The organism is Roseomonas sp. SRI_022 (assembly GCF_057586215.1).
The window spans coordinates 54,434-165,985 of sequence record NZ_JBYCZL010000010.1; the positions used below are offsets into that span (position 1 = coordinate 54,434).

106 protein-coding genes, 2 tRNA genes and 1 CRISPR repeat array (2 of these 109 only partly in view) are annotated in these 111,552 nt (G+C 69.3%); of the genes, 50 read left to right on the top strand and 58 right to left on the bottom strand.

Annotation, left to right across the window (positions count from 1 at the left end; translation table 11 throughout):
* Window positions 1-655, top strand: partial view of a succinyl-diaminopimelate desuccinylase gene (dapE, locus tag AC2YHJ_RS11960; protein ID WP_487396263.1) — the 3' portion only. Its footprint begins 488 nt before the window's first position; 655 of the gene's 1,143 nt are visible here — the last part of the coding sequence; the start codon falls outside the window, past its left edge; it ends in the stop codon at window positions 653-655.
* Between the two features lie 32 nt (window positions 656-687).
* A complete protein-coding gene (locus tag AC2YHJ_RS11965) occupies window positions 688-1,233 on the top strand; it encodes a hypothetical protein (protein ID WP_487396265.1) in 546 nt (181 codons plus the stop codon).
* Between the two features lie 3 nt (window positions 1,234-1,236).
* Here the strand turns inward: AC2YHJ_RS11965 and truA are convergent, their stop codons facing one another.
* The 3 genes from truA to def form a co-directional block, all read right to left on the bottom strand.
* Window positions 1,237-1,998, bottom strand: a complete 762-nt coding sequence (gene truA / locus AC2YHJ_RS11970; RefSeq protein ID WP_487396267.1) for a tRNA pseudouridine(38-40) synthase TruA — start codon at window positions 1,996-1,998, stop codon at window positions 1,237-1,239.
* On the bottom strand, window positions 1,998-2,903 hold the full coding sequence (gene fmt / locus AC2YHJ_RS11975; RefSeq protein WP_487396268.1) for a methionyl-tRNA formyltransferase: 906 nt from the start codon (window positions 2,901-2,903) through the stop codon (window positions 1,998-2,000). The genes truA and fmt overlap by 1 nt, the downstream gene beginning before the upstream one ends.
* A gap of 190 nt (window positions 2,904-3,093) precedes the next feature.
* The gene (gene def / locus AC2YHJ_RS11980; protein ID WP_487396270.1) at window positions 3,094-3,621 is read right to left on the bottom strand and encodes a peptide deformylase; all 528 of its coding nucleotides are present in this window, start codon (window positions 3,619-3,621) and stop codon (window positions 3,094-3,096) included.
* 191 nt (window positions 3,622-3,812) lie between these two features.
* Here def and AC2YHJ_RS11985 point away from each other — a divergent pair, with 191 nt between their 5' ends.
* Both AC2YHJ_RS11985 and AC2YHJ_RS11990 read left to right on the top strand, forming a co-directional pair.
* Window positions 3,813-4,208 (top strand): Hsp20 family protein, encoded by a 396-nt coding sequence (locus AC2YHJ_RS11985; RefSeq protein WP_487396410.1) that lies wholly within the window; start codon window positions 3,813-3,815, stop codon window positions 4,206-4,208.
* Between the two features lie 76 nt (window positions 4,209-4,284).
* Window positions 4,285-4,551, top strand: coding sequence for a hypothetical protein (locus tag AC2YHJ_RS11990; protein ID WP_487396272.1), 267 nt, complete (start codon window positions 4,285-4,287; stop codon window positions 4,549-4,551).
* Window positions 4,552-4,603: 52 nt separating this feature from the next.
* Here the strand turns inward: AC2YHJ_RS11990 and AC2YHJ_RS11995 are convergent, their stop codons facing one another.
* Window positions 4,604-5,398, bottom strand: coding sequence for a sulfotransferase family protein (locus AC2YHJ_RS11995; RefSeq protein WP_487396273.1), 795 nt, complete (start codon window positions 5,396-5,398; stop codon window positions 4,604-4,606).
* Window positions 5,399-5,568: 170 nt separating this feature from the next.
* Between AC2YHJ_RS11995 and AC2YHJ_RS12000 the strand changes: the two genes are divergently transcribed.
* Window positions 5,569-7,119 carry a glycosyltransferase family 61 protein gene (locus AC2YHJ_RS12000; protein WP_487396275.1) on the top strand — a complete coding sequence of 517 codons (1,551 nt, stop codon included), beginning with the start codon at window positions 5,569-5,571 and terminating at the stop codon, window positions 7,117-7,119.
* 103 nt (window positions 7,120-7,222) lie between these two features.
* On the opposite strand, the gene hpf is transcribed toward AC2YHJ_RS12000, so the two are convergent.
* The 9 genes from hpf to AC2YHJ_RS12045 form a co-directional block, all read right to left on the bottom strand.
* Window positions 7,223-7,810, bottom strand: coding sequence for a ribosome hibernation-promoting factor, HPF/YfiA family (hpf, locus tag AC2YHJ_RS12005; RefSeq protein WP_487396276.1), 588 nt, complete (start codon window positions 7,808-7,810; stop codon window positions 7,223-7,225).
* A 100-nt stretch (window positions 7,811-7,910) separates the two neighbouring features.
* Entirely contained in the window at window positions 7,911-9,386 is a 1,476-nt protein-coding gene (rpoN, locus tag AC2YHJ_RS12010; RefSeq protein WP_487396277.1) for an RNA polymerase factor sigma-54, read from the bottom strand.
* A 72-nt stretch (window positions 9,387-9,458) separates the two neighbouring features.
* Window positions 9,459-10,220, bottom strand: a complete 762-nt coding sequence (gene lptB / locus AC2YHJ_RS12015) for an LPS export ABC transporter ATP-binding protein (RefSeq protein ID WP_487396278.1) — start codon at window positions 10,218-10,220, stop codon at window positions 9,459-9,461.
* The gene (locus AC2YHJ_RS12020) at window positions 10,217-11,152 is read right to left on the bottom strand and encodes an LptA/OstA family protein (protein WP_487396280.1); all 936 of its coding nucleotides are present in this window, start codon (window positions 11,150-11,152) and stop codon (window positions 10,217-10,219) included. Before AC2YHJ_RS12020 ends, lptB begins: the two co-directional genes overlap by 4 nt.
* Window positions 11,149-11,868, bottom strand: coding sequence for an LPS export ABC transporter periplasmic protein LptC (gene lptC, locus AC2YHJ_RS12025; RefSeq protein WP_487396282.1), 720 nt, complete (start codon window positions 11,866-11,868; stop codon window positions 11,149-11,151). Before lptC ends, AC2YHJ_RS12020 begins: the two co-directional genes overlap by 4 nt.
* Complete coding sequence (locus AC2YHJ_RS12030) at window positions 11,865-12,848, bottom strand: KpsF/GutQ family sugar-phosphate isomerase (RefSeq protein WP_487396283.1); 984 nt, start codon at window positions 12,846-12,848, stop codon at window positions 11,865-11,867. Before AC2YHJ_RS12030 ends, lptC begins: the two co-directional genes overlap by 4 nt.
* A 318-nt stretch (window positions 12,849-13,166) precedes the next feature.
* Window positions 13,167-13,823 carry a ribonuclease D gene (locus AC2YHJ_RS12035; RefSeq protein WP_487396285.1) on the bottom strand — a complete coding sequence of 219 codons (657 nt, stop codon included), beginning with the start codon at window positions 13,821-13,823 and terminating at the stop codon, window positions 13,167-13,169.
* A gap of 26 nt (window positions 13,824-13,849) precedes the next feature.
* A tRNA-Leu gene (locus tag AC2YHJ_RS12040) sits at window positions 13,850-13,936 on the bottom strand.
* A gap of 89 nt (window positions 13,937-14,025) precedes the next feature.
* Window positions 14,026-15,255 (bottom strand): class I SAM-dependent methyltransferase, encoded by a 1,230-nt coding sequence (locus tag AC2YHJ_RS12045; RefSeq protein ID WP_487396286.1) that lies wholly within the window; start codon window positions 15,253-15,255, stop codon window positions 14,026-14,028.
* 157 nt (window positions 15,256-15,412) lie between these two features.
* Between AC2YHJ_RS12045 and AC2YHJ_RS12050 the strand changes: the two genes are divergently transcribed.
* The 5 genes from AC2YHJ_RS12050 (at window position 15,413) to fzlA (ending at window position 23,985) form a co-directional block, all read left to right on the top strand.
* Window positions 15,413-16,360 carry a complex I NDUFA9 subunit family protein gene (locus AC2YHJ_RS12050; RefSeq protein ID WP_487396288.1) on the top strand — a complete coding sequence of 316 codons (948 nt, stop codon included), beginning with the start codon at window positions 15,413-15,415 and terminating at the stop codon, window positions 16,358-16,360.
* Window positions 16,361-16,622: 262 nt separating this feature from the next.
* Complete coding sequence (locus AC2YHJ_RS12055) at window positions 16,623-18,062, top strand: NAD(P)-dependent oxidoreductase (protein ID WP_487396290.1); 1,440 nt, start codon at window positions 16,623-16,625, stop codon at window positions 18,060-18,062.
* Between the two features lie 7 nt (window positions 18,063-18,069).
* Window positions 18,070-22,611, top strand: a complete 4,542-nt coding sequence (gltB, locus tag AC2YHJ_RS12060; protein ID WP_487396292.1) for a glutamate synthase large subunit — start codon at window positions 18,070-18,072, stop codon at window positions 22,609-22,611.
* 126 nt (window positions 22,612-22,737) lie between these two features.
* Window positions 22,738-23,247, top strand: coding sequence for a hypothetical protein (locus AC2YHJ_RS12065; RefSeq protein WP_487396293.1), 510 nt, complete (start codon window positions 22,738-22,740; stop codon window positions 23,245-23,247).
* A 69-nt stretch (window positions 23,248-23,316) separates the two neighbouring features.
* Window positions 23,317-23,985, top strand: coding sequence for an FtsZ-binding protein FzlA (gene fzlA / locus AC2YHJ_RS12070; protein WP_487396294.1), 669 nt, complete (start codon window positions 23,317-23,319; stop codon window positions 23,983-23,985).
* A gap of 230 nt (window positions 23,986-24,215) precedes the next feature.
* Here the strand turns inward: fzlA and AC2YHJ_RS12075 are convergent, their stop codons facing one another.
* Window positions 24,216-25,031 (bottom strand): tetratricopeptide repeat protein, encoded by an 816-nt coding sequence (locus tag AC2YHJ_RS12075; protein WP_487396296.1) that lies wholly within the window; start codon window positions 25,029-25,031, stop codon window positions 24,216-24,218.
* A 58-nt stretch (window positions 25,032-25,089) separates the two neighbouring features.
* On the opposite strand from AC2YHJ_RS12075, the gene AC2YHJ_RS12080 reads away from it, so the two are divergent.
* Entirely contained in the window at window positions 25,090-25,965 is an 876-nt protein-coding gene (locus AC2YHJ_RS12080) for a Rossmann-fold NAD(P)-binding domain-containing protein (protein ID WP_487396298.1), read from the top strand.
* Here the strand turns inward: AC2YHJ_RS12080 and AC2YHJ_RS12085 are convergent.
* From AC2YHJ_RS12085 to AC2YHJ_RS12110, 6 genes are all read right to left on the bottom strand, one after another.
* The gene (locus AC2YHJ_RS12085) at window positions 25,918-26,670 is read right to left on the bottom strand and encodes an alpha/beta hydrolase (RefSeq protein ID WP_487396300.1); all 753 of its coding nucleotides are present in this window, start codon (window positions 26,668-26,670) and stop codon (window positions 25,918-25,920) included. The two genes, AC2YHJ_RS12080 and AC2YHJ_RS12085, sit on opposite strands and share 48 nt — an antisense overlap.
* A 289-nt stretch (window positions 26,671-26,959) precedes the next feature.
* Window positions 26,960-28,126 (bottom strand): fumarylacetoacetate hydrolase family protein, encoded by a 1,167-nt coding sequence (locus AC2YHJ_RS12090; protein ID WP_487396302.1) that lies wholly within the window; start codon window positions 28,124-28,126, stop codon window positions 26,960-26,962.
* Between the two features lie 77 nt (window positions 28,127-28,203).
* Window positions 28,204-29,187, bottom strand: coding sequence for a tripartite tricarboxylate transporter substrate-binding protein (locus AC2YHJ_RS12095; protein ID WP_487396303.1), 984 nt, complete (start codon window positions 29,185-29,187; stop codon window positions 28,204-28,206).
* Window positions 29,188-29,252: 65 nt separating this feature from the next.
* The gene (locus tag AC2YHJ_RS12100; RefSeq protein WP_487396305.1) at window positions 29,253-29,768 is read right to left on the bottom strand and encodes a glycosyl hydrolase 108 family protein; all 516 of its coding nucleotides are present in this window, start codon (window positions 29,766-29,768) and stop codon (window positions 29,253-29,255) included.
* A 46-nt stretch (window positions 29,769-29,814) separates the two neighbouring features.
* Complete coding sequence (locus AC2YHJ_RS12105; RefSeq protein ID WP_487396306.1) at window positions 29,815-31,029, bottom strand: patatin-like phospholipase family protein; 1,215 nt, start codon at window positions 31,027-31,029, stop codon at window positions 29,815-29,817.
* A gap of 48 nt (window positions 31,030-31,077) precedes the next feature.
* On the bottom strand, window positions 31,078-32,280 hold the full coding sequence (locus AC2YHJ_RS12110; RefSeq protein WP_487396307.1) for a patatin-like phospholipase family protein: 1,203 nt from the start codon (window positions 32,278-32,280) through the stop codon (window positions 31,078-31,080).
* A 132-nt stretch (window positions 32,281-32,412) separates the two neighbouring features.
* Between AC2YHJ_RS12110 and AC2YHJ_RS12115 the strand changes: the two genes are divergently transcribed.
* Window positions 32,413-33,387 carry a tripartite tricarboxylate transporter substrate binding protein gene (locus AC2YHJ_RS12115; protein ID WP_487396308.1) on the top strand — a complete coding sequence of 325 codons (975 nt, stop codon included), beginning with the start codon at window positions 32,413-32,415 and terminating at the stop codon, window positions 33,385-33,387.
* Window positions 33,384-34,466 (top strand): malate/lactate/ureidoglycolate dehydrogenase, encoded by a 1,083-nt coding sequence (locus AC2YHJ_RS12120; protein ID WP_487396310.1) that lies wholly within the window; start codon window positions 33,384-33,386, stop codon window positions 34,464-34,466. The genes AC2YHJ_RS12115 and AC2YHJ_RS12120 overlap by 4 nt, the downstream gene beginning before the upstream one ends.
* A gap of 3 nt (window positions 34,467-34,469) precedes the next feature.
* On the opposite strand, the gene AC2YHJ_RS12125 is transcribed toward AC2YHJ_RS12120, so the two are convergent.
* From AC2YHJ_RS12125 to AC2YHJ_RS12140, 4 genes are all read right to left on the bottom strand, one after another.
* Window positions 34,470-35,474, bottom strand: a complete 1,005-nt coding sequence (locus tag AC2YHJ_RS12125) for a Bug family tripartite tricarboxylate transporter substrate binding protein (protein ID WP_487396311.1) — start codon at window positions 35,472-35,474, stop codon at window positions 34,470-34,472.
* An 80-nt stretch (window positions 35,475-35,554) separates the two neighbouring features.
* Window positions 35,555-36,541: a Bug family tripartite tricarboxylate transporter substrate binding protein gene (locus AC2YHJ_RS12130; RefSeq protein ID WP_487396312.1), complete on the bottom strand. Its 987-nt coding sequence runs from the start codon at window positions 36,539-36,541 to the stop codon at window positions 35,555-35,557.
* Between the two features lie 121 nt (window positions 36,542-36,662).
* Window positions 36,663-37,217: a DNA-3-methyladenine glycosylase I gene (locus tag AC2YHJ_RS12135; protein ID WP_487396314.1), complete on the bottom strand. Its 555-nt coding sequence runs from the start codon at window positions 37,215-37,217 to the stop codon at window positions 36,663-36,665.
* Window positions 37,214-37,498: a hypothetical protein gene (locus tag AC2YHJ_RS12140; RefSeq protein ID WP_487396315.1), complete on the bottom strand. Its 285-nt coding sequence runs from the start codon at window positions 37,496-37,498 to the stop codon at window positions 37,214-37,216. Before AC2YHJ_RS12140 ends, AC2YHJ_RS12135 begins: the two co-directional genes overlap by 4 nt.
* 471 nt (window positions 37,499-37,969) lie before the next feature.
* On the opposite strand from AC2YHJ_RS12140, the gene AC2YHJ_RS12145 reads away from it, so the two are divergent.
* The 15 genes from AC2YHJ_RS12145 (at window position 37,970) to AC2YHJ_RS12215 (ending at window position 53,578) form a co-directional block, all read left to right on the top strand.
* Complete coding sequence (locus AC2YHJ_RS12145) at window positions 37,970-39,265, top strand: tyrosine-type recombinase/integrase (protein ID WP_487396316.1); 1,296 nt, start codon at window positions 37,970-37,972, stop codon at window positions 39,263-39,265.
* The gene (locus tag AC2YHJ_RS12150) at window positions 39,262-39,717 is read left to right on the top strand and encodes a hypothetical protein (RefSeq protein ID WP_487396317.1); all 456 of its coding nucleotides are present in this window, start codon (window positions 39,262-39,264) and stop codon (window positions 39,715-39,717) included. The genes AC2YHJ_RS12145 and AC2YHJ_RS12150 overlap by 4 nt, the downstream gene beginning before the upstream one ends.
* A gap of 96 nt (window positions 39,718-39,813) precedes the next feature.
* Window positions 39,814-40,074, top strand: a complete 261-nt coding sequence (locus AC2YHJ_RS12155; RefSeq protein WP_487396319.1) for a hypothetical protein — start codon at window positions 39,814-39,816, stop codon at window positions 40,072-40,074.
* On the top strand, window positions 40,071-40,535 hold the full coding sequence (locus AC2YHJ_RS12160; RefSeq protein WP_487396321.1) for a hypothetical protein: 465 nt from the start codon (window positions 40,071-40,073) through the stop codon (window positions 40,533-40,535). Before AC2YHJ_RS12155 ends, AC2YHJ_RS12160 begins: the two co-directional genes overlap by 4 nt.
* A gap of 79 nt (window positions 40,536-40,614) precedes the next feature.
* A complete protein-coding gene (locus AC2YHJ_RS12165; RefSeq protein WP_487396322.1) occupies window positions 40,615-43,119 on the top strand; it encodes an AAA family ATPase in 2,505 nt (834 codons plus the stop codon).
* Between the two features lie 649 nt (window positions 43,120-43,768).
* Window positions 43,769-44,131, top strand: coding sequence for a hypothetical protein (locus tag AC2YHJ_RS12170; protein WP_487396323.1), 363 nt, complete (start codon window positions 43,769-43,771; stop codon window positions 44,129-44,131).
* Between the two features lie 324 nt (window positions 44,132-44,455).
* A complete protein-coding gene (locus tag AC2YHJ_RS12175; RefSeq protein WP_487396324.1) occupies window positions 44,456-45,307 on the top strand; it encodes a hypothetical protein in 852 nt (283 codons plus the stop codon).
* Window positions 45,308-45,585: 278 nt separating this feature from the next.
* Complete coding sequence (locus tag AC2YHJ_RS12180) at window positions 45,586-46,287, top strand: recombinase family protein (RefSeq protein WP_487396325.1); 702 nt, start codon at window positions 45,586-45,588, stop codon at window positions 46,285-46,287.
* Between the two features lie 52 nt (window positions 46,288-46,339).
* On the top strand, window positions 46,340-46,654 hold the full coding sequence (locus AC2YHJ_RS12185; protein ID WP_487396326.1) for a hypothetical protein: 315 nt from the start codon (window positions 46,340-46,342) through the stop codon (window positions 46,652-46,654).
* Window positions 46,655-47,176: 522 nt separating this feature from the next.
* The gene (locus AC2YHJ_RS12190; RefSeq protein WP_487396327.1) at window positions 47,177-47,947 is read left to right on the top strand and encodes a hypothetical protein; all 771 of its coding nucleotides are present in this window, start codon (window positions 47,177-47,179) and stop codon (window positions 47,945-47,947) included.
* Window positions 47,944-48,579 (top strand): hypothetical protein, encoded by a 636-nt coding sequence (locus AC2YHJ_RS12195; RefSeq protein WP_487396328.1) that lies wholly within the window; start codon window positions 47,944-47,946, stop codon window positions 48,577-48,579. The genes AC2YHJ_RS12190 and AC2YHJ_RS12195 overlap by 4 nt, the downstream gene beginning before the upstream one ends.
* Window positions 48,576-49,163, top strand: a complete 588-nt coding sequence (locus AC2YHJ_RS12200) for a type I-E CRISPR-associated protein Cas6/Cse3/CasE (protein ID WP_487396329.1) — start codon at window positions 48,576-48,578, stop codon at window positions 49,161-49,163. Before AC2YHJ_RS12195 ends, AC2YHJ_RS12200 begins: the two co-directional genes overlap by 4 nt.
* The gene (locus AC2YHJ_RS12205; RefSeq protein ID WP_487396330.1) at window positions 49,160-50,230 is read left to right on the top strand and encodes a hypothetical protein; all 1,071 of its coding nucleotides are present in this window, start codon (window positions 49,160-49,162) and stop codon (window positions 50,228-50,230) included. Before AC2YHJ_RS12200 ends, AC2YHJ_RS12205 begins: the two co-directional genes overlap by 4 nt.
* Before the next feature lie 43 nt (window positions 50,231-50,273).
* Window positions 50,274-50,639: a CRISPR direct-repeat array (repeat unit 36 nt; unit sequence GATGCAGCCGCCCCGGGTTTGGGGGCGGACTTCAGG).
* Between the two features lie 477 nt (window positions 50,640-51,116).
* The gene (locus AC2YHJ_RS12210; protein ID WP_487396331.1) at window positions 51,117-53,012 is read left to right on the top strand and encodes a helicase C-terminal domain-containing protein; all 1,896 of its coding nucleotides are present in this window, start codon (window positions 51,117-51,119) and stop codon (window positions 53,010-53,012) included.
* A gap of 8 nt (window positions 53,013-53,020) precedes the next feature.
* Window positions 53,021-53,578 (top strand): HNH endonuclease, encoded by a 558-nt coding sequence (locus AC2YHJ_RS12215; RefSeq protein ID WP_487396332.1) that lies wholly within the window; start codon window positions 53,021-53,023, stop codon window positions 53,576-53,578.
* Between the two features lie 201 nt (window positions 53,579-53,779).
* On the opposite strand, the gene AC2YHJ_RS12220 is transcribed toward AC2YHJ_RS12215, so the two are convergent.
* Entirely contained in the window at window positions 53,780-55,183 is a 1,404-nt protein-coding gene (locus AC2YHJ_RS12220; RefSeq protein WP_487396333.1) for a hypothetical protein, read from the bottom strand.
* Window positions 55,184-55,638: 455 nt separating this feature from the next.
* Between AC2YHJ_RS12220 and AC2YHJ_RS12225 the strand changes: the two genes are divergently transcribed.
* Window positions 55,639-56,265: a hypothetical protein gene (locus AC2YHJ_RS12225; RefSeq protein WP_487396334.1), complete on the top strand. Its 627-nt coding sequence runs from the start codon at window positions 55,639-55,641 to the stop codon at window positions 56,263-56,265.
* A 577-nt stretch (window positions 56,266-56,842) separates the two neighbouring features.
* On the opposite strand, the gene AC2YHJ_RS12230 is transcribed toward AC2YHJ_RS12225, so the two are convergent.
* The gene (locus tag AC2YHJ_RS12230; RefSeq protein WP_487396335.1) at window positions 56,843-57,736 is read right to left on the bottom strand and encodes a LysR family transcriptional regulator; all 894 of its coding nucleotides are present in this window, start codon (window positions 57,734-57,736) and stop codon (window positions 56,843-56,845) included.
* A complete protein-coding gene (gene trxB, locus AC2YHJ_RS12235; RefSeq protein ID WP_487396336.1) occupies window positions 57,736-58,710 on the bottom strand; it encodes a thioredoxin-disulfide reductase in 975 nt (324 codons plus the stop codon). Before trxB ends, AC2YHJ_RS12230 begins: the two co-directional genes overlap by 1 nt.
* A 144-nt stretch (window positions 58,711-58,854) precedes the next feature.
* Here trxB and AC2YHJ_RS12240 point away from each other — a divergent pair, with 144 nt between their 5' ends.
* A complete protein-coding gene (locus AC2YHJ_RS12240) occupies window positions 58,855-59,331 on the top strand; it encodes an Lrp/AsnC family transcriptional regulator (RefSeq protein WP_487396337.1) in 477 nt (158 codons plus the stop codon).
* A gap of 237 nt (window positions 59,332-59,568) precedes the next feature.
* Here the strand turns inward: AC2YHJ_RS12240 and AC2YHJ_RS12245 are convergent, their stop codons facing one another.
* The 9 genes from AC2YHJ_RS12245 to carA form a co-directional block, all read right to left on the bottom strand.
* Window positions 59,569-60,816 (bottom strand): threonine ammonia-lyase, encoded by a 1,248-nt coding sequence (locus AC2YHJ_RS12245; RefSeq protein ID WP_487396338.1) that lies wholly within the window; start codon window positions 60,814-60,816, stop codon window positions 59,569-59,571.
* Between the two features lie 180 nt (window positions 60,817-60,996).
* A complete protein-coding gene (gene greA / locus AC2YHJ_RS12250; RefSeq protein WP_487396339.1) occupies window positions 60,997-61,470 on the bottom strand; it encodes a transcription elongation factor GreA in 474 nt (157 codons plus the stop codon).
* 117 nt (window positions 61,471-61,587) lie between these two features.
* Window positions 61,588-64,833, bottom strand: coding sequence for a carbamoyl-phosphate synthase large subunit (gene carB, locus AC2YHJ_RS12255; RefSeq protein ID WP_487396340.1), 3,246 nt, complete (start codon window positions 64,831-64,833; stop codon window positions 61,588-61,590).
* Between the two features lie 4 nt (window positions 64,834-64,837).
* Window positions 64,838-65,122 (bottom strand): hypothetical protein, encoded by a 285-nt coding sequence (locus tag AC2YHJ_RS12260; protein WP_487396341.1) that lies wholly within the window; start codon window positions 65,120-65,122, stop codon window positions 64,838-64,840.
* 5 nt (window positions 65,123-65,127) lie between these two features.
* Entirely contained in the window at window positions 65,128-65,427 is a 300-nt protein-coding gene (locus AC2YHJ_RS12265; protein ID WP_487396342.1) for a hypothetical protein, read from the bottom strand.
* Window positions 65,427-66,059, bottom strand: a complete 633-nt coding sequence (locus tag AC2YHJ_RS12270; protein ID WP_487396343.1) for a LysE family translocator — start codon at window positions 66,057-66,059, stop codon at window positions 65,427-65,429. The genes AC2YHJ_RS12265 and AC2YHJ_RS12270 overlap by 1 nt, the downstream gene beginning before the upstream one ends.
* Window positions 66,059-66,688, bottom strand: a complete 630-nt coding sequence (locus AC2YHJ_RS12275; RefSeq protein WP_487396344.1) for a LysE family translocator — start codon at window positions 66,686-66,688, stop codon at window positions 66,059-66,061. The genes AC2YHJ_RS12270 and AC2YHJ_RS12275 overlap by 1 nt, the downstream gene beginning before the upstream one ends.
* 6 nt (window positions 66,689-66,694) lie before the next feature.
* Window positions 66,695-67,453 (bottom strand): SDR family NAD(P)-dependent oxidoreductase, encoded by a 759-nt coding sequence (locus tag AC2YHJ_RS12280; RefSeq protein ID WP_487396345.1) that lies wholly within the window; start codon window positions 67,451-67,453, stop codon window positions 66,695-66,697.
* A 29-nt stretch (window positions 67,454-67,482) separates the two neighbouring features.
* Window positions 67,483-68,862 (bottom strand): glutamine-hydrolyzing carbamoyl-phosphate synthase small subunit, encoded by a 1,380-nt coding sequence (gene carA / locus AC2YHJ_RS12285; protein WP_487396346.1) that lies wholly within the window; start codon window positions 68,860-68,862, stop codon window positions 67,483-67,485.
* 117 nt (window positions 68,863-68,979) lie between these two features.
* Here carA and AC2YHJ_RS12290 point away from each other — a divergent pair, with 117 nt between their 5' ends.
* Window positions 68,980-69,432: a GatB/YqeY domain-containing protein gene (locus AC2YHJ_RS12290; RefSeq protein WP_487396347.1), complete on the top strand. Its 453-nt coding sequence runs from the start codon at window positions 68,980-68,982 to the stop codon at window positions 69,430-69,432.
* 97 nt (window positions 69,433-69,529) lie between these two features.
* A complete protein-coding gene (locus AC2YHJ_RS12295) occupies window positions 69,530-69,979 on the top strand; it encodes a DUF3592 domain-containing protein (RefSeq protein WP_487396348.1) in 450 nt (149 codons plus the stop codon).
* 20 nt (window positions 69,980-69,999) lie between these two features.
* Here AC2YHJ_RS12295 and AC2YHJ_RS12300 read toward each other — a convergent pair whose 3' ends face one another.
* Window positions 70,000-70,218: a DUF3126 family protein gene (locus tag AC2YHJ_RS12300; protein WP_487396349.1), complete on the bottom strand. Its 219-nt coding sequence runs from the start codon at window positions 70,216-70,218 to the stop codon at window positions 70,000-70,002.
* Between the two features lie 223 nt (window positions 70,219-70,441).
* Between AC2YHJ_RS12300 and AC2YHJ_RS12305 the strand changes: the two genes are divergently transcribed.
* From AC2YHJ_RS12305 to AC2YHJ_RS12320, 4 genes are all read left to right on the top strand, one after another.
* Entirely contained in the window at window positions 70,442-70,891 is a 450-nt protein-coding gene (locus tag AC2YHJ_RS12305) for a hypothetical protein (protein ID WP_487396350.1), read from the top strand.
* 155 nt (window positions 70,892-71,046) lie between these two features.
* The gene (dnaG, locus tag AC2YHJ_RS12310) at window positions 71,047-72,846 is read left to right on the top strand and encodes a DNA primase (RefSeq protein ID WP_487396351.1); all 1,800 of its coding nucleotides are present in this window, start codon (window positions 71,047-71,049) and stop codon (window positions 72,844-72,846) included.
* Between the two features lie 71 nt (window positions 72,847-72,917).
* Entirely contained in the window at window positions 72,918-74,840 is a 1,923-nt protein-coding gene (rpoD, locus tag AC2YHJ_RS12315) for an RNA polymerase sigma factor RpoD (protein WP_487396352.1), read from the top strand.
* Window positions 74,841-74,972: 132 nt separating this feature from the next.
* Complete coding sequence (locus tag AC2YHJ_RS12320; protein WP_487396353.1) at window positions 74,973-75,530, top strand: GNAT family N-acetyltransferase; 558 nt, start codon at window positions 74,973-74,975, stop codon at window positions 75,528-75,530.
* Here the strand turns inward: AC2YHJ_RS12320 and AC2YHJ_RS12325 are convergent.
* From AC2YHJ_RS12325 to AC2YHJ_RS12335, 3 genes are all read right to left on the bottom strand, one after another.
* Window positions 75,502-77,568, bottom strand: coding sequence for a protein-disulfide reductase DsbD family protein (locus AC2YHJ_RS12325; RefSeq protein WP_487396354.1), 2,067 nt, complete (start codon window positions 77,566-77,568; stop codon window positions 75,502-75,504). The two genes, AC2YHJ_RS12320 and AC2YHJ_RS12325, sit on opposite strands and share 29 nt — an antisense overlap.
* Before the next feature lie 62 nt (window positions 77,569-77,630).
* Complete coding sequence (locus AC2YHJ_RS12330) at window positions 77,631-78,896, bottom strand: NAD(P)-binding domain-containing protein (RefSeq protein WP_487396355.1); 1,266 nt, start codon at window positions 78,894-78,896, stop codon at window positions 77,631-77,633.
* A gap of 240 nt (window positions 78,897-79,136) precedes the next feature.
* Window positions 79,137-81,254, bottom strand: coding sequence for a sodium-translocating pyrophosphatase (locus AC2YHJ_RS12335; protein ID WP_487396356.1), 2,118 nt, complete (start codon window positions 81,252-81,254; stop codon window positions 79,137-79,139).
* Window positions 81,255-81,464: 210 nt separating this feature from the next.
* Between AC2YHJ_RS12335 and AC2YHJ_RS12340 the strand changes: the two genes are divergently transcribed.
* Both AC2YHJ_RS12340 and AC2YHJ_RS12345 read left to right on the top strand, forming a co-directional pair.
* Window positions 81,465-82,883: an amidase gene (locus AC2YHJ_RS12340; protein WP_487396357.1), complete on the top strand. Its 1,419-nt coding sequence runs from the start codon at window positions 81,465-81,467 to the stop codon at window positions 82,881-82,883.
* Between the two features lie 29 nt (window positions 82,884-82,912).
* Window positions 82,913-84,490 (top strand): ABC transporter substrate-binding protein, encoded by a 1,578-nt coding sequence (locus tag AC2YHJ_RS12345; RefSeq protein WP_487396358.1) that lies wholly within the window; start codon window positions 82,913-82,915, stop codon window positions 84,488-84,490.
* Between the two features lie 31 nt (window positions 84,491-84,521).
* On the opposite strand, the gene ppa is transcribed toward AC2YHJ_RS12345, so the two are convergent.
* Complete coding sequence (gene ppa, locus AC2YHJ_RS12350) at window positions 84,522-85,055, bottom strand: inorganic diphosphatase (protein WP_487396359.1); 534 nt, start codon at window positions 85,053-85,055, stop codon at window positions 84,522-84,524.
* A 113-nt stretch (window positions 85,056-85,168) separates the two neighbouring features.
* On the opposite strand from ppa, the gene AC2YHJ_RS12355 reads away from it, so the two are divergent.
* The 4 genes from AC2YHJ_RS12355 to AC2YHJ_RS12370 all read left to right on the top strand — a co-directional run bounded on the left by AC2YHJ_RS12355 (window position 85,169) and on the right by AC2YHJ_RS12370 (window position 88,335).
* Window positions 85,169-86,431 carry a M20/M25/M40 family metallo-hydrolase gene (locus tag AC2YHJ_RS12355; protein ID WP_487396360.1) on the top strand — a complete coding sequence of 421 codons (1,263 nt, stop codon included), beginning with the start codon at window positions 85,169-85,171 and terminating at the stop codon, window positions 86,429-86,431.
* 7 nt (window positions 86,432-86,438) lie between these two features.
* Window positions 86,439-87,743 carry an NAD(P)H-binding protein gene (locus tag AC2YHJ_RS12360; protein WP_487396361.1) on the top strand — a complete coding sequence of 435 codons (1,305 nt, stop codon included), beginning with the start codon at window positions 86,439-86,441 and terminating at the stop codon, window positions 87,741-87,743.
* A gap of 2 nt (window positions 87,744-87,745) precedes the next feature.
* A complete protein-coding gene (locus AC2YHJ_RS12365; RefSeq protein WP_487396362.1) occupies window positions 87,746-88,216 on the top strand; it encodes a DUF2269 family protein in 471 nt (156 codons plus the stop codon).
* Window positions 88,217-88,262: 46 nt separating this feature from the next.
* A tRNA-Ile gene (locus AC2YHJ_RS12370) sits at window positions 88,263-88,335 on the top strand.
* 139 nt (window positions 88,336-88,474) lie between these two features.
* On the opposite strand, the gene AC2YHJ_RS12375 is transcribed toward AC2YHJ_RS12370, so the two are convergent.
* A complete protein-coding gene (locus tag AC2YHJ_RS12375; RefSeq protein ID WP_487396363.1) occupies window positions 88,475-89,761 on the bottom strand; it encodes an MFS transporter in 1,287 nt (428 codons plus the stop codon).
* Between the two features lie 11 nt (window positions 89,762-89,772).
* Window positions 89,773-90,147, bottom strand: a complete 375-nt coding sequence (locus AC2YHJ_RS12380; protein ID WP_487396364.1) for a MarR family winged helix-turn-helix transcriptional regulator — start codon at window positions 90,145-90,147, stop codon at window positions 89,773-89,775.
* A gap of 167 nt (window positions 90,148-90,314) precedes the next feature.
* On the opposite strand from AC2YHJ_RS12380, the gene ettA reads away from it, so the two are divergent.
* Together ettA and AC2YHJ_RS12390 are read left to right on the top strand one after the other, a co-directional pair.
* The gene (gene ettA, locus AC2YHJ_RS12385; RefSeq protein WP_487396365.1) at window positions 90,315-91,994 is read left to right on the top strand and encodes an energy-dependent translational throttle protein EttA; all 1,680 of its coding nucleotides are present in this window, start codon (window positions 90,315-90,317) and stop codon (window positions 91,992-91,994) included.
* 100 nt (window positions 91,995-92,094) lie between these two features.
* A complete protein-coding gene (locus AC2YHJ_RS12390) occupies window positions 92,095-92,619 on the top strand; it encodes a GNAT family N-acetyltransferase (RefSeq protein WP_487396366.1) in 525 nt (174 codons plus the stop codon).
* 280 nt (window positions 92,620-92,899) lie between these two features.
* Here the strand turns inward: AC2YHJ_RS12390 and AC2YHJ_RS12395 are convergent, their stop codons facing one another.
* Genes AC2YHJ_RS12395 through AC2YHJ_RS12410 form a run of 4 tightly spaced genes read right to left on the bottom strand, consistent with a single transcriptional unit; the run spans window position 92,900 to window position 96,241 of the window.
* Window positions 92,900-93,343 (bottom strand): hypothetical protein, encoded by a 444-nt coding sequence (locus AC2YHJ_RS12395; RefSeq protein ID WP_487396367.1) that lies wholly within the window; start codon window positions 93,341-93,343, stop codon window positions 92,900-92,902.
* A complete protein-coding gene (locus AC2YHJ_RS12400; protein WP_487396368.1) occupies window positions 93,340-94,737 on the bottom strand; it encodes a discoidin domain-containing protein in 1,398 nt (465 codons plus the stop codon). Before AC2YHJ_RS12400 ends, AC2YHJ_RS12395 begins: the two co-directional genes overlap by 4 nt.
* A gap of 8 nt (window positions 94,738-94,745) precedes the next feature.
* On the bottom strand, window positions 94,746-95,378 hold the full coding sequence (locus AC2YHJ_RS12405) for an MlaC/ttg2D family ABC transporter substrate-binding protein (RefSeq protein ID WP_487396369.1): 633 nt from the start codon (window positions 95,376-95,378) through the stop codon (window positions 94,746-94,748).
* Window positions 95,379-95,413: 35 nt separating this feature from the next.
* The gene (locus AC2YHJ_RS12410) at window positions 95,414-96,241 is read right to left on the bottom strand and encodes an MlaA family lipoprotein (protein WP_487396370.1); all 828 of its coding nucleotides are present in this window, start codon (window positions 96,239-96,241) and stop codon (window positions 95,414-95,416) included.
* Between the two features lie 253 nt (window positions 96,242-96,494).
* On the opposite strand from AC2YHJ_RS12410, the gene metF reads away from it, so the two are divergent.
* A complete protein-coding gene (metF, locus tag AC2YHJ_RS12415; protein ID WP_487396371.1) occupies window positions 96,495-97,427 on the top strand; it encodes a methylenetetrahydrofolate reductase [NAD(P)H] in 933 nt (310 codons plus the stop codon).
* Between the two features lie 324 nt (window positions 97,428-97,751).
* On the opposite strand, the gene AC2YHJ_RS12420 is transcribed toward metF, so the two are convergent.
* Both AC2YHJ_RS12420 and AC2YHJ_RS12425 read right to left on the bottom strand, forming a co-directional pair.
* The gene (locus tag AC2YHJ_RS12420; RefSeq protein ID WP_487396372.1) at window positions 97,752-98,723 is read right to left on the bottom strand and encodes a Bug family tripartite tricarboxylate transporter substrate binding protein; all 972 of its coding nucleotides are present in this window, start codon (window positions 98,721-98,723) and stop codon (window positions 97,752-97,754) included.
* Between the two features lie 77 nt (window positions 98,724-98,800).
* On the bottom strand, window positions 98,801-99,679 hold the full coding sequence (locus tag AC2YHJ_RS12425; protein WP_487396373.1) for a hypothetical protein: 879 nt from the start codon (window positions 99,677-99,679) through the stop codon (window positions 98,801-98,803).
* Window positions 99,680-99,783: 104 nt separating this feature from the next.
* Here AC2YHJ_RS12425 and AC2YHJ_RS12430 point away from each other — a divergent pair, with 104 nt between their 5' ends.
* The 3 genes from AC2YHJ_RS12430 (at window position 99,784) to AC2YHJ_RS12440 (ending at window position 103,536) form a co-directional block, all read left to right on the top strand.
* The gene (locus tag AC2YHJ_RS12430; RefSeq protein ID WP_487396374.1) at window positions 99,784-100,287 is read left to right on the top strand and encodes a pentapeptide repeat-containing protein; all 504 of its coding nucleotides are present in this window, start codon (window positions 99,784-99,786) and stop codon (window positions 100,285-100,287) included.
* A gap of 133 nt (window positions 100,288-100,420) precedes the next feature.
* Window positions 100,421-102,610, top strand: coding sequence for an ATP-dependent helicase (locus AC2YHJ_RS12435; protein WP_487396375.1), 2,190 nt, complete (start codon window positions 100,421-100,423; stop codon window positions 102,608-102,610).
* Window positions 102,610-103,536: a 50S ribosomal protein L11 methyltransferase gene (locus tag AC2YHJ_RS12440; RefSeq protein ID WP_487396376.1), complete on the top strand. Its 927-nt coding sequence runs from the start codon at window positions 102,610-102,612 to the stop codon at window positions 103,534-103,536. Before AC2YHJ_RS12435 ends, AC2YHJ_RS12440 begins: the two co-directional genes overlap by 1 nt.
* On the opposite strand, the gene AC2YHJ_RS12445 is transcribed toward AC2YHJ_RS12440, so the two are convergent.
* The gene (locus AC2YHJ_RS12445; protein WP_487396377.1) at window positions 103,533-103,946 is read right to left on the bottom strand and encodes a globin domain-containing protein; all 414 of its coding nucleotides are present in this window, start codon (window positions 103,944-103,946) and stop codon (window positions 103,533-103,535) included. The genes AC2YHJ_RS12440 and AC2YHJ_RS12445 overlap by 4 nt on opposite strands.
* A 53-nt stretch (window positions 103,947-103,999) precedes the next feature.
* On the bottom strand, window positions 104,000-104,863 hold the full coding sequence (locus tag AC2YHJ_RS12450; RefSeq protein WP_487396378.1) for a LysR family transcriptional regulator: 864 nt from the start codon (window positions 104,861-104,863) through the stop codon (window positions 104,000-104,002).
* 170 nt (window positions 104,864-105,033) lie between these two features.
* Here AC2YHJ_RS12450 and AC2YHJ_RS12455 point away from each other — a divergent pair, with 170 nt between their 5' ends.
* Together AC2YHJ_RS12455 and AC2YHJ_RS12460 are read left to right on the top strand one after the other, a co-directional pair.
* Entirely contained in the window at window positions 105,034-105,879 is an 846-nt protein-coding gene (locus AC2YHJ_RS12455) for an H-X9-DG-CTERM domain-containing protein (protein ID WP_487396379.1), read from the top strand.
* Between the two features lie 70 nt (window positions 105,880-105,949).
* Window positions 105,950-106,162: a DUF5908 family protein gene (locus tag AC2YHJ_RS12460; protein WP_487396380.1), complete on the top strand. Its 213-nt coding sequence runs from the start codon at window positions 105,950-105,952 to the stop codon at window positions 106,160-106,162.
* An 11-nt stretch (window positions 106,163-106,173) separates the two neighbouring features.
* Here the strand turns inward: AC2YHJ_RS12460 and AC2YHJ_RS12465 are convergent, their stop codons facing one another.
* From AC2YHJ_RS12465 to AC2YHJ_RS12495, 7 genes are all read right to left on the bottom strand, one after another.
* Window positions 106,174-106,461, bottom strand: a complete 288-nt coding sequence (locus tag AC2YHJ_RS12465; protein ID WP_487396381.1) for a hypothetical protein — start codon at window positions 106,459-106,461, stop codon at window positions 106,174-106,176.
* Window positions 106,462-106,507: 46 nt separating this feature from the next.
* On the bottom strand, window positions 106,508-107,113 hold the full coding sequence (locus AC2YHJ_RS12470; protein ID WP_487396382.1) for a TetR/AcrR family transcriptional regulator: 606 nt from the start codon (window positions 107,111-107,113) through the stop codon (window positions 106,508-106,510).
* A 7-nt stretch (window positions 107,114-107,120) separates the two neighbouring features.
* Entirely contained in the window at window positions 107,121-107,537 is a 417-nt protein-coding gene (locus AC2YHJ_RS12475; protein WP_487396383.1) for an ester cyclase, read from the bottom strand.
* Window positions 107,538-107,608: 71 nt separating this feature from the next.
* On the bottom strand, window positions 107,609-108,187 hold the full coding sequence (locus AC2YHJ_RS12480) for a hypothetical protein (protein ID WP_487396384.1): 579 nt from the start codon (window positions 108,185-108,187) through the stop codon (window positions 107,609-107,611).
* Window positions 108,188-108,655: 468 nt separating this feature from the next.
* Window positions 108,656-109,765 carry an LLM class flavin-dependent oxidoreductase gene (locus AC2YHJ_RS12485; protein ID WP_487396385.1) on the bottom strand — a complete coding sequence of 370 codons (1,110 nt, stop codon included), beginning with the start codon at window positions 109,763-109,765 and terminating at the stop codon, window positions 108,656-108,658.
* A gap of 83 nt (window positions 109,766-109,848) precedes the next feature.
* Window positions 109,849-110,793: an LCCL domain-containing protein gene (locus AC2YHJ_RS12490; protein WP_487396386.1), complete on the bottom strand. Its 945-nt coding sequence runs from the start codon at window positions 110,791-110,793 to the stop codon at window positions 109,849-109,851.
* Between the two features lie 97 nt (window positions 110,794-110,890).
* A protein-coding gene (locus tag AC2YHJ_RS12495) for an MFS transporter (RefSeq protein ID WP_487396387.1) crosses the window boundary here: on the bottom strand, window positions 110,891-111,552 show its 3' portion. It continues 532 nt past the right edge of the window; 662 of the gene's 1,194 nt are visible here — the last part of the coding sequence; its start codon lies off the right edge, out of view; the stop codon is at window positions 110,891-110,893.

Consider the following 111,552-nt stretch of genomic DNA (forward strand, 5'->3'; position numbering starts at 1 on the left):
GGCGCTGATGGGCGAACCGACCAGCCGCCGCGCGCTGGGCGACACCATCAAGATCGGCCGGCGCGGCAGCCTGACGGCGCATGTCGCGGTGCAGGGCAAGCAGGGGCACAGCGCCTATCCCGCCCTGGCCGACAACCCGATCCACCGGCTGGTCGCCGCGCTCGGTCCGCTGCTCGCCGCGCCGCTCGACAACGGGTCGGAGTTCTTCCCGCCGACCACGCTGCAGGTCACCGGCTTCGATGTCGGCAACAGCGCATCCAACGTCATCCCGGCGGTCGCGCGCGCCATGCTGAACATCCGCTTCAACGATCTGCACAGCAGCGCATCGCTGACCGAACGCCTGCACGCTGCGCTGCGCGCCGCCGGCTGTGCCTATGAACTGCGGGCGGAGTGTTCCGGCGAATCTTTCCTGACGCGGCCCGGCCCCTTCGTCGATGCGCTGTCGCGCGCCATCCAGCGCAGCACGGGCGAGACGCCCGCACTCGACACCGGCGGCGGCACATCGGATGCGCGTTTCATCGCGCGCTACTGCCCGGTCGCGGAATTCGGCGCGGTGGGCGCGACGCTGCACCAGGTGAACGAGAACGCCTCGATCGAGGAACTGCGCCGGCTCGCGGCGACCTATCGCGCGATCCTCGAGGAGATCCTCGCCTGAGCGGCGCCGCGACCCCGCCCGCCGGCCCGGTGGTGCGCGGCATCGCCGGCGCGCTGCTGCTCGCGCGCGGCAAGCCGGATGGCATGGACGCCTTCGAGCCGACCATGGTGGACGCCCGCGCCTCCTTCCTTGCCGCGCTGATCTGCCTGCCGATCTTCCTGCTGCTGCGGCTCGGCATCGGCCCAACGGCCGTGACGCCAGACCCGCTGCGTGGGTTGGCCGCCGACCTGATCGCCTTCGTCTGTTCCTGGGCGGGCTTCGCGCTGGCCTCCCTGCCGCTGGCCGAGGCGATGGGCCGGCGCGTGCTCTGGCCACGTTTCATCGCCGCGTGGAACTGGGTGAACCTGGTCCAGTACGGCGTGCTGGCGGTGCTGTCCCTGCCTGAGTTGCTGGGCATGCCGCGGATGGTGGCGGATACCTTCGCGCTGCTCGGCCTTGGCTATGCGCTGTGGTTGCAGTGGTTCGCGACGCGGATCGGGCTCGGTCTTCAGGGACCGCGGGCGGCGGCCTTCGTGGCGCTCGACCTGGGGATTTCGCTGTTCCTGTCGGGGCTGACGACGCGGATGGCGGGGGGCTGACGCTCAGCCCCAGTCGATCGGTTCCGCGTAGCGCACGCCGGTCAGCGTCAGCCCCTCCGGCGGCGCGGTCTGCCCCGCGCGTGCCCGTTCCCGCCCATCCAGCACGCTGCGCGGCCAGGAGACCGGACGCTTGCCGGCGCCGACCTCGGCCAGCGTGCCGACCATGTTGCGCACCTGGTGATGCAGGAAGGACCGCGCCTCGGCGGTGATCACCACCTCATCCCCCAGCCGCGCGACATCCAGCCGGTCCAGCGTGCGCAGTGCCGATTTCGCCTGGCAGGACGCCGCGCGGTAGGCGGAGAAATCGTGCTTGCCGAGCAACCCCTGCGCGGCCTCGTGCATCGCGGCCGCATCGAGCCGGCGCTGCACATGCCACACCCGCCCGAGATCGAGCGCCGGGCGCGTCCGGCGGTTCAGGATGCGAAAGCGATAGGCCCGGCCGGTGGCGGAAAAGCGGGCCGACCAGTCATCCGGCATCACCGTCGCGCCCAGCACGGCCACGGGGTGCGGCTTGGTGTGGAAGTTCAGCGCCTCCCGCACCCGTTCCGGGGGCAATGCGGCCGAAAGCGTCACCTGCGCGACCTGGCCTTCGGCATGCACCCCGGCATCGGTTCGGCCGGCGGCGATGACGGTCGGGATCTCACCGCCATTCAGATGGGCCGCCGCTTCCTCCAGCACCCGCTGTATCGACAGCCCATCGGCCTGGCGCTGCCAGCCGATGAAGGGCGACCCGTCGTATTCGAGCAGGAGGGCGTAGGAAGGCATCAGCCGAGCACGCCACCGCGCGGAAGGGCGAAGCCGCGCAGGAAGGCGTCCGCTTCCATCGCCGCGCGCCCGGGCCGTTGCAGGCGCAGCAGGCGCAGCGCGCCGCTGCCGGTGGCGACCAATGCGGCATCGTCCAGCAGCGTGCCGGGCATGCCACTGCCGGCCTCCACGCGCGCGGCGAGGACGCGGATCTGTTCGCTGCCATGGGTGAAGAACGTACCCGGCCACGGGTTCAGTGCGCGCACGCGGCGTTCCAGCGCGGCGGCGTCGAGCGACCAGTCGAGCCGCCCGTCATCCTTGGTCAGCTTGGGCGCGTAGGTGACGCCATCCTCCGGCTGCGGGATGGCCGCCGGGTCCTCATCGAGCGCGCGCAGCACCAGCCTCGCGCCGATTGCCGCCAGCGTATCGTGCAGTGCCTGGACGGTGGCGTCCGGGCCGATCGGGGTCGCTTCCTTCAACAGCATCGGGCCGGTGTCGAGGCCTTCCTCCATGCGCATGATGGTCACGCCGCTTTCGGCGTCGCCCGCGAGGATCGCGGCATGGATCGGCGCGGCGCCACGCCAGCGCGGCAGCAGGGAGGCGTGGATGTTGAGGCATCCGCGGCTCGGCGCATCCAGCATCGCGCGCGGCAGGATCAGCCCATAAGCCGCGACCACGGCGGCATCGAGGTTTAGCGCCGCGAAGGCATCGTGCTGCGCGGTGTCGCGCTTCAGCCGGGTGGGCGTGCGGACTTCAAGGCCGAGACCGAGCGCCGCGCGGTGCACCGGGCAGGGCGTTTCCTTCTGGCCGCGGCCGGCGGGGCGGGGCGGCTGGCAGTAGACCGCGGCGATCTCGTGGCCGGCGGCGTGCAGGGCGCGCAGCGCCGGGACGGCGAAGTCCGGGCTGCCCATGAAGGCGATGCGCATGGGCGTCAGGCCTGACCGGAGAGGGGCGCCGCCCCTCTCCGGACCTCACCCCGCCAAAGGCCTAAGGGCCCTTGGAACCCTCGAATTGGGGTGCGCCACATGGGGACGGGGCTCCATAAAGGTGATGGTTTCCAAAGGCCTCGGGCCTTTGGTGGGTGGGGTCCGGGAAGGGCAAAGCCCTCCCTGGCCTTCAGTCCCGCTGCTTCGCCTTCAAATCCTTCGCCAGCTTCCGCAGCAGCATGTTCCGCTTCAGCGCGCTCAGGTAATCCACGAACAGCACGCCGTTCAGGTGGTCGATCTCGTGTTGCAGGCAGGCCGACAGCAAGCCCTCGCCCTCGATCTCCCGCTTCGCGCCGGTCAGGTCGTGGTAGCGCACCTTCACCCGCGCCGGGCGCGTCACCTCGGCATATTGGCCGGGCAGGGACAGGCAGCCTTCCTCGCGCGTCGCGGTCTCGTCGCTTTCGGCGACGACCTCGGGGTTCACCAGCACGATCGGGTCGCGCGTCTCCTCCTTCTGGAGGTCGATGACGACCAGGCGCAGCATCTCGCCCACCTGCGGCGCGGCCAGGCCGATGCCGGGGGCGGCGTACATCGTCGCCAGCATCTTCTCGGACAGGGCGCGCACGGCATCGCCGTTGCCGGCGGCGACGGGCTTCGCCTTGGCGCGCAGGCGCTGATCGGGGACGAGCAGGATCGGGAGGGTGGCGGCGTCGGTCATGGCGGGGGCATGGGCATGTAGCCCTCGCCGCCCCCCCTTGCAACCGCCCGCCCGCCCGCCAAAATCACGGCATGGCGGGGTGCTTCGGGTCCCGCCGCCCGCTTCGCTCTCGGATGAGGAGGCCCGCCTTCGTGTCTCGCCAGTCGCTGTTCGGCTCGCCCTTGTTTCTCGGCTTCGACCATCTCGAGCAGATGCTCGACCGGGTGGGCAAGAATGCCGACGGCTACCCTCCCTACAACATCGAGCAGATCGGCCCCGACCGGCTGCGCATCACGCTGGCCGTGGCGGGCTTCGCCATGGACGACCTGCAGATCACGCAGGAGGACAACCAGCTCGTCATCCGCGGTCGCCAGAAGGATGACAGCGAGGGACGCATCTTCCTCCATCGCGGCATCGCCGCGCGCCAGTTCCAGCGGGCCTTCGTGCTGGCGGAAGGGATGGAGGTGGAAGGTGCGTGGCTCGACAACGGGTTGCTGCACCTCGACCTGAAGCGGCCGCAGCCGGAGAGCCGGGTGAAGACCATCCGTATCGGGGCCCGCACCAACGGCCCCACCGCGATCACCGACAACCGCCGGGAGCAAGGCTGAACCCCAACCGGGCCCATCAGGGCCGGAAACGAGGCTGCACGGGCCTATCGGGACGTGGCGGCCGGAGGACAGAGTGATGACCAACGAAACCGACGACATCGACACCCTCGAGGACGGCGAGGAACTGCTGCCGACCGCCGAGGAGTTGCGGCGCCTCTCGCCGCTCGCCTGGGCACGATATGGCGCGCAGACCATCGCCTATACACGGCCGGTCGTGGTGAACGGCCAGTCCGCGGTGGCGATCCATGCGGCGGACGGCACACCGATCGGCGCGGCGCCGACGCTGGCGCTGGCGACCGCCGCGATCCTGCAGCACGGGATGGGCGCGGCGCTGGTGCACTGATGCCTTGGCTGGCCGCGAGGCCCGCGTGGCGCGCTGAGCCGCGCCCGCACCGTTACGCCGCCGGGTAGCCCAACTGTTCGGCGATGTCGCCGAATTTCTCGCGGAACAGGTCGTGCAGGGCGGGGGTGAAGTGCTCCCGCCACTGCTCCGGCCTGCCGCTGCGGACGTGGCTCGTGCGGCCCCCACCGGCGAACAGGCTCTGCGAGTAGGCGATGTTCAGAGCAGGGCCGAGATGCTTGGCAGGGATGCCGAGCCAGGCGAAGACGCGATGGAACTCGAACAGTTCCTCGTCGGCGACGAGATGCTCCAGGCGCGTAAGCCGGAACTCGGGGCGCGGCGACACGAACCGGCGCATCCGCTCGAGGGTCTGGCGGCCCATGTTGTCCATCTCGAAGGCGAAGCGTGCCTCGTCCGACCGGAGTGAATTCAGCTTCTCCTGGTAGGTCATGCCATCCAGGGCGGGCGATGGGATATGCACCCAGTCGTCGTTCAGGCCCTTCTTCACCCGGCTGTGGTAGTAGGCGCCGCTGATGATGACGTCGCGCGGATCGCGGATGACGATGATGCCGCGGAAATCGCCCTCCAGGTGGGGCGCATCGAAGCGCGAATGCACGTCGAGGAAGATGTCCCAGTCATCGCGGGAAGGCTGACTGCCGCGCATGGCCAGCCTGTAGCCAAGCCGATTGCAGATCCTCCGGAACACAGCGACCATCAACATGGTCCCCGTCTTGTGGAACGTGCCCACCAGCATCTTGGGCCGCGCGCCGGGGTCGCGGCCGGCTATCGGCCGCTCGTCGCTCCCGGCGCCGCTCGGCGGCTCCTTCAGTTCTGTCGGATCACCGGTCACGGACAACTCTGACAGGAACGCATTCGGATACGGTCCTCAAAGGGGGGAAGGTGTCCAATATTGGCAGCGGGTAGCTGCGCAATTAGGGTGGCCGCCCACTGGTTGGTCAAGTCCGCGGCATTGAATCGCCTGCGCGAGGGGATGCGGCGTGAGATGCCGCGGGAGTCCGCATGAGCAACGCGACGACGGGCGGCGGCGCCGCACGCCTACCGCCCCACGCGGTCAGCGGGCCCGCATCGGAGGTGTCCCGGCTGATGTCGGAAGCCGCGTCACTCGCCGCGGCCGGTGACCATGCCGGCATCTGTGTGCTTCTGTCCGCGGCCACGGCACGGCACCCCTCCCCGCAGTTGCTCATGCGTTTGGTTGAGGCGGCGTTCATGGCGGGTGATATGGGCGGGCTCCGCCAGGCGGCGTCGCGTGCGATCGCGGCCGACCTGCCGGGCCGCGCGCGCGCGAGCATCGCCTGGCAATTCATGCGGGGGGACTGGTCGCGGGAGGCCTACGCGGTGCTGACCGCTGATCCTGCGATCTTTCAGGATGTGTCTGCCCGCCGGCAGGTGATTGCTGTGCTGAACGGCATCCTGCGGAGCGCGGTGGCGCCGGCGGAACTGCGATGGACGGCCGGCGCCCTCGTGCGCCGGATCCTGCGCGTGGATGATTCCGCGTGGTCCGCCGCGCCCTTCCGCTTCGCGGAGCAGCGGCCGGTGGTGCCAGCGCCGCTCGCGTGTATCGGTCTTGACCCGGAGGTGCCCGCCAGCGCCGCCGATGTCGTGCTGCGCACGCTGAAGCAGGCGGAACGGCAGCATCTCCAGCTTCCGGCACCGGCCGGCATCCGCATCTATGCCGACGTCTTCGTCAACCGCGCCGGCCAGGTCTGGCGCCGGGACGGCGTGATGGTCCGCAGCAACGGCATTCCCCTGCTGCAGGAATCGGTAAGCGCCGCGTTGGATCGCGCCCCTTCCATCGAGGACGGCGTGCTGGCGACCGGGGATACCGCGAACTTCAATCACTGGTTCGCCAACTGGATTCCGAACATCGCCTGGCGGTTCGAGCCCGGCGTGCCCGACCTGCCGATCCTGATCCGCGACGATGCGCCGAGTTTCCAAGCCCGCAGCCTTCGCCTCCTGGGCGGGCCGCAGGTGCCGCTCGCCCCGGTTGGAGCGGCGGTCTTCGTGCGACGGCTATACGTGACACCGCACGGCACGGTGCGCATCGATGCCGACGGCGCTGGCCGGGGCGTCATGGACCGATTGGCGGTCGCTGGTGACGCGGATGATGGGACCCCGGCGGCGGAACGCATCTTCATCTCGCGGCGCGATTCGCGGCGCCGGCGCCCGGCGAACGAGGATGAGATCGAGGCGGTCTTTGTCCGGCAGGGCTTCATCCCGGTCATGCTGTCGACACTGGATCTGGTCGATCAGATCCGGGTGGTGCGTCGCGCCTCGGTCATCGCCGGGGCGCATGGCGCCGGGCTGACGCTGCTGTTTGCAGCGCGGCCCGGCGCGAGGGCTTATGAGATCCTACCCTACATGCCCGCGACGCTTCCGGTGCGCCTGTGCATGGCCCGCATGTCGCGGATGTTTGGCCACCGCCACCGGCTGTGGATCGCGCCATGCGATGAGCGGACCGAAACCTGGTCCACCGATGCCGTCGCGCTGGAAGGCGATCTGTGCGCCTTCCTCTCGGAAGGCGCACGGTCATCTGGTGGCACGAGGGGGTAGGCTCACCCCCCGATACGAAGACCTCGACGCGTCTGGCCGGACCCAACGCGACGCATCGGACCGGTCGCAGAACGCCCCAACGGCCACGAGACGGGCTGTCGGCTCACACCTCGCCCGGGTCGATCCACCCCACATGCCCGTCGCCGCGGCGGTAGACGACGTTCACCGCGCGCGTGGCCTTGTTGCGGAACATCAGGACCGGGACCTGGCCGAGATCCATGCGCATCACCGCCTCGCCCACCGTCATCAGGCTGATGTCGGTGGGATGCTCGGCGATGATGGCGCCGTGGTCGGCCCCGTTAACCGCAATGGGCTCCTCGCCCTCCTCTTCGATGGCCTGCAGGACGCGCTCGCGCCCGGCCGGCGTTTCGGTGTCGCGGCCGGGTGCGAAGGACCTGGCGTGCTCGTTCACGCGCCGGCGGTAGCGGCGCAGCCGCTTGGCCAGATGCTCCGCAGCCTCCTCGAAGGCACGATGCGCGTCGGGGCCCTCGCCCTCGGCCCGCATGGTCAGCCCTCGACCGGCCTTGAGGTTGATGTCGCAAGCGAAATGGGCGCGGGAGCGGTGGAAGGTGACGTTCGCTTCCAGCGCGTGGTCGAAGTACTTGCGCGTAATGGCATCAAGGCCATCGCGCACATGGACCTTCAGCGCCTCGCCGGTTTCGACCTGCTTGCCTGCGACAGTGACATGCATGGGGCTTTGCCCTCCTTCCTCTAGTGAAGGGGAGGGGCCGCCCCGTGGCGACCGTTCGCCGGTCCGCATCCTCAGCGCGGGCCGCCCAGGCAAGGTCGGATCAGGCCGGGACGGCCTTCTCCCTTTTGCGCTGCACCGAAGATGGGATGCGCAGCGCATCGCGGTATTTGGCCACGGTCCGGCGGGCAATGTCCACGCCTTCCGTACGCAACCGTTCCACGATCGCGTCATCCGACAGGATGTCGGCCGGTGCCTCGGCATCGACCATGGCCTTGATACGGTGCCGCACCGCTTCTGCGCTCACCGCCTCGCCGCCCGCGGTGCCGGCGATGGCGGTGGTGAAGAAGTACTTGAGCTCGAAGGTCCCGCGCGGCGTGGCAATCGCCTTGTTGGAGGTGACGCGCGAGACGGTGCTTTCATGCATCCCGACCTCCTCCGCCACGTCGCGCAGGATCAGCGGGCGCAGATGCGCGACGCCGTGGCGGAAGAAGCCGTCCTGGCGGCGGACGATCTCGGCGGAGACCTTGAGGATGGTGTTCGCGCGCTGCTCCAGCGACTTCACCAGCCAGGACGCGATCTGGAATCGCTCGGCGACCCAGGCCTTCTCGTCGCGTGACTTCGCGCCGACCACGGCGCGGGCGTGGAAGCCGCGATTGATCAGCACGCGCGGCAGCGTCTCGGGGTTCAGTTCGACGATCCAGTCATCGGCAGGGCCGCGACGCATCAGCACGTCGGGCACCAGGGTCAGCGCCGGCGGCGCATCGAAACTCGCGCCGGGCTTGGGGTCGAGCCGCTTCAGCTCGGCCACCATCTCGGCGATGTCCTCGGCATCCACGCCGCAGACGCGTTGCAACCCGCGCAGGTCACGCCGCGCCAGCATCTCCAGATTGTCGAGGAGCGCGGCCATGGCCGGGTCGAAGCGGTTGCGGTCCTGCAACTGCACCATCAGGCATTCGCGCAGATCGGCGCAGAACATGCCCACGGGATCGAAGCGCTGCATGCGCTGCCGCACCGCGGTGACCACGGCTTCCTCGCAACCCAGCGCAGCGGCGATCGTGGCATCGGGAATCGTCAGCCGCCCCGCCGCATCGACCAGTGCCAGCAGATTCGCCGCGATCATGCGGTCCTGCGGTGCGGCGAAGGTCAGGCGGACCTGCTCGCCGATATGCTCGCGCAGGTTCTTCTCAGGCGCGGCCATGGCGTCGATGCCGGAGAGGTCGTCGTCGAAATCGGCGCGACCGCCCCGCCCGATCGGCGGGTTGCCGCTGTCATAGACATTGTCCCATTCCGCATCGAGCGGCGCGGCGGCTTCGCTGGGCAACACGTCCGATGATGCGGCGGCGGCGGCGTCGGGGGCTTCGGCCTGTACGGGCAGCGGGTCGGTGCTGCGGCCGGCATCGGGGCCGGGGTCCGTCCGCTCATCACGTTCGAGCAGCGGGTTGCGCTCGAGCTCCTCCTCGACGAAGGCGGTGACCTCGACGTTGGAGGATTGCAGCAGCTTGATCGCCTGGCGCAGCTGCGGCGTCATTACCAGCTGCTGCGAATGCCGCAGGTCGAGGCGCGGGCCGAGCGCCATCACCCGGCGCTCCGCCTGTGCGGCCGCCGTGGATCCGGGATCGGTGTGGCGGCTGGAAACACGGCGCGCAAACTAAAGGCTGAACCTTTCGCCGAGGTAGACACGGCGCACGCCTTCATGCGCGACGATATCGCGCGGACTGCCTTCCATCAGCACCTGGCCGTCGTGCAGGATGTAGGCGCGATCGATGATCTCGAGTGTCTCGCGGACATTGTGGTCGGTGATCAGCACGCCGATGCCACGGTCCTTGAGGTGCTTCACCAGGTCACGGATCTCGCCCACCGCGATCGGGTCGATGCCGGCCAGCGGCTCGTCGAGCAGGATGTAGGAGGGGTGCGTCGCGAGCGCGCGGGCGATCTCGCAGCGCCGCCGCTCGCCGCCCGACAGCGCCAGCGCGGGCGCGCGGCGCAGATGGGAGATGCCGAACTCGGCCAGCAGCGCGTCGAGCATCTGCTCGCGCCGGTCGCGCAGCGGTTCCACGACTTCGAGCGCGGCGCGGATGTTGTCCTCGACATTCAGGCCGCGGAAGATCGACGCTTCCTGCGGCAGGTAGCCGAGGCCGAGCCGCGCGCGGCGATACATGGGCAGCGTCGTGACGTCGTGCCCGTCCATCACCACCTGGCCCTCGTCGGGCTGCACGAGGCCGGTGATCATGTAGAAGGTGGTGGTCTTGCCGGCGCCGTTCGGGCCGAGCAGGCCGACCGCCTCGCCGCGCTTCACCGAGATCGAGACGTTCCGCACCACCGGCCGCTTCTTGTAGCGCTTGCCGAGGCCGCGGGCGACCAGTCCGCCATTGGTGGCGGCCCCTTCCACGACGCGCAGGGCCTCGCTCATCGGGACGGTTCCGGCTGTGGTGCTGGCTGCGGTCCCGGCTGCGGCTGGCCCTGCTGCGGCATCACCAGCCCCTGGACGCGCGCGCCGGGCGCCGAGACGAGGCGGGCGACGCCGGTCTTCATGTTCACGATCGCTTCCTGGCCGGTCAGGGTATTGTCTCCACGGGTGATGCGCACATTGCCGAGCAGGCGCGCGAGTCCCGTATTGGGGTTGTAGACGCCACGATCGCCGCGCACGACTTCCTCGGCCGTGCGGATGTCGACATTGCCATAGGCCTCGACGCGTTCGATCGAGGATGGCTGCGCGCCCGGCGGCTGGCCGGGCTGGATGGTGGTCGGCTGGGCGCGCGCGGGCTGTGCCGCACCCGTCGCCTGGCCTTCGGCGAAGAAGGCCACCAGCGTGTCGGCGCGCACGCGCCTGCCGTCATTCGTGACGACCACGGCATTGCCGCGCGCCACCGCCATGCGGCGCTGCGCCCAGTATTCGACGCTGTCGCGCGCGGTCAGCGTGTTGTCGGGCGTGACCAGCCGCAGCGCGCCGCCGGTCATCACCATGACCGCCTGGTCCATGTCATAGACGGCGCGGTCGCCCTCGGCCCGGTCGGTCGCCGAGGTGACGACGACGTTGCCCTCGGCTTCCAGGCGCCAGATCTCGCCACCGCCGGCAGGGCCTTCGGTCGGCGCACGCGGGGCGGCCGCGGCCTCGCCCCCGCGCGGTCGGTAGCGGGCGACCAGGCGGTCGGCATCGACGGTGACGCCGCCGCGCGTCGCGCGCGCCTGGCCCCGGGCGATCACCACCTGGTCCTGCTGGCGCCATTCGATGCCATCGACGGCGGTGACCTCGATCGGTCCGCCCTGGCTGAGGTCGAGCCCCTGGGCCAGCGCCGTCGCCGACAGCAGCGCGACGGCGAGCCCGATGATGCCGCGCTTCATTGCCCACCCTCCAGGATGGCGCGGGCGCGTCCGGTGAAGACGACGACCTGGCCGCGTTCGGTCAGGCGAAAGCCTTCGCTGACCAGCGTGCCGAAGGGCCCCTGCGCGGCCACGGGCTTGTCGCCCGAGGCCGAGCCTTCCTGTAGTTGCACTTCCGCCTCCGCCGTGACCAGCAGGTTGCCGCCATCCTGCCAGAGCGTGACATCGCCCCAGAGGTCGAGCCGGTGCTGCGCCTTGTCGAAGCGGCCCGTGTTGGATTCCAGCAGCACCCAGCTGCCATCGGTCAGCAGCACGTCGGCGCGCGGTCGGTCGAGATCGACGATATCGGCGTTCTCCGTCTGGGTCGCGACGTCGGCGGTGACGGTGAAGGGCCGGTTCTGCTCGTCGAGGCCCTGGTAGCGGGGTTCGACCAGCCGCACCGCATCAGGCTGCGACTGCAGGACGCGGCGGAAGGAGACGCGGGCACGGTCTTCCATGCGGTCGAGCTCGGGCCAGACGGCGATGGCGACCAGCAGGCCGACGCCGGCGATCGGCAGGAACCACTTGGCAAGGCGCACGGCCAGCCGCCGCCGGGCGATCTGCCCGGCCGAGGGCGCCCAGCGCCGGCGCGAGGGCGGCAGCATGTGGCGGGACGCCGAGGCCGCCCGTTCCGACGGCACCGCGCGCAGCGGCACGGCGGGCGTCGGCCTCGGGCGCGGGTCGTCCCGTCCGCTCATGCGACGCCCGCGCGCAGCAGGTCGTGGATGTGCAGGATGCCGACCGGGCGGCTTTCGTCATCGACCACGAACAGGGTGGTGATGGCGCGCGTGTTCATCTCGTGCAGCGCCTCGGCGGCGAGCGTGTCCGGCCGCACGGTGCGCGGGGCGCGGGTCATGACATCCGCCGCGCTGCGGGTCAGCAGGGCGCCGCTGCCACCGGCCTCGAGGCCGCGGCGCAGATCGCCATCGGTGATGATGCCGAGCAGGCGGCCATCGGCGGCCTGCACGCCGAGGCAGCCGAAGCGGCGCGCGGTCATCGCGACGATGGCGGCATCCATGCTGGTGTCGGGGGGGGCCAGCGGCAGTTCCGCCGCGCCGTGCATCAGGTCGCGCACCCGCGACAGCCGCGCGCCGAGCTTGCCGCCCGGATGGAAGACGCGGAAATCGGCCGCGGTGAAGCCGCGCCGCGTCAGCAGCGCCACCGCGACCGCGTCGCCAAGGGCGAGCTGCATGGTGGTGGAGGTGGTGGGCGCGAGGCCCATCGGGCAGGCCTCGGGCGCTTCGGGCAGCACCAGCGCGACATCGGCGGCGCGGGCCAGCGTGCTGCCGGGGCGGCCGGTGATGCCGACCAGCGGCAGGCCGAAACGCTTGGCGTGGCCGACGAGGTCGGCGAGTTCCGAGGTCTCGCCCGAATTCGACAGGGCGAGCACGGCGTCGCCGGCGACGATCATGCCGAGATCGCCATGCGAGGCCTCGGCCGGATGGACGAAAAGTGCGGGGGTGCCGGTGGAGGCGAGCGTCGCGGCGATCTTGCGCGCGACATGGCCCGACTTGCCCATGCCGGACACGACGACGCGGCCCGAGGCACCGGCAAGCAGCGAGACGGCCTGGGCGAAGCGGTCGTCGAGGCTGGCGGCCAGGGCGGTGAGGGCTTCGGATTCGAGAGCCAGAACCTGGCGCGCGACGTCGAGATCAGGATGGGGAAGCGGGGCGTTCACGGCGCCTGTATGGTGCCGCGAGGGCGAAGGGTCAATAAAACTCGCCCCGGGGAATCAAGAATCGTGCCAGGGCTGCCGACGCCTCGACGCCAGGGCGCCGGAAGTGCTCAGGCGGCGATCCGCGAGCGGCCTGGAAACGGTCCGGGTAAGTAGCCCCAGCTTCTGAAGGACGGAGAAATCGGTTCGATGCCCTGCATCGAACTGCGAGCGCACAGCGCGAACGCGCCCGGACCGCCCACAGCGCCCAGCACACCAGTGCGGGACGCGAAGGCTAGCCGGCCGGATGGCCGGCACCCGCCGTTTGAGGGCGCGGAAAAATCAATGACTCAGGATGTCGGGGTCTTCGTAGCCCAGCAGGTCGAGCTTTCCCCGCGCCGGTAGGAAGCGGAAGCAGGCCTCGGCGAGGTCGAGCCGGCCTTCCCGCTTCAGCAGCCCTTCGAGCTTCGCCCACAGTGCATGCAGGTGCAGCACGTCAGACGCGGCATAGGCGAGCTGGTCCGGGCTCAGCTCCGGCGCGCCCCAATCCGAGGTCTGCTGCTGCTTCGACAGGTCGACGCCGAGCAGTTCCTTGCATAGATCCTTCAGCCCGTGCCGGTCGGTGAAGGTCCGCACCAGCTTGGCCGCGATCTTGGTGCAGAGGACCGGCGCGACGGTGACGCCGAGATACTGGTACAGCGCGGCGACATCGAAGCGCGCGAAGTGGAACAGCTTGGTCACCGCCGGGTCGGCCAGCAGCTTCTTCAGGTTCGGCGCGGCATAGCCCTGGCCGCCGAGGCTTTCGGGGATCAGTTGCACCAGATGCGCGGAACCGTCGCCGGAGGACAGCTGCACCAGGCAGAGCCGGTCGCGATGGGGGTTGAGGCCCATCGTCTCGGTGTCGATGGCGACGACGCGGCCGAGGTCGAGCCCGTCCGGCAGGTCGTTGCGATGCAGGCGGATGGTCACGCCGCCATGGGTGAAAAGGGTGCTGCCCATCGGCTGCGCCTGCCTCCGTCGTAGTTTGGTGCCCAGGAAAGGACTCGAACCTTCACAACCTTGCGGTCACAGGTACCTGAAACCTGCGCGTCTACCAATTCCGCCACCTGGGCAAGGAGGTCGGCGCCTTTCGGCGAGGGGCGGGGAATTACCCGTGGCGGTGCGACCCGTCAAGCACCCCCTCGCAGCCTTTTCGCGTGCCCTATCGCGCGCCGGTCTCCGCGAGGCGGCGTTCCTCGTCCTGGATGAAGTCGCGCACCACCGGAACGTCGTCGCGGCGGTCGGACAGCAGCAGCTGGAAGACGAAATTCGACCCGTGCAGGAAGCCGAGTTCCACCGAGGCCAGGTAGAAATCCCACATGCGGCAGAAGCGGTCGCCCATCATCGCCACGGCTTCGTCGCGGCGGGCGTCATAGGCTTCGCGCCAATGCTTGATGGTCCAGTAGTAGTGCAGCCGCAGGCTCTCGCAATCGGCGCACCAGGTGCCGGTCCGCTCCAGCGAGGCGAAGACCTCCGACAGCGCGGGCACATAGCCGCCGGGGAAAATGTATTTGCGGATGAAGGGCGCGGTGGTCCCCGGCGGGGACATCCGCCCGATGCAATGCACCAGTGCGAAGCCACCCGGCTTGGTCAGCGCCTTGATCTTGCGGAAATAGGTGTCGAATTCGTCGATGCCGATCGCCTCCATCATCGCGATCGAGACGACGCGGTCATAGGTGCCTTCCAGCTCGCGATAGTCCTGCTCGCGGAAATCGACGCGGTCGGTCACGCCTTCGTCGATCGCACGCTGCTTCGCCACGGCGCATTGCTCGGGCGACAGGGTCACCGAAGTGACCGTGACCCCGTAGTTGCGCGCGAGGAAGGTGCCGAGCGCGCCCCAGCCCGAGCCGATCTCGGCGACCGTCATGCCCGGTTCCAACCGCAGCTTGGCGGCGATGTGGCGCAGCTTGGCGATCTGCGCGTCGTACAGCGAGGTCTCCGGCGTCGGGTAATAGGCGCAGGAATAGGTCATCGTCTCATCCAGCCAGAGCCGGTAGAAATCAGGCGGGATGTCGTAGTGGTGGCGGATGTTCTTCGCTGCGACGCCAAGCGGGTTGCGCTGCTGCCAGCGCCGCACCGAACGCCAGGCGCGGCGGAGCATCTGCTGCACCGGATGCGCGGCAAGGCCGGAGCGGTTGATCGAGAACAGGTAGAGCAGGTCGAAGACCGGCGCGCCGCCCTCCATGACCAGCCGCCCATCCATATAGGCCTCGGCGGTCTTGAGTTCGGGATTGAGGAAGATTTCGCGCTCCACCGCCGTGTCGGTCAGGCGGATGGTCACCTCCGGGCCATCCTCGCCGGACCCGAAGCGATGGGCGGTGCCGCGATGGTCCAGCACGACCAGCCGGCCGCGGCGGACGAAGCGGCGAAGGAGATGGGAGAGCAGCATCATTGGCGGCGGATCCTGGGAGGCGAAAGATTGCGCTTATGCCGCGCCACGCCGCAGATGCCCATTGGGCGCGCGCCAGGGGCCGCGCCGGCACGCTGCCTGCTTGGTTCGCGCCGGGCCGGCCCCTATGAAGTCAGGCCAGGCAGGGATGGAGTGCGCAATGATGCGGCAGGTGGCGACGGTGTTCGGCGGCGCGGGCTTCATCGGCCGGCACGTGGTCCAGCGGCTGGCGAAGCAGGGCTACAGCGTCCGCATCGCCGGGCGGGATACGGAAAAGGCCGGCAAGCTCCGCACGCTCGGCGATGTCGGGCAGGTGGTGCCGGTCGCCGCCTCGGTGACGGATGACGCCTCGGTGGCCCGGGCGGTGGCCGGCGCGGGTGTGGTGGTGAACCTGGTCGGTATCCTGTTCGAGCGGAAGCCGGGCGACTTCCAGCGCATCCAGGCCGAGGGCGCGGGCCGCATCGCCCGTCTGGCGGCCGCGGCGGGGGTGCGGCGGCTGGTGCATATCTCGGCGATCGGCGCGGATCCGGGCAGCGAAAGCCTTTATGCGCGCAGCAAGGGGGAGGGGGAGCAGGCCGTGCGGGCCGCCTTCCCGGGCGCGACCATCCTGCGGCCGTCGGTGGTGTTCGGCCCGGATGACCAGTTCTTCAACCGTTTCGCGGGGCTGGCGGCGATGCTGCCGGTCATGCCGGTGGTGGAGGGCCAGACACGCTTCCAGCCCGTCCATGTCGGAGATGTGGCCGATGCGGTGATGGCGGCGATCGCGCGGGATGATGCGGTGGGGCGCGTCTATGAACTCGGCGGGCCGCGGGTGATGACGATGCGGCAAGTGCTGGACTTCGTGCTGGAGCACACCCATCGCCGGCGGCTGATGGTGCCGCTGCCGGAGGCGCTGGTCGCCTTCCAGGCGCGCATGGGGGAATGGTTGCCGACCCCACCGCTGACCCGCGACCAGCTGATCCTGCTCAAGCGCGACAATGTGGTGGCGGCGGATGCGGCCGGGCTGGCCGCGCTGGGTCTGTCGCCCAAGGCGGTGGAGGCGGTGGTGCCGGCCTATCTGGCGCGCTACCGGCCCGGCGGGCGGCGGCAGGGCCCGGTCACGTCATGATAAGACCGATATGGACCAATTAAGCGGAGATCCGAGACCGTCGTGAACGATGGCGGCGAACAAGGCACCGAATTAGGACATTAAATATGACCCATCGGCGCAAAAAGGACTCGCGCCGGGGATTCGCTTGCCGTATGTGACCTTCAACCGGGACCGCGATGGCGGATCATGCGCTGCCGCATGCCCGCCGGCCGCCCGGTCGGGTGCTGTCCCAACGTTGTCCGAAAGTTCAGGCAAGAATTGTGCCGCCGCGGGGGTTCGTATGGCCGAAAAGATGCTCCAGTTCGTCCGCCTGCAGCAGCGCCAGCCCGACAAGCGCGAAGCCGGCGAACGCCGCGCCGACTGGGCCGAGGTCTATCAGCCCTTCGCGCAGGAGGCCGCCGCGACCCAGGCCTCCCGCTGTTCCCAGTGCGGCGTGCCGTTCTGCCAGGTGCATTGCCCGCTGAACAACAACATCCCCGACTGGCTGAAGCTGACCGCCGAGGGTCGGATCGAGGAAGCCTACGAGATCGCCTCGGCGACCAACACCTTCCCCGAGATCTGCGGCCGTGTCTGTCCGCAGGACCGGCTGTGCGAAGGCAATTGCGTCATCGAGAAGGGCTTCGACAGTGTCACCATCGGCGCGGTCGAGAAATACATCACCGACACCGCCTGGGAGAAGGGCTGGGTCAAGCCACCGAGGCCGGTGCGCGAGCGTGCGCAATCCGTTGGCATCATCGGCGCCGGCCCGGCGGGCATGGCGGCGGCGGAGCGGCTGCGCACCATGGGCTACCAGGTCACCGTCTATGACCGGCATGACCGCGCCGGCGGGCTGATGATCTACGGCATCCCGAACTTCAAGCTGGAGAAGGACATCGTCGTCCGCCGCTGGAAGCAGTACGTGATGGGCGGCATCCACTTCCAGATGAACATCGCGATCGGCCGCGACATCACGCTCGGCGAACTGCGCGCGCGCCACGACGCGGTGCTGGTCGCGACCGGCGTGTACAAGGCGCGCGACATCAGCAATCCGGGGGCCGGGCTGAATGGCGTGGTGGCGGCGCTCGACTACCTGATCGCCTCGAACCGCAAGGGCCTTGGCGACGACGTGCCGGACTTCGACTCCGGTGCGCTGGATGCCCAGGGCAAGCATGTCGTTGTGGTCGGCGGCGGCGACACCGCCATGGATTGCGTGCGCACGGCGGTGCGCCAGGGCGCGGCATCCGTCACCTGCCTCTATCGCCGCGACAAGGCGAACATGCCGGGCTCGATGCGCGAGGTGAAGAATGCCGAGGAAGAAGGCGTGACCTTCGAATGGCTCGCCGCACCCGAGGCCTTCTTCGGCGATGACAAGGTCGAAGGCGTGCGTGCGCAGCGCATGCATCTCGGCCTGCCGGATGCGACCGGCCGCCAGCAGGTGGAACCGATCCCGGGCGCGCATTTCAACCTGCGCGCCGAGCTCGTGATCAAGGCGCTCGGCTTCGATCCGGAGGATCTGCCGGCGGCGTTCAACGAGCCGGCACTCGGCGTCACGCGCTGGGGCACGCTGAAGGTCGATTATCGCACGATGATGACGGCGCTGCCCGGCGTCTTCGCCGCCGGTGACATCGTGCGCGGCGCTTCCCTGGTGGTCTGGGGCATCCGCGACGGGCGCGATGCCGCCGACCAGATCCATGCCTTCATCCAGGCGCGGGGCGAGACCCCGGCCATCGCGGCGGAGTGAGCGCACCATGTCGCAGCAGATCGAAACCGGTTCCGCTTTCGTCGAATCCTACGCCGCGGGCCGTGTGGCGCTGGAATCCACCGCGCATCTGGACCTGACCGAGCACGACGCCTGCGGCGTCGGCCTGGTCGCCGCGCTGGACGGCAAGCCGAAGCGCGAGGTGGTGCAGGCCGGCATCGACGCGCTGAAGGCGGTGTGGCACCGCGGCGCCGTCGATGCCGATGGCAAGACCGGCGACGGCGCGGGCATCCATATCGAGATCCCGCAGGATTTCTTCGCCGATGTGGTCGAACGCGGCGGCGACCGGCTGCGCCCGGGCCGCATCGCCGTCGGCATGGTGTTCCTGCCCAAGACCGACCTCGGCGCGCAGGAACGCTGCCGCCAGATCATCGAGACCGAGATCCTCAACGCCGGCTACCACATCTATGGCTGGCGCCAGGTGCCGATCAACGTCGCCTGCATCGGGGAGAAGGCGAATGCCACGCGCCCCGAGATCGAGCAGATACTGATCTGGGACCCTGAGCAGCGCGACATCGCCACCGCCGAGCGCGACATGTTCGTGATCCGCCGGCGGATCGAGAAGCAGGCCATCGCGGCGCAGATCCCCGAGCTGTATCTCTGCTCGCTGTCCACGCGCTCGGTCATCTACAAGGGCATGTTCCTTGCCGAGAGCCTGACGGAATTCTACCCCGACCTGCTCGATGTGCGCTTCGTCTCGCGCTTCGCGATCTATCACCAGCGCTATTCCACCAACACCTTCCCCACCTGGCGCCTCGCGCAGCCGTTCCGCATGCTCGCCCACAACGGCGAGATCAACACGCTGCACGGCAACGTCAACTGGATGAAGAGCCACGAGACGCGGCTCGCCCATCCGCTGCTCGACGACTACATGGACGACCTGAAGCCGATCGTGCAGGCCGGTGGGTCCGACACCGCGACGCTCGACAACGTGTTCGAGCTGCTCGTGCGCGGCGGGCGCGATGCGCCCATGGCCAAGGCCATGCTGATCCCCGAGAGCACCGGCAACAACGCGACCATGCCGGACAATCACCGCGAGCTGTTCATGTACTGCAACGCGGTGATGGAACCCTGGGACGGGCCGGCGGCGATCGCCGCGACCGACGGGCGCTGGGTGATCGGCGGGCTGGACCGCAACGGTCTGCGCCCGATGCGCTACACCGTGACGACCGACGGGTTGCTCATCGTCGGCTCCGAGACCGGCATGGTGAAGGTGGCCGAGGACCGCATCATGCAGAAGGGCCGTGTCGGCCCCGGCCAATGCATCGGTGTCGATCTCGAGGAAGCGCGCTTCTACGAGGACACGGCGCTGAAGGATGCGCTCGCCGCCCGCAAGCCCTTCGGCAAGTGGACCGCGCGCACCACCGGCATCGACGAGATCGTGAAGGCCGAAGGTGACGAACGCGCCAACTTCGGGACCGAGGAGCTGCGCCGCCGCCAATTGGCGATGGGCTACACGCTGGAGGAGCTGGAAGGCATCCTCCACCCGATGGCCGAGGATGCCAACGAGGCGGTCGGCTCGATGGGCGACGACACGCCGATCGCAGTGCTGTCGGAACAGTATCGCGGCCTGCATCACTATTTCCGCCAGACCTTCAGCCAGGTCACGAACCCGCCGATCGATTCTCTCCGTGAAACGCGGGTGATGACGCTGCGCACCCGGCTCGGCAATCTGGGCAATATCCTCGACGAGGACCCGACGCAGTGCGACATGCTGATGCTGCACAGCCCGGTGCTGTCCAACGCCCAGTTCGACGCCATGCGGGCCTATATGGGCAGCACTGTCTGCACGGTGGACTGCACCTGGGCGGTGGCCAATGGCGAGGGCGGCCTGCGCCGCGCCATCGAGCGCATCCGCCGCGAGGCCGAGGAAGGTGTCCGTTCCGGCTGCGCCCACGTCATCCTCACCGATGAGGCGCAATGCGCCGAGCGTGCCGCCATCCCGATGATCCTCGCCGTCGGCGCGGTGCAGACGCATCTGATCAAGCATGGGCTGCGCACCTTCACCTCGCTCAATGTCCGCGCCGCGGAATGCATGGATGTGCACTACTTCGCCGTGCTGATCGGCGCGGGTGCGACCACGGTGAACGCCTATCTGGCGCAGGAGAGCATCGCCGACCGGCACCGGCGCGGGCTGTTCGGCAATGTCGGCCTCGGCCAGGCAGTCGCGAAGTACAAGAAGGCGGTGGACAAGGGTCTGCTGAAGGTCATGTCCAAGATGGGCATCGGCGTTCTGTCCTCCTATCGCGGCGGCATGAACTTCGAGGCGATCGGCCTGTCCCGTGCGCTGGTGGCGGAATTCTTCCCCGGCACGCCGTCGCGCATCTCGGGCATCGGGCTGTCGGGCATCGCGCGGCGCCTGCTCGCCCTGCATGACAAGGCGTGGCAGGAAGGCGCCGTCACCCTGCCGGTTGGCGGCCTGTACAAGCTGCGCCGGCGCGGTGAGGTGCATGCCTTCGACGGCAGCCTGATCCACACGCTGCAGAAGGCGGTGGAGACCGACAGCTACCAGACCTACAAGCGCTACACCGAAGCCGTGCGGCGGCTGCCGCCGGTGGCGCTGCGCGACCTGCTCGACTTCCGCATGGAAGGCCGCGCGGCGGTGGCGCTCGAGGAAGTCGAGAGCATCACCGAGATCCGCAAGCGGCTGCTCGCACCCGGCATCTCGCTTGGCGCGCTGTCGCCGGAAGCGCATGAGACGCTGTCCATCGCCATGAACCGCATCGGCGCACGGTCCGACAGCGGTGAGGGCGGCGAGGATCCGGCGCGCGCCAAGCCGCGTCCGAACGGCGACAACGCCAATTCCGCCATCAAGCAGATCGCCTCGGGCCGCTTCGGCGTGACCGCGGAATACCTGAACAACTGCCGCGAGATCGAGATCAAGGTTGCCCAGGGAGCGAAGCCCGGGGAGGGCGGCCAGCTTCCAGGCTTCAAGGTCACGGGGCTGATCGCGAAGCTGCGCCATTCGACGCCCGGCGTGATGCTGATCTCGCCGCCGCCGCATCACGACATCTATTCGATCGAGGATCTCGCCCAGCTCATCTACGACCTCAAGCAGATCAACCCGGATGCGTCGGTCTGCGTGAAGCTGGTGTCGCGTTCGGGCATCGGCACCATCGCGGCTGGCGTGGCGAAGGCGAAGGCGGATGCGATCCTGGTCTCCGGCCATTCCGGCGGCACGGGTGCGTCGCCGCAATCGTCCATCAAGTATGCCGGCCTGCCCTGGGAGATGGGCCTGTCCGAAACGCACCAGGTGCTGCAGCTCAACCGGCTGCGCCATCGCGTGCGGCTGCGCACCGATGGCGGCATCAAGACCGGCCGCGACGTGGTGATCGCGGCGATGCTCGGCGCCGAGGAATTCGGCATCGGCACCGCATCGCTCGTCGCGATGGGCTGCATCATGGTGCGCCAGTGCCATTCCAACACCTGCCCCGTGGGCGTCTGCGTGCAGGACGAAGCCCTGCGCCAGAAGTTCACCGGCACGCCGGAGAAGGTGATCAACCTTTTCTCCTTCGTGGCGGAGGAGGTGCGCGAGATCATCGCCGCACTCGGCTTCCGCAAGCTGACTGACGTGATCGGCCGTACCGACCTGCTGCAGCAGGTCAGCCGCGGGTCGGAGGACCTCGACGACCTCGACCTCAACCCGCTGCTGGTGCAGGCCGATGCGGGTCCGCATGCGTCCTACTGCACGCAGGAAGGCCGCAACGAGGTGCCGGAGACGCTGGACGCGGAGATGATCCGCGACGCCGATGCGCTGTTCCGCCACGGCGAGAAGATGCAGCTCCAGTACAACATCCGGAACACGCATCGCGCGATCGGCACCAAGGTGTCGTCCCGCATCACACGCCAGTTCGGCATGTCGGGGCTGCAATCGGGGCACCTGACCGTGCGGCTGCGCGGATCGGCCGGGCAGTCGCTCGGCGCCTTCGGCGTGCGCGGCCTCAAGCTCGAGGTGTTCGGCGACGCCAACGACTATGTCGGCAAGGGCCTGTCGGGCGCGACCATCGTGGTGCGGCCGGCGCCGTCCTCGCCGTTGATCTGGAACGACAACACCATCATCGGCAACACCTGCCTCTATGGTGCGACGGCCGGCGAATTGTTCGCCGCCGGCCAGGCGGGTGAGCGCTTCGCGGTGCGCAATTCCGGCGCCACCGCGGTGGTCGAGGGCACCGGCGCGAATGGTTGCGAATACATGACGGGCGGGACCGTCGCGATCCTGGGCGCGGTCGGCGACAATTTCGGCGCCGGCTTCACCGGCGGCCAGGCCTTCGTCTACGACGCCGACGACACCTTCGGCGTGCGCGTCAATCCCGAGACGCTGCTGTGGGCCCGCCTGGCGCATCCGCATTGGGAAGGCGTGCTGTGCGACCTGATCGCCCGGCATGTCGCGGAAACCGGCAGCCGCTTCGCCGCGCGCCTGTTGAATGAATGGGCCGTGGAACGCAGCCGCTTCTGGCATGTCGTGCCGCGCGAATTCCTGAAGTACCTGCCGGTGCCGATGGCTGAAGCCGAGGCCGTCGCCGCCGAATGAACCCGCGCACGCCGTCCGGTGAATCGCTTCACCGGACGGCGTGGCCGCATCTTCCGTTTCCATGACGGCGCGGTAATCTTGTCCCGTCGATGCGCGCCCGGCGCGTCGTCAGGAGGGATTGCATCCGTGCGCCGTTTTGCCCTGGCCCTGGTGGCCGTCTTCGCCATCGCCGCGCCCGCCTCGGCGCAGCAGGTCCGTAACCTCGCCGCGATCAATGGCTGGGTCGCCTATGTCGCGCAGAGCAACAACGGCGCCCTGTGCGGCATGGGGACCGAGGCGAATTCCATGGGCCGCTTCTTCTGGATCAAGGTCGAGCGCCTGCGCGGTGACCTGCACGGTTTCGTGCAGGTCGGCGACCGCAGCTGGAACGTCCGCCAGGGTGCCACCGGGCGCATCGCGATCGCCATCGACCGGCAGAACGCCGAATTGAATTACACCGGCACGAACCGTCCCGACATGATCGAGGCGTCCTACCAGGGCGCCTTCCGCAACTTCATCAACTTCGTCGAGGCCTTCGCGCTTGGCCTGCGCATGCAGGTCAGCTTCCCCGGCGAGGACGTCTCCCCCTGGAGCGCCGACCTGCGCGGCACGCGCGCGGTGACCGAGGCTTTCCTGGCCTGCGCGCGGCGCATCTGACGATCGGCCCGGACGGCATGGACCCCGGCCTTTGCGCCGCAGCGGAGCGGGTGGCATAAGCGCCCCATCGTGAGGCTGCTGTTCCACCTTCCCCTCTCCCCCTTCTCCCGCAAGGTGCGCCTGGCCCTGGCCGAGAAGCGCATCCCGTTCGACATGCGAATCGAACGCGTCTGGGAAAGGCGTGACGACTACTTGGCCATGAATCCCGCCTGCACCGTGCCGGTGCTGCAGGAGGACAACGGCCTGACCATCGCGGATTCCACCGCGATCTGCGAATACCTCGACGAGGCCTATCCCGACATGCCGCTGCTCGGCCGCACGCTGGCCGAACGCGTCGAAGTCCGCCGCCTCGTGGCCTGGTTCGATGGCAAGTTCCACGCCGAGGTCGGCATGAACCTGCTGTACGAGAAGCAGATGAAGCGGGTGATGGGGCGCGGCAATCCGGATGCGTCGGCGATCCGCGCGGGCTACGCCAATCTGCGCCCGCACCTCGAATACATCGGCTGGCTGGCCGAGACGCGGCCCTGGCTCGCCGGCACCTCGCTGACGCTCGCCGATCTTGCCGCGGCGGCGCATCTTTCCGCGCTCGACTTCATCGGCGACGTCGATTGGTCGCTGAACGAATCGGCGAAGGACTGGTACGCGCGGATGAAGTCCCGCCCGTCCTTCCGGCCGTTGCTGACCGATCGCGTCAGCGGGCTGACGCCGCCGACGCATTACGCGGACCTCGATTTCTGAGGGCAGGGACTGAGTCTTTCTTGACGCCCTCAGACGGCAGGCGCCGCGCATCCGCGCGGCTTGCCTTCGCGCCCTGCGCTGTCGTGCTGGGGGCGGCTGTTGGTCTGCGCGCGGTCGCGCTGTGCGCTCCCGGCCCGATGCACCGCACCGGGCCGATGGGTGGGTGTCACGGGTGTCACCAGCTTGCCTGGTTCAGTCGCATGTAGGGGCGGCCGGTCGCTTCGCGGCACTTACCGCCGCGCCGGCCCCGCCTCGATCAGCGCCATGTTCTGCGCGGCCAGGTCCGCGGCGGCGCCGTCGGGCGTCAGCTCGATCACCCGTTCCCAATCCGTTCGCGCCCCGGCAGCGTCGCCCTGGGCCTGGCGGATGATGCCGCGCTCCAGCAGCGCCTCGACATTGTCGGGCGTCAGGCGCAGCGCCTGCGCCACGCTTTCGGCCGCCGGCGCCAGCCGCTCAAGGCGCCGAAGCGCGGAGGCGCGGATGATCCAGGCCTCGGCCAGGGTCGGATCGGCCGCGACCACCTGCTCCACATCCGCCAGCGCGTCGGCCGGGCGGTCCAGGGCCAGCGAGGCCATCGCCCGCTCGGCCAGCAATTCGACGTCGGCCGGCGTCAACGCGAGCGCCAGGGTCAGCGCGGCATGCGCGCGCTGCGGCCGGCCCGCGGCGATCCAGGCCTCGCCGGCCTGACCGAACACAGCCGCGCGGGCGGCGATGCCGGCCTGGCTGCGCGTGGCGATGCGCTCCAGCGCCTCGGCGGCGCGCTCGGCCTCCCCAAGCGACAACAGCGCGAGCGCCGCGCAATGCGCCGCGCCTTCGCCACCGCCCTGCATGGCCCAGGTATCGGCGAGGCTGCGGGCGCCTTCCGGATCCTCGTCCAGCATCTGCAGGCAGCGCTCGTATTCCGGCGCGTCCACCAGCCGCGGCGGTTCGGGCGGGGTGGGCAGGATCTCCTCGCTGCCCGGGGCGGACAGCCACCACCATGCGCCGCCGCCGGCCGCCAGGACCAGAATCGCGGCCCCGGCCAGCAGGAGGCGGAAGGGCGTCATGACGGGCAATCTAGTGTCCGGTCCCAGGCCGTGCCAGATCGCTCAGAGGGAGGCGGCCATGCTTCTGGTGTTGGGTCTTGGCTATGCGGGACTTGCGGTGGCGCGGCAGGCGCGGGCGGCCGGGCATGCGGTGGCGGGCACGGCGCGCGATCCCGCCGCCCTGCCGCCGGACGTGCGGCCGCTGGCGATCCCCTTCGCCAGTGCCGCCGATGCGCTGCGCGCCGCGTCCCATCTCCTCATCACGGCTCCGCCGGGCGAGGCGGGCGATCCCGTGCTGGCCGCCCACGGCGCCGCGCTGGAGGCCGCGCTGACCGCCGGGACGCTGCGCTGGGTCGGCTATGTCTCCACCACCGGCGTCTATGGCGACCGAGACGGTGCCGAGGTCGATGAGGCCACGCCGGCCGCCCCGGGGCAGGCGCGCAGCCTGCGCCGCCTGGCCGCGGAAGACGCCTGGCGTGCCATCACCGCCGGCCGCGCGGCGCTCGACCTGATGCGCGCGGGCGGCATCTATGGGCCGGGCCGGTCCGCCTTCGACGATCTGCGCACCGGCACGGCGCGGCGCGTGGTCAAGCCGGGGCATGCCTTCTCGCGCATCCATCGCGACGACATTGCGCGCGCCGCGCTGGCGACGATGGCACAGGGCCGTCCGCCTGCGCCGCGCGTGCTGCACCTGGTGGATGACGAACCGGCCGAAAGCGCCACGGTGACGGAGCACGCCGCGCGTCTGCTCGGCATCGCACCGCCGCCCGCCATTCCTTTCGAGACGGCGCGCGCCACCATGTCGCCCATGGCGCTGTCCTTCTGGTCGGAGAACCGGCGCGTCACCAATGCGAAGACCAAGGCCGCGCTCGGCATCGCCTGGCGGTATCCGACCTATCGCGAAGGCCTAGCCGCCATCCTCGAGGAGGAGCGGCGCGAGGGTCTCGCCCAGTAGCGCGAGGTCCTCCGGCCGCGACAGCCGGTGGTCACCATCCTTGATCAGGTGGATGCGCACATCCGGCCCGGTCACCGCCTCCGCGATGCGGAGCGCGTGCTGCCAGGGCACGTCCGGGTCGCGCTGGCCCTGCAGGATGCGCAGTGGCACGTCGATGTGCAGCGGGCCGCGCAGCAGCAAGTGGCGGCGGCCGTCCTCGATCAGCGCGCGGGTGATGGGGTAGGGGGCGCCGTACTCGCTCGGCCGCTGCCACACGCCGTCGCGCTCGATGGCCTCGCGCACCTCGGGCGGGAATTCCGCCCACATCAGGTCCTCGGTGAAGTCGGGGGCGGGGGCGATGCCGACCAGCGCACGCGGTGCGCGGCGGCGCGCCAGCAGCAGCGCGATCCACCCACCCATGGACGAGCCGACCAGCACCTGCGGCCCTGGTGCCAACGCATCGATGACGCAGGCCGCGTCCTCGGCCCAGCGGCCGATGGTGCCATCGACGAAGCGGCCGCCCGAGGCGCCATGGCCGGAATAGTCGAAGCGGAGGAAGGGCGTGCCGCGCGCCTCGCACCAGCCGGCGAGGAACTCCGCCTTGGTGCCGGTCATGTCGGAGTTGAAGCCGCCGAGGAAGACGACGCCGACGCCGCGGCCAGGGATGCGGCGCCAGGCGAGGCGGATGCCGTCGCCGCGGTCGATGCTGCCGGATTCCTCCTTCATCGGGCGCGCTCCTGGAGGGGCGCTGCCCCTCCAGACCGCCCCGCCAAAGGCCCGAGGCCTTTGGAAACCGTCACTTGGCGCTTGGCATGGCGGGGCCCCAGGGGTGGCGAAGCGTGTTGTGGCCATGGCGTTGGCCGGAATTCCCACTGTCGGGCGCGGCGTATCCGATGCCGGAGCGAAAGACCCGCCTCGCCCGGTGCCAAGTGATGGCATTCCAAAGGCCACTGGCCTTTGGTGGGGGTGGTCCGGAGGGGGCGAAGCCTCCTCCGGTTCCCCGCGCCGCCGCGCCTCACGGCCGCGGCAGTCCGCGCCGCGTCAGCGACGCGAACAGAGCCCCGGTCCCGAACACCCAGGGCGGGCATTCATCCGTGCGGTCTACCTCGTTCACCAGCGCGCCGAGCCGCGGCGAGGCGACGCGCACCACGTCGCCTTCCTTGTGGGTGAACCCCATCCCCGCCGCGCCGCGATCCTTCGACGGCGAGAAGGGCGTGCCAAGATACAGCACAGCCCCGTCTGGATACTGGTGATGCGCGCCGATCATCTGCCCGACGATCTCCGTCGGGTCGCGGCTGATCGCGCCGACCGCGCCGCGTTCCTCGAGCGCGAAGCCATCGCGCCCGCTGATCGTCAGCGTGATCTCGGCGCGGCGCACATCCTCGAGCGAGAAGCCGTCATCGAACAGCCGGATCATCGGCCCGAGCGCGGCGGAGGCGTTGTTGTCCTTCGCGCGGCCGAGCAGCAGCGCGGACCGCCCCTCGACGTCGCGCAGGTTCACGTCGTTGCCGAGCGTCGCGCCCTGGATGGTGCCGCGGCTGTTGACCACCATGACGGCCTCGGGCTCCGGGTTCGACCATTCGGATTTCGGATGCACGCCGACCTTCGAGCCCGTGCCGACCGCGGCCATGGGTGGGCATTTGGTGAAGATCTCCGCATCCGGGCCGATGCCGACTTCAAGGTACTGGCTCCACCAGCCCTTCCCGACCAGCGCGGCCTTGACCTTCATGGCCTCGGCACTGCCCGGGACCAGGTTCGCGAGGTCGTCGCCGATGATGGCGCGGACCTCGGCGCGCACCGCCTCGGCGCGGGATGCGTCGCCGCGGCAACGTTCCTCGATGACACGTTCCAGCATGGAGCGGACATAGGTGACGCCGGCGGCCTTCACCGCCTGCAGGTCGATCGGCGCGAGCAGCCATGGCTTGGCCGGATCGCGCGCGTCATGCGCGGAATTCGCGAGCAGCGCATCGAGGTCGAGCGCCATCGGCACGCCGCGGGTGCGGATGCAGGTGGCGGGCTGCTCCACCTCCATCCAGCGGGCCATGGTGCCGACCTTGGGCGTCATGTCGAAGACGGCGCCGCCGATCACGCCGATGATGCAGGGGCCGTCCGGCGTCATGATACGACCGGCGAAGGTTCCGGCTGCGAAGTCCGCCGGCAGGCATGTGCGGTCCAGTCGCATGCGTCAGTCTCCCCCCATTCACGTGGCACAGGCTGGCCGCGGGCGGAGCCGCTGCCAAGGGGGGTGCGCCACGCCGTTCAGTTCGCCATGCCCTCGGCGGCCTCGATCAGCGGTTTCCATCGGGCGATCTCGGCGCGCCAGAAGGCTTGCGCGCCGGCCGGCGTGGTCCGTTCGCCCGTGGCGGGCATGCTGCCGAGTTCGATCATGCGGCGCGTCACGGCATCGTCGCGCAGGGTGGCGAGCAACGCACGGTTCAGCCGCGCCACGATGGCGGGCGGCGTGCCGCCAGGGGCGAACAGCATGTTCCAGCCCGACATGCTCATCGCGGGCAGGCCGGCCTCCGCGGTGGTGGGGATGTCGGGCAGGGCCACGGCGCGGACGGGCGTGCTGATCGCATAACCACGAATGGATCCAGCGCGGATCTGTTCCGCATTGTTCGTCGTCTGGTCGCAGCCCATGTCGAGCGTGCCGGCCATCAGGTCGTTCATCACCAGCGCATTGCCGCGATAGGGCACCAGCGTCACCGGCGTGCCGATCGCCGACAGCAGCAGCAGGCTGCACAGATGGCTGGTGGAACCGACGCCGGCATTGCCGAGATTCAGCCGCACCCCGTCGCGGCGCACGACGGTGACCAGTTCGGCCAGCGTCGTCGCGGGGAAGTTCGGGCGCGCGATGATGGACATCGGCACTTCGTTCACCATGCCGATCGCTTCGAGTGCGAGCGGGTTGAAGCCGGGGTTGCGGATGAGGGTCGGGATGGTCGCCTGCGCCAGGCTGCCGAACAGGATGGTGTGGCCGTCCGGCCGCGCCGCCGCGACGCGCGCCTGGCCGATCGAACCGCCGGCGCCCGAGGCGTTCTCCACAACCACCGGCTGGCCGAGATCCGCGCCGAGCGCCGGGGCGATCAGCCGCGCGATGACATCGGCCGGCCCGCCGGGCGCGAAGCCGACGACCATCGAGATGGGGCGCAGCGGGAAGTCGTTGCCCTGGGCGACCGCGCCACCGGCAAGCCCCATGCCGACCGTGAGCCCGAGCAGGCCGCGGCGAAGAATCCTGAACATCGTGCTTCTCCCGGTACGTATGACGGGGAGCGTCGCAGCATTGGCGTGGACTGCAAGGGTTGCCGTCAGCAGGCGGCGAACACCGGATGGCGGGCACGCATGCGATGTGGGGCCGGTGGCGGGGCGGGGTCGGCGAGGCCCTGCGCCTCGCGCCAGGCCGCATGCGCGGCGGTGATGGCGCGCGCCAGCGTCACGGCGAGCCGCGCCCGCGCGGCCATTATCGTCCCAGCATCCGGCGCGCCGCTGGCTTCGACGCCGAGGTCCCGCTGCAAGTCCATCAGCGCCTGCAGCGTGCCGGCCTCCACCGCATAGGTGAACAGGGCGAGGTCCGGGCCGGCCGGCAATTGTCCCGCGCCGAGCGGCGCCCAGACCATGGCGCGCAGGATCTCCGCGGCGGCGTCGCGCCCCAGTGCGCGCAGCGCCGCCGCATCCGCCGGCCCGCCGATCCACACCGAGAGCAGGCCAAGTCCGATGCCATGCGCCGAAGGACCGTCGAGCAGCGGATCCTGCGGCACGAAGGACCCGCGGCGCGCCATCACGGTTGCGGCGCAGGCGGCGAAGCGGTCATCGGCAAGGGGCATGGCGCCAGCATGGCGCCACGAGGGTTAAGGAAGGGTTTCCCGGTTATCACGGCGGCAGCACCCGCTTCCACGGATAGCCCATCCGCGCCTTGGCAAAGGCGTAGTCGAACAGCGCGCGCATGAAGGCGGGGTCGAAGGGCTCGGTTGCCACGGCGGTGAAGTCGTCCTCGATATGCGCGAGGTTGAAGGCGATGCCGTGCCGCTGCAGCGAGGCCTGGATGCGATAGATGTCGCCAAGGCCTGCCGCGCCGATCAGTGTCGAGATGGCCCGACCGGCGATGTCGAGAGCGCGCCGCCGCACCGGCCCGCCGGTCGAGGTCAGCCGTCCGTTGCGCACGACATAGGCGGTGACCGAGGACGGCGTCAGCCCCTCGCGGATACGCTGCGCGCGGCTTTCGCCAAGGGCCGGCGGATAGAGATAGGCCTGCGCGAAGGTGCCGCCATCGACGTGCATTTCCTGATGCGGGCGCCCATTCACCGTGACGTCGATCATCACCGGCGGGAACAGCCCCGGCACCGCCGCCGATGCCAGCAGCACCCGGCGGGCGAGATCGAGCGCGCGCGGGTCACCGCTGTCGGCGATGGCGCCGATGTTCCAACCCACTGGCCGCTGCGCGTCGAGGTTGGTGGTGGCGATGATGAGCTGGCGCCCGGCACGGTAGCCTGCGGCGATCTCCGCCAGCAGATCGTCGGTCATGTAGTGCGCGATGCTGCGCGCGAGCGGGGCGCTGTCGGCCAGCGCGTCGTCGACCAGCGCGGCCAGCAGCCCGCGGCTGACCAGCACGTCCTCCGCGCCGCCAAGCGTGGTGTAGGCGGCGCGCAGTTCGGCGTCGCGCTGCGGCCCCACGAAGACCAGCGGGGCGGTCAGCGCGCCGGTGGAGATGCCGGTGACGACGTTGAAGCTGGGCCGCGTGCCGGCCTCGGTCCAGCCGCAGGCGAGCCCCGCGCCGAAGGCCCCGTTCTCGCCGCCACCCGAGAAGGCGATGATGGAACTCGGCGGCAGCGGGTCGCGCGGGCCGAGGCCGAAATGCCGGCGCTGGCGCCGTCCGGCCTGGTTGAATTCCTCGACGATGCGCGGCAGGTCGTGCGGATCGGCAACGCAGAAGCGCTCATTCGGCAGGCCGAGCACGGTCGCCTGGCGCACATCGGCGTCCGGCACCGGCGTGCCGCGCTGTCCGAGCGCGCAGCCCGCGAGCCCCGTCGCGGCGACGCCCATCAGCGCGCGCCGGCCGAGGCCCGACCGGTGGAGACACTGTCGCATGGCGGCGAGGCTATCGCGCCGGGCAGGGAGGCCGAAAGTGGCGAAGCGTCATATCGGCGGGCGGTGCGCCCAGTCGTAGCCGCGACGTCCCTGCGCGAAGCCGTAGTCGAACAGCGCCCGCATATAGGCCTGGTCGAAGGGGGATGGCAGTTCCCGGTTGAAGTCGCTGCCGATGAAGGCGAGGTTGTAGCCGATCCCGTCGCGCTGCGTGCTGCTCCACATGCGCAGCACGTCGTTGTAGCCGCTGGTCGCGATCATGGTGGTGATGGCACGGCCGGCGATACCGAGCGTGCGGCGTTCCACCGTGGCCCAGTCCGGGTCAAGCCGGGCATTGCGGATGATGTAGGCCTCGACATCGCGTGCGGCGGTGCCGCTGCGCACCCGCTGCTGCCTCCGCTCGCCGAGGGCGGCGGGATAGAGGAAGGCCTGCGCGAAGGCGCCGCCATCCACATGCATTTCCTGCCGTGCCTCCCCATCCACCGTCACGTCGAACATCACCGGCGGGAAGGCGCCCGGAATGGCGGCGGAGGCCAGCAGCACGCGCCGGATCAGGTGCGCCGCCCCCGGATGACCGCTGGCGGCGATGCCGCCGATATTCCAGATGACCGGCACCTGCGCGTCGAGGTTGGTGGTACCGACCAGCAGCAGCCGCCCCTCCCGGTGGCCACGCGCGATCTCGGCGAGCATGGCGTCGTCGAGCAGGCGGGAAATGGTGCGGAACAGCGGCGAGGTGTCGGCCAGCCCGTCGGCGAACAGCGCCGCATGCAGCAGGCCGCGGGTTTCGAGGATGTCGTCCGGCGAGAGCTCCGTGTAGACGGAGCGCAGCTTGGCGTCATAGGCCGGGCCGATGAAGGCGAAGGGCGCGGTCAGCGCGCCGGTGCTGACGCCGGTCACGAGATTGAACACCGGCCGGCTGCCATTCTCGGTCCAGCCGCAGAGCAGGCCGGCCCCGAAGGCGCCATTCTCCCCGCCGCCGGAGATCGCGAGCAGGTTGATCGGCGGCAGCGGTGCGCGGGCGGGGAGGGCCAGGTGGCGGCGCATGCGGTCGCCGGCCGCCATGAATTCGGCATCCATCGCGTCCAGGCCGCTGCGGGACGTGATGAAGAAGCGCTCATTCGGGATGCCCAGCACCGTAGCCGCGCTGGTGCGGGCGCGTGGCACGGCGGCGCCGCGTATCGGCGCGGCGCAACCCGCAAGGCCACTTGCGGCGAGCGCGAACAGCGAGCGGCGGGGTGCGGCAGCAAGGGTCATGCGCGACGGTTCCCAGGGGCTGAACGCCGGCAGCTTAGACCGGGCTTGCGGCGAGCGACATGGCGACGGATGGACGCGCCGGGCGCCATCGTCCAGTCTCGCCGCAATCGTACAAGTGCTGGAGGATTCACCATGACCACCCGTCGGACCGCCTTGGGCGCGTTGGCTGCGGCCGGCGCCCTCGGATTGCCGCGCATCGCGCTGGCCGCCTGGCCGGCCGACCGCCCGATCGAGGTCATCGTGCCCTATCCGCCCGGTGGCGGCGTGGACACCATGGCGCGGATGATCCTGCCGGCGGTGCAGAACCGGCTGCCGGGCGCGCGCTTCGTCGTCGTGAACCGCGCTGGCGCGGGTGGGCAGCTCGGCTGGGAGGCGGTGTTCAACGCGGCGCCGGACGGCTTCACCCTTGCTGCCACCAGCGTGCCGGCGCTGATCACCTATCCGATGGAACGCACGGTGCGGTACCGGCCGCTCGACTTCACCTACATCGCCAATGTGGTGGACGATCCGGGCGGGCTGTTCGTGGGCGCGAATTCGCCGCTGCGCACGCTGGCGGACCTGGTCGCCGCGGCCAAGGCACGCCCGGGCGAGATCAGCTACGGCACCACCGGCATCGGCTCGGACGACCACCTGCTGGTTCTCGGGCTCGAGGACAAGCTCGGCCTTCCGCCGATGACGCATGTGCCCTTCAACGGCATGGCGCCGCTGTCCACCGCCCTGGTCGGCGGCCACCTGCAGGTCGGCGCCTTCAACATGAGCGAGGGCCTCGCGCTGCTGCGCGACGGGCGCATCCGCGCGCTTGGCCAGGCGGCGGCGACGCGCTGGTCCGGCACCCCGGAGGTGCCGACCTTCAAGGAGCAGGGCATCGACCTGATCAGCGGCGCGACGCGCGGCATCGTCGGGCCGCCCAACATGCCCGCGGAGATCCGCGAGAAGCTGGAAGCGGCGTTCCGCGCTGCGCTCGCCGACACCGACTTCGTGCGGGAGGCCGAGCGCATGGGCCTGCCGCTCGCCCCGCGCATCGGCGCCGACTACCGCAGCGATGTCGCGACGCTGGAGACCGAATTGCGCGGCCTGTGGCAGCGTCGCCCCTGGAAGGAATCATGAGCGAGGCGGAGACATTGCACGTCGAGGCGAATGCCCTCGGCGGCTTCCTGCGCGGCATCGTGGCCGCGACCGGCAGCACGGCGCAGGAGGCGGCGGAAGTCGCCGCCCACCTGCTGGAGGCGAACCTCCAGGGCCATGACAGCCACGGCATCATGCTGCTGCCGCGCTACGTGCAGCATGTACGCGAAGGCAAGCTGCACCCCAACGTGACGCCGACGCCGGTGCGGCAGGAGGCATCGCTCGCGCTGTTCGACGGCAATATGGGCTATGGCCAGCATGTCGGGCGCCAGGCGATGGACTGGGCGATCGGCGCGGCGCGGCAGCACGGCCATGCGGTGATGGGGCTGCGCAACGTCCACCATATCGGGCGCGTCGGCACCTATGGCGAGCAGGCGGCGGCGGCGGGGATGATCTCCGTCCACTTCGTCAACGGCGTGTCCGGGCCACCTTCGGTCGCACCCTTCGGCGGGTCGGATGGGCGGCTGTCGACCAACCCGGTCTGCGTCACCATCCCGCCGGCGGTGCCCGGGGCGCAGCCGCTGGTGCTGGATTTCGCGACCTCGGCGATCGCGCTCGGCAAATGCCGCGTGGCGTTCAACGCGGGGCGCGCGGTGCCCGATGGCGCGCTGGTGGATGCGAAGGGCCAGCCCACCAACGATCCGGGTGTGCTTTATCGGGACAACCCACGTGGCGCACTGCTGTCCTTCGGCGCGCACAAGGGATACGGGCTCGCGCTGGTGTGCGAGTTGCTGGCCGGGGCGCTGCTGGGCGGCGCGACGGCCTGGCGGCCGGAGATGCGCGAGCGTGGCATCGTCAATTCCTGGCTGGCCTTCGTGCTGGACCCGGCGCGCTTCGGGGATGTCGAGGCGTTCCGCGCGGAGCTCGCCGCTGTCATCGCCGATGTGAAGGCGTCGCCATCCGCCGATCCCGACAATCCCGTGCTCGTGGCGGGTGAGAAGGAACGCATCACCAAGGCGAAGCGTCTCGCCGGTGGCATCCCGGTGGATGCGACGACCTGGGGCAACCTGGTGGAGGCAGCGCGCAGCCTCGGCATCAACGCGGTGCCGGAGGCACGCTGAGGGTCACTCCACCCTTGCGCCCGAGGCGCGGATCAGCGGCGCGAAGCGGGCCTCGTTCTCGCGCCGGAAATCGGCCAGGCCCTCGGGCGTCGTCCACCACACGGCCGCGCCGTTCTCCTCGAAGCGGCGCTTCACATCGGGGCTCTCCACCGCCTGGCGGCCGAGTGCCGCGATGCGCGCGACGATCGGCGCGGGGATGCCGGCCGGGCCACAGACGCCACCCCAGGAGGTGATCTCGAAGCCCGGCAGGAATTCCGCCATGGTCGGGATCTCCGGTGCCTGCGGGCTGCGCTGCGCGCCGGTGACGGCAAGGGCGCGCATCTTGCCGTCCCGGTGATGCGCGAGCGCCTGCGGAATGTTGTCGAACATCATGTGCACGCGGCCTGCCAGCAGGTCGATATTAGCCGGCGCGCCGCCGCGATAGGGCACGTGCAGGATGTCGATGCCGGCGAGCTGCTTGAACATCTCCCCCGACAGATGAACCGTGGTGCCCGACCCCGAACTGGCGAAGGAATAGCGGCCCGGGTTGCGGCGGCAGAGATCGATCAGCTCCGGCACCGTGCGCGCCGGCACGTCGTTGTTGACGACGAGCATGTTCGGCAGTTGCCAGAGCCCGCAGACATAGGCGAGGTCCTTGTTCACGTCGAAGGGCAGCCGCGCATAGAGCGTGGGCGAGATGGCAAGCGACGCAACGGAGGCGAGGCCGATCGTGTTGCCATCCGCGGGCGAGCGGGCGATCGCCTCGGTCCCCACATTGCCGGCCGAGCCGGAGCGGTTCTCGACCACGAAGGAATGGCCGGTGATCTCGCCCATCTTCAGACACCAAATGCGCGACAGGATGTCGGTGCCGCCGCCGGGCGGGAAAATGCCGATGAAGCGTATGGAGCCGGCAGGCCAGCTGCTCTGGCCTAGGGCGGGGACGGCAAGGGCCGTGGCAGCGGCGGCGAGCAGAGCACGGCGGCCCGGCGCGAGCGCCAGGACACCGGAGTCCCGGGGTGCTGTCGTCATCACATCTCTCCCTGTCCCGGCTCTCGCGGCCGATGCGCCCATCCGACCCCGCGGCGGCGCGTAGCGTCAAGGGGTGCGCGTCATTCCACCACCGCGCCGGAGGCGCGGATCAGCGGCGCGAAGCGGGCTTCGTTGTCGCGGCGGAAATCGGCGAGTGCCTCGGGGCCGACCCACCAGGCCGAGGCGCCGCCTTCCTCGTAGCGCCGCCGCACCTCCGCACTCTCGACAGCCTGGCGGCCGAGATCGGCCATGCGCGTGACCATCGCGGGCGGGATGCCGGCGGGGCCGATGGCGCTGCCCCAGGAATTGATCTCGTAGCCGGGCAGGAACTCGCCCATGGTCGGGATCTCAGGCGCCTGGGGGCTGCGCGTGGCGCCGGTGACGGCCAGCGCGCGCACCTTGCCGTCGCGGGTCAGGCGCAGCGCCTCGGGGATATTGCCGAAGATCATGTCGAGCCGGCCGCCCAGCAGGTCGGTATAGGCCGGCGCGCCGCCGCGATAGGGCACGTGCAGGATGTTCACCCCGGCCATCTGCTTGAACATCTCACCGGCGATGTGCAGCGTGGTACCAGCGCCGGAGCTGCCGAAGGTGTAGCGGCCCGGGTCCTGGCGGCAGAGCCTGATCAGATCGGGGATAGTCTGCGCCGGCAATTCCGGGCGCACCACCAGCAGGTTGGGCAGCTGCCACAGGCCGCAGATGTAGGTGAAGTCCCGCATCACGTCGAAGGGCAGGCGGCGGTACAGCGTCGGCGCGATCGCCAGGGACGAGACCGAGCCGAGCCCAATGGTCGTGCCATCCGCGACTGAACGCGCGATCGCCTCGGTGCCGACATTGCCGCCGGAGCCGGAGCGGTTCTCGACCACGAAGGATTGGCCGGTGATGTCGGTCATGCGCTGGCACCAGAAGCGCGACAACTGGTCGGTGGAGGCACCGGGTGGGAAGATGGCGATGAAGCGGATCGGGCTGGAGGGCCAGGACGGCTGGCCAAGTGCCGGGGCGGCGAATGCGGTGGCGGCAAGCGCCACGACGCCGCGCCGCCCGAACCTGCGGGGCGTGATGTCCTTCATGCGTCCTCCCGGCCCCTGGGTTCGGGCGGGGACCCGCCGGGGCATCCTGCCGTGAAGTCGCCGGACTATGGCATGGGCGGCAACGCGGCCGCGTCATCAAAATCGCCGGGCCGGAGGCAGGTCAGGCGTCGCGGCGGAAGCAGTGCTCGGCGTGGTCGTTGACGATGCCGACCGCCTGCAGCCAGGCCTGCACGATGGTCGGCCCGACGAATTTGAAGCCGCGGCGCTTGAGATCCTTCGAGACGCGCTCGGCGAGCTCGGCGGAGGCCGCCGCGGTCCTGCCATCGCCGCGCAGTACCTGGCCGCCGGTGAAGGACCAGCAGTAATCGGCGAAGTTCTCACCGCCGGCTTCCATTTCGAGGAAGACCTGGGCGCCGCGGATCGTCGCCTCGATCTTGGCGCGGGATCGGATGATGCCGGGATCGGCGAGCAGGCGAAGGATGTCGGTTTCGGTGAAGCGGGCGACGGCGCGCGGGTCGAAGCCGGCGAAGCCGCTGCGGAAGGCGTCGCGCTTGCGCAGCACGGTGATCCAGGCGAGGCCGGCCTGAAAGCCTTCCAGCATCAGGCATTCCCACAGGGCGCGGGGATCGCGTTCGGGCACGCCCCATTCGGCGTCGTGATAGGCGCGTTCGAGCGGATCCTTCTCGGCCCAGCGGCAGCGATGCGGTTCGGTCATGGCACGGCAGGGTCCCTGGCGAGGCGCGGCGCGGGCAGGCGGATCCGGCTGGCGATCCGTGCCAGCCGGGTGACAAGGAGGCGAGGGCGGCCAGCCGCGGCACGGGGCGGCTGCAGGAAGCCTGCGGCCTCCTCGATCGCGGGGAGTGGCAGGGCGGGGAAGCGAGCCCAGACCATATCGCGGATCGCCGCCGGGTCGCGATTCGCGATGGTCCCGGCGCTGGCGGCCCGCAATTGCCGCAGCGTCACGTCGTCGAGCCAACTGGGTGGTCCGGAGAGCATCGCGGGGACCATGGCCGAGGATATTGAACAAATCAAGAACAAGACCGTGGCCGCGCGGAGATCCGATGGATGCATGGCGGTTGGCGTTGGTAAGCAATAATTACGCCAACAGAAGCGGCCATGGGTTGTTCAGCTGGCCACGCGGCGCCTTATTTCAGTGTATCGATGCTCATTAATGCACGTTATGGTTGTAAGATCGTGTCGACTCGCAGAAGCGATCACACGCGCCGCATCGCATCGCGATCTGCCATGGCGCAAAAAGAAAGGCCCGGAACCCCTTGGGGGACCGGGCCAAGTCAACAGGGAGGCTTCACGTCTGGGAGCCGGACGGTCTGCCTCCCTCTCACCCAAAGGCTTTACGTTCGATTACCGCTGGTGCCCAGGCTTGCCATCCATTATCTGTGCCCGCAGGGACAGAGCGGTACCCGGCGGTAGGCATCGGTAACGTCGATCTGTGCCCGTGACGTGTCCGTGGAGACCAACGAGGGCGGAATGGCGGTACTGACAGACGCTGTAGCTAGGTCTGCCAAGCCGACCACCACCGACCGCGATGTCGCGGACGGGACGGTGCCGGGCCTGGCGCTTCGGATCTTCAAGTCGGGCCGGAAAGCATGGGCGCTGCGCCTGCGCGTGTCAGGCGGCGGGCAGCGCCGGATCGACCTGGGCGCGTACCCTGCCACCACCCTGGCGGAAGCCCGTGGGTTGGCGCAGGAGGCCCGCAAACTCGCCGGGCGGGGTATGAACCCGGAGCATGCCGTCAGGCCGCCCGTGGCGCCCGCAGGGGCCACCGTGGCGGAAGGCATCGCCCGGTGGCTGGAAACGAAGGCCGGGAACCGCAGCCTGCCGATGGAGCGGCGCCGGATGGCGCTGCATGTCGAGCCGGTCCTGGGCGAACGCGCCCTGCGCGACGTCACCCGGGCCGAGCTGGCCGATCTCCTCCACCGCATGGCATATGGCGCTGACCCGAAGCCGGTCGAGGCGAACCGGACCTATACCAGCCTGCGCGGCCTCTTCGGCTGGGCACAGGCGATGGATCTGCGCCACGACGATCCGACGGCGCTGCTGAAGAAGCCCACCAAGGTCGAGCCGTCCGCGATCCGCCAGCGCGAGGGTACTGAGCCGCTGCTCAGCACCGCCGAATTGGCCCGGCTCTATGCGTTGGTGCTCGGCCTCAACTCGGCCGTCCTGGGTGACCTCGTGCGCTGCATGATCCTCGTGCCGCTGCGGCGTGACGAATGGACCGACACGGCATGGTCCGAGCTTCGCGACCCGATGGTGGCCGATGGCTGGACCGGCGCCGCCCTGGTCATCGGCGCCGGGCGCATGAAGGGCCGCAGGCCCGCCACGGTGCCCCTGCCCGCCCAGGCGGTGGAGATTTTCGCCACCCGGCGCAAGGTCACCGGGCGCGACGCGCCTGTGTTCGCCGTGCCGGGTAGCGCGAAACCCTTCGCCGGGTGGAAGCGCGCTTCCGAGACGCTGCGCAGGACCCTGGGCGCCGAGCGGGATTGGTCGCCGCATACCATCCGCAAATCGGTCGCGACGGCGATGGTGAGGGACTTGAAGGCCGACGAGCTGCTGGTCGGCCGCATCCTGCAGCACAGCCCGCGCGCCGTGTTGGGCATCACGGCCGTGTACCAGCGTTCCGACCGCATCGCGGAACAGGCCGCGCTTCTGCAAGCCTGGGCCGATCACATCGAGGCGGTGGCCGCGAAGCTCGACACGCCCGAGGCGACCGTCGTGCCCTTCGCCAACGGCGGGCGCGCATGAGCGCCGACGACGACCTGCTGGAAGGACTTTCACACGCTATACAAGCTATGCGCCTCGCGGAGGTCGAACTGCTCGCCAGAGCCGCCGGGGCAGCGGGCGAGGGAATGGACCGCAACGCGCACGCCGCCCGCTTCGGGCCGGTGGAGGCCGCCATGGCGCGGACTATGGCCGAACTCGGTACCGATCCGGCCGACGACGCACGCGTGCGTCGCTTACTGTTGCACTTGGTGGCGGCCGGTTTTGAGCTTGGCCGAGGCTCGGCGGTAGGCAAGCGGGCGCGCGCGGAAGCACGCCGCGCCGAGATCCTGGCCGCAGTACCAGTGGCGGAAGCGTCGCTGCGGCAGAAGTATGGACCCGAAGCCCGGATCGGCCCGAGCGCAGTTAACAACCTGGTCGCGCTAGCGCTTGGGGTATCGCTGCGCACCGTTGAGGCCGCACGCAAGCCCCGCTGAACTTTCTTCCGCAACTTCAAAGTTGCGGAACGCGGTGTATTCCACGCCGCCCCAGCATGTGAACAGTCGGCAGCCGTCCACCACCGGAGACGGCACATGCCCAACATCGCCACCAACGACGGCGCGCAGTGGCCGCGCGATCTCGATGATCTGCGCCGCGAGCCAGCGCGCCTCGTCTTCGCCTCCGACCTCGCGCGGCTTGGCGTCGTCGTCAGCTATGAAGGCCTACGCGCGCTGCCGCCCTCGTTGCGCCTGTCCGGCCGTCGGAAGGCCTGGGAAAGTCGAGTGATCCTGCTGTGGCTGGGGGCCGCCCTCGACCTGCCCGGCCCGGCCGGTGGTGCGGAGCGCGCGGCATGAACCGCGCGCAGCGCCGCGCCGCCGCCGCCAGGTTGCGGCGCGCGGGGCGGCCCTGCGTCGGCTTCGTGGTGAGCCACGAAGCCGACGACGCCTCATGGCTGCGGGATGACCGCGCATGGTTCGCGGCCAACCCGAGGCGCCGCTTCCGCCTGCGCTGGCCGGTCGGTGACGAGGTCAAAAGGCTGTTCGCGTTGCTCGATCCAGCCGCCGAAGCCGAAGCGCGGCAAGGCCACGAGGACGTCCTGCGCAAGGGCGGGCGGATGGGTGTCGTCGTCGAGCGGGTGGCGTCGAATGTTTGGGGGCGGGATCTGGTCGTGGTCTGGCAGGAAGTGGTCATGGAGGGCCTGACCGACGCTGGCGTGATGCGCCTCGTCGCGGGGCAGGAGCAACGAACGGCCGCGCGGCACCGCTTCCTGGCGCGGCGCGGCTTGGCCCCCGAGGCGACCGCCGCCAACCCCTGAAACGCGCGAAGGGGCCGCCCCACGACAGGCGGCCCCTCGGTCTCGATCAACAGCAGACAACGCCCAGGAGGCGCGCACTGTGGACGCTAGCACACCGCCCGATCTGCCCGGGGCGCCAACCTTGCACATCACCTTCGATCCCCGGCTGTCGCCGTTCCGGTCGAAGGGCAACGGCGACATCACGGTCATCCGCTCCATCAGCCCGCGCTTCGTCGGCAAGAGCTACCACCGGGACAAGACGGGTGAGGTGAAGAAGACGGCGGTTGCGCACATCACTTCCGGCATCGGCTTCCCGCTCGACGTGCCCGACGCGGCGGCGATGCGGCGCCTGCTGGAGGTGCTGACGGAGGAGGACGATCTCGTCATCTGCATGGGGCGCTTCCACGGCGCGGACGGGCAGCCGTTCCACGTCGTGACCGAGGAAGCCCTAGCGAACATGATGAAGGTCGCGCCCGAGGAAGCACCTGGCGGGGTGCAGGTGATCGGCGGCAAGCGCATCGCGGCGCGCCTGAAGCGCGGCACCGATCCCAGCCCCTGGCTCCTGCTGGAGGGGGACGATCCCGAAGGAACGCCCGAGAAGTGGCGCGGCATCGACATCGCCGCCCGCCTCGCGCGGCTTGAACCGCTGGTGCCGGGCATCTCGTCCTGCGAGCGGGTCGAGCTGCGCGGATCCAGCAGCCGCGTGGTGCCGCCTGGCGGCGCGCCAGGGCCGCGCACGCACGCCTGGGTGTGCATCACCGCCCCGAACCAGATCGAGCCTCTCAGGCTTGCCCTGAAGGTCCGTACGGCGATCCGCGATCTCGCCTACCGCTCGCCGCGCCGGTCGCGCGAGACGGGCGAAATCGTCGCCCACGAGATGCGGACGGTGATCGACCTCGCGGTGCTGTTGCAGGGGCGCCCGGTGTTCTGCGCGAAACCGGATGTGCAGATCGACGGCTACGAGACGGCCGATGCGGGCATCACCATCGTGATGCCGGGCGGCGGGCCGCTCGACATCTCCGGTGTGGAGCTGCCCGGCGAGGACGAGCTGCGCCAGTACCGCGAGCGCACCGGCCAGGATCTGCGCTTCGGCCGGGATGCCGGCGGAGCGCTGCTGGTGACGGCGCGCGGCGAGCTCACGCACGAGACGTTGATCGAGCGGCGCGCGGTGGTGAAGCCCCTGCGTGAGTGGCTGGCGGGCATGAAGGAGGGCGAGAAGCTGCGGTGCGAAACGCCGTTCCGCGCCAGCGAGAGCGAGGCGGCCTTCGTTCGCAAGCTCAGCGGCGGGCGAGCCTTTGTCTACGACATCGGCACCCAGACCAAGTACGAGATGGCTGGCGTGGACGACTTCGAGGACCTGCCGATGGAGGATGTCGGGACGCCACCGGGCGCGGCATCGGTCCCAGGCGCCGGATCCTCGCCGCCGCAGGGCCATCCGCTGCTCCGTTTCGTGCCGCTCGGTGACCGGCTGGAGGCGCCGCGCTGGGTCGTGACCGGCTTCATCGCGGATGGCGTCACCGCCATCGCAGGGCAACATGGCGGCGGCAAGACGCTGGCGCTGGTCGCGCTGGCGCTGAAAGCGGCGGGGCTGCATGCGCCGAGCGATCCGCTGGGGACGCGCCACTGGCGACACGTCATCTACATCACCGAGGACGTAGCGCAGTTGCAGCGCACCCTGGTTGGTACCATCGGGCAGGGTGCCCAAGGCGTGACGCGGGAGGGGATCGAGGAGCGCTTCCACATCGTGGCCGCCGCTCGCATGACGGTGGACAGGATCCTGCCCGTCGCGCGGGAGTATGCCGTGCGCCTCACCCGCGATGACGATGGTGTGCCGGTGCCGCCGCTGGTGGTGTTCGACACGCGCGCCGCGATCATCGCCACCGAAGACGAGAACGACAACGCAGAGGCGAGCACGATCATCGCGGCGCTGAAGCAGAACTTCGCGGGCCTGCCGGTCTGGCTGGTCGGGCATGTGCCGAAGTCGAGCGTGAACCGCGCCGACGTGGCGGCTTTGACCATGCGCGGGGCATCCGCCATCGAGGCCGACGCGCATCAGGTGGTCTATCTCGCGGTCGAGGGGGCAGGCCGCTTCCTTGTGCAGGGCAAGGCCCGGTTCGAACCGAACTGGCCGGATCTCGCCATCACCTCCCACATCGCCTCGCGGCTGACCGTGAACGAGTACGGCGAGGACGAGGAGGTAGTGGTGCGCTGGGTGACCGTCGCGCCGCTTGAGGGCGGGCGAGCGGCCCTGGCTAAGCGGATCCACGGGCAGGAGGAAGCCGCCGACCTCCAGGCCTTGCGAGATGAGATCCTCGGCCTTGTGCGGACCGGTCAGAGGGCGGGCGAGCGGCTTTCCCGGAACGATGTCGCGTCCGGGATCGGGCGGCGGCGCGGCACTGTCCTCGCCGTGCTGCAGGGGCTGCTTGACCAGGTCCAACTGCTTGAGATCGATGTGCCCGTTGCACGGCGTCGAACCAACAGTCGGGCCCGGTTCTTGGTCGCGCTCACCGAGGAGGAGGCCGCGCGTTACATCTTCCACGGGGTCGAGCCTCCGGTGGTCGCAACCCTCGCGTCGTGGCGGTTTTCGGTCGATGCTTCGACTTAGCCGGAACCAGTTGAAAGTCAGAGGAAGTCTGGATCTGCGGGATGCCTCTGTCGATGGTTCCCGCTGGTATCCACTGGTTCCTCGATGGTCCCCGTTAGTTTGCCATCTGTGGGCCAGATGCGGGGGTGGGGCGCCTCTTGCGCCCACCCCCGGCCCCTGGTTCCCGGTTCCCATTCCTATAGGGAAAACCAGTGGAAGCCGTGATCGACGGGCATCTCGCCGGGGGCAGGCATGCGTTTGGTGTTGTTCGGCGCCGTTGGTGGTGTGCCCTGACGGGCATCGCAGCGACCGGCGCGGACGGCCTGAGCAGGGCACGCTGCCCGAGCGGCGCGATCCGCCAGACCGATCCGGCCCGGCAGTTCCCATCGGTCGATCCGTCTGCCACCGCTGGCCCGACGGCTGAACCCCGACATCCATTCCAAGGGGGATGCAGTTCCGCTGTTCCGGCTTGCGCGCCCCATGGGGTGTGAATTTGCCAAACACCCCCGGAGCGCGCTTCGCCCCTGTCCTCCGACAGGGGTCTCGCCACGCTATCTGTCGTTCGTTCCTGCGGTGCCCGTGCTTGCGGGGTGGATGAAAACCCTTGCGCTGTTCCACACAACCGTGGGTTCTATGAATAGTACGTTCCTTCTTTGAAGGGTTGTTCGTCATGCGGTTCCGTATTGCTTTGATCGGTTTGCTGCTCTTGGGCGCTGCGATCCAACCGGCCCGCGCCGAAAAATGGCTTTGCCATCCAACGAGCCGGGCTGTGTGCTCTGATGGTGAATGCACGCGACCGGCACTCGCGAGCCTCTATTTCGTCATCGAGGAAGGCATCGCCTACAACCGATGCGACCGGAACGGATGTGGAAGGCATTCGATCCGGCAAAGTGTCAGCGGCAACTTCGTGACGTATGAAATTCCCGGTTCTGCAGCTTTCCTGCGGCGTGAGATCGGCAACAATTCTTTCATCGAGGTCGCGTCTCTTGGGCTCACCGTCTACACTTATTTCGGCCGATGCCGAGCGGGATAACCTCGCGGTCCAACGAGGTGGGGCAACGCAAAAATCGTCGCGGTCGCGTCGGTCCCCGAAAGGTCGCCCGCCCTCCGTCCGCACACACCGCCGCCGGTCGGCAGGCGCGCGCCCAGGAAAGATGGCCCCGCGCCGCCCGCGCGCTGCTCTAGGCGAGGAAACAGGCCATCTTGGCCGCAACAGCCGACCATAGTCGCGCAACCGTCGAAGTGACACCTCCATGGTTGGCCAAGAGGTTGTCGGCGCAGTAGTCAGTTGATGCGGTAATATGATACCGCTTCCTTTCCAGCTGCTGGAACCTCGATGTCTCGGTACGACCCGCGCATGGACGCCGTTGCCGAAGGGCTGTTCCGGGGGCTCCCAGCCGAGCACGCCGTCGTGCGGGCGGGGTACGCGAAGACCACGGGCCGCCATAAGGGTTCGGAAATCGCCAAGCGCCCCTACATCCAGTTTCGCCTCAAGGAGCTGCGCGGCGAGCCGGTGTTGCCGCCGCCAGCCGCCACCAAGATTGTCCCGGCGTTCCGGCCCAAGCCGCGCCAGGCCGGTATCCCGGCCCCGCTGTCGTCCACCGCGCCCCAAGCCGATGACATCGCCGTATCCCCTGCGGCAAAGGACTTCGCGCACGCTATCGAACTGGAACAGCCGACGACCTGCGTCCCGGCCATCGACTTCGGCGTGGCGAGCCAGGCGGAACTGCGCTCATGGTCGCTCGCCGTGCTGGGGGCGATCAGCCTCCAAGGCCTCGCCATGAATGACCGGCGCGCGACAATCGCCGCCGTCGCCGAGGTGGGGCGCATCGCAGGGCTGGCGACGCAGCGTGTCGAACTGGTGCAGCAGACACATCTCGACAGGCTGTCGCAGCGCGAGCTGCAGCAACTGCGCGTTCATTTGCTCGTTCAGGCCCGGGAGCATGAACGGGATGGGCGGCGCCTCTCATCGCTCAGCGCGGCGGATGCGCGGCTCGTCGGCCTGGACCTGACCCAAGCGGACATCGGTCCGGATGGCTTCGTCACGCTCGCCGCCATGCGTGGCGGCGATGGGCGGCCGGAGTATCACCTGCTGGCGGATGTCGACAACGACGCGGCCATCGACGTCATGCCCGATGGCACCCCCGGCGGCGACCACATGGCGGAGGAGCAGCAAGGCCCGGCATGCACCGGCAACCCGCTCGACTAACGCGGCTGCCTTTCGACGTCGAACACATCCGTATCGAGGCGGGGATCAGGCGCCGGAGCGGGACGCTGCGGCCGGTCCTGCTCGCCCCGAATAGTCTCTGCACCAGCTTCGGTGCCGTCGCCCGCGCGCTGATCCAGCGCGGCGTTGCCCGCGAGCGGGGGCCGTGGGTCTCGCCCCGGTGCCTATCGCGATAGCGGAGCCGGCAAGCCGTGCAGTGCTGGCCGCCGCAATCACCGAGACCCTTGAGCACAACAGTGAAGGTCGCTACACAGTTGTGTATGAACATCGCGCCCCGCCCGGCCGTCGCCTACATCCGCGTCTCGACCGAGCGGCAGGGCCGTTCCGGCCTCGGTCTCGACGCGCAGCGCGACGCCATCCAAAGCTTCGCCGCGGCCGAGGGCTTCGAGGTCGCGGCGACCTTCACCGAAGTCGAAACGGGCAAGGGGCAGGATGCGCTGGAGCGCCGCCCGCGCCTGCGCGCCGCCCTGGCGGCGGCCAGGAAGGCGAAGGCACCCGTGCTGGTGGCGAAGCTCGACCGCCTCAGCCGCAACGTCGCGTTCATCGCCAACCTGATGACCCAACGCGTCCCGTTCATCGTCGCCACGCTGGGGGCCGACGCCGATCCATTCATGCTGCACCTCTACGCGGCGCTTGCGGAAAAGGAGCGGGAGATGATCAGCGAGCGGACCCGCGATGCACTTGCGCGGAAGAAGGCCGAAGGCATGCGTCTGGGCAACCTCGCGACGTTGCCGGGGGCGGCGGCGAAGGGGCGCGAGACGCAGCGGTCGGCGGCCGACCGGCACGCGGCGGAGGTGGTGCTGCCGCACGTCGAGGCGATCCGCCGAGCGGGTGTCACCACGCTGGCGGGCATCGTGGAAGAACTGACGCGGCGGAGCGTGACCACAGCACGCGGCGGGGCGTGGCACGTCACCACCCTGCGCCGCGCTCTCGCCCGGGCACCTTTGGGTGCGGCGCCATAGAAGCCACCCTTCACTGTTAGTGGCCTGATGGGTTGCGTGGCATGATCTACCGATGACCCAGGTGAGGCTGATCGTTGCCGCTGACGAACCAGCAATCTTCTTCGCGTCGGTGCGGGATGCAGAACGCTGGATGGAATGGATAGACGTAAAAGATGGTGTCTATAGCGCCGCCTTCGGACCGAACGGTGAGCCCTACTCTATCACACATGATGGAAGAAACGTTTATATCAAAGAAACCGGTGGTGCGCCGCAGCCTGACGCTTTGAAGGCTCTGTTGCTGCGATACTTTGACGCGGTCGGAGAAGCACCAAGCCGTGACCTCGACCTGTCATCACTGCTGGCGCGGATCCGACATATCACCATCTAGACCTGCGCCGACAACTGCCATCTAGGTACGTCAGATTTCTAGGCGGCTCGGCCTGTTCCTCACCCTGGTGACGAAAGGCCGGCGACGCTGCTGGGACCTCGCCGCGGCCCGCGTTCCCGAGCCGAAGGCATCCCGCAGCATGCAGCCCCCAAACCGCCGTCCAGCGCCACGAGAATGGCGGCGCAGGGCATCCTGGCGCACAGCTCCGTCCCAAGGTGTCGACCACCGTCCCCAACCCGGCCGGCGCCGGGTGCCGGAAGCCCCCCGGGGTGCCCCCTGGCTGGGGGCGGGTGGAATGCCCGAGGGCCTGGCCCCCGCAACCCCCCCCATCCCCGTGTGCCTTAGTCCCCGTCGGTGCTGGGATTTTCCGGCGGCGGGCCGTCGCGTGCCTACCGGGTCGTGGCCGGCGAAGCGCACCCTGGTGGATCTTCAGCTAAGGACGCCGAGCCCGTCGTCGTCGACATGCTGACGGCAAATCGCCCCACTTCGGGATCTTAGTGGAAGCTGCCTAGGGTGGCGCGCATGGGCGCTCAGACGGAAGACTACATCTCGCCAAAACCGATGGAATGCTACACCCTTGGTCAACCTTTAAGTCTGGGCCGGAAACGTTTCTTGGATCAGTCTTTCGCCGTCGAGTTCGACCTTGCCGAGCCCATCGTGATGGATCACGGCATCAATCTCGCCGGGCTACTGGCGAGACTTATCTATGATTTCGGCTACGATGACCCACTGCCCAAGGTGCCGCTGAAGTCTGTCGACGGCATCTTTGCCGGCTCGGATCTCTTGGCGGTTGGACCGGGCCTGGAGTTCTCGTTGCCCTTTGTGCGTTCGCTGCGGCCCACCGCGATGCTGCACGACCTTGCCTTGCACGACCGTCGGGGGAAACGGATGGCGCAGATCACCCTGCGCGACGAGCGCAAGAACCTCCTCGACCATCGTCGCGCCATCAGTGTCCCTTTGGTCGTGGCCTTCGGAACGGGCGAAACCAGAGAAGTCGAGCGCCTGCTGCAAGGCATCACGCATATCGGCGCAAAGCGATCCGGCGGCCATGGCGCTGTAGAGGCGGTTCGTATCACGCGGCTTGACCACCCACACGCCGGGTTCGCAGATCGTGATGGCAAGCCAACGCGCGCCGTTCCCCTGCGAGTTTGGCAGTCGATCAACCTTCCACCCGCGCCCGTGCGACATCTCGTTGCCCGGTTACCGCGATGGTCCGCTCCGCGCGAACCGTGCGTCGGCCCGCGCGAATGGAGCATCGAATTCGAAACCCTCGACCGCGAGCTCGGCCTGTGACCGCTGCGGAACTGCTCGCCATCCGCGTTGCGCCCCTGTGGATGCCGACCGGAAAGGGGACGGGCCAACACCTTGCCTATGCGATGGCAGCGCTCGGTCAGCGCCATCGAAAAGCCGACGGCACGTCACTCACGCAGTTCAACACGGGCGGCCTTGTCGTGCGGGAGGCGACCATCCTGGCACTCACGGACTGCCATCCGCTCAGCATGCCCGCTGCGCTGCAGCTGCGGCCGCCATCCAGAGCGCGGCTCGCCATCATCGAAGACATTCGCGCGAATGGCCCGCCACTGCTGGCGGTGCTGTTTGCCAAGGGGGCGCTCGACATCCGCGCCTGGGCTTGCAGTACGCCAGATGAGGTGGTGATCAACGGTGTTGCAGGGCCGGAGGAGACGGCAGCGATGGAAGATGTTGCGGAACTCCGCGCTCTGCCAGGTGCGCCACGCGATTGGCGCAGGATGACGTCGCTCTGCGCCGACGCCCTGGCGGACCTGGCAAAAGCCCCGACCCTGCATGCCGAGGCGGACAAGCTGGCCAAGAAGCACGGTATCGCGCGCGAGCAGGTGCTGGACGTTGCCTATCGCCTTCGGCGCGCGACCGGCCTGACTTTCGATCTATCGGCCGCTGACACATGACCACAGACGCTGACACACCCCGCGTCATCGCCCGTGACGTGCTTCTTGAGATTGGCCCTGACGCTGACCGCTATGGGGTCCATGCCGCGCTTGACGCGCGGTGGGGCCGCCGTGGTGAGGTTGGCTTTCTTTGGACGCTCGGTCAGGTGCTGGAGGTGCGCGCCGCTCGCGTTCGGCTGCCGCCAGATCACCCCGAAGGTGCGGCGGGCTTAGCAATCCTTGCTCCTGCGACCGGCGTGCGGTTCGGGTTCCGCCTATGCGCGAACATCACGCAGAAGGACCGCGGCACCGGCAAGCGACGCTCCTGGGCGCGCGAAGACATCGCACCGCGCCGGGCATGGCTCGACCGCCGCGGGGCGGAGCACGGCTTCAGCATCGAAGGGCTACGGATCGATGTGGGCCGCTGTTTCATCCGCAAGGGGCGCGGCTTCTGGATCGACGAGACGCAGTTCACCGGCGTGCTGCGGGTCCAGAACGCGAACGCCTTCAGCACCGCCCTCACGGGCGGCGTCGGTCAGCGAGGCGCGTTCGGCTTCGGCCTGCTTGAGACCTTCGATCCCCCACCATGGACGGAAGACGCATGATCACGCTGCTGCTCGACGGCACCATCACCGCCGTCTCGCCCATCGCCATCATTCTGCCCGGCAGCGAGGATCGCCGAACCCCGGCAGGTGCACCACGCAAGCGGCTGCTGCGGAACGGCGAGATGGTGGAGACGGTCTACGTCCCACCCTCCAGTCTCCGGGGACGCCTGCGCCACCTGCTGACCAGCGAGGTGATGCGTCTCCAGCACGAGCAAGATGGGCGTGTTTTCGCGCCGGAGGACTACATCGATACAGCGCTCGGTGGCGTAAAGGATCGAAAGGCCGAGGGCGTAGATGAGCGCCTCGTGGATTTGGTGGGCATCCGCGAATTGCGTGAACGAAACCCCATCGTCTCCATGTTCGGTTCGATGGTGTCGCGTGTCGCGGGCCGCCTCATGGTGGGTGATCTGACGCCCCTTGATCCGGTGGCCCCGGTGCCCACGGGAAGGTCGATACGCGCCGATCCCTTTGTCCGCAACCCGGCGGTGATCGGGTTGCTCGACAAAGACCTGTTCGGACAGTTCACGCAACTCAACGCGCTACGCACCCAGGCCAATCGCGACGAAGATCAGGGCGAAGTCGTCAAGCGCAGAGCGGCCGCCGCGAAGCGCGAAGGGCGGGCGAAGGCGGATGTCGACGCCCTCGAAAAGGAGGCGAAGGAACTCACGGAAAAGGCGGCGGCGGGCTTCAAGGCCGCGGGCGGTGCGGTGAACATCCAGCAGCTGTTGGACGGCTACGACGTGATCCCCGAGGGCACGGTCATGGCGCAGCGCATGCGACTGCTGGATGCGACGGAGGCTGAGTTGGCGCTGCTTCTACTTGCGCTCCACCTCTTCGCACAACGACCCTTGATCGGCGGCCACACGGCGCATGGCTGTGGCGAAGTGATGGGAAGTTGGGTGTTGCGGGTTGTCGAGGGGGGCAGTGAGCGCAAGGCGGGGACGGCGCGTATCGAACCATTTGCCGGTCTGGTGCTGGAAAGCGAAGACGCGCTGTTGAAGCGCGCCATGGACCGCGGGCTGACGTTCAAGGAGGAGGCGCTGCGCTATGATTTCCGTGGTGCTTGAGATGGCATTTTCCCCATTATTTCAGAGCGATGGACTATGAGCGGATGCAGCCGCCCCGGGTTTGGGGGCGGACTTCAGGAACCGGAGGCGCCACCGCGCAGCGAGCAGTGATGCAGCCGCCCCGGGTTTGGGGGCGGACTTCAGGTACTACACGCGGCTGATCGTGCCGAACCTGGATGCAGCCGCCCCGGGTTTGGGGGCGGACTTCAGGGTGTCGGACAGTCGCCTGAAGCTCGACCAGGATGCAGCCGCCCCGGGTTTGGGGGCGGACTTCAGGAAGATGATCAGCAAAGAGTTTTGGGCCGGCGATGCAGCCGCCCCGGGTTTGGGGGCGGACTTCAGGAAGTCGCCGCCGCTGTGCAGGCCGAGCGGGGATGCAGCCGCCCCGGGTTTGGGGGCGGACTTCAGGAACGCGACGCAGCCACAGCGCGGGCCGAGGGATGCAGCCGCCCCGGTTTGGGGGCGGACTTCAGGCAGTTGGACGCGCTCTGGCTGCGCAGCGTGATGCAGCCGCCCCGTTTGGGGGCGGACTTCAGGGTCGCAACGGCCCCATAGGTCGGGGCGTTGGATGCAGCCGCCCCGGGTTTGGGGGCGGACTTCAGGTCGTGCGCGCGGTGTTGCTTGAGGAAGTCGATGCAGCCGCCCCGGATTTTGGGGGCGGACTTCAGGGTGGTGTCATAGACCAGAATGGTGTCCATCGATGCAGCCGCCCTGGATTTGGGGGCGGACTTCAGGTGCACCGGGTCGGTGGTTTCGAGCTGGTAGTAGATGTGGCCGCCCCGGCTTTGGGGGCGGAGGAGACCTCCATCGTCAGGGCGCGATGGCCGCTTGCGACATGAACCCAGGCCCATGCAAGCTGATGCACAGGCCTGGGAGTTCGCACCGCATGATCCCTAACTTCGCTGAGCTCTCGCGCGTGTTGAACCTTGAAGAACGAGAATTCCAGACCGCGCTCTCCAGCATGGTAAGCGATGCCCTCAAGCCCGGTACGCCTATCACCGTCGCGGTGCAGGCAGGGACGGGCATCGGGAAGACCTGGGCGCTGACGCATCCGGCGCTTGCAGCCGCCGCGGCTGGGCGGCGCGTCGTCTGGTCCACCCACACGATCTACCAGCGCGAGCAGGTGATCGAGACCATGCGGAAGGCACACGATGCCGTGCCCGACATTCCCGCCGTTGCGGAGCGCCGCGGGCGCTCGGATTACGTCTCGCCGAGCCGTACCAACCGCCTGCGGCACGCCCTGGAGGCCCGCGGTGAGGCAAAGGGGACGCTGGCGCTGCTCGACGACCTTGCGAAGGCGGGCGGCCTGCTGGCGGACTTCACGCGCGAACGGGGCGACCTTCCAATCGCACCCAGCCTGGTCTGCTTGACCGCCGCCTGCCCGGATGATGAGCAGGCCGACTACATGGCTCAGAAGGACGCGGCGGAAGGTGCCGGGATCGTGGTGCAGACGCATGCGCTGACCCTGCTCCAGGCTCGCTTCGGGCGGCTGACGGCAGACCTCATCGTGTTCGACGAGGCCGACACCCTGCCCAGCGCCGCGGCCGGCGCCGTGCAGACGCGCCTGCCGCTCGATGACGTCGCCGCCCTCGCCGAACAGGTGAGCTCCGAAGTCGCGCCACTGATCGACGCGCTCCGCGCACGCGCGAACGACCGCATCGTCTGGTGTGACAAGCCGATGTCGGAGTTGGTCATCAGCGTCGCGCAGTTGCTGAGTGCGCGGGCCCGCGCATCACGCGATGCCGCCCCTGAGTTGGCGGATGCACTTGACGACATGGCCGAAGAGCTTCGGGATTTCGGGCGCCATGGGTTGCCGCCAACCCATCGGGACGGCGACGCCGAGGAACTGCGCGTGCGCCGGGTCGGGGCTGCGCTCGTCGAGGATGCCGGACCCACCCTGGCAGTGGCCGCCGTTGATGCGGCGAGCTGGCTTGGCCATCGGCTGAAGGACCGCCAGGTGGTCCTGATGTCGGCCACGCTCGGTCGTCACGACGAGGAGCTCGACGAAATACGTCGCGCCTGCCGACGCCTTGGCTTCTTCGACGTGGTCCCAGCGACTATCAGCCCGTTGCAGTTCGGCACTGTCAGGTTCCATCTGCCCGGCCGCGATATTCCGCCGCCCTTCAAAAATGACCGGGAACCCGATCCGCGCTTCTTCGACGTCGCGGCGGACACGGTGCGACAGGCGGCGCAGAACGGGCGAACGCTGGTGTTGTGTGCGAGTTTCGCGGACGTCGAGGAACTCGCGCAGCGCCTTGATAGCCGTGTGATGTTCCACCGCCGCGGGGAGCGGCTCTCGCCGCTGACAGCCCAGCTTGCTGCCGAACCTGGGTCGGTGCTGGTCACGCCCGGCGCCTGGGCCGGTCTAGATCTGAAGGATGGCATCGAGAATGTCGTAATCCTCCGCTTACCTTTGGGTCGCCCGGACGAGCTGAGGCAGGAGCTGCTGGCCCGCATGCTGGAAAGTCGCGGCATGACTTCCGCCGACGCGCGGAACATCCTGGCGGCCGAAGCACGCGGTGATGCCATGCGCCGCATGACCCAGGGCATGGGGCGAGGCGTGCGTCAGCCGGACCATCACTGCGACGTGTGGATCGTGGACCCGCGATTTCCACTTCCGGCGGGCATGGTCGCTGACGTCCGGCGTGGCATCACACAGGGCCTAGCGACAGGCTGGGAAGAATTCGCGAAGTCCATCCCGCTTCGGTTCCGACGGCCCACAGGGCGCAGCGCATACGACCGCGCGAAAGTGTTCCAGCCCGCTGCGATTGTCGCTGCCTGAGGCCGCAGGTGATCTTCCTGCGGCTCGATGATCCGAAGGCTACCCAGTTCCATGTGCCTGGGGCTGAACGCCTGGACGGGACGCCTTGCACCTTCACCGATGGCGACGCTCATGCACTCGGGCGCGCCGTGGTGCGCATGATTGCTGCTGACACGGTCGAGTTGATCGACGCGCAGATGCTCAGCGCCGGCCAGGGCTTTCGGGTTCTGCGGGAAGACATGGTCGACGCAACCGCGATCAGCCGCGGCGAGGTGGTCAGGCGCCGAGAGCAGGCCGCCTTCAGGCGCCGAGTGGGCGAGGTGTGGGGCTGGCGGTGCGCAATCACGGGGGAGACTGTGCGGGAGGTGTTGGAGGCTGCGCACCTGCCGGGATCATCTTGGCGCGCGGGCGACAACCGAGCAGTGGACGGCATCCTGTTGCGGCTCGACCTGCATCGCTTGATGGATGCGGGTCTGCTTCGGATTGAAGGTGGCAGTGTTCGGGTGTCGGTGGGCACCTACGCCGCGCTGGACGGAGTGCAAGTGATCTGGCCGCCGCGCAAGCCAAAGCGCAGAACCAACGCCTAACTTGCGCGCCGCGACGGCGGGCGCCGCCGTGGGCAGGATTTCAACGCTGGCGGCTGATAGCCTACCGCGGAACGCGGCCACGCCCGGTTGTGGGTGTCGCCGTGCCTCCTGCCATGCTCCTCCATCCAAGCTTCATCCGAGCGGTGGTCGCCGGCCGACAGCATGAGCCGAGCAGTCATGCTTGGCCTATGGATGGACGTCCTAATACACCACGCCGCCGTCAGGATCCTGCGCACGCTGCGCTATGGCGCCCTGCTCGGCGCGCCAGTGTTCGGTGTCGTTGCGCCACAGCGTCAGATCTTCCGCCGTGGCGAAGCGGCCATCGGTTATCCGGTAGAGCGCGTCCTCCAACGCATGACGGACGCCAGGATTGATGGCGATCAGGCTGCGCCCCCCAGCCAGCACCGACCAGTTGCCCGGCCGGCCGCGCAGCACCACCACGACGCCCAGGCACGTCGCCGCCAGCCCGTCCTGCAGCGCGGCGATGGGCGCCAGGGTCGCCAGATCCCGCAGCTCGGGCAGGGGCGTCTGGTGCAGCGTCCGCAGCGCCTCGGGGGGCGTCGCGGCGGCCCTGCGCGGGGTCGGCTTGGCTGCCGCGCCGCCACGGATCACCTGCGAGCGCGGATCGCGGGCCTGCGCGGCCACCGCCTCCTCGTGCTGCTCGATCTCCATCCGCGCGTCGTCCATCTCCTTCGCCAGCTGCTCCAGCTCCACCTCGCCCAGCAGCTCGGCGTCGAGCAGCGCGCGCATCTCACGGGCGACCCGCCGATGATGGGCACCGCCTTCGGCGTGCATCGGCGTGGCGGCGAGCTGCTCGTACTCCGCGACCAGCGTTGCGGCCTCCTGGGGCGTCGCAGCCGCTGATAGGCTCCTGGGGGCCGGCTCGATGGACGCGTTGCCTCCACGGGCTTCCCTGGCGTCCTTCAGGCTGACCACGACGTCGGCGGGATGCAGCAGCCGCCTCGGCACCGTGCCCACGACGACGTTGTCTCTCACCTGCAGCAGGTGGCCGCTGAAGGTGTCCATCAGCACGATGCCGCTGCCGTGAATGTAGGTGACGGTGACGTTGCCCAGCAGCCCGTCGCAGTCATCCGCACCGCGCCCGGTCGGGCGGATGTAGAAGTCGACGATGGCACGCCCGGTGAGCGTCAGCTGCACGCCCTTCGTGAAGTCGGCCCAGCTGGCGTGCGTGAACAGGTCGCAGTCGGGGCCGTTGCCTTCCCCGTCCAGCTCGGCGTGGTTCCACGAATAGACGTCGTACTGGTCGCGCCAGATGCCCGGCTCCAGGGTGATGGAGCGGCGCCCGGCGACCCCCTGCGCGGTCTTGCGGATGAGCTCGCGCTCGGCGCGGGTGGGCTTCCACACCAGCAGCTCGCGCGGCGTCGCGGCGGCTGACAGGCTCCTGGGCACCAGCCCGGCGTTCACCAGCCGCTCATGGGCTTCCCTGGCGATCCTGGCGGCCTCCTCCGTCTGCTCCTGCTCCAGCGCAAGCTCCTCCAGCGCCTCCCGGTGCTGCTCGATCTCCAACAGCGCGGTGTCCATCTCCTTGCGCAGCTGCTCGATCTCCACCTCGCCCAGCAGCCCGGTGGCGAGCAGGGCGCCCAACCCTCACCGTCATGTTCAACGTATTGCAATCCCAAGCTCGTTTCGAACCCCGGTCGCATAGGCATAGATGTCGCGCCAACGGCCCGCGCAGCTAATGCAATTTCTGCAGGTGAAGGATGGATGCCGTCCATAATCCGCACGGCCGGTCAAACGTCCCGCTTCTGGCCGGGCGCGCCCGTGGTTATCGGCCGTCGGGCCACGGCGATGCCGAACACATACTGCGGTCCACCTTCCGCGCTATCGCTCCGGCGCTGATCACCCGCCGAGCCGGACAGCATCCATGACGCCAGCCGATGGCGCGCTCAACACGATTATGAAAAGAATACATATCCGTTCGCAATTCGGATCGAATATCTGAGGCCCCGCCGGGCCTGCGGCAATTGCTTGTGCGGGATTACCGGCGACGTGCGGCAGGGATCCTGCTCAGCACGAAGATCATCCGCGAAGTGAGAGAGATGTTCAAAACAATCGCTATTGCATGCACCACGGTGCTTGCTCTCGTCACCGCCGCTTTGTCACCCGCCTTCGCGCAGGACCAGTGGCTCTTCAGGGAATTTTCGCCCGGGGGGCAATTCCCGGCCTGTGTCGGGGCAAGCTCGCCAACGACCTTTCGCAACACTGGGGTGTCGGTCACTGTGAAGTGGTTCGATGGAGACGACGCGCTGGTAGTTCAGATCCACAACAGATACTGGAACATTCGCGCGCGTGCTGATGCGCCGATGGTCGTGCAGTTCGACCGGAATAGACCTTTCGAGGTATCGGCCGTGGGTTACCCGCCAGGCGAGACGCAATCCGGTTCCATGGTGCAATTCCGCGTCGGCCGGAGCGAGGCCGGCATTCGCTTTGGAAACGAAATCGTCAACGGCAATCTCATGCGGATCGCCTTCGCCGCTCCGGACGTGCCGGTGCTGGCGGTGCCTCTGCGCGGATCAGCGGTTGCGCTTACGCAGATGCGCGAATGCCTCGTCCGGCGCGGCGCCTTCCAGTTCATGGGGCCGGCGCGGCGGACCGACCCTACGGTCCAGCCTCTTCCGGATCCGACGGCCCCGGCGATCTCGGCAGCTTCCGGTCGGCGCACCTGAGAGCGCTGGCAGCGGAGCGCCGCCATCTTCGGCCTGCGCCAGCATCACCGACCCAGGCACCCATTCCGCAGCGAGCGACGCCGTCATGCGGCGGCTACTAACCGCCGTCCGCGCTCGCGTCTGGCAACGGTAGACCCCGGCGCGGTGCAACTGCGGTGTTGCCCCGTTCAGCTTTCGAACACGCAAGAATTGTGCCCTTTGATGCGGCCGCAGGTTGCGATGCTGCGACAGCGCGCCGCTCCTTGCGCGAAGAAATGCGACGTTCGCACGCGCGGAAGGTTTCCCGGCGCCTAGCAAATGCCCCGCGGTAGCGGGTCGCTTTGTGCCCGCAGTGTGCCCGTGGCCGCCCTCGGCGCAAAAAGAAAGGCCCGGAACCCCTTGGGGGACCGGGCCAAGTCAACAGGGAGGCTTCACGTCTGGGAGACGAGGGATCCAATGGACCCCTTCCGACCTAGTCGCCGGATGACGAAAACCTAATCCGGAATGCCGCATGCGTGATTCTCGATATGCACCACCCGGATATGCTCGGCGTGCATGTCTCCGGGTCACCCTTGTGTGATGCGCGTGACTGCCGGCTTCAGCCGCCTGTGCTGACCAGTTCCGACATCAGGAAGTCGCGGAACACCGTCACCCGCTTCGAATGGCGCATCTCCTCCGGATAGACGAAGAAGGCCTCGATCCGCGGTGCCTTCACCCCGGGCAGCACCTGCACCAGGTCGTCCAGCTGGTCGCCGATATAGTCAGGCAGCGCCGCCAGGCCGAGCCCGCTGCGCACCGCCTCCAGCATGCCCGGCAGGGAATTGATCTCGATCGCCGCGCGCCGCGGCGCGCCGGTGCGCCGTCCGGCCTCCGCCAGCCAGTTGATGTTGTCGATCGGCGGGCGGTAGTCGCCATAGACGATCAGCCGATGCGCATCGAGATCCTCGACACGCTGCGGAATCCCTGTCGCCTTCAGATAGGGCACCGACCCGCAGACCTTCCAGCCGAAGGTCGCGATATGCCGCTGGATCAGGTCCGGCTGCCGCGGCGGGTGCATGCGGATCGCCACATCCGCTTCCCGCATGGCGAGGTCGAGATCCGAGTCATCCAGCAGCAGCGTGACGCTGATCTCGGGATGCAGGTCGAGCAGGCGGCGCAGCCGCGGCGCCAGCCAGGCGCTGCCGAAGCCCGTCGTCGTCGTCACCTTCAATCGCCCCGCCGGGCGTTCGCGGCTTTCGGTCAGCAGTGCCTCGGTCATCGCGAGCTTCGCGAAGACCTCCCGCACCGTGCGATTCAGCGTCTCCCCCTGCTCGGTCAGGATCAGCCCGCGCGCATGGCGGTGGAACAGCGGCACCGTCAGCGCTTCCTCGAGCGCCTGGATCTGGCGCGACACGGCGGATTGGCTGAGGTTCAGCGTCTCCCCCGCATGTGTGAAGGACCCGGCCTCGGCGACCGCGTGGAAGACGCGCAGCTTGTCCCAATCGATCGGCATCAGGCGGCCACTTGCTCTGTCTCGGCATCCGCGGCGGCGAGGAACTTCTCCGCCTCCAGCGCCGCCATGCAGCCCGTGCCCGCGGCGGTGACCGCCTGGCGATAGATCTTGTCCTGCACGTCGCCCGCGGCGAATACGCCGGGGACCGAGGTCCGCGCCGTGCCCGGCCGCGTCACGATGTAACCTTCCGCGTCCATGTCGAGCTGGTCCTTGAACAGGGATGTCGCCGGGGCGTGGCCGATGGCGACGAAGACACCGTCCACCTTCAACTCGCTCCTCTCCCCGGTGCGCGCATGACGCAGCGCGAGGCCGCGCGCCACCGGCACGCGGCCCGAATCGTCGGACAGCACCGATTCGGTCACCGTGTCCCACAGCAGCGTGATGTTCGGCTTCGCGAACAGCCGCTGCTGCAGGATCTTCTCGGACCGCAGGCTGTCGCGCCGATGGATCAGCGTGACATGGCGGGCGAGGTTCGACAGGTACAGCGCTTCCTCCGTCGCGGAATTGCCGCCGCCGATCACCGCGACATCCTTGCCGCGATAGAAGAACCCATCGCAGGTTGCGCAAGCGGAAACGCCGAAGCCGCCGAGTTCCTTCTCACCGGGAATGCCGAGCCAGCGCGCCTGCGCGCCGGTGGCGATGACCACCGCCTCGGCCTCATAGGTGTCGCCCGAATCGCCGGTGGCGCGGAACGGCCGGCGCGACAGGTCGATGCCGGTGATGATGTCGTAGACGACCGAAGCGCCGACATGTTCGGCCTGCTTCTGCATCTGCTCCATCAGCCAGGGGCCCTGGATGGTCTCGGCGAAGCCCGGATAATTCTCGACATCGGTGGTGATGGTCAGCTGCCCGCCAGGCTGCAGCCCGGCGACGACCATGGGCGCCAGGCCGGCTCGCGCGGCATAGATCGCGGCCGTATACCCCGCCGGGCCGGCGCCGATGATCAGAAGGCGGGTGCGGTGAATCTCGGCCACGACAGGCTTCCATACCTTGTTGCAATTCTCTGGATATCGGGCACTCCCGACGCCCCCACAACCCAATGCCTTGAAGGGGCGCGTCCTTGCAATGATATTGCGTCAGGGGCTCGGCCTGAGCAACGAAGCAAACGAGTTGTCACGATGAACCGCGAAAACGACGCCGATCTCGATTCGGTGGATCGGCACATCCTCGCCGAGCTCCAGCAGGATGGGCGGATGACCAATGTCGAGCTGGCTCGGCGGGTGAACCTGTCCGCCCCGCCCTGCCTGCGCCGCGTGCGCCGGCTGGAGGAAGCCGGGATCATCCGCGGCTATCACGCGGATGTGGACCCAGTCTCACTCGGCTGGGAAATCACCTTCTTCGCGCTGGTCGGCCTCGAATCGCAGAAGCTCGCGGTGCTCGACGCCTTCGAGTCGCTGGCCACCGCCTGGCCCGAGGTGCGTGAGTGCCACATGATCCGCGGCGGCGGCGACTTCCTGCTGCGCCTCGTCGCGCGCGACACGGCGCATGAGAACGAACTGACGACACGCCTGACCAACGCACCGTCCGTGCTGCGCGTGCAGACACTGCAGACGATCAGGACAGCGAAGGACGCTGCGGGGGTGCCGATCGGGTGAGGGCGGAACCGGGAAGGGCTCTGCCCTCCCCGGACCCCACCCGCCAAGGGCTTAAGGCCCTTGGATCCCTCGACTTTAATCGGGGATTTCGGGGAGGGGCGTCGAGCGCGCGACCTTGATCGCCGGTGCGCCATGCCCCTCCCCGAAATCCCCGATCAGGTATTGGTGTCCAGAGGCCCTTAGGCCTTTGGTGGGGAGAGGTCCGGAGAGGGGCAAAGCCCCTCTCTGGTCCGCGCGTCACCCCCGGCGCACCACATAGTCCGCCGCTTCCATCGCCGCGATGATCGCGTCGCCCTGGGCGGCGTCGCGCACTTCGATCATCAGGTGCAGTTCGGTGCTTTGCACGGTGGGGGCGCCGAACAGTTGCTGGTGCTTCACCTCGATCACATTGCCGCCGACGTCGGAGATGCGCTTCGCGATGTCGGCCAGCACGCCCGGCCGGTCCGGGATGTCGAAATGCAGGCGCATGATGCGCCCGTCGCGCAGTAGTTGGCGCAGCAGCACGTTGGACAGCGCGCGTGCATCGATGTTGCCGCCGCAGACAGTGGTGCCGACAACGCGCCCCTTGAAGCGCTCGGGATAGGTCAACACGGCGGCGAGGCCCGCCGCTCCCGCGCCCTCCGCGACGACCTTGGCACCTTCGGCCAGAAGGGCCACGGCCTGTTCCACGGCGCGTTCGGGGACCAGCAGCACTTCGCTGTGGCAGCGGCGCAGGATGTTGAGCGGCATCTCGCCGACATCGCGCACGGCGATGCCCTCGGCGATGGTCGGGCCGCCGACGGAGACCGGTTCACCGGCTAGGCGCTGGGCCATGGCCGGGTATCCCTGCACCTCCACGCCATAGACCGGCAGGCCGGGGCGCAGCGTCGCCGCCACGGTCGCTACGCCGGCACACAGACCGCCGCCGCCGATCGGGATGACCAGCGCCTCGATCGCCGGCGCATCCTCCAGCATCTCGAGCGCCATGGTGCCCTGGCCGGCGATCACGCCGGGGTCGTCATAGGGGTGCACGAAGACCAGCCCGTCGCGCAGCGCGAGTTCATGCGCATGGGCGGCGGCCTCGGCGAGGGTGTCGCCATGCAGCACGACGCGCGCGCCCCAGGATTCGGTGCGCACCACCTTGGTCGCCGGCGTGAATTTCGGCATCACGATCGTCGCCGCGACGCCGGCGAGGTGCGCGTGGCGCGCGACCGCCTGGGCGTGGTTGCCGGCGGACATGGCGATGACGCCCGCTTCGCGTTCACGCGGGGTCAGCAGCGCGAGCCGGTTCGCGGCACCGCGTTCCTTGAAGGCGCCGGTGGCCTGCAGGTTGTCGAGCTTGAGGAAGACGCGCGTGCCGGCGATGCGGTTGACCGCGGGGTTCTCGATGGTCGGCGTGTGCAGGATGGCGCCGCGAATTCGCTCCGCCGCGGCGCGGATGTCGGCGAGCGTGACGCTCGGCGCGACAGGGGCCTCAGTGGTGCGGATCGCGTTCACGGCGGACATCGGTGTTCCTCGTGGTGGGTAGGTGAAAAGACGAAGGGCGCGCCGGGTAGACCCGGAGCGCCCTGGCCGCACGGCCTGCGCCTGATCCGCGGAGGCAGTATCGCCGAAGCGGTGAATCAGCCGCACAAACAGAAGCCACGCCAGGGACCGCACCGCGGGCCATGGCGTGGTGGCCGGCGGTCAGGCGAAAGTCACGGCGGTAATCTCGACCGAGCGGGCGCCGCCCGGGGCGGGGACTTCGACGGAATCGCCGATCTTCTTGCCCATCAGCGCCTTGGCAAGCGGGGAGGTGAGGGAGATCGACCCGTTCTTCATGTCGGCCTCATACTGGCCGACGATGCGATAGGTCTTCTCCTCCTCGCTCTCCTCATCGACGATCGTCACGCGGGCACCGAACAGCACCTTGTCGCCCGACAGGCGGGCGACGTCGATCACCTCGACCGAGGGAATGATGGCTTCGAGCTCGCCGATGCGGCCCTCGATGAAGGACTGGCGCTCGCGGGCGGCGTGGTATTCCGCATTCTCCGACAGGTCGCCATGCGCGCGCGCTTCCGCAATGGCACGGATGATGGCCGGGCGTTCTTCGGACTTGAGAACCTTCAGCTCTTCCTCAAGACGCAGCAGGCCCTCGGCGGTCATCGGGAACTTCTGCACGGCGAACCCTTCCCAAAGATAGCACCCCCCCAGGCCGGCCCTCGGTCCGGGTTGAGCCAGGCCTGGCGGTCGGTGGGGGGGAGAGACGCCACGGGGGCCTGAAAGGCCCCCATGTGGTCAGAACGACGTAGCAAAATACGCTTGCAGGGGCGCCACATCAAGGGTTCCGGCCTTCAGGGCCGCGATAGCGTGGACCGCCGCCCGGGCCCCGGCCGCCGTCGTATAGTGCGGAATGCCGTGGGTCAGGGCGGATCGGCGGATGTCGAAGCTGTCCGCCACCGACTGCCCGCCGCCGGTGGTGTTGATCACCAGCTGGATGTCGCCGGACTTCATGGCGTCCACGCAATGGGGGCGGCCTTCCAGCACCTTGTTGACGACATGGACCTCGAGCCCGGCCTCGCGGATGCGCGTCGCGGTGCCGCGCGTGGCGAGGATGCGGAACCCCATGTCCGACAAACGCCGCGCCAGCGTGACCGCCGCCGCCTTGTCGCTGTCCTTCACCGAGATGAAGGCGGTGCCTTCTTCCGGCAGCTTCACGCCGGCGCCGAGCTGCGCCTTGAGGAAGGCGCGTTCGAAGGAGAGGTCGAGGCCCATCACCTCCCCGGTCGACTTCATCTCGGGCCCGAGGATCACGTCCACATTGGGGAAGCGGTTGAAGGGGAAGACCGCTTCCTTGACCGCGACATGGCGGGAGACGGCGTCGTCGTCGAGCTTGAAGGTGGACAGGTGTTCCCCGGCCATCACCCGCGCACCGATCTTGGCCACCGCCACGCCGGTCGCCTTGGCGACGAAGGGCACGGTGCGGGACGCGCGGGGGTTCACCTCGAGGACGAAGATCTCCCCATCCTTCACCGCGTACTGCACGTTCATCAGCCCCTGCACCTTCAGTGCGCGGGCCATGGCTTCCGTCTCGGCCTTGAGTTCCGTGACGATCGCCGGCGGCAGGGAATAGGGCGGCAGGGAGCAGGCGCTGTCGCCGGAATGGATGCCGGCTTCCTCGATGTGCTCCATGACGCCGGCGACATAGACCTGGCCGTCGGCGTCGCAGATGCAGTCGACATCGACCTCGATCGCGTCCTGCAGATACTGGTCGATCAGGATCGGGTTCTCGCCCGAGACCTTCACCGCCTCGGCGCCGAAGCGGCGGAGTTGCTCGTCATTGTGCGCGATCTCCATCGCGCGGCCGCCGAGCACATAGGATGGGCGCACCACCACCGGGTAGCCGATGCGCTGCGCTTCCGTCACCGCTTCGTCGAGCGTGCGCGCGGTGCCGTTCTGGGGCTGCTTCAGGCCGAGGCCCTTCAGCAGCTGCTGGAAGCGCTCGCGATCCTCGGCGATGTCGATGGCCTCGGCCGAGGTGCCGAGGATGGGAATGCCGGCCTTGTGCAGCGCCTGGGACAGCTTCAGCGGCGTCTGCCCGCCATACTGCACGATGCAGCCGAGCACCTCGCCGGATTCCTGTTCCTTGCGGATCAGGGCGATGACGTCCTCGGCTGTCAGCGGCTCGAAATACAGGCGGTCGGAGGTGTCGTAGTCGGTGCTGACGGTCTCCGGGTTGCAGTTGACCATGATGGTCTCGAAGCCGGCGTCGCGCAGCGCGTAGCAGGCATGGACGCAGCAATAGTCGAACTCGATGCCCTGGCCGATGCGGTTCGGCCCGCCGCCGAGGATGACGACCTTCTTGCGCGCCGTTGGCCGCGACTCACAGACCGGGACACCGAAGCCGCCCTCATAGGTCGAGTACATGTAGGGCGTCTCGGAGGCGAATTCCCCCGCGCAGGTATCGATGCGCTTGTAGACTGGCTGCACGCTGAGCTTGGCGCGCAGTGCCGCGACATCGGTCTCCTTCACGCCGGCGACCTTCGCCAGCCGCGTGTCGGAGAAGCCGAGCGCCTTCAGCGTCCGCAGCGCGGTCGCGGTCTGTGGCAGGCCCTTCGCCTTCACCTCGCCCTCGGCGGCGACGATCTTCTCGATCTCGCGCAGGAACCAGGGATCGAACTTCGACGCCTCGTGGATTTCCTCCAGCGACACGCCGGCGCGGATCGCCTGGGCGACGACCAGCACGCGGTCCGGCTTCGGCGTGGCAAGCGCGGCGTGGAAAGCCTGCGCGGAGCCATCGCCCGGCACCGCGATCTCGTCGAGGCCCGACAGCCCCGTCTCCAGCCCCCGCAGGCCCTTCTGCAGGGCCTCGGCGAAGGACCGGCCGATCGCCATGGTCTCGCCAACCGACTTCATCGAGGTCGTCAGCGTCGGCGGCGTGCCGGGGAACTTCTCGAAGGTGAAGCGCGGGATCTTCACCACGACATAGTCGATCGTCGGCTCGAAGGAAGCCGGCGTGACCATGGTGATGTCGTTCTGCAACTCGTCCAGCGTGTAGCCGACGGCGAGCTTCGCCGCGACCTTGGCGATCGGGAAGCCGGTCGCCTTCGACGCCAGGGCGGAGGAGCGCGAGACGCGCGGATTCATCTCGATGACGACCATGCGGCCATCGGCTGGGTTGATGCCGAACTGCACATTCGACCCGCCGGTATCGACGCCGATCTCGCGCAGGCAGGCGATGGAGGCATCGCGCATGCGCTGGTATTCCTTGTCGGTCAGCGTGAGCGCCGGCGCGATGGTCACGCTGTCGCCGGTATGCACACCCATCGCGTCCAGGTTCTCGATGGAGCAGATGATGATGCAGTTGTCCGCGCGGTCGCGGACCACCTCCATCTCGTATTCCTTCCAGCCGAGCACGCTTTCCTCGACCAGCACCTCCGAGGTCATCGAGGCGGCGAGGCCGGCCGCGACGATCTGGTCGAATTCTTCCTTGTTGTAGGCGATGCCGCCGCCGGTGCCGCCGAGGGTGAAGGACGGGCGGATCACGCAGGGCAGGCCGACCTTCTTCAGCGCGTCCCAGGCTTCCGGCATGGTGTGCGCGATTTCGGAGCGCGGGCTCTCGATGCCGATCTTCGACATGGCGTCGCGGAACTTCTGGCGGTCTTCGGCCTTGTCGATGACCTCCGCCTTCGCGCCGATCAACTCGCAGCCGTATTTCGCCAGGATACCCGCTTCCGCCAGCTTCAGCGACGTGTTGAGCGCGGTCTGCCCGCCCATGGTCGGCAGCAGCGCGTCGGGGCGTTCCTTGGCGATGATCTTTTCGACGATCTCGACCGTGATGGGCTCGACATAGGTCGCATCGGCGAGGCCCGGATCGGTCATGATCGTCGCCGGGTTCGAATTCACCAGGATCACGCGGTAGCCCTCGGCGCGCAGCGCCTTGCAGGCTTGGGCCCCCGAATAGTCGAACTCGCAGGCCTGGCCGATGACGATCGGGCCGGCGCCGATGATGAGGATGGACTTGATATCAGTGCGCTTGGGCATGGGATTACCGTGACGAGGGGGGTGGGAGGAACAGCCCGAGAAGGAGCAGCAGGACCAGGACCGGGAGCATCACCGGCACATAGAGGAAGACGCCGAGCGGCAGCAGCAGCGGCAGGCTGGACGGGCCTTCCGCGACCAGGAAGAACAAGGCGCCCGGCAGGAAGGCGCCGACGAGGCCCGCCGCGGCACCGGTGAGCACGAGCAGCGGCAACGTCATCCGCCCGCGCAACCGGAAGAACACCAGCAGCGCCACGCCGTAACCGAACAGGGCCGGGAGATAGCGGATCATCGCCGTCAGCGCCTGTGCGGAAACAGCAGCAGGATGAGGAAGGCGACCAGCGCCGCGAGCGCGCAGCCCATCATCGCGCCGCTCATCGCTTCGTCGACGAAGTTCGAACGCTCGAAATTCGCCGCCCAGAGGCCGGCGAGGCCGACCGCGATGCCGTAGGCCGCCGCGACCGTGACGAAGGGCCGCAGCGCCCGCGCGCCGGTCAGGCTGCCCGTCAGCCACCAGAACAGCACCACGCCGGGGATGAAGACGATCAGCGCTGCCGTCGCGCCATGCGCCATCGCTTCGAGGCCGTAGAGATACATCAGCTGCGTCCCTCCGTGGCGAGCTTGACCGCGATTAGCCCGAGCACGCCGCCGAGGATCCACCTCTGCGCCGCCATCCAGCCGGGCCGCGTCCCGAGAAAGCGGGCCACGCCCGCCGCGCCGTATACGAGCAGACCGTCGAAGAGGATCGCCACACCGATCTGCACCGCGCCGAGTGCTGCGCCCTGCACGAAGACGCTGCCGCGCGCGGGGTCGATGAAGGGCGGCAGCACCGCCATGTAGAACAACGCGACCTTGGGGTTCAGCGCGGCGGTGGCGAAGCCGACGGAGAACAGCCGTGCCGCCGGTTCGCGCGGCATCGCGCGCGGCGCGAAGATCGGCTGCCCGCCGGGCCGCAGGCACTGCCAGGCAAGGAAGGCAAGATAGGCAGCGCCGCCGATCCGCAGCACGTCCCACGCATAGGGCACGGCGAACAGCGCCGCGGTCAGCCCCGCGGCCGCGCAGAGCATGATGACCAGGGAGCCGAACTGGCAGCCGATCAGCGAGACCAGCCCCGCCGCGGTTCCCTGCGCCAGCGCGCGGGAGACGAGGTAGAGCATGTTCGGCCCCGGCGTCGCGGCGAGGCCGACGGACAGGGCGGCGAAGATCAGCAGGGTCTCGGGCGCGGGCATCAGGACCGCGTCTCGGTTACCATGCGGACCGCCAGCACGGCGAGCACCGTGCCCATCAGCCAGCGTTGCAGGCGTGCGAAGAATGGGCGCCCGGCCAAAAAGGCGGCGACCTGCGCCGCGCCAAGCACGATCGCCGCATTGACCGTGATGCTGATGGCGATCTGCGTGAGCCCGAGCGCGACCGATTGCGCCAGCACGCTGCCCGCCGCCGGATCGATGAACTGCGGCAGCAGCGACAGGTACATCGCCGCGATCTTCGGATTGAGCAGGTTGGTCAGGAAGCCCATGCCGAACAGCCGCGCGCTGTCATGCGGCGGCAGGCTGCGCGGCGCGAAGGGCGTCGATCGCCCGGTGAAGGCCTGCCAGGCCAGCCAGCCGAGATAGGCCGCACCCGTCAGGCGCAGCGCGTCATAGGCGTAGGGCACCGCCATCACCAGCGCGGTAATGCCGAAGGCCGCGCACAGCATGTAGAAGACGAAGCCGCAGGCGACGCCAAGCAGGGAGATCAGCCCGGCCGCACGGCCCTGCGCGATGCTGCGGCTGACCAGGTAGACCATGTTCGGCCCCGGCGTCAGCACCATACCGAGTGCCACGGCCGCGAAGGTCAGGAAGGCGGTGGTGTCGGGCATGGCGCCTCACCCGTGAACCGAGAACCCGCCATCCACCGGGATCGCCACCCCGGTGATGAAGGCCGCCGCATCGGATGCCAGGAACGCCGCCACGCCCTCGAAATCCTTCGGATCGCCCCAGCGCTTGATCGGGCTGCGCCGCAGCACGTCGTCGTTCAAATTCGCCATGTCCTGTCGCGCCTTGCGCGTCAGGTCGGTGTCGATCCAGCCCGGCAGGATGACGTTCACCGTGATGCCGTCGGCCGCCCAGGCCACCGCCATCGACTTCGTCATCTGCACGACGCCGCCCTTCGACGCGCCATAGGCGGCATGGAACGGCAGCCCGAAGATCGACAGCATCGACCCGTTGTTGATCACGCGCCCGACGCCGCCCCTCTTCAGCCAGGGATGCGCCGCCTGCGCCGCGATCATGCCCGAGGTGAGGTTGGTGGACAGCACCGTGTGCCAATCCTCCATCCGATAGATCTCGGGCCGGTTGCGGATGTTCGTCCCGGCGTTGTTCACCAGGATGTCGAGCCGTCCGAGGCGTTCCGCCGTGGTCGCGACCATGGCGCGGATCGACGCTTCGTCCGTCACGTCCACCTCGACGCTGTCGGCGGTCGCACCCAGCGCCTTCAGCTCCGCCACCGCGGCCGCGTTCTTGGCGGCGTTGCGCCCGGCCACCATCACCGCGGCGCCGGCCTTCGCCAGGCCGCGCGCGAAGCCGAGCCCGATGCCGCCATTGCCGCCGGTCACGAGCGCGGCGCGCCCCTTCAGATCGAACATGCAGTTTCCCCTGGTTGGACCCGGCCGGTTCAGCTCCGCCCGGCCTTGGACGCCTCCATCATCTCCACGAAACGATGGAACAGGTAGTGGCTGTCGGTCGGCCCGGGGTTTGCCTCGGGGTGGTACTGCACGGAGAAGGCCGGGCGGTCGGTCGCCGCGATGCCTTCATTGGTGCCATCGAACAGCGAGACATGCGTGACCTTCGCATTCGCCGGCAGCGTCTTGGGGTCCACCGCGAAGCCGTGATTCTGGCTGGTGATCTCGACCTTGCCGGTCATCAGGTCCTTCACCGGCTGGTTCGCCCCGCGATGCCCGCGCGGCAGCTTGTAGGTCTTCGCCCCCAGCGAGAGCGCCAGCAACTGGTGGCCGAGGCAGATGCCGAACACCGGCAACCGCGTCTCCAGCACGCCCCGGATCGCCGGGATGGCGTATTCGCCGGTCGCCGCGGGGTCGCCGGGGCCGTTCGACAGGAACACGCCGTCCGGCTTGTGGGCCAGGATCTCCTCCGCGGTCGCGGTCGCCGGCACCACCACCACCTCGCAGCCGGCCGAGGCCAGGCAGCGCAGGATGTTGCGCTTCGCGCCGTAATCCACCGCGACGACCTTGTGCTGCGGCGCCGTCTGGCGGCCGAAGCCCTCGGGCCAGGCCCATTCCGTCTCGTCCCAGTGATAGGTCTGGCGGCTGGTGACCTCCTTGGCGAGGTCCATCCCCTCGAGCCCCGGCCAGGCGGCGGCCTGCGCCTTCAGCGCGGCGATGTCGAACTTGCCGTCGGCACGGTGGCAGATCACCCCGTTCGGCGCGCCGAGGTCGCGGATGCGCACCGTCAGCGCGCGGGTGTCGATGCCCGCGACACCCGGAATGCCGTGGGAGACCAGCCAGCCTTCGAGATGCTTGGTGGACCGGTAGTTGGCCGGCTCGGTCACGTCCTGCTTGACGATCAGGCCGCGCGCGGCCGGCGTCAGGCTTTCGAGATCCTCGATATTGGTCCCGACATTGCCGATATGGGGGAAGGTGAAGGTGATGACCTGTCCGGCATAGGACGGATCTGTCAGCGTCTCCTGGTACCCGGTCATGCCGGTGTTGAAGCAGATCTCGCCGACCGCGGCGGTCTCGGCCCCGAAGCCTCGGCCCCAGAAGATCGTCCCGTCGGCCAGCACCAGGCAGCCGGTGGCGCCGTCAGGGGGGGTATCGGCAGAGGCCATGGTCGGCTCCGTCTTCTGGGTTTCGCCGGGCGCACCCGGCAGGTCGGACAGGGAAAGGCCGGTCGCGGTCAGCACGGCCGGCCAATGCTTGGCCGGGATGGCCCGGGCCTGGCGCCATTTGCGGATCGCCTCGGTGCCGACGCCGCAATGCGACGCCGCCGCCTCGGGACCTCCGAGCAGGGCAATGATATCTTCCACGGTGCGCATGGGCGGGGTTATGCCGGGAAACGAATTCCCACCGCAAGCCGAATCCGAATTGTGGGAAATTTCCTCCCAGGCGGTGGAACCGCTATACCGCGCCCAACCTATCCGAGGATGACCGCCATGTCGCTGCGCGACCGTTTCACGGACGAACTCAAGACCGCCATGCGCGCCGGCGACAGTGCCCGCGTTTCGACCCTGCGCATGATCACGGCCAAGCTGAAGGACACCGACATCGCCGCGCGCCCCGGCCCGCCGGTGGATGAGGCCGGCATCATTGCCATGCTGCGCGGCATGGCGAAGTCGCGTGCCGAATCCGTCACCATGTACCGCCAGGGCGGGCGCGAGGAACTGGCCGCCAAGGAGGAAGCCGAGATCGCCGTGATCGACGCCTTCCTGCCGCAGCAGCTCGACGACGCCGCCATGGCCGCCGCGGTTGATGCCGCCGTGGCGGAGATCGGCGCCACCTCGATCAAGGAGATGGGCAAGGTCATGGCGGCGCTGAAGGCGAAGCACGCCGCGGTGCTGGACATGGCCAAGGCCGGGCCGATGGTGAAGGCGCGGCTCGGCGGCTGATGCCGCAAGGCCCGGCGCTGTTCCACCGCCGCCCCGCGCGCTAGCCTCGGCCCATCCGGCGGGAGCCTGCCGCACCTGCCGGGCGGGGGTTCCCGACATGGCCGGTGCCGCGCCATCGCAGGGTCGCTGGATCTACTTTGCCTTCTTCCTGGGCCTGGGCGTGCTGTTCGCCTGGTATGGCTGGTCGCAGGCCAGCGCCCATTGGACGCTGTCCTCGCGCGGTCAGCGCACCGAGGCGCTGATCATTGGATATGAGGAAGCGCGCGGCCGGCGCAGCACCACTTGGTATCCGATCTTCCAGTTCGTCACGGCCGAGGGGCGGAAGGTGGAAGCCGCGTCCGGCGCCTCCGCCGAGCCGGGTCAGTGGCCGCGCGGGCGGCGCGTGCCGGTGCTCTACGATCCCGCCAACCCCGCGACCGTGCGCCAGGTCGTGGCGGTGGAGGCGGGGATTGGCGCGACGCCCTGGATCCTTGGCGTGCTGGCTGTGCTGATGCTCGCGCTGGCCGCGGTCTTCCTGTTGCCGCCGCGACGCAAGCCCTCACCCTGACGGGAAGGGCTTGCGTCGTCTCAGTTGGGCATCTCGAGGTCTTCGGACAGCACCACGATCTGCACGGCGTAGGAGATCTCGCCATCCTCGGCATCGCGGTGGATCGTGCCGATGAACTCGTCACCGACGCGCAGCTCGACGCTCGCGCCCTTACGCTCCGGCGCCGTCACGGCGATGCGGTTGTTGCCGAACAGGCGGCGAAGATGGGCTTGTACGGCGGCGCGCTCGGCCGGGGTCATGGCGGGGGTCCCTGTCCTTGAAAGGCCGGCTGGATACCTCCGCCGGCCATCGCGCGCAAATCACGCGGCAACCGATCGCCCATGCCTGCGGGTTCCCCGCTGCGACGCAGGGCGGGCGGCGCCCGCTGGGCCGAAGGAAGGGAGACGAGCGTCTGGTCTCACGGTAGCGTGTGTGGCCAGGGCGATGGTGCCCCGCAGAACCAGCTTTCGAAGGATGCAAGCGGTGTCTCAGACGAGCAACGTTGCGCCGGAAGGTAACGGTGTAATTCAGCCCTTGGTCATCTATAATTGCGTCCATCACCGAGAAGAAAATCCGATCGATTGTGCCGCCGACGCCACCGCGGCACTCGCAGCACAAATTTATAATGCTGCACTCATTCAACAATCTCAAATACCCAAACCTCAGATCGAAAACTTCCATCCGTTGAATTTCATGAGCGCAGGCAGCGGAAGCATGAGTGGAATGCTCAAAGGGGAGGTGGATGCTCTGGCGAACATCGCTCGTGGCAGTGCGGAGGCCACGGAGGTGCTGTTGAGCAACTACCAGATTCTGTTGGATTCGCTTCTCGCGCGGGCTGATGACGCGAACGCCGACCTGGTTGCGACCCTTGGAACACTCGACGCGACCATCCGCGCGCAATTCGCCGCCACAACGGTCATGCACCGCGGCTGACCCGGCGCCGCCGCGCGCGTCGCGGCGGGACGGTCCGGCGCGTCCCGCGCCGATCCCGCCCTTCCGCGCGGCCTGGCAGGTCATGAGATGGCTTGGACGGAGCATGGACAGCGGCTCCGGACTCGGTCTCATCCTGTGCTAGAGCCTGCTGTCCCATGGCCCTGCCCCCCGCCTTTCTTGACGAGCTGCGCGCCCGCACCCCGCTGCCCGGCCTGATCGGCCGCAAGACGCGGCTGCTCAAATCCGGCCGCAACTGGAAGGGCTGCTGCCCCTTCCATGGGGAAAAGACGCCCTCCTTCTACGTCTATGACGACCATTTCCATTGCTTCGGCTGCGGCGCGCATGGCGATGCCATCTCCTTCCTGATGCGGGCGGAAGGCGCGGCCTTCCCCGAAGCGGTGGAACGCCTCGCCGCCGAGGCCGGGATGGACGTGCCCAGGCCCTCGGCGCAGGACGCCGCCCGCGAACGCCGGGCGCGGGACCTGCATGCGGTCATGGCCGCCGCCGCCGAGGCCTATCATCGCCGCCTGTTCCTGCCCGAGGGGCGCCCTGCGCTCGACTACCTGCTGCGGCGCGGGCTGAAGGAGCAGACGATCCGCGACTTCACCCTCGGCTGGGCGCCGGGCGGACGCGGCGCGCTGGCCGCCGACCTGCGTGGGGAGGAGATCACCGAGGCCCAGATGATCGAGGCCGGGTTGCTGCGCGAAGGCGAGGCCGGCGAACCGTCGCGCGATTTCTTCTTCTCCCGGGTGATGTTCCCGATCCGCGACCGGCGCGGCCGGGTGATCGCCTTCGGCGGACGCACCCTCGGCGACGGCCAGCCGAAATACGTGAACAGCCCGGAGACGCCGCTGTTCCGCAAGCGGATGGGTCTTTACGCGCTGGACCTGGCGCGGGAGGGCGCCTTCCGCGGTGCCTCCGTCGTCGCCGTCGAGGGCTACATGGACGTGATCGCCCTGCACCAGGCGGGCTTCACCGGCGCGGTCGCGCCGCTCGGCACCGCGCTGACGGCCGAGCAACTGGAGGAACTCTGGCGGATCTCCCCCGAACCGGTGCTGTGCTTCGACGGCGATGCCGCCGGCGCGCGGGCGGCGGCGCGGGCGGCGGAACTCGCTTTGCCGCTGATCTCGACCGAGAGGACACTGCGCCTCGCCACCCTGCCGGCGGGCGAGGACCCCGACACCCTGACGGCGAAGCGCGGGCCAGCGGCCTTCCAGGCGATACTCGATGCGGCGCGGCCGATGTCCGACGCGCTGTACGGCCTGATCGCGGAGGGCCGGCCGGCGGCCACGCCCGAACAGCGCGCCGCGCTGCGCAACCGGCTGACCGGCGCGGCCGGGGCGATCGCCGACAAGGCACTGGGAGCGGAATATCGCCGCGTGTTGCTCGACCGCTTCTTCGCGGCGTCCCGGCCGCGGCCCGCCGGCGCCCGGTCGGCGCCGCGCATCGCCGCCCGCCCCGCCATTCTGGAAGGCCCGGTCCGGGCCGAACGCGCCCGGATGATGTTCGCCATCATCCTGCGCCACCCCTGGCTGCTGCCCCAGGTGGAGGAGGCGCTCGGGCTGCTCGACCTGCCCGCCGGACCGCCCGCGCAGTTGCGGGCCGCGATTCTCGCATGGCATGTGGCTGCGGAACCGCTTGACTCCGAAGGGTTGATCGCCCACCTCGCCCAGTACGGCGCGGAAGATGCGGTGGCCTGGGCTTTGATGCCCATCGGCCTTCCCCTGGCGGCGGGGCCGGATGCCCTGCCCGGGGAGGTCGAGGAAGGCTTCTGGCACTTTTTCCTGCGCCTGCGCGGCGAGGCTGAATTGATCGAGGACCAGCAGGAAGCCCGGCGGGTACTGGCCGAGACGAATGACCCCTCGGCGCAGCGCCGGCTCATCCTGGTGTCGGAGGCACTCGATGCCATCCGGCGCGGGGAGGGGGCCTCGGGGGCGTCAGGTGACGCCGCATAGGTTAGGAACTGTTTTTTTCGGGCATCCGGCTCCCCCGGATGCCCGAAACCGTTGGACGGAGCGGAACACGCATGGCGAGCAAGGCGGCGGCTGGGACTGAGACGACCGAGACGCGGGACGAGCAGGTCGAGGGACTGTTGCTCGACACCCAGTCGGCGGCCGTGAAGAAGCTGATCGCCCGGGGCAAGGAGCGCGGCTACGTCACGGTGGACGAGCTCAACGCCGCGCTGCCCTCCGAGCAGGTTTCCTCCGAGATGATCGAGGACACCATGGCGATGCTGAGCGAAGCCGGCATCAACGTCGTCGAGGCCGAGGAGAACGAGGACGGCGAGGCCGCCGCCAAGCCCGTGGCCAAGGCCGAGGGCGAGGAGGAAGAGGAATCCGGCGGCAACGTCGATGAGGAATCGCTCGGCCGCACCGACGACCCCGTGCGCATGTACCTGCGCGAGATGGGCTCGGTCGAACTGCTCTCGCGCGAGGGCGAGATCGCCATCGCCAAGCGCATCGAGGCCGGCCGCGACATGATGATCGGGGGCCTGTGCGAAAGCCCCCTGACCTTCCAGGCGATCCTGCGCTGGCATGAGGCGGTGCGCGCCAACCCGCCGCGCATGCTGCTGCGCGACGTCATCGACCTCGAGGCCACCCAATCGGCCGGCAACCCCGATGGCGGCCCCTCCGACGCCGCCGAGGAGGAGTTCGAGGAAGGCGACGAGGGCGAGGGGATGGGCCTGTCCCTCTCCGCGCTCGAGGAGAAGCTGAAGCCCGAGGTGCTCGCGAATTTCGAGCAGATCGAGAGCCTCTACGGCAAGCTGCAGAAGCTCTCGAGCAAGCGCATGGATGCGTACCATGCCGGCGAGGAGCTCGCCGGCCGTGGCGAGAAGAACTACGAGAAGCAGCGCCGCGAGCTGATTGCGCTGGTGGAGAAGGTGCATCTCCACAACAACCGCATCGAGGAGCTGGTCGATCAGCTCAAGGGCCTGAACCGCAAGCTGACGGTGCTTGAGGGCCAAGTGCTGCGCCTTGCCGAGGCGCAGAAGGTGAAGCGCGAGGAGTTCCTGCAGCATTGGCGCGGGGCGGAACTCGACCCGGCCTGGCTTGAGCGCGTCGGCGCGCTGCCGGGCAAGGGTTGGAAGGCCTTCGTCGCGAAGTCCAGCACCGAGGTCGAGGCGATCCGCGCCCGCATCGCCGAGGTCGCGAACCTGACCGGCATGCCGGTCGCCGAATACAAGCGGGTCTACGCCACGGTCAGCCGCGGCGAACGCGACATGACCCAGGCGAAGAAGGAGATGATCGAGGCCAATCTCCGCCTCGTGATCTCAATCGCCAAGAAATACACCAACCGCGGCCTGCAGTTCCTGGACCTGATCCAGGAGGGCAACATCGGCCTGATGAAGGCGGTCGATAAGTTCGAATACCGTCGCGGCTACAAGTTCAGCACCTACGCCACCTGGTGGATCCGTCAGGCGATCACGCGCTCCATCGCCGACCAGGCGCGGACCATCCGCATCCCGGTCCACATGATCGAGACGATCAACAAGCTGGTGCGCACGTCGCGCCAGATGCTGCACGAGATCGGCCGGGAGCCGCAGCCCGAGGAACTGGCCGAGAAGCTCGGCATGCCTCTGGAGAAGGTGCGGAAGGTGCTGAAGATCGCGAAGGAGCCGATCTCCCTCGAAACGCCGATCGGCGACGAGGAAGACAGCCACCTCGGCGACTTCATCGAGGACAAGAACGCGGTCATCCCGCTCGACGCCGCGATCCAGTCGAACCTGCGCGAGGCAACGACCCGTGTGCTGGCCAGCCTGACGCCGCGCGAGGAGCGCGTGCTGCGCATGCGCTTCGGCATCGGCATGAACACCGACCACACGCTGGAGGAGGTCGGCCAGCAGTTCAACGTGACGCGCGAGCGCATCCGTCAGATCGAGGCCAAGGCCCTGCGCAAGCTGAAGCACCCGTCCCGTTCGCGGAAGCTGCGGTCGTTCCTCGACAATTGATGGCGGCCGGGGTCGCGGCGCGATGATCGCCGGGGGAAGATTTCCCCCGGGCCTGCTCGTCGTGGTTGACCGAGCCCCGTCGCCCCCGCGAGACTCGCGCCAAACAGAGGGTTCGCGCCCATGGCGGCAACGATGAACGCGGTCCAGGAGGTGACAGTCGATGTCACCTTCCTGCGCATGGAGACCCGCCCTTCCGACCCGGCGCCCCCGCTGCCGCCCGATGTGCGCGTCGAGCAGGCGCGCCACTGTTCCGTGCCCTTCTACCGCTACCTCTACGACACGGTCGGCGAGCCCTGGCTGTGGTGGATGCGCCGCACCGCCTCCGATGCCGACCTCGCCGCGCTGCTGTCGCTGCCTGCCGTGTCGATCCATGTGCTGATGAAGGATGGCGAGCCGGCGGGGTTCTACGAGCTGGACCGGCGGCACCCGCATACGGTGAACCTCGCCTATTTCGGGCTGATGCCCTGGGCGATCGGCACCGGGCTCGGCCGCGCCTTCCTGCGTCATGCGGTGGACACCGCCTGGGCGTCAGGCAAGCCGGCGGTCACGGTGAACACCTGCACGGCGGACCATCCGCGCGCCCTGCCGGCCTATATCAGTGTGGGCTTCCAGCGGCTGCGCACGGTGCGGGAGGTCTGGCCGGTGCCCACGCGGCTCGGCCTCAGGATCCCGCCGCACCTGGGGCGTTGATGGCCTCGAGGATGATCCCCTCGGTCAGGATCTGCGGCAGGATGCGCGGCGTCGCCGCACCGGCCGGATAGAACAGGTACAGCGGCACCCCGTCCCGCCCATGCGCGCGCAGCACGGCGGTGATGGCCGGGTCGCCGCGCGTCCAGTCGCCGGTCAGCAGCGTGATGCCGCGCGCGTCGAAGGCGCGGCGGACGCCGTCGGTCGCCAGGGCCAGGCGTTCGTTGACCTTGCAGGTGATGCACCAGGCGGCGGTCATGTTGACGAAGACCGGGCGGCCCTCGGCGCGCAGGGCGGCAAGCCGCGCCTCGGACCAGGCCTCGCCGCCGGCCGCCTCGCCGGTCTGCGCCGGGGCGGGGGCGGCGTGCAGCACTGGCAGCAGGGCCAGCGCGCCGACCAGCGCGAGCCCGCCGGCCAGCCGGCCGATCCGCCCACCGGAGGCCTGCGCGATCCCGACCGCCCAGGCCGCGAAGCCGATCAGCACGGCGCCCACCAGCACCAGCAGGACCGCCGGCGGCCCGGCCTGTTCCGCCAGCACCCAGACCAGCCAAGCGGCGGCGCCATACATCGGGAAGGCCAGGCCCTGTTTCAGCCGGTCCATCCAAGCCCCCGGCTTCGGCAGCAGCCGCGCCAGCCCGGGTGCGAGGCCGAGCAGCGCATAGGGCAGCGCCATGCCGAGCCCCAGAACACCGAAGATCGCCAGGGCTTCCATCGCGCCCATGCCGAGCGCCGCGCCGATGGCCGCGGCCATGAAGGGCGCGGTGCAGGGCGTGGCGACCAGCACCGCCAGCGCCCCGGTGAAGAAGGACCCGGCATGCCCGCCGCGCGCCGCCAGCGACCCGCCCGCCGCGACCGGCCCGCCCACCGCATAGACGCCGGACAGGTTCAGCCCGACCGCCAGCATCAGCCAGGCCATCGCGCCGACGAAGACCGGGGAGGTGAACTGGAACCCCCACCCCGCCATGCCGCCCGCCGCGCGCAACCCGACCATCAGCCCGCCGAGCGCCAGGAAGGACAGCACCACCCCGGCCGTATAGGACGCCGCATGCGCCCGCACCGTCCCGCGCGCCGCGCCCGACAGCCGCGCCAGCGCGACGGCCTTCATCGCCAGGATCGGGAAGACGCAGGGCATCAGGTTCAGGATCAGCCCCCCCAGGGCGGCGAACAGCATCGCCTGCCACAGCGCCAGCCCGCCGGCAGCGGCTGGCACCGGCCCCGGCGGCGCCGAAACCAGATAGGCGCCGCGCATGCCCGAGGCATCGGTGATCGCCACCACGCCCTCGATCGTCGCGGGCAGCGGTTCCGCCCGTGCGCGCGTCAGGCCAAGGCGGAAGCTTCCGTCGCGCAGCGTCAGCGGCTGCGGCGCGGCGTTGTCGAGCAGGTTCAGGGCCAGCGGGAAGAAGAAGGCATCCCGCACCGCGCCCGGGGCGATGGCCGGGCCGGACACCTCGATCGCGCCCTCGGTGCCATCGAAGCCGGCCCGGGCGGTGAAGGGGCCTGCGCGCGGTTCGGCGGCCTCGGCGGCGGTGAAGATCGGGGCGGTCGCGGGATCGTGGCGCGGCGCCGCTTCCACCGGGATGTCGAGGCGGAAGGCGCCTTCCTCGGGGATGCAGACCTGTTCGCAGACCAGCCAGGTGGCGTCGGCGGAAAGGGTGAAGGTCTCGCCCGGCCGCAGGGAGGCGGGCGGGGTGAGAGGGATGGTGAAGACGGCCTCGCCCTCGTAGCCGTAATTCACCAGCGGGCCGAAGGGGATGCGCTGCGGGGCCGGGAAACGCATGGCGCCGGCCGCGGAACCATCCGGTAGGGCAAGCGTGACCTCGGGCGGCTGTCCCGCATCGCCCGGATTGATCCAGTAGGTGTGCCAGCCGGGGGCGAGGCGCTGGCGGAGGGCGACGCGGAAAGGCTGCCCCGGCGCGATGGCGGCCTGGTCGGCAATGAGAGTCACGGTGGCGCGCGGGGAGGTGACCGGCGCGCTCTCGCCCGCCCGCGCCGCCGGGGCAGAGATCATCACGGCGGCGATCAGGACGAGCATACGCAACATGGGCTGCATGAAGGCCCTTAGGCGTCGCGGTGCAAGCCCCTTCGGGCGGGGAATTCGGCGTTTCAGGCGGATGCGCGTGCCGTCCCGGCCTGCTGCCGCGCGAGGATATCCCCGGCGAGATGCGCGGCATCCGTGCCGACCCCGTTGAAGAAGGCGGAATTCCGCCGCGACTGCCAGATCAGGCCGAGGAAGTAGAGGCCGGGCAGGTCGGTCACACCCAGTCGATGCTGCGGCTGGCCCCGCGCATCGAACACCGGCAGGTCGACCCAGCCGAAATCCAGTGCATAGCCAGTCCCCCAGATGACGGTGGCGATGTCTTCAGCGCGCAGGTCGATCTCCCGGATCGGGGTCGTCACGCAGGGCGGGTCGGGTAGCGTGGCCCGTGCGTCCGGGTCGGGCGGCAGGTCCAGCCTGGCGCGCGCCGCGTGCGCATCCGCCGCGTCCATGAAGGCGCGCAGCGCCGCGTCGCCGGCCGCGAGGGTCTCGGCGAGGCCGGGCGCGAACCGCATCACCCCGCCGCTGATGCTCTCCGCGCGGCCGAGCAGGACGGCCCCACGCGCAGCAAAGGCGCGGTAGTCGACTGTCGCGCCGCCATAGGCGCCGGTGATGGCGAGCGAACCGGGCGGCGGGCTGCGGCCTGCCACCATCTCGTCCCACATTCCCGTCGCCATGCGCCACCACACCTGGTCCCGGCCGCGATAGCGGCGCGGCAGGCGGATATGCCGGCCGAGCGACAGATGCACGCGCCGCCCGGCCCGAATGAGTTCATCGGCGATCTGCGCAGCCGAGGCGCCGGCACCGACCACCAGCACCCCACCCTCGGCGATCTGGGCCGGGTTGCGGTAGGCGCTCGCATGCAGGGATGTGACCGGCAGGGCGCCATTGAAGGCGGCCGGGATGACCGGGCGTTGGAAGGGGCCGGTGGCGACCACGACGTTGTCGGCCTCAATCAGACCTTGCGAGGTTTTGGCGCGATAGCGCTTGCCGTCGCCGGCACGGCCCAGCGCCGTCACTTCAACGCCGCACCGCACCGGTGCGGCGATGTGCTCGGCGTAGGCCAGCATGAAATCGACGATTTCGTCGCGGCCGGCAAAGCCATCGGGGTCGTCGCCCGCGTAGACGAAGCCGCCGACCCGCGTGGCCCAGTTGGGGCCGAGCGCGCACAGCCCGTCCCATCGCTCGCTGCGCCAGCGTTCGGCGATGCGGGCACGTTCGACCACCAGATGCGGGCGGCCGCGCTGGCTCAACTGCTCGCTCATCGCGAGGCCGGCCTGGCCGCCGCCAATGATCAGGGTCTCGACCTGTTCGGGTGTACCGGGGGCGGTCATGCGGGCGGAGCCTCCGCGCGATGCGTCGAGTCCAGCACAGCATGGCGGCATGCTCGCAGGCACGTGAATAAGAAGGGCCGGCGGATTGCTCCGCCGGCCCTCTTGGATTCACGCCTTCAGGTGCTCGGCGCCTCGCGGCGCCTGCGCCCTCCGGCGATCGCAGCGTTGTCTGGACGCTGCGATTCACGCCTTCGGGTGCTCGGCGCCTGTCGGCGCCTGCGCCCTCCGGCGATCGCAGCGTCAGCTATGCGCCAGCATCGCCAGCAGCAGCAGGGCGACGATGTTGGTGATCTTGATCATCGGGTTCACCGCCGGGCCGGCGGTATCCTTGTACGGGTCGCCCACCGTGTCGCCGGTCACCGCCGCCTTGTGGGCGTCGGACCCCTTGCCGCCATGGTGGCCGTCCTCGATGTACTTCTTGGCGTTGTCCCAGGCACCGCCGCCGGTGGTCATGCTGACCGCGACGAAGAAGCCGTTGACGATGACGCCGAGCAGCATCGCACCGAGTGCCGCGAAGGCCTGCGCCTTCCCGGCAACCGCCTGGATGCCGAAGTAGATCACCAGCGGGCTGAGCACCGGCAGCAGCGAGGGGATGATCATCTCCTTGATCGCTGCCTTGGTCAGCATGTCCACCGCGCGGCCGTAATCCGGCTTCTCGGTGCCCTGCATGATCCCAGGCTTCTCGCGGAACTGGCGGCGCACTTCCTCGACCACCGACATCGCCGCGCGGCCGACCGCGGTCATCGCCATGCCGCCGAACAGGTATGGCAGCAGGCCGCCGAACAGCAGCCCGACGACGACGTAGGGATTGGCCAGCGAGAAGTCGATCGCGGTGATGCCCCGGAAGTACGGGTACTGCGCCGCGTTGGCGATGAAGTAGGACAGGTCCTGCGTATAGGCCGCGAACAGCACGACGGCACCCAATGCCGCCGAGCCGATCGCATAGCCCTTCGTCACCGCCTTCGTCGTGTTGCCCACCGCGTCGAGCGCGTCGGTGGTCTGGCGGATCTCCTTCGGCAGGCCGGCCATCTCCGCGATGCCGCCGGCATTATCAGTGACGGGGCCGAAGGCATCGAGCGCGACCACCATGCCCGCCAGGGCCAGCATGGTCGTGACGGCGATGGCGATGCCGTAGAGGCCCGCAAGGCCATAGGATACGAGGATGCCGAAGATGATCACCAGCGCCGGCAGGGCGGTGGATTCCATCGACACGGCGAGGCCACGGATCACGTTGGTGCCATGGCCGGTCACGGAGGATTCCGCGATGGCCTTCACCGGGCGGAAGTTGGTGCCGGTGTAGTATTCCGTGATCCAGATGATCAGCCCGGTCACCGCCAGGCCGACAACACCGCACAGGAACAGGTCGAGGGCGCGGAAGGTCGCCCCCGCCGCCGTCGCCGTGCCGAAGCCGAAGATCATGTAGGTCAGCGGCAGCAGGGCCACGAGCGACAGCACGCCTGTCACCGCGAAGCCGCGATACATCGCCCCCATGATCGAATTGTTCGACGGCAGCTTCACGAAATAGGTGCCGGCGATGGACGTGACGACGCAGACCGCGCCGATCGCGAGCGGATAGATCATGCCCGCGCGCAGGAAATCCGTGCCGGCGAAGGCGATCGCCGCCAGCACCATGGTTGCGACCATCGTGACCGCATAGGTCTCGAACAGGTCGGCCGCCATGCCCGCGCAGTCGCCCACGTTGTCGCCGACGTTGTCGGCGATGGTGGCGGGGTTGCGGGGGTCGTCCTCGGGGATGCCGGCCTCGACCTTGCCGACCATGTCGCCGCCGACATCCGCACCCTTGGTGAAGATGCCGCCGCCGAGACGGGCGAAGATCGAGATGAGCGAGGCGCCGAAGCCAAGGGCGACCAGCGCGTCGATCACCAGGCGGTCGTTTGGCGTGAACCCTGAATGCACAAGAATGAAGAAGTAGACGGCAACGCCCAGCAGCGCGAGGCCCGCCACCAGCATGCCGGTGATCGCACCCGATTTGAACGCGACGTCCAGCCCCCCGGCGAGCGAGCCGATCGCCGCCTGCGCCGTGCGGAGGTTGGCGCGCACCGACACGTTCATGCCGATGAAGCCGGCGACGCCGGACAGCACCGCGCCCAGCAGGAAGCCGATCGCGACCGTGATGCCGAGCCGCCAGGCCACCAGCACGAACAGGACGACGCCGACGATGGCGATGGTGGTGTACTGCCGCTTCAGATAGGCCGAGGCGCCTTCCTGGATCGCCTTCGCGATCTCCTGCATGCGCTCGTTGCCCGGATCCCGGGAGAGCACGTCCTTGGCCGTGTACACGCCGTAGCCGACGGAACACAGGCCGAGCGCGATCACGATGATCAGCCAACCGGTCAACAAATTGTGGACTCCCCCAAGATTACGCGGCCATTTGCCGCCCCGACCCGTCTTTCGCAGGCCAGATGCGAGGCTAGAGGCGGAAGGGCAGGCGGCGCAACGGGTGGCGGCGCGGAACGGGCCGTTCAGGCCCTGGCGTGGCGGGGCCTGGGCTTGTCGGCCCGGCGCGGACCGTTTGAAGATGCTGCCCGGACATTAGGGGCGGGATGAATGGATATCGACGGGATCGGCTACCTCGGCGTCGCGGAACTCCAGGCGCTGTACCGGTCGCGCCAATTGTCGCCCGTCGAGGTCGCCAGCGCCGTGCTGGCCCGGATCGAACGCGTCGAGCCCCGGGTCAACGCCATGATGCGCCTGACCCCGGAACACGCGATGGCCGCCGCCCGGCGGTCCGAGACCATATACATGCAGCGCGAGACACCCCGGCTGCTCGAGGGCATTCCCGTCACCATCAAGGATCTGCAGCACACCAAGGGCGTGCAGACCGACTTCGGCACGGTGATCCTGCAGGGCACCGTCCCGGATGTGGACGCGCCCTGCGTCAGCCGGTTGCTGTCGGCCGGCGGCATGATGCTGGGCAAGACGACCTCGGCCGGCGAATGGGGCTGGAAGGGCGTCAGCCAGGCGCAGATCTCCGGCATCACGCATAATCCTTGGGGGGAGGGGCTGAATGCCGGCGCCTCCTCCTCCGGCGCCGGTGTCGCCGCGGCCTGCGGCTATGGGCCGCTGCACCAGGGCGGCGACGGGGCGGGGTCGATCCGCATGCCCGCGCATTTCTCGGGCGTCTATGGGCTGAAGCCGACGCATGGGCGGGTGCCGAACTGGCCGATGTCGAACAACGACCTCGCCACGCATATCGGGCCGCTGACGCGCACGGTCGAGGACGCCGCGTTGATGACCCAGGCGATGGCCGGCCCGCACCCTTGGGACTACACCTCGCTGGAGACGCCGCCGCAGGATTACGCGTCGCAGCTCAAGGCGGCGTCCATGAAGGGCAAGCGCATCGCCTATACGCGCGACCTCGGCCATGCGCGCGTCGATCCCGAAGTCGCCGAGACCGTCGAGCGCGCCGTGAAGGCCTTCGAGGAGATGGGCGCGCATGTCGAGGCGGTGACGCCCGCCTGGGGGCCGCTCGGGCCTGAACTCGCGCGCTTCTTCTGGCCGGCCACATTCAGCGGGCGGATCGGCGCACTGCCGGAGTTCGAGAGCCGCATGGATCCAGGCTTCGTCGCGATGATCCGATACGCTTCCGGCTTCACGGCGCCGCAATTCATGCAGATGCGCCTGCGCCGCTTCGACTACATCCAGCAGATCCACGACTTCATGGAAGGTTACGACTTCCTGCTGTCCCCGGCGGTGAGCGTGGCAGCCTTCCCCGCCGACCGGTTGCAGCCGGAACATTGGCCGCAGCACGAATGGGACTGGCTGATGTGGGCGGAATTCTCCTACCCCTTCAACTGGTCCGGCAGCCCGGCGGCGAGCATCCCCTGCGGTTTCACGCCCGCCGGCCTGCCGGTGGGCTTGCAGATCGTCGGGCGGCGCTTCGACGATCTCGGCGTGCTGCAGGCGAGCGCGGCCTTCGAGCAGGCGCGGCCCTGGGCGCAGCATCGCCCGCCCCTCGCGCAATAGATCCACCATCCATCAGCGGAGAGAGTGCCATGAAGCGTCGTGACTTCCTTGCCACCGCCGCGGCCGGTGCCGCCTCCCTCTCCGCACCCACGGCGGCGCAGCAGCGCACGACGGTGCGCTTCGTGCCGCAGGCGGATCTCGCGCTGCTCGACCCGGTCTTCACCACGGGCCTCGTCACCCGCAACCATGGCTTCATGGTGTTCGACCAGCTCTACGGCCTCGATGACGACTTCATGCCGCAGCCGCAGATGGTCGAAGGCCACGTCATCGAGAATGACGGCAAGACCTGGAAGCTGACCCTGCGCGAGGGCCTGCGCTTCCATGACGGCACGCCGGTGCTGGCGCGTGATGCGGTGGCGTCGATCAATCGCTGGATGCAGACCGACGCCTTCGGCCAGTCGCTGCGCGCCACGACCGAGGAACTCAGCGCGCCGTCCGACAAGGTCATCCAGTTCCGCCTGAAGAAGCCCTTCCCGCTGCTGCCGGCCGCACTCGCCAAGCCGTCGGCCTTCTGTCCCGTGATGCCCGAGCGCCTCGCCAGCACGCCGGTCAATGTGCAGGTCACCGAAATGGTCGGCAGCGGCCCCTTCCGCTACATCGCCGGGGAGCGCGTGGCCGGCGCGCGCAACGTCTATGAGAAATTCGCGGGTTATGTGCCGCGACCCTCCGGCACGCCGTCCTTCGCCGCGGGTCCGAAGATCGTGCGCATCGACCGCGTGGAGTGGGTGACACTGCCCGATGCCGCGACGGCCGCGGCGGCCTTGCAGGCGGGCGAGGTGGATTGGTGGGAACAGCCCCAGCCCGACCTGCTGCCGCTGCTGCGCCGCAACCGCAACATCGTCGTGGAGGCCAAGGAACGCGGCGGCCTGATGGGCATGATCCGCTTCAACCACCTGGTGCCGCCCTTCGACAATCCGGCGATCCGCCGCGCCTTCCTCGCCGGCGTCAACCAGACCGAATACATGCAGGCGGTGATGGGCGAGGAACGCTCGCTGTGGAACGACCGCTGCGGCTTCTTCCTGCCCGGCAGCCCGATGGCGACGGAAGCGGGGCTCGAGGTGATGACCGGCCCGCGGTCCTTCGACAAGGTGAAGCGCGACCTCGATGCTGCCGGCTACAAGGGTGAGCGCGTCGTCTTCGTCGTGCCGACCGACCTGCCATCGCTGAATGCGATGAGCCAGCTGGCCGCGGACATGTTCCGCAAGGTGGGGCTCAACCTCGACTACCAGGCGCTCGACTGGGGCACGGTGCTGCCGCGGCTGAACAACCGCGAAGGGCTCGACCGCGGCGGCTGGTCGGTGTGGTGCAACTACATCCCCGGCATCATCGCGGTGACGCCGGCGACGCAATCCTATGTGCGCGGGCTCGGGCGCAACGGGCCCTTCGGCTGGCCGACCTCGACGCGGATCGAGGCACTGCGCGACGAGTTCATGGATGCCGCGACGCTGCCCGACCAGCAGCGCATCAGCCGCGACATCCAGGTGCAGGCGTGGGAGGACGTGCCCTACATCCCGACCGGCGCCTGGATGCAGCCCTTCGCCTTCCGGCGGAACATCACGGACATGCTCAACGGCTTCCCGCTGTTCCACAACATCCGGAAGGGATGAGGGCGTCGCCGCGCGGCGCCCCCGCGACCCTTCAGGCGCCGCGCTTCGCGCGCTCGATCGCCTCGGTGATCAGCGTGCGGGCTTCCGCGGCATCACCCCAGCCCAGCACCTTCACCCACTTGCCGGGCTCAAGGTCCTTGTAGTGCTCGAAGAAGTGCTGGATCTGGTCCAGCGTGATCTTGGGCAGGTCCGTGTGGTTCTTCACATGGGCATAGCGCTGGGTCAGCTTCGGCGTCGGCACGGCGATGATCTTCTCGTCGCCGCCGCCGTCATCCTCCATGCGCAGCACGCCGACCGGGCGGACATTGATCACCGCGCCGGGGATGATCGGGCGGGTGTTCGCCACCAGCACGTCGATCGGATCGCCATCCTCGGACAGGGTGTGCGGCACGAAGCCGTAGTTCCCGGGGTAGCGCATCGGCGTGTAGAGGAAGCGGTCCACGAACAGCGTGCCGGCCTCCTTGTCCATCTCGTACTTGATGGGCTCGCCGCCGACCGGGACCTCGATGATGACGTTCACGTCCTCGGGCGGGTTCTTGCCGATCGCAATGGCGTCGATGCGCATGGAATGGATCTCCAGGGGTATTCGGGGCGGGCTGGTAGCAGAGTGGGGCGCCGGGGCCAATCGCAGTGCAGCATGACCTTGCGCGCGGGTCCGGCGGCGGCGAGGCTCCGCCCATGCCGAACCCCGCCGATGCCCGCGCCACCTTCGCCGCCGAAGTCGCCGCCCGCGCGCCGGAGGTGGTCGCGCTGACCCGCCGGTTGATCGCCGTCCCGTCGCCCAACCCGCCCGGCGATGTGCGCGCCTGCGCCGAGGCCGCCGCCGCCCTGGTCCGGGAACTCGCGCCGGAAGCCGAGGTCAGCCTGCACGCGACCTCGCCCGAGGTGACCAACCTGGTCGCCCGCGTCGCCGGCGCGGGGCCGGGGCGGCTGCTCGCCTTCAACGGGCATCTCGACACCTATCCGGTGAATGAGGCGTTGCCCTGGACCGTGGATCCGCTGCGCGGGGATGTGCGGGACGGGCGGCTTTATGGCCGTGGCGCTGCCGATATGAAGGGCGGCATCGCCGCGTCGATCCTCGCCTTCGCCCTGTTGGCGCGGCACTGCGCGGCCTGGCGGGGGGAAGCGATTCTGACGCTGGCCGGCGACGAGGAATCGATGGGCCCGCTCGGCACCAAATGGCTGCTGGACCATGTGCCCGGGCTGGCGCAGGCCGACGGGGTGATCATCGGCGATGCCGGCAGCCCGCGCGTGCTGCGCTTCGGCGAGAAGGGTTTCCTCTGGATCGAGGTCGAGGCCGCCGGCACCGCCGCCCACGGCGCCCATGTCCATCTGGGGGAGAATGCGGTGGACCGGCTGCGCGCCGCGCTCGATGCCGTCTCCGCGCTGCGCGACCTGCCGGTGGCGGCCCCACGCGCCGTCACAGTGGCCATCGCGGTGGCGAAGCCGGTCAGCGAGCCCCTGGCGGGAGCGGGCGAAGCGCGGGTGCTGGCCGCCGTGACCGTGAACATCGGCCGGATCGAGGGCGGCACGGCGCCGAACCTGGTCCCCGCTTCGGCCCGGGCCGCCTGCGACATCCGCCTGCCGGTGGGCGTCACCTGCGCGCAGGCCGAAGCCGCGCTGGCCGCCGGCCTCGACGCCCTGCCGGGCATCACCTGGCGCGTGCTGCGCCGCTTCGAGCCGAACCACACTGACCCGGCCGCCGACATTGTCCGCCTGACCCATGCGGCGGCGGAGGAAGTCCTCGGCGGCGCCGTCGCGGTGAACATGCGCGTCGGCGGGTCGGATGCGCGCTGGTTCCGCATGGCCGGCCTGCCGACCGTCGTCTACGGCCCGACGCCGCACAACATGGGCGGGGCCGATGAATGGGCCGATGTGTCGGAACTGGAGGCGGTCGCGCGGGTCCATGCGCTGGCGGCCTTCGACATGCTGACGCGCTGAGCCGCCGTTGCGCATCCTGGTCCTTGGCGCGACGGGGCTGATCGGCGGAACGGTGGCCGACACCCTGGCCGCAGCCGGCCATGCGGTGACCGGGCTCGGCCGGCAGATCGGGCCGGCCGCCGCCGCCGCCCGCCCCCATTGCCAATGGATCGCCTGCGACATCGCCGCATGTGCCCGGCCCGAGGATTGGGCACCGCTGATCGCGGGCATGGATGTCGTGGTGAACTGCGCCGGCGCCTTGCAGGACGGACCGCGCGACGACGTCCGCGCGGTGCAGGAGAGCGCGATGCTCGCCCTGTGGCAGGCCTGTGCGGCGGCCGGGACGCGGCGCGTCGTGCAGGTTTCCGCGGTCGGGGCGGCGGCCGATGCCCCCACGGTCTTCATGCGCAGCAAGGCCGTCGCGGATGCGGCTTTGGCCGCTTCAGGCCTTGACTGGGTGGTGCTGCGGCCTGGGCTGGTCTGGGCACCCACGGCCTATGGCGCGACCGCGCTGTTGCGGGCGCTCGCGGCTTGGCCCGGCGCCTTGCCCCTGCCGCTGCCGCTGGCCGAAGCCCTGGTGCAGACCGTGGCGGTGGAGGAGGTGGCCGAGGCCGTGCTCGCCGCCGCCGAAGGCCGCGTCCCCGGCCGTCAGGCCTACGACCTGGTTGAGGCAGAGGCGCACAGCCTTGCCGGGCTGGTCGCAGCGCTGCGCGGTTGGAGCGGGCGTCCACCGTTGCGCATCGTGGCGGCCCCGCGCTGGGTCGCCCGGCTGGCCGGGTGGGGCTCGGACCTGCTGGGCCGGCTCGGCTGGCGGGCGCCGCTGCGCAGCACGGCGATCGCGGAACTTGCCCGCGGCGTGCGCGGCGACCCGGCACCCTGGGAGGCAGCCATCGGCTGTCCGGTCGCCAGCCTGGCCGAGACGCTGCGCCGTCGTCCCTCAACGGCGCAGGACCGCTGGTTCGGGCGGGCCTGGCTGATGCGGCCGTTGCTGATCGGCGGGCTCGCGATCTTCTGGCTGGCCTCGGGCGCCATTGCGTTGGCGCAGCCTGGCGCGGCGGCGGCGGTGCTGACCGCGCGCGGTCTGGCCGAGACACCGGCGCTTGCTGTGGTCCTTGGCGGGGCACTGCTGGATCTCGCGCTCGGTGCGCTGGTGCTGGTGCGGCGGACCATGCCGGCGGCAGCACTCGGCATGCTGGCGACCAGCGCGGCCTATCTGCTGGGCGGCACGCTGCTGGCCCCGGATCTCTGGGGCGATCCGTTGGGACCCTTGGTCAAGGTAGTGCCGGCCATGCTGCCGGCAGCCATGCTGCTCGCGCTCGCCGAGGAACGCTGAGCGTGACCGTTGAGATCCTGCGCTGGCTGCATGTGATCGGTGCGACCGTGCTGTTCGGCACCGGGGGTGGCATCGCCTTCTTCATGGTCATGGCCCATCGCACGCGCGACCCGGCGCTGATCGCCCATGTCGCCGGAACGGTGGTGGTTGCAGATACGGTGTTCACCGCGATGGCGGTGGTGGCGCAGCCCGTGACGGGGGCACTGCTCGCCTGGGAACTGGGCTGGAGCCTGTCCGAGCCATGGATCCTGCTGTCGCTGGGCCTCTACGCGATCGCCGGCGTCTTCTGGCTGCCGGTCGTCGCCATCCAGATCCGGATGAGGGACCTCGCGCGCCGGGCTCAGGCTGCGAGGCAGGGGCTGCCTGCCGCCTATGACCGGCTGTACCGCATCTGGTTCGCCTGTGGCTTTCCCGCCTTTGGCGCGGTGCTCGCCATCATCTGGCTGATGCTGGCGCGTCCGGCGCCGTGGTAGCGGCGTTTGATTTCCGGCGCGGCTGCGGGCAATCAGGGGGCTGCATGGGCCTGTAGCTCAATGGTCAGAGCGGACCGCTCATAACGGTTTGGTTGCAGGTTCGAGTCCTGCCGGGCCCATGAATTCGCCGCGCGCCTGCGCGCGGCGAATTCATCCTCCGGAGGAAGACGACGCAGCGCCTTGGCGTCACCCTCGCGCGGCACTGCCGGACGAGCGCCGGGACGAGGACGCCTCCCCGACCAAGGCCGATCCACCCCATCAGGCCGTCGAGGTCGTCGCCGCCGACGCGGCCGGCCGCCGCGCCCCCAGCACCAGCACCGCCGCCACCAGGCAGGCCGCGCCAGCCAGGTAGAAGGCCGGTAGGTAGGACGCCAGCACATCCCGGCTGATCCCACCGAGCAGTGCCGCCAGCGCGGCACCCAGTTGATGCGCGGTGAAAACCCAGCCGAAGACGATCGGCGCCTTGTCCCGCCCGAAGGCGCTGCCTGCGAGCTTCACCGTCGGCGGCACGGTCGCGATCCAGTCGAGCCCGTAGAACACCGCGAACAGCGCGAGCCCGTAGAGGCTGAAGGTGCTGGACGGCAGCCACAGCAGCGACAACCCGCGCAGGCCGTAATACCAGAACAGCAGCTTGCGGTTGTCGTAGCGGTCCGACAGCCAGCCCGAGGCCACCGTGCCGATGAAGTCGAAGATGCCCATCAGCGCGAGCACCGAGGCCGCCTGTACCTCCGCCATGCCGAAATCGGCGCAGAGCGGAATGAAATGCGTCTGGATCAGCCCGTTGGTGGACAGGCCGCAGATCATGAAGGTGACGAACAGGATCCAGAAGATGCGCGTCTGCGCGGCCTCGGCCAGCACCACGAAGGCGGTGCGCACGGGGTTGGCGCCGGGGGGCGCGGGCGGGGCGACGCGATCCTCGCCATAGGCGGGCAGGCCGAGTTCCGAAGGGTGGTTGCGCCCGAACAGCAGCATCAGCACCACGGCAAGGCCACAGGCGACCAGCCCCGGCACCAGGGCGAAGCGCCAACCTTCCTGCTGTGCCAGCCAGGCGCCGAGCGGCAGGAAGGCGAGCTGCCCCGTGGCATTGGCGGCGGTCAGCAGCCCCAGCACCAGCCCGCGCCGCTGCACGAACCAGCGATTCGCCACCGTCGCGCCAAGCACCAGTGCCGTCATGCCCGTGCCGAGGCCCGTGATCGCGCCCCAGTAGAGCCAAAGCTCCCAGACCTCGGTCATGCGCATCGACAGCAGCAGGCCGGTGACGACGAGGGACAGCGCCAGCGCCACCATCCGCCGCAGCCCGTAGCGTTGCAGCATGGCCGCCGCGAAGGGCGCCGTCAGCCCGAACAGCAGCAGCCGCAGTGCGAGCGCGCCGGATATGGACGACATGTCCCAGCCCGTCTCTCGCTGCAGCGGCAGCAGCAGCGCCCCGAGCACGCCGAGCGCGCCCGCCGAGGAGACCGATATCAGGAAGGTGATGGCGACCATCACCCAGCCGTAGTGGATGCCGCGGCGGGCGAGGGCGGCGGCGAGGGGCGCTGCGAACATCGGCGTATCCTTCAGGCGCTGAGGTCGGTGGCGAGGAGTTCGGCGAGCAGCAGGCGCAGCGCCTGCGTCCGGTCCGCGCCGAAGCGGATTTCGAAGTCGTCCTGCGCTGCGACCCACAGCGGGCGGGCCGCGGCGAACCGCGCCGCGCCCTCCGGCGTCAGGGCCAGCAGCCGGCTGCGCCGATCCGCCGGGTCCGGGGTGATGGCAAGCAGCCCGTCCCGTTCCAGCGGCTGGAGGTTTCGCGCGAGCGTCGTGCGGTCCATCGCCATGACCGTGGCGAAGGCGCTGAGCGCGATCGGCCCTCGCGACGCAAGCCGTCCGAGCAGCGCGTATTGCCCGATGTTCAGCCCGGCCGGCGCCAGGCGCTGGTCATAGAACTGGGTCAAATGCCGCGTCGCCTTGCGCAGGCCGTGGCAGCTGCAGCGGTCGGGGAGCATGGCGCCATAATAGGTGTATATACGCATATTGCAAGATGCTGCGCCGCACAGCCTTGGCGCCTTGCCCCTTGGGCCCTAGAACCCGGGGCCAAACCCTCCGCACAGGTTCCCGCCCCATGGCCGCCTACCAGTACGTCTACGTGATGAAAGACCTCACCAAGTCCTATCCGGGCGGGCGTGAGATCTTCAAAGGCATCACGCTGTCCTTCCTGCCGGGCGTGAAGATCGGCGTGCTCGGACCCAACGGCGCCGGCAAGTCCACGCTGATGCGCATCATGGCCGGGCAGGACAAGGAATTCGGCGGCGAGGCCTGGGCCGCCGAGGGCGTGCGCGTCGGCTATCTCTCCCAGGAACCGGAACTCGATCCGAACCTGACGGTCGGTGAGAATGTCCGCCTCGCCTTCACCGCGCTGAATGGCTGGCTCGCCCGCTTCAACGCCATCTCCGAGAAATTCGCCGAGGAGATGAGCGAGGACGAGATGAACGCGCTGCTCGCCGAACAGGCCGAGTTGCAGGAGAAGATCGACGCCGCCGATGGCTGGGAGATCGACCGCAAGGTCGAGATCGCGCTCGACGCGCTGCGCTGCCCGCCGCCCGAGGCCGCGGTGACCAATCTTTCGGGCGGCGAGCGCCGCCGCGTCGCGCTCTGCCGGCTGCTGCTCGAGAAGCCGGACATGCTGCTGCTCGACGAACCGACCAACCACCTCGACGCGGAATCCGTGGCGTGGCTGGAGCGGACGCTGAAGGACTACACGGGCACGGTGCTGATCGTGACCCATGACCGCTACTTCCTCGACAACGTCACGGGCTGGATCCTCGAAGTCGATCGCGGCCGCGGCATTCCCTACGAGGGTAACTACTCGACCTACCTGGAGCAGAAGCGCAAGCGCATGGCACAGGAGGAGCGCGAGGAAAGCGCCCGCCAGCGCCAGCTCGCCGAGGAACGGGACTGGATCGGCCGTTCGCCCTCCGCCCGCCAGGCCAAGTCCAAGGCACGCGTCTCGGCCTATGAGGACCTGCTGCGCGCCAGCCAGGACAAGGCGCCCGATCCCACCGAGATCGCCATCCCGCCCGCCCCGCGTCTCGGCAACACCGTCATCGTCGCGGACGGCCTGTCCAAGGGCTATGGCGACCGGCTGCTGATCGACGATCTGTCCTTCAAGCTGCCGCCGGGCGGCATCGTCGGCGTCATCGGGCCGAACGGCGCGGGCAAGACCACGCTGTTCAAGATGATCATGCAGCGCGAGAATCCCGATGCGGGCTCGCTGACGGTCGGCGACAGCGTCCAGCTCGGTTATGTCGACCAGTCCCGCGACAGCCTCGATGACAACAAGTCGGTCTGGCAGGAAATCTCCGGCGGTGACGACATGATCACCATCGGCAAGCGGTCGGTGCCCTCGCGCGCCTATGTCGCGGCCTTCAACTTCAAGGGCGGCGACCAGCAGAAGCGCGTCGGGTCGCTCTCCGGTGGTGAGCGCAACCGCGTCCACCTCGCGAAGATGCTCAAGACCGAGCACAACGTGCTCCTGCTTGACGAACCGACCAACGACCTCGACGTGGAAACGCTGCGGGCGCTGGAGAATGCGCTGATGGAGTTCGCGGGCTGCGCGGTCATCATCTCGCACGATCGCTTCTTCCTCGACCGGCTGGCGACGCACATCCTCGCCTTTGAAGGGGACAGCCACGTCGAGTGGTTCGAGGGGAATTTCGAAAGCTACGAAGAGGATAAGCGACGTCGACTCGGCGACGCGGCCACCGACCCACATCGGATCAAGTACAAGCCACTGGCGCGGTGAAGGAGGCGGGGGAGGGAACTCCCCCGCACCCCCTCCTTCTTTTGTCTGTCACCAGGGCGCGCCCAGCGCCGCTGATGAGCCCATCCAAGGGAGGGCGCAGATGAGTGCGGCCATCAATGCGCTGAAGTCATCCAGGATCGTCAACACCGAGAGGCTGATGATGATCCCGCCCGGCAAGGAGAATCTGCCGGACCTCGCGCGCCTGAAGGCAGATGAGCGCGTCTTCGGCTGGATGCTGCACGGCACCCGCTCCACCGAACGCACCGCCGAGGAACTCGAGGACGACATCGACTTCTGGGCGGTGCGCGGCTACGGCACCTGGTGCGTCTTCGAACGCGAGAGCGGCGACTTCCTGGGCATCTGCGGCTTCATGGAGCGGCCGGACGGGCGTGGCGTCGCCCTGCGCTACGCACTGTGGCCCGAATGCCGCGGCAAGGGCTATGCGCGTGAGGCAGCAAAGGCCGCCATCGCCTTCGGCCATCGCGCGGGCCTGCGCCGCATCATCGCCGTAGCACGCGAGGAGAACATCGCCTCCCGCGCTGTCCTCACCGATATCGGCATGACGAAGGCGAGCGAACACCGCCACCAGGGTCACCGCATGATGGTGTTTGAAAGCCTGGGCTGACCCCGCCTCCAACGGCCCGATGCCGCGCATCGGGCCAGGAGCGCACAGCGCGACCGCGCCCAGACCGACCGCGGCTCCCGGCGCACCAGTGCAGGGCGCGAAGGCAAGGCCGGCGGATGCCGGCCGCCCGCCGATTGAGGGCATACAAAAAATGGCCCGATGCAGGGGCATCGGGCTAGGGCCGCAAAGCGCGACCGCGCCCGGACCAACCGCCGTCCCCAACGCAACAGTGCGGGGCGCGAAAGCCAAGCCGCCGGATGGCGGCGCCGGCGCTTGAGGCCTAATCGAGACTCTGCGGCCAGCCGATGAAGATGCCGACATCGCCCGGCATGCCGCCGGGGAAGTCGATGATGCGCGCGGAGAAGGTGAAGCCGCCGGCCTTCAGCTCCTGCTCCCACCACTGGTAGATCTTGTGGAAGACGCCGGGCAACGTGTCCTGCCAGCCCGACAGGTGGTTGTTGATGCGCCGCCCGCCATCCTCGCACAGCACCGAGGGGAACTTGATGAGCATCAGCTCCCGCTCGCCATTGTCGAAGGCCTTGCGGATACGCCGGATCGCCCGCTCGCGATCCTCGTCGCTGATCTCGTAGCTCTGCACACGCTCGGAAAAGGCGTCGAGCTCGGCCTTGTGCTGCGCCTGCGCCGCCTCGGCCTCCGCCTTGCGTTGCGCCGCGATCGCGGCCTTCTCGGTGAACAGGTCCTGGATGGTCAGCTTGCTCATCATGTCACCTCCGCGGAGGCCGGAGCATCGGCCTCATGGCTTGGTGGAACAACATAATCCTGCGCTGTGCCGAAGGCCTTGATGCAGCGCAGATGAAGCGCGCCGCGGTCCAACTTGCGCAATCGCAGATGCGCGGCCGTCACCGGCGGTACGAAGATCACCGCACCCGGCGCTGCCGGGCTGGCCGACAGGGCCGGGGCCTCCGGGCCGTGTTCGTGCACCGCGGTCCACTCCCGCCCGTCGATCGATGTCTCGATCACGAAGCGCCCGAGCTGCCGCGGCCGCGACGGGCGGTTCAGGATCTCGATGCGGCAGATCTCGTGCGGCGCGCCGAGATCCACGCGCCACCAGGGCTGGTCCTCGATATCAGTGTGGAAGCCGAAATCCTCGGGCAGCGTGCCGTCGATCGCCCCGGCCGCCTCGCGCGCCGGGTCCCGGTGGCGCGACCAGCGGGAGACGGAACTTACCATCGCCGGCTTGCCCTGCAGGATCTCCGTCGCAGCCGCCTCGTTCGCGGCGGCCGCGCGCAGGTGATCCAGAAGCGCCGGATCGGTCAGCCGCCGTTCCAGCAGCGGCGCGTAGTCGGCGAGGCGGTACTGCGACAGCTTCCGACGCAGCCAGCTGACGTCCTCGAACCAACCCTGCGGGTCATGGCTGGCGATGACGGCACTCAGGAAGGCCTGCCGCCCGACCACGGAATGCGCCAGGCTGCCCGGCGCATTGGCGCGCGGGTCGTTGATGTCGATCCGGGGGCGATTGCGCAGGTTGTGGGTCTCCGCGAACTCCGCGATCTGGGCATGGCGGAACCCGGCATCCCGCAGGGTCGAGGGCACGAAGATCTCGCAGAAGGGCCATTGGCGCAGCCGCCCGGCCTGGAATTCCCGCGTCAGCGCCTGCCGCGTCGCCAGGAGGTGGTCGAGCGCGCGGCCCGACAGCAGCATCGTCACCAGCAGGGATCGCCAGGGTTCGGCGGTGGAGCCCTCACTGGTCGGCGTCCATATCCAGTCCGGCTCGGCCGGCCGGATATCCTTGCTGATGAACTCGATGCCCTCGGCGATGCTGCGTTCGACCATCGGTTCGAGGTCGGCATTCACCGCCACGTCGGATTCGCTGAACAGGTAGCGGTCGTAGTCCGGCAGGGCACGGCGCACGAAATACGGGCCGTAATCCACATTGTACCACAGGGACCGGCCGGGCGGCTGGCGCGCCAGCCCGATCTCCTCGGTCGCGACGGTGTGGCGGACAAGCTCGTATTTCGCGGGGATCGGCAGGGGGCCGCGCGTCTCATCGACCAGCACGACCTGCCGGCCGCGCGGGCAGCGGCGGAAGAAGCGTTCCGCTAGTTCCGCGATCACGTCGTTCCAGGCATAGGTCCGGAACGCCGCGACATAGCGCATGCCTCAGGTCAGCCCCGTCCTTCGCGGGCGGCGAGCTGTGCGATCTGGTTGCGCATCGCTTCCAGCAGCGCGGCGATGCGCCCGCCATTGCGCTGGATCACCGCCGAGTATTCGCTGCGCGTGGTCAGGCGAAGCGAGGTCCCCTCGGCGATCACATCCACCACCCGGGGCTGGCCGCCGATCTCGCTGACCCGCCAGTCGAGCGCGAAGGCCGGGGTGTTCGGCCGCTCGACGATGGTGTTGACCAGCACGTCCTCTTCGGTGCGCTGCTGGCTGCGGCCGAGCGAGAACCTCACCCCGCGGTATTCCCCGAAGCGGGCGGACAGGTTCCGCACGATGATGTCGTCGAAGAGCCGGTTGTACTCGGCGAGTTCGGCTGGGCTCGCCTGGCGCACATACCGCCCGAGGATGAACCGGCCGGTCCCCTCGACGTCGATCGTGCGGCGCAGCGTCGCCGCCACGCGGTCCCGCCGCGTCGCGAGGTCGAGCCGCGGATCATTGATCGTGGCCACCAGGTCATTGCCTGCCGCCTGGATGAAGGCGGCGGCGCGGGCGGGGTCGATCTCGGCCCGGCCGGCGCGCGGCAGCGCGACGAGGCCCGCGGCGAGCAGGGGGGCGGAGAGCAGGAGCCGTCTGTTCATGGCGCTCATATGGGGTGCAACCGCGGCTTGCCGAGTCATTGCGATGGGGGTCGCGCATCGGGGCCGGCCGGCGCAGTGACGCCCTGGCCGAAGCCGGTGACGCCCGACGGGCCGACGACGCGGCCGCGCTCCTCCTCGTTGCGGATTTCATAGCCGCGCCGCTGGCGATAGGCCGAGCGCAACGTCGAATAGGGGTCGAGTGAGGTGGCGCGGACCTGGTCGATCGGTTCCAGCAGCGCCTCGCGCGTGTCGACCACCGTCAAGCCGAGCTGCGTCCAGCCCGCGACATCGACCAGGACGCCCTGGCCGAACCAGGACAGCGGGTTCATCGCGAAATCCATGGCCTGGCCCAGCACGTCGCGCGGATTGGATGGGCCGAAGATCGGAATGAACAGGTATGGCCCTTCGCCGACCCCCCAGACGGCCAGCGTCTGGCCCGAATCCTCGGTATGGCCGGGCACGCCCCATTCGCGGGCGACATCGACGATGCCGCCGACCCCGATCGTCGAATTGACCATGAAGCGGCCGAGCGTGATCCGCGCCCGCGAAACATTACCCTGCAACAGGTCGCCGGCGAGGATCACCGGCGCGCGCAGATTGCCCAGGATGTTGCGGATGGCGACGCGGATGCCCTGCGGCGTCAGATCGCGATAGGCCTCGGCCACCGGCTGCAGCACGTTGCGGTCGATCGCCTCATGCACCGCGAACATGGCGCGGTTGGTGGGCTCGATCGGGTCGTTGGTCTCGCGGAATTCCGCCTGGCCTTCCGGGTCGTCATCCCCGGGGCGGGTCGCGCAGCCGCTGGCCATCAGGGCCACGGCGAGCATGGTGGCACGCACCAGGCCGGATCGGGTCGGGAACATCCTAGCGGAATACAATGTCTCGCGGGCCCTTGGAACCTGGGTTGGTGCTGTATGACGCGGCGTTCCCGGCGCCCCCTTCCCCCTGTGCGCCGGGGGTTGTCGTGGCGGCGGCGCGCACCATCCTACTACGGCTTCGCCGGTGCGCATTGAATCCCTTGATCGCGGCGCGTGACGAAGTCTTGCCAGCCCGGCCGGGACAGGCCAGAGGAACCGCCCGGCGCGAACCGCCGCCAGCGAATGAGGAAAGTGCGTGATGAACCAGGCCCTGAGCGGAACCCTGGCCCGTTGGCTGACCGGTCCGCGCGTTGCCGGGCTGCCGGCCCCGGCCGCCATGCCGGCGCCGCGCCTGTCCTTCGAGTTCTTCCCGCCCAAGACGGACAAGCTGGAGGAGCAGCTCTGGGCCTGCATCCGCCGGCTGGAGCCACTGGCCCCGCGCTTCGTCTCGGTCACCTATGGCGCCGGCGGGTCCACCCAGGAACGCACCCATGCGACGGTCGCGCGCATCGTCTCCGACACCACCCTGACGCCGGCGGCGCACCTGACCTGCGTCGGCGCGACGCGGGAGGAAGTGGACGCCGTGGCCCGTCAGTATTGGGCGGCAGGCGTGCGCCACATCGTGGCCCTGCGCGGCGACCCGCCGGCCGGGGCGGAACGCTACGAACCGCATCCAGGCGGGTACGCCCAGGCCGAGGATCTGGTCCGCGGGCTGAAGCGGATCGGCGATTTCGAGATCAGCGTCGGCGCCTATCCGGAGACCCATCCGGCGGCGCTTTCGGCTGAGGCGGATCTCGATTTCCTCAAGCGCAAGATCGACGCCGGGGCGAACCGGGCGATCACCCAGTATTTCTTCGATGCCGAGGTGTATCTGCGCTTCCTCGACCGGTGCCTCGCGGCGGGCATCACCGTGCCGATCGTGCCGGGCATCATGCCGGTGACGAATTTCGCCTCCGTGCAGCGCTTTTCCGCCATGTGCGGGGCGTCGGTGCCCGGCTGGATGGGGCAGTTGTTCGAAGGGCTGGACGAGGATGCGGAGACGCGGCGCATGGTCGCCGCGGTGGTCGCGGCCGAGCAGGTGCGGCTGCTGCAGGCGAACGGGGTGGATGAGTTCCACTTCTACACGCTGAACCGGCCGGACCTGACCTTTGCCATCGCGCACATCCTGGGGGCGCGGCCGAAGGCGGGGTGAGGGGCCAGCGGCGCGCGATGTAGGACTATATGCGTGATCGCGTGTCGATTTTGGACAAATTGGTGGGTGCGGCGGGCAGGGCTGGGTCGGACAGACTATCGTTTCAGGTAGGCTTGAATTGAATTGTCGCATCGCCATGCCTTCCGCCAAGGCATACGAGGGTATCCGATCAGCCTCGGTCGGGAAAGAAATTTTTCCTAAATTCACGCCGACGGCAGATGCGCTGCGCTGCTCAACCATCCGCGACCGCTGCGCCAAGCGCCAAAACCCCGTCACCCCCTGGCGGGGCGGCGCGGAGGGGCAGAGCCCCTCCGCCCGGCGCAATCAGTCCCCGCGTGCCCCCGTCAGCCGGACGAGTTCCTCCATCAGCGCATAATCGCGCCGCTGCAGCGCCGCCATATCCTCGGCCGAACCGCCGACCGGCAGGTAGCCCAGCGCCTGCATGCGATCCCGCACCGCGGGCGTGCGCACCGCCTCGGCGATGGCGGTGGACATCGTTTGGACGATGTTCGCCGGTGTCCGCGCCGGGGCGAAGATGCCGATCCAGCTGTTGAACTCGTATCCGGGCACCGTGTCGGCGATCGGCGGCACGTCCGGCAGGGCCGGCATCCGTTCCAGGCGCGTGACACCGAGCGGGCGGACCTGGCCGCTGGAGATGAAGGACATCGCCTCCGCCAGCGGGGAGAACACCAGGTGCAACCGCCCGGCGATCAGGTCGGACATCGCCGGCGCGCCGCCGCGATACGGCACATGGGTGAAGCGCACATCGGCCTTCTGTTCGAACAGCGCCGCGGCGAATTGCTGCGTGCTGCCAGACCCGGCGGTGCCGATGTCCAGCTTGCCCGGATTGGCCTTCGCATAGGCGACCAGCTCGGCGACATTGCGCACCGGCAGCGACGGATGCACCACGGCGACGGCGCCGCTGACCAGCACCAGCGAGACCGGCGCGAAGTCGCGGATCACGTTGAAGGACATGTCCGGGTACAGGAACTGGTTGGTCGCGTGCGTGCCGACCGAGGCGACCACGAAGGTGTGACCGTCCGGCGCGGCGCGCGCCACGAATTCCGACCCGATGTTGCCCGCGGCGCCGACGCGGTTCTCCACCACCACGGGCTGGCCCAGGCTGGTCAGCGCATTGGCGACCAGCCGCGCGGAAGTGTCGGTGCTGCCGCCGGCGGCGAAGCCGACCACGAAGCGGACGGGACGATCAGGCTTCCAGGCCGGCGCGGTCTGCGCCAGGGCGGGCAGCGCGGGGGCCAGCCCCAGCACATGGATGAAACCGCGTCGATTGATCATGGAGTTCCTCCGGCTTTGCGTCGTTGTTGGCCGGGAGGGAGTCGCAGTGGCGCGCGTCTGTCAAGGAAGGCTGGGCGCTACCGCATGCGGCCGTAGACCGGGCGCAGCAGGAACGGGCTCAGGAACAGCGGGAACTGGCACAACGCGAAGAACAGCAGGATCCGCTCATCCGTCGTCGCCGGCAGCACCGCCAGATACAGCGCCATGTTCCGGTTGCCCGCCAGCAGCCCGCCCGCCAGCGCCAGCCGCCGCCCGGCCGGCAGGAACACCAGCGCCGTCGCCACGTTCATCCCGAAATTGCCCGCGAAGGCCAGCGCCAACCCGCCGATCATCCAGGCCGGCTCGGCGACCAGCCGCGCCAGCATCCCGTCCATCACGCCGAAGCCGTACAGCACCACCAGCCACACCACCGCGCCATCCACCGATGGGCCGACGCGCCGCAGCGTCTCCTCCGCCACCATCCGGCGGATCGCGATCGAGATCAGCAGCGGCAGCCCCACCACCAGCGCCAGCCGCGCCATCAACCCTGCCAGCGAGATCGACAGGTCGATCCCCATCAGCCCGAGTGCCAGCGGCGGTGCGGTGAACGGCACCAGCAGCGTCGTCACCACCGCGACGACCAGGCTGATCTCCCCATCCAGGCCCACCAGCCGCGCGAAGGCGGGCGACGACGTCGCGGCACACCCCGTCGCGCTGATCACAAGCGCCGCCCCCAACGGCCCGTCCAGCCCCGCCGCCACCGCGACGCCATAGGTCAGCACCGGCATCGCCAGCAGCAGCCAGAAGGTCAGCGCCGCCACCAGCACCGGCCGCCGCAGATAGGCCAGCACCTGCGCGAGATCGACGCGCAGCAGCACCAGCGTCATCAGCCCCGCCACGGTGATCGTCACGAAATCGCGGAACAGCGCCGCAAGCGGCGGTACGAACAACCCGACGAAGATGCCGATCGCCAGCAACGCACCGCCCTGCCGGGCCGACCATTCCAGGAAACGCAGCGGTGACAGGGCGGCAGTCCGTCCGATGGTTGGAGGCGTTCGCGGGAAGTTCTATATCCCCCGACGTGCCCATACCATCCTCGCTCCCCTCCCTCATCGCGGGGCTGGTCCTCGTTTTCGCCGGGCCGGCCCTGGCCGGCTGCACCGACCCGCCCGCGCCGGGTGTCGAATGGCGACGCTGCCTGCACGAGGAAAGCGAGCTTTCCGGCGCCGATCTCTCCCGTGCCGTGCTGCGCGACGCCACCTTCCAGCGCGCGACCCTGACCGGCGCGAAGCTGATCGAGGCCGACGCCATCGAGGCCCGCTTCGTCTCAGCCGACCTGTCCGGGGCCGACCTGTCGCGCGCCACGCTGCGCAATGCGGATTTCACGCGCGCGAACCTGCAGCGCGCGATCCTGGCCGGGGCCGACCTCCGCCGGGCCACCCTGTTCCGCGCGGACCTGACCGATGCCGACCTGACCGGTGCGAACCTGTCCGGTGCGAACCTGTCCGGCGCGATCCTCGGCGGGGCGCGCTGGACGGACGGGCGGCGCGTCTGCGCGGCGGGGTCGGTGGGGAATTGCCAATGATCGACAAGGTGGGGGAGGGAGCTCCCCATCCCCGGGTCCCCATCGGCGTCGCGCAGCAACGTCAATGGGTGGGGGACCCCCTCCTTTTCTTGTCTGCCAGCAAGGCGCGCCGACCCCAAGGGCACGGCCCATCATGAGCAACGCGGACTACCTTATCCGGCTCAATCCGGAGCAGCGGGCGGCGGTCGAAGCCGTGGACGGGCCGCTTCTGGTGCTTGCAGGGGCGGGGACGGGCAAGACGCGCGTGCTGACCACGCGCTTCGCCCACATCCTGCTGCAGGGGAAGGCGTATCCGTCGCAGGTGCTCGCGGTCACCTTCACCAACAAGGCGGCGCGCGAGATGCGCGAACGCGTCTCCGCCATCCTCGGCCAGCCCGCCGAAGGGCTCTGGCTCGGCACCTTCCACGCGCTCGCCGCGCGCATGCTGCGCCGGCACGCCGAGCAGGTCGGGCTGACGTCGAACTTCACCATCCTCGACACCGACGACCAGAACCGGCTGCTCAAGCAGGTGATGGAAGCCAGCCGCATCGACACCAAGCGCTGGCCGGTGAACGGGTTGATGGCCGCGATCCAGCGCTGGAAGGATCGCGGCCTGGAACCGGAAGCCGTGACCCCCGCCGAGGACACCGACTACGCTGGCGGACGTGCTACGGAACTCTACGCCGCCTACCAGGACCGGCTGAAGGCGTTGAACGCGGCCGACTTCGGCGACCTGCTGATGCATGTCGTCACGCTGCTGCGGAAGAACCCCGACATCCTCGCCGACTACCACCGCCGTTTCCGCTACATCCTGGTGGACGAGTACCAGGACACCAACCTGGTGCAGTACTACTGGCTGCGCCTGCTCGCGCAGGGTCACAGGAACATCTGCTGCGTCGGTGACGACGACCAGTCGATCTATTCCTGGCGCGGTGCGGAGATCGAGAACATCCTTCGCTTCGAGAAGGACTTCCCCGGCGCGCAGATCGTGCGCCTCGAATCCAACTACCGATCCACGCGCCATATCCTCGCCGCCGCGTCGGGCTTGATCGCGAAGAACAGCGACCGCCTGGGCAAGACGTTGCGCCCCGGTCGCGCCGATGCGGATGGTGACAAGGTCAGCGTCGTCTCCGTCTGGGACAGCGACGAGGAAGCCCGCATGATCGGCGACCGCATCGAGGCCGCGAAGCGCGACGGCCAGTCGCTGGGTGAGATCGCGATCCTGGTGCGCGCCGGCTTCCTGAACCGCTCACTGGAAGAACGGCTGATCGCGATCGGCCTGCCCTATCGCATCATCGGCGGCGCGCGCTTCTACGAACGTGCCGAGATCCGCGACGCCATGGCGTATTTCCGCGTCGTCGCGCAACCGGCCGACGACCTGGCCTTCGAGCGCATCGTGAACCTGCCCAAGCGCGGGCTGGGCGACACCGCGATGCAGGCCATGCACGCCATCGCGCGGGCGGAGTCGATCCCGCTGTCGCTCGCCGCGGCGCGCGCGCTGGAGACCGGCGCGATCAAGCAGGCCAAGGCGCGCGAGGCGCTGCGCGAATTGCTCCAGGGTTTCGACCGCTGGCGCGCCATGCTGGACGGCGCGGGCCATATCGTGATGGCGCAGACGCTGCTGGATGAAAGCGGCTACGCGCCGATGTGGCAGCAGGACAAATCGCCCGAGGCGCCGGGCCGGCTCGAGAACCTCAAGGAACTCGTCAGCGCCATGGCCGACTACGAAAGCCTGGCCGCCTTCCTCGAACACGTCGCCCTGGTGATGGACAATGACGAGGCGGCGGAAGGCGAGCGCGTCTCGCTGATGACGCTGCACGGTGCCAAGGGGCTTGAATTCGACATGGTGTTCCTGCCGGGGTGGGAGGAAGGCGTCTTCCCCTCCCGCCGCAGCGTCGATGAGGGCGGCGACAAGGCGTTGGAGGAAGAACGCCGGCTCGCTTATGTCGGCATCACGCGGGCACGGCGCGTGGCAGTGATCAGCCACGCGGCGAACCGCAACATCTTCGGCAACTGGCAATCGCAGATCCCGTCACGTTTCCTGGACGAACTGCCCGCCGGCGAGATCATCCGCGAAGGTGGGTCGCAGCGGCAGACGCGTGGCCCGTCGGTCTTCGCCGGTGGCGGCATGTTCGCCCAGCGCCCGCGCCGCATGATCGAAGCCGGCGCCTGGGAAGTGAAGCCGCGCCCCGCCGCGACATCGTCCTTCTCGGTCGGCGAACGCGTCTTCCACCAGAAATTCGGCTATGGCCGCGTCACCGCGATCGAGGATAACCGCCTCGACATCGCCTTCGAGAAGGCAGGCGACAAGCGCCTGCTCGACAGTTTCGTGGAGAAGACCTGATGCGTCCGTCAGGCCCTGACGCGCCCGGCGCCCTGTCGCGCCGCCGCGCCGAACCGCTGGAAGCCCTGGTGATCGACGGGCTGCCCGAACACGCCGTGCCGGTCTTCGAGGCCGCGCTGGAACAGGTCTGCACCACCGTCGCGCTGTTCCGCGACGAACCGACCGACACCTGGCGCATCGAGGGTGTGCGCGAGGCCGGCGCGCATGATGAAGAACTGGACGCAGCACTCGCGCTCGCCGCCGCCGTTGCCGGCATCGACCCGCCGGTGGTCGTCGCCGCGCCGGTGGAAGCGGAAGGCTGGCTCGCCCGCACCGTGCAGGCGTTTCCGGAGATGCCGGTCGGGCGGCGCTTCATCATCCGTCCGACCCATGTGCCGGATCCGCCGACCTATGGCCGCGTGGTGTTGAAGCTCGATGCCGGGCTGGCTTTCGGGTCCGGGGAACACGCCTCCACCCAGGGCTGCCTGCGCGCCTATGAAGGCATCGCCCATCGCCGCCCGCGCAGCGTCTGCGACCTCGGCAGCGGTTCGGGCATCCTCGCCATGGCGGCGGCGAAGACGCTGCCTTGCACGGTGCTCGCCACCGACATCGAGCCCTGGTCGGTGCGCGTCTGCGATCAGAATGCGCGCATGAACGAACTGACGCCGCGTCGCATGCGCTCGATCCTTGCGGATGGCTGGAAGCCGCGCCTGATGAAGGGCGTGCGCTACGAGCTGATCTTCGCGAACATCCTCGCCAGGCCGCTCTGCGCCATGGCGCGCGACCTCGCGCTGCATCTCGCGCCGCGCGGCACGGCGATCCTGGCAGGGCTGCTCGGCACCCAGGCGCGCATGGTGCTCGCGGCGCATCGGCGGCAGGGGCTGGTGATGGAACGGCGCATCGACGTCGGTCCCTGGACGACGCTGGTGCTGCGCCGGCGGGGCTAACCTTCCCCTGCAGCGATCATCGTCTCCGCCAGGCCGCGGAACGCCTTGCGCCAGGCGGCCTCGACCTCCGGCGTGAATTCCGGCCCCAGGGTGCGGCCCAGCGCATCGAGCAGCGCCGCGCAGACGAATTCGTAATGCGCCGGCTCGGCGCCATAGGCCATGTGGCGGCGGCCGAGATCCTCGACCAGCGGCATCAGTGCATCGTGGTTGTGCAGCTGCGCGACGATCGAACCCAGCATGCTCATCAGCTTCACGCCCTGTTCTTCCAGGTCGGCGGGGAACAGCCGGCGGAGATGCGGGGCCATGACGAACAGCCGGTCGTAGAACAGCCCCGCCGTTTCCCGTGAGGCGCGCGAGACATGCCAGAAGCTGCCGCGCACGCGATCGATCTCGTCCTCGCTCAGGCGCATCGGCTCGCGCGCTCCCGGTTTGGCCCGATCCAGCCTAGCACGCGTCGTGCCGGTCAGCCCCGCGGCAAGAAGACATCCTCGAAGCACTCCCGCAGCCAGGCCATGGTCACCTGGATGCGCGCGCTCTGGATGGTGTCCGGATGGGCGTGCAGATGCAGCGCGCGGACCAGGTCTGGCGGTCCTTCGGTGACACGGGCCAGCGTCGGGTCGCCCTCCGCCAGGCACATCGGCAGCAACCCCTTGCCGAGGCCTGCACGGATGCCCGCGCGCAGCACGGTCGAATCCGTCGCGGTCAGGCGCAGCGCCTGGCCGGGCTTGCGCTCGCTCTCGATCCAGCGGATCGGCGCGCGGCGCGGCGCCTCGTCATCCCAGAACGACGTCCAGCCGAGCCCCGCCGGATCGACCCCCGCGGGCGCGTAGATCGCATAGGGCACGTCGCCGAGCTTCACCGCGAATTCCGCCTCGCGGGGGGCGATCTCGAACCACAGGGCGAGGGCGGCCTCGCCTCGGCCGAGGCTGCGCGGCAGCGCGCCCCCGATCGTGCGCAGTTCGAGATGCGGATGGCGTGTGAGCAGGGTCACGGCCGCGCGCTCGACCAACCGCGTCAGCGTCCAGGGATTGCCGATCAGCCGCACGATTCCGACCGGCCCCTGATCGGCATTCGCCACTTCCTCGGCCAGGCGGATGGCGCGGCTTTCCATTTCGAGCGCCCGGGCGATGACCACCTGGCCGGCCGGTGTCGGCGCGAAGCCGGTCTTGGACCGGACGAACAGGATGGCGCCGACATCGGCCTCCAAGGCCGATATTCGCCGCCCTGCGGTGGATTGGTCGATGCCGAGCAGCGCCGCGGCGCCGGTGAGCGAACCGCTCCGGCTGATGGCGAGCAGCACCTTCAGGTCGTCCCAGTTCAGCGACATTCGTCACATTCCCCGACCGCAACGCTGCATCAGGCGCCTGCGCGGATGCAACGGCGCATCGACGCCGTGCGGCCCTGCGGGTTCCTTTTCGAAAGCGGTCTGATCTATCCCACGGCACGGCGCCACTGGGGCAGCGCCTCCACGAACAAGGCCCGAGGAGGAAACCGACCATGCCGATCTTCATGCAGTACGAAGGTGTATCAGGCGACGTCACGAGTGCCGGCCACGAGAAGTGGATCGAGACCAGCGTCGCGGACCCCGGCACGGGCAAGACGCTGACGGCCACCCTGCTGGGCAAGGAGGACGGCGGTGACGTGGCGGATGTGATCACCGGCGCGGGCGCGGGCGGAGGACCGCATGTGAAGGTGTTCGACGGGACGGGCACCGCGGATGGCGACGGCGACGTCGATGGCCGCGACTTCCTGATCTGGCAGCGCGGCGTATCGCCTGCTGCGGCCGGCGGCGGCGACCTCGCGCATTGGCAGTCCAACTACGGCGCCGGCGGCACCGCCATAAGTCGCGGCGGCGTCTCCATCGCGGTCGGCGACCTGACCGGCGATGGCGCACCGTCGGCGGGCCTCGACCATGGTGTCACGGTGCTGGCCTGGGCGCGGGTGGACGGGACCTCGCCCGCCACCGACGACGTGGTGGTGGATGGCCGGATCACCACCGGCGAGAACCCCGCCTCCACCAGCGCGACGGGTACGCATGAGGTCGGGCATCTGCTGGGATTCCGGCACGAACACACCCGCGCCGATGCATCGGACGGTGATCCCGCTGACAGCTTTTCCTTCGGCGATGGTGCCACATCCGCATCGCGCCTGGGCGGCGGCGACGAGGACCTGCTGATCGGCGGGCGCACCGGCTTCGACGCCTTCGATCCGGCCTTCCGGGGTGGCGTCGATGTCGCCGCGGCAGAACTCGATGCCGCGGCCTCCGCCCATTCCGGCGGGGTGAATGTGCTGATGGGCGATGGCAGCGTCCGCTTCGTCAGCGACGCGATCGACCTGATCTGAACCCTGCGCCGGCCTGGCCCGACGCCTGGTCGGCGCGCATCGCGCCTGTGACGCCAGAAGGACGTGTCTGATGCCCATTGAGATCCGTGAGTTGCACATCAAGGCGACGGTCCGCGAAGCGCCGGCCGACGGCACGGCGCTGCTTCCCGACCTCGGCGATGACCTGCTCGCCGGGATGGCGTGCGACGCGGGCTGGGCGGAACCGCCGGCCTTCGGGCCCAGCCTCATGGCCGAACCGTTCGGGCTCGGGTTCTGTGCCGTCGAGGCGCTGGAGCTGTTCTGAGCGCCTGCCGCTCATGCCTGGCGGCGGAGCATCTCCCGCGCGGTCTCGGCGTTGCGCCGCAGGGCTTCGGCATTCGCCTCATAGGCACGGCGGGCCAGGGTGACCTCCATCATCGCGCTTTCGATATCGCCGCTGACCTGGGCGGCGGTCAGGCCCTGGTTACCGCTTGGCGGCGCGGGCGACGGATCGCTGCCGCGCGCCGTCGCCGGCGCGGGGCTCGCGATGGACGTGGCGGCGCGGTCGAGGCGTTCGCCCGCACGCTGCATGCCCTGGATGGAGGATGCGGAACCGATCTGCATCGTCTCACCCTCTGCGGCGCTGGTTGAGAAGCGGTTAAGCAAACGGTCAAGCGGAGCGTGCCGCGGCGATCAGCGCCTCGATGGCCCAACGCTTCACGGCGCGCGCCTCGTCCTCGGACAGCTGCAGCACGTCATTGCACACCACCATCGCTTCCGGCCCGACCAGCAGGGCGAGCGCCTTCTGCAGCCGGTCGAGCGCCGCGGGGGCAAAGTCGCGCCGCGACGGCGCCAGCGCCGCTTCGAGCAGCGGCGAACGGCGGTTCTGCCGGGCGGGCAGGGCGCCGGCACCCTCGCGCGCCACGCGCTCGATCGCCTGCGCCAGCATCATGCGGAGCGGTGCCTCGTTGGCGCGCATCATCGCATCCAGCGCGGTATCGACCAGCGCGACGCGGCTGGCCGCGTCGCCGCCTGGATGCGCGCGGAACAGATCCTCGGCCGTGGGGACTGCCACATCCACCGCGGCTTCGAGCAACAGCGCCTCGATGCTCGGGAAATAGCGATATGCGGTGGCGCGCGAGACGAGGGCGGCTTCCGCCACCTCCTCGAGGTTCGGGCGCCGCCCCTCCCGCATCAGCCGCGAAGCGGCTTCCAGCAGATCCTTGCGCGTGCGGCGGCGTTGGTTGGGCCGCCCCGCCGCTTCGCTTCGTGCCATGCCCGCGCTACGACAACTGGCGCTGGATGGCGGCCAGATCGACCCAGACGTTCTCGCGTGCGATCTCGCCGGCCGGGGTGAACTGCACGACGTGCAGCAGCCGGAACTCGAGCGGCCGGCCACGCCCGTCCAGGCCGAACGGACGACCCGGCGCGCGGCCGCGCCAGACGGATTCATCGACCATGAAGTCATCTCCGTAGAGGCGGCGGACGCAGTCCACATGACCATCGGCGAGGTCGCTGAACAGCGCCTCGTAGAAGGGCCGCGCGCCGTCGCGGCCATGCGTCGGGCCGGTCGGCCAGCCGACGATGTCGTGTTCGACCCCGTCGTGGAGCGTGGCGAGCACGCCGGCGACATCGTCGCGCGCCTCGAAGCCGAAATGCTCGTCCATCTTGCGGTCCATCATTTCGCGGCTGAGCGGCATGCGAACCTCCTGCGGGAATGCACGGTGTTGCAGAATATCTTCTGACAAGACTTTTGTCTCAATACAAGACATCAGCCGGCCCTCCCCGGCGACGGCACCGGCACGAAATCGAAGACAGGCGTCTGTGGCGCCTCGCCTGGGCCGAGCGCTGCGGGCATCGGTTCGCCACGTGGGCCGAGCGCCCGCAGGTAGCGGTCGATCGCCCGCAGATCGGCCTCGTTCATGGCCGACAGCGTGGCCCAGGGCATCGGCGGCAGGCCGCCGCGTTGGCGCATGGCATGGACCCAACTCGTCTCATCGGTGGCCTGCACCGAAAGCCGTAGATTGCTCGGGTAGCTGACACCCCAGGGACCGCGGAAGCCGACCGGTGAGCCGGTGAGCCATTCAGCCTCGGCGGGGTCGGCGCCGTTCGTCTCGGCGAAACGGGGCGTGTGGCAGCCATTGCAGTCGCCGAGGATCACCAGGTAGCGGCCGGCCGCCGCCGGATCTGCGGCGAGGACCCGCGGCATGGTCGGCGTCTGGGTCTGCGCCTGGGTCGAGGTCGCTCCCCATAGTGCGACTGCCCCGGCACCAAGTGCCGTGAGCGCGGCGCCTAGGAAGGCCAGGTTGCGCCAGGGGCGCAGGGGTGGGTTCGCGATCTGGGGCGGCACGAAGGCCGGGGGGGGGCGGGTTGGGGCGGTGCATGGGGGTCCTCCATCGGCAGGGATGACGACCGGCACCGTAACGAGATAGAAATCTCATTACAATATGAACTTCTTATAAGGGGCGGAATTTTGCGGACGATCGCGGCCGCGCCCCTGGCGTCGAGCATGAGGAGTGAGGACACGCGAAGGGCGTGGCGCCCCGACCGGCGCCGGCAATGGGCAAGACGGCCTGATACCCATGGCTGGGAGCGCTGTCGGAAGCCGAAGCGCCCTCGGACGCGCCGCCGGCACGGCGGGCGCCCGGGGCGCTCAACGCGGCGCCGTCTTGCCGCGGGCCTGGAGGCTCGAACATGCCAGTGGCTGGATGGGTGCGCCGCCCCCGATCCGGCCAGATTCCGCCTGCCAAGCCGCGTCAGCGCGGCATTGCGGTCATCCGCTGGAACGCTGCCAGATCGGCCGCCGGCGGCCTGCTGCTCACGCCGCCTTCGCGCCTGCCCCCACATGCTGGCGCAGCTTCGGCATCACCTCCTCGGCGAGCCGCTTCATCGTCTCCGCCTCCCAGGCCGCGTTCACCCCCGACCAGTCGAGCCCCGGCATCAGCAGGTGCCCGAAGGGACCCACTTCCTCCCGCAGCGCCACCAGCCGGTCGAGCACGGTCCTGGGCGAACCCGCGATGACGCAGGCCTCGATCATGTCCTCGGGCGTCGCGGTCGCGGGGTCCATGTCCTCGCGCGGCGTCATGGTGGCCGCGAGGCCCGCCCGCTTCGCGAGGCTCCCGAGGTAGTCGTAGTAGTACCGTGTCGCCCCTTCCGGCGCCGTCGCACGCGCCTTCGCCTCCGCGTCGGTCGCCGCGATCACCATGTTCCGCGCGACGCGCCAGTTCGACCCATCGACCGGCCGGCCGGCCTCGGCCAATCCCTTCTGCATGCCGCGCCAATGCCCGGCGAGGACGCGATGGGCGACGAAATTCGCGCTGATCACGCCCCAGCCGCGCGCCGCCGCCACCGTCACCGAGAAACTGTCGGGCTGCCGTGCCGAGACATGCACCGATGGGCCGCCCGCCCGGAACGGCTTCGGCATGTAGCCGACGCCGTAATCGGGCAGCACCGCGCGGGTCAGCCGGATCGGCCAGGTCGGGCCTTCGATCTCATAGGGCGGGTCCTGCGACCAGATGCGCTGGATGGTCTCGATCGCCTCGATCATGCGCTTGCCGCGTTCGGGCGGCGGGATGTCGCCGAACAACTCGAAGTCGGAGGCCAGGCCGCCCGAACCGATGCCGAACAGCAGCCGCCCGCCGGACATGTGGTCGAACTGCGCGACCTCGGCCGCGACGATCGCCGGGTGGTGGTTCGGCAGGTTGATCACGCCCGTGCCGAAGGTGAGCTTCGTGCGGTGGATCAGCCCGGCCATGAACATCAGGGGGGAGGGGATGGGCTCGGAGGTCGCGGAGAAATGCTCGCCGATCCACAACTCGTTGAAGCCAAGCCGGTCGGCGAGCAGCGACTTCTCGGTGTTCTCGGCCAGCGTCTCGTGCATCGGCCGCTGCGGCGGGTGCAGCGGCATCATGAACAGGCCGAGTTGCATCGGGCGGATCCCTTTCCCTGGACCCGCGGGATGCTAGGGGTTGCCCGGCGGCCTGGGAATGCGGCACGCCACGGCGCCCAGGATCACTTCTGCGCCTGGAAGGTGAAGGACGCGCCCCAGGGCCCGTAGCCCTCCGTGGTGATACCGTTCGCCGCACTGCCGGCGTAGCTCTGCCGGCCCGGCGCGGGTTGGACGTTCACCACGCCGCCGGTCGCGGGGATGACGCCCGCATGCACGGCCGCGCGGCAGATGCGGCTGTCGGTGGTGTAAGTGCCGCTGCCCCAGACCGTGCCGGACATGATCGCCTCGGGCGCGCAGGCGCAGGACAGCGCGGTGGTCCGGCCTTCGAAATTCGCCGGGCAGGCGGGTGCCGCGGCCGCGACCGGCGCGGCCCCCGCGGCGGCCACCGTGAAGGACCCTGTCCAGGACCCGTAGTTGGAGGTGGTGATGCCGTTCGCCGTGCTGCCCTGATAGGCCGGCAGCCCCTCCGCCGGTGTGACGGTCACGGTGCCGCCGCTGACCGGAATCGCCCCGGCATGGATGGCCGCGCGGCAGACGCGGCTGTCGGTGGTGTAGGTGCCGGTGCCCCAAACCGAGCCGGACAGCGCGGCCTCGGTCGTGCAGGAACAGGTCAGCGGCGCGGCCTGGTTTTCGAAGGTGGTCGGGCAGGCCGCCGCCGCCGGGGCCGCTCCGGCGATGGTGAAGGACCCGGGCCAGGACCCGTAGTCGGAGGTCGTGACGCCGCGCGACGTGCTGCCGGCATAGGCCTGCAGCCCCGGCGCGGGTGCTACGACGACGATGCCGCCGCTGGCGGGAATGGCGCCGGCATGCAGCGCGGCGCGGCAAACACGGCTGTCGGTCGTGTAGGTGCCGGTGCCCCAGACCATGCCGGTCGTCGCCGCCTCCGGCGCGCAGCGGCAGGTCATCGGGGCGGATTGGTTCTGGAAATCGGCGGGGCAGGCCGGCTGCGCCATGGCGGGCGCGGCGGCGAGGGCCAGGAGGCCCAGCGTGAGGACAAGGCGCTTCATCGTGCGGCCCCGAATTGGTGACCCGCGCAGGCTAGGAGCCTGCCCGTCGACGGCGCAATGTCGTTCGCCGCCGGAACCCGATGGTGCGTGAAGCGCGTTACGCCGCCGCGAGCCGCGGCGCCCGCGTCGCCCAGTTGCTCAGGATGGCCACCACGCCCACCGCCAGCAGCACCGGCCAGAAGGCGGCGTAGGACCCGGTCACATCGACCACGATCGCCCCCGCCCCGGCACCCAGGAAGCCGCCCACCTGGTGCGACAGGAAGCAGACGCCATACAGCGCGCCGAGATTGGCGACGCCGAAGCGCCGTGCGATCGCCGCCGAGGTCAGCGGCACCGTGCCAAGCCAGATGAAGCCCATCGCCGCGGCGAAGACCATGGTGCCCAATTCGGTCGGCACGGTCGCGGCGAAGATCGCCACGCAGATGGTGCGCAGCAGGTAGATCGCGCCCAACGCCAGTTCCGGCCGGATCACGTTGCCGATGCGTCCGCACAGCCAGGAGCCGGGGATGTTGAACAGCCCGATCAGCATCAGCGCGGTGACGCCAAGCCCGGTCGGCAACCCGCATAGCGCAAGATGCGCCGGCAGATGGACCGTGAGGAACGCAAGCTGGAAACCGCAGGCGAAGAAGCCGAGCGTCAACAGCGCGAAGTCGCGGTCGGCGAGCGCCCGGCGCGCCAGGTCCGGCAGCCCCGACAGCCCCGCCGGCACCGCATTGCCGACGCGCAGCGGTGCGTTCCATTCGAGCCGCGGGCAGATCA

What these genes read in the sequence shown, in the direction of transcription:
- truA (WP_487396267.1), bottom strand. Translation starts at nt 1,998, where the DNA reads ATGCCTTCCTACGCCCTCCTGCTCGAATACGACGGGTCGCCCTTCATC.
- fmt (WP_487396268.1), bottom strand. Translation starts at nt 2,903, where the DNA reads ATGCGCATCGCCTTCATGGGCAGCCCGGACTTCGCCGTCCCGGCGCTG.
- def (WP_487396270.1), bottom strand. Translation starts at nt 3,621, where the DNA reads ATGACCGACGCCGCCACCCTCCCGATCCTGCTCGTCCCCGATCAGCGC.
- AC2YHJ_RS11985 (WP_487396410.1), top strand. Translation starts at nt 3,813, where the DNA reads ATGCTCGACCGGGTGGGCAAGAATGCCGACGGCTACCCTCCCTACAAC.
- AC2YHJ_RS11990 (WP_487396272.1), top strand. Translation starts at nt 4,285, where the DNA reads ATGACCAACGAAACCGACGACATCGACACCCTCGAGGACGGCGAGGAA.
- AC2YHJ_RS12000 (WP_487396275.1), top strand. Translation starts at nt 5,569, where the DNA reads ATGAGCAACGCGACGACGGGCGGCGGCGCCGCACGCCTACCGCCCCAC.
- hpf (WP_487396276.1), bottom strand. Translation starts at nt 7,810, where the DNA reads ATGCATGTCACTGTCGCAGGCAAGCAGGTCGAAACCGGCGAGGCGCTG.
- rpoN (WP_487396277.1), bottom strand. Translation starts at nt 9,386, where the DNA reads ATGGCGCTCGGCCCGCGCCTCGACCTGCGGCATTCGCAGCAGCTGGTA.
- lptB (WP_487396278.1), bottom strand. Translation starts at nt 10,220, where the DNA reads ATGAGCGAGGCCCTGCGCGTCGTGGAAGGGGCCGCCACCAATGGCGGA.
- AC2YHJ_RS12020 (WP_487396280.1), bottom strand. Translation starts at nt 11,152, where the DNA reads ATGAAGCGCGGCATCATCGGGCTCGCCGTCGCGCTGCTGTCGGCGACG.
- lptC (WP_487396282.1), bottom strand. Translation starts at nt 11,868, where the DNA reads ATGAGCGGACGGGACGACCCGCGCCCGAGGCCGACGCCCGCCGTGCCG.
- AC2YHJ_RS12035 (WP_487396285.1), bottom strand. Translation starts at nt 13,823, where the DNA reads ATGGGCAGCACCCTTTTCACCCATGGCGGCGTGACCATCCGCCTGCAT.
- AC2YHJ_RS12045 (WP_487396286.1), bottom strand. Translation starts at nt 15,255, where the DNA reads ATGATGCTGCTCTCCCATCTCCTTCGCCGCTTCGTCCGCCGCGGCCGG.
- AC2YHJ_RS12050 (WP_487396288.1), top strand. Translation starts at nt 15,413, where the DNA reads ATGATGCGGCAGGTGGCGACGGTGTTCGGCGGCGCGGGCTTCATCGGC.
- AC2YHJ_RS12055 (WP_487396290.1), top strand. Translation starts at nt 16,623, where the DNA reads ATGGCCGAAAAGATGCTCCAGTTCGTCCGCCTGCAGCAGCGCCAGCCC.
- gltB (WP_487396292.1), top strand. Translation starts at nt 18,070, where the DNA reads ATGTCGCAGCAGATCGAAACCGGTTCCGCTTTCGTCGAATCCTACGCC.
- AC2YHJ_RS12075 (WP_487396296.1), bottom strand. Translation starts at nt 25,031, where the DNA reads ATGACGCCCTTCCGCCTCCTGCTGGCCGGGGCCGCGATTCTGGTCCTG.
- AC2YHJ_RS12080 (WP_487396298.1), top strand. Translation starts at nt 25,090, where the DNA reads ATGCTTCTGGTGTTGGGTCTTGGCTATGCGGGACTTGCGGTGGCGCGG.
- AC2YHJ_RS12085 (WP_487396300.1), bottom strand. Translation starts at nt 26,670, where the DNA reads ATGAAGGAGGAATCCGGCAGCATCGACCGCGGCGACGGCATCCGCCTC.
- AC2YHJ_RS12090 (WP_487396302.1), bottom strand. Translation starts at nt 28,126, where the DNA reads ATGCGACTGGACCGCACATGCCTGCCGGCGGACTTCGCAGCCGGAACC.
- AC2YHJ_RS12095 (WP_487396303.1), bottom strand. Translation starts at nt 29,187, where the DNA reads ATGTTCAGGATTCTTCGCCGCGGCCTGCTCGGGCTCACGGTCGGCATG.
- AC2YHJ_RS12100 (WP_487396305.1), bottom strand. Translation starts at nt 29,768, where the DNA reads ATGCCCCTTGCCGATGACCGCTTCGCCGCCTGCGCCGCAACCGTGATG.
- AC2YHJ_RS12105 (WP_487396306.1), bottom strand. Translation starts at nt 31,029, where the DNA reads ATGCGACAGTGTCTCCACCGGTCGGGCCTCGGCCGGCGCGCGCTGATG.
- AC2YHJ_RS12110 (WP_487396307.1), bottom strand. Translation starts at nt 32,280, where the DNA reads ATGACCCTTGCTGCCGCACCCCGCCGCTCGCTGTTCGCGCTCGCCGCA.
- AC2YHJ_RS12115 (WP_487396308.1), top strand. Translation starts at nt 32,413, where the DNA reads ATGACCACCCGTCGGACCGCCTTGGGCGCGTTGGCTGCGGCCGGCGCC.
- AC2YHJ_RS12120 (WP_487396310.1), top strand. Translation starts at nt 33,384, where the DNA reads ATGAGCGAGGCGGAGACATTGCACGTCGAGGCGAATGCCCTCGGCGGC.
- AC2YHJ_RS12125 (WP_487396311.1), bottom strand. Translation starts at nt 35,474, where the DNA reads ATGACGACAGCACCCCGGGACTCCGGTGTCCTGGCGCTCGCGCCGGGC.
- AC2YHJ_RS12130 (WP_487396312.1), bottom strand. Translation starts at nt 36,541, where the DNA reads ATGAAGGACATCACGCCCCGCAGGTTCGGGCGGCGCGGCGTCGTGGCG.
- AC2YHJ_RS12135 (WP_487396314.1), bottom strand. Translation starts at nt 37,217, where the DNA reads ATGACCGAACCGCATCGCTGCCGCTGGGCCGAGAAGGATCCGCTCGAA.
- AC2YHJ_RS12140 (WP_487396315.1), bottom strand. Translation starts at nt 37,498, where the DNA reads ATGCTCTCCGGACCACCCAGTTGGCTCGACGACGTGACGCTGCGGCAA.
- AC2YHJ_RS12150 (WP_487396317.1), top strand. Translation starts at nt 39,262, where the DNA reads ATGAGCGCCGACGACGACCTGCTGGAAGGACTTTCACACGCTATACAA.
- AC2YHJ_RS12155 (WP_487396319.1), top strand. Translation starts at nt 39,814, where the DNA reads ATGCCCAACATCGCCACCAACGACGGCGCGCAGTGGCCGCGCGATCTC.
- AC2YHJ_RS12160 (WP_487396321.1), top strand. Translation starts at nt 40,071, where the DNA reads ATGAACCGCGCGCAGCGCCGCGCCGCCGCCGCCAGGTTGCGGCGCGCG.
- AC2YHJ_RS12170 (WP_487396323.1), top strand. Translation starts at nt 43,769, where the DNA reads ATGCGGTTCCGTATTGCTTTGATCGGTTTGCTGCTCTTGGGCGCTGCG.
- AC2YHJ_RS12175 (WP_487396324.1), top strand. Translation starts at nt 44,456, where the DNA reads ATGGACGCCGTTGCCGAAGGGCTGTTCCGGGGGCTCCCAGCCGAGCAC.
- AC2YHJ_RS12180 (WP_487396325.1), top strand. Translation starts at nt 45,586, where the DNA reads ATGAACATCGCGCCCCGCCCGGCCGTCGCCTACATCCGCGTCTCGACC.
- AC2YHJ_RS12185 (WP_487396326.1), top strand. Translation starts at nt 46,340, where the DNA reads ATGACCCAGGTGAGGCTGATCGTTGCCGCTGACGAACCAGCAATCTTC.
- AC2YHJ_RS12190 (WP_487396327.1), top strand. Translation starts at nt 47,177, where the DNA reads ATGGGCGCTCAGACGGAAGACTACATCTCGCCAAAACCGATGGAATGC.
- AC2YHJ_RS12200 (WP_487396329.1), top strand. Translation starts at nt 48,576, where the DNA reads ATGACCACAGACGCTGACACACCCCGCGTCATCGCCCGTGACGTGCTT.
- AC2YHJ_RS12205 (WP_487396330.1), top strand. Translation starts at nt 49,160, where the DNA reads ATGATCACGCTGCTGCTCGACGGCACCATCACCGCCGTCTCGCCCATC.
- AC2YHJ_RS12210 (WP_487396331.1), top strand. Translation starts at nt 51,117, where the DNA reads ATGATCCCTAACTTCGCTGAGCTCTCGCGCGTGTTGAACCTTGAAGAA.
- AC2YHJ_RS12225 (WP_487396334.1), top strand. Translation starts at nt 55,639, where the DNA reads ATGTTCAAAACAATCGCTATTGCATGCACCACGGTGCTTGCTCTCGTC.
- AC2YHJ_RS12230 (WP_487396335.1), bottom strand. Translation starts at nt 57,736, where the DNA reads ATGCCGATCGATTGGGACAAGCTGCGCGTCTTCCACGCGGTCGCCGAG.
- AC2YHJ_RS12240 (WP_487396337.1), top strand. Translation starts at nt 58,855, where the DNA reads ATGAACCGCGAAAACGACGCCGATCTCGATTCGGTGGATCGGCACATC.
- AC2YHJ_RS12245 (WP_487396338.1), bottom strand. Translation starts at nt 60,816, where the DNA reads ATGTCCGCCGTGAACGCGATCCGCACCACTGAGGCCCCTGTCGCGCCG.
- carB (WP_487396340.1), bottom strand. Translation starts at nt 64,833, where the DNA reads ATGCCCAAGCGCACTGATATCAAGTCCATCCTCATCATCGGCGCCGGC.
- AC2YHJ_RS12260 (WP_487396341.1), bottom strand. Translation starts at nt 65,122, where the DNA reads ATGATCCGCTATCTCCCGGCCCTGTTCGGTTACGGCGTGGCGCTGCTG.
- AC2YHJ_RS12265 (WP_487396342.1), bottom strand. Translation starts at nt 65,427, where the DNA reads ATGTATCTCTACGGCCTCGAAGCGATGGCGCATGGCGCGACGGCAGCG.
- AC2YHJ_RS12270 (WP_487396343.1), bottom strand. Translation starts at nt 66,059, where the DNA reads ATGCCCGCGCCCGAGACCCTGCTGATCTTCGCCGCCCTGTCCGTCGGC.
- AC2YHJ_RS12275 (WP_487396344.1), bottom strand. Translation starts at nt 66,688, where the DNA reads ATGCCCGACACCACCGCCTTCCTGACCTTCGCGGCCGTGGCACTCGGT.
- AC2YHJ_RS12280 (WP_487396345.1), bottom strand. Translation starts at nt 67,453, where the DNA reads ATGTTCGATCTGAAGGGGCGCGCCGCGCTCGTGACCGGCGGCAATGGC.
- carA (WP_487396346.1), bottom strand. Translation starts at nt 68,862, where the DNA reads ATGCGCACCGTGGAAGATATCATTGCCCTGCTCGGAGGTCCCGAGGCG.
- AC2YHJ_RS12290 (WP_487396347.1), top strand. Translation starts at nt 68,980, where the DNA reads ATGTCGCTGCGCGACCGTTTCACGGACGAACTCAAGACCGCCATGCGC.
- AC2YHJ_RS12295 (WP_487396348.1), top strand. Translation starts at nt 69,530, where the DNA reads ATGGCCGGTGCCGCGCCATCGCAGGGTCGCTGGATCTACTTTGCCTTC.
- AC2YHJ_RS12300 (WP_487396349.1), bottom strand. Translation starts at nt 70,218, where the DNA reads ATGACCCCGGCCGAGCGCGCCGCCGTACAAGCCCATCTTCGCCGCCTG.
- dnaG (WP_487396351.1), top strand. Translation starts at nt 71,047, where the DNA reads ATGGCCCTGCCCCCCGCCTTTCTTGACGAGCTGCGCGCCCGCACCCCG.
- rpoD (WP_487396352.1), top strand. Translation starts at nt 72,918, where the DNA reads ATGGCGAGCAAGGCGGCGGCTGGGACTGAGACGACCGAGACGCGGGAC.
- AC2YHJ_RS12320 (WP_487396353.1), top strand. Translation starts at nt 74,973, where the DNA reads ATGAACGCGGTCCAGGAGGTGACAGTCGATGTCACCTTCCTGCGCATG.
- AC2YHJ_RS12325 (WP_487396354.1), bottom strand. Translation starts at nt 77,568, where the DNA reads ATGTTGCGTATGCTCGTCCTGATCGCCGCCGTGATGATCTCTGCCCCG.
- AC2YHJ_RS12330 (WP_487396355.1), bottom strand. Translation starts at nt 78,896, where the DNA reads ATGACCGCCCCCGGTACACCCGAACAGGTCGAGACCCTGATCATTGGC.
- AC2YHJ_RS12340 (WP_487396357.1), top strand. Translation starts at nt 81,465, where the DNA reads ATGGATATCGACGGGATCGGCTACCTCGGCGTCGCGGAACTCCAGGCG.
- AC2YHJ_RS12345 (WP_487396358.1), top strand. Translation starts at nt 82,913, where the DNA reads ATGAAGCGTCGTGACTTCCTTGCCACCGCCGCGGCCGGTGCCGCCTCC.
- ppa (WP_487396359.1), bottom strand. Translation starts at nt 85,055, where the DNA reads ATGCGCATCGACGCCATTGCGATCGGCAAGAACCCGCCCGAGGACGTG.
- AC2YHJ_RS12355 (WP_487396360.1), top strand. Translation starts at nt 85,169, where the DNA reads ATGCCGAACCCCGCCGATGCCCGCGCCACCTTCGCCGCCGAAGTCGCC.
- AC2YHJ_RS12375 (WP_487396363.1), bottom strand. Translation starts at nt 89,761, where the DNA reads ATGTTCGCAGCGCCCCTCGCCGCCGCCCTCGCCCGCCGCGGCATCCAC.
- ettA (WP_487396365.1), top strand. Translation starts at nt 90,315, where the DNA reads ATGGCCGCCTACCAGTACGTCTACGTGATGAAAGACCTCACCAAGTCC.
- AC2YHJ_RS12390 (WP_487396366.1), top strand. Translation starts at nt 92,095, where the DNA reads ATGAGTGCGGCCATCAATGCGCTGAAGTCATCCAGGATCGTCAACACC.
- AC2YHJ_RS12395 (WP_487396367.1), bottom strand. Translation starts at nt 93,343, where the DNA reads ATGATGAGCAAGCTGACCATCCAGGACCTGTTCACCGAGAAGGCCGCG.
- AC2YHJ_RS12400 (WP_487396368.1), bottom strand. Translation starts at nt 94,737, where the DNA reads ATGCGCTATGTCGCGGCGTTCCGGACCTATGCCTGGAACGACGTGATC.
- AC2YHJ_RS12405 (WP_487396369.1), bottom strand. Translation starts at nt 95,378, where the DNA reads ATGAACAGACGGCTCCTGCTCTCCGCCCCCCTGCTCGCCGCGGGCCTC.
- AC2YHJ_RS12410 (WP_487396370.1), bottom strand. Translation starts at nt 96,241, where the DNA reads ATGTTCCCGACCCGATCCGGCCTGGTGCGTGCCACCATGCTCGCCGTG.
- metF (WP_487396371.1), top strand. Translation starts at nt 96,495, where the DNA reads ATGAACCAGGCCCTGAGCGGAACCCTGGCCCGTTGGCTGACCGGTCCG.
- AC2YHJ_RS12420 (WP_487396372.1), bottom strand. Translation starts at nt 98,723, where the DNA reads ATGATCAATCGACGCGGTTTCATCCATGTGCTGGGGCTGGCCCCCGCG.
- AC2YHJ_RS12435 (WP_487396375.1), top strand. Translation starts at nt 100,421, where the DNA reads ATGAGCAACGCGGACTACCTTATCCGGCTCAATCCGGAGCAGCGGGCG.
- AC2YHJ_RS12440 (WP_487396376.1), top strand. Translation starts at nt 102,610, where the DNA reads ATGCGTCCGTCAGGCCCTGACGCGCCCGGCGCCCTGTCGCGCCGCCGC.
- AC2YHJ_RS12445 (WP_487396377.1), bottom strand. Translation starts at nt 103,946, where the DNA reads ATGCGCCTGAGCGAGGACGAGATCGATCGCGTGCGCGGCAGCTTCTGG.
- AC2YHJ_RS12450 (WP_487396378.1), bottom strand. Translation starts at nt 104,863, where the DNA reads ATGTCGCTGAACTGGGACGACCTGAAGGTGCTGCTCGCCATCAGCCGG.
- AC2YHJ_RS12455 (WP_487396379.1), top strand. Translation starts at nt 105,034, where the DNA reads ATGCCGATCTTCATGCAGTACGAAGGTGTATCAGGCGACGTCACGAGT.
- AC2YHJ_RS12460 (WP_487396380.1), top strand. Translation starts at nt 105,950, where the DNA reads ATGCCCATTGAGATCCGTGAGTTGCACATCAAGGCGACGGTCCGCGAA.
- AC2YHJ_RS12465 (WP_487396381.1), bottom strand. Translation starts at nt 106,461, where the DNA reads ATGCAGATCGGTTCCGCATCCTCCATCCAGGGCATGCAGCGTGCGGGC.
- AC2YHJ_RS12470 (WP_487396382.1), bottom strand. Translation starts at nt 107,113, where the DNA reads ATGGCACGAAGCGAAGCGGCGGGGCGGCCCAACCAACGCCGCCGCACG.
- AC2YHJ_RS12475 (WP_487396383.1), bottom strand. Translation starts at nt 107,537, where the DNA reads ATGCCGCTCAGCCGCGAAATGATGGACCGCAAGATGGACGAGCATTTC.
- AC2YHJ_RS12485 (WP_487396385.1), bottom strand. Translation starts at nt 109,765, where the DNA reads ATGCAACTCGGCCTGTTCATGATGCCGCTGCACCCGCCGCAGCGGCCG.
- AC2YHJ_RS12490 (WP_487396386.1), bottom strand. Translation starts at nt 110,793, where the DNA reads ATGAAGCGCCTTGTCCTCACGCTGGGCCTCCTGGCCCTCGCCGCCGCG.